119 protein-coding genes and 4 pseudogenes are annotated in these 85,284 nt (G+C 69.9%); 31 read left to right on the top strand and 92 right to left on the bottom strand.

Features of this window, described 5'->3' with window-relative positions:
* The first annotated feature begins 50 nt into the window (after nt 1-50).
* Genes TU30_RS27050 through TU30_RS27030 form a run of 6 tightly spaced genes read left to right on the top strand, consistent with a single transcriptional unit; the run spans nt 51 to nt 2,112 of the window.
* Nucleotides 51-788: a hypothetical protein gene (locus tag TU30_RS27050; RefSeq protein ID WP_042174679.1), complete on the top strand. Its 738-nt coding sequence runs from the start codon at nt 51-53 to the stop codon at nt 786-788.
* Nucleotides 785-952, top strand: a complete 168-nt coding sequence (locus TU30_RS36215; RefSeq protein WP_158719378.1) for a hypothetical protein — start codon at nt 785-787, stop codon at nt 950-952. Before TU30_RS27050 ends, TU30_RS36215 begins: the two co-directional genes overlap by 4 nt.
* Nucleotides 949-1,152, top strand: a complete 204-nt coding sequence (locus TU30_RS27045; RefSeq protein ID WP_042174677.1) for a hypothetical protein — start codon at nt 949-951, stop codon at nt 1,150-1,152. The genes TU30_RS36215 and TU30_RS27045 overlap by 4 nt, the downstream gene beginning before the upstream one ends.
* Nucleotides 1,149-1,481, top strand: coding sequence for a hypothetical protein (locus TU30_RS27040; RefSeq protein ID WP_052479936.1), 333 nt, complete (start codon nt 1,149-1,151; stop codon nt 1,479-1,481). Before TU30_RS27045 ends, TU30_RS27040 begins: the two co-directional genes overlap by 4 nt.
* Complete coding sequence (locus tag TU30_RS27035) at nt 1,478-1,843, top strand: DUF4326 domain-containing protein (protein ID WP_042174676.1); 366 nt, start codon at nt 1,478-1,480, stop codon at nt 1,841-1,843. Before TU30_RS27040 ends, TU30_RS27035 begins: the two co-directional genes overlap by 4 nt.
* A gap of 35 nt (nt 1,844-1,878) precedes the next feature.
* Nucleotides 1,879-2,112 carry a hypothetical protein gene (locus tag TU30_RS27030; RefSeq protein WP_042174674.1) on the top strand — a complete coding sequence of 78 codons (234 nt, stop codon included), beginning with the start codon at nt 1,879-1,881 and terminating at the stop codon, nt 2,110-2,112.
* Here TU30_RS27030 and TU30_RS33085 read toward each other — a convergent pair.
* Complete coding sequence (locus TU30_RS33085; protein WP_052479935.1) at nt 2,109-3,146, bottom strand: hypothetical protein; 1,038 nt, start codon at nt 3,144-3,146, stop codon at nt 2,109-2,111. The genes TU30_RS27030 and TU30_RS33085 overlap by 4 nt on opposite strands.
* 282 nt (nt 3,147-3,428) lie before the next feature.
* Between TU30_RS33085 and TU30_RS27020 the strand changes: the two genes are divergently transcribed.
* From TU30_RS27020 to TU30_RS27000, 5 genes are all read left to right on the top strand, one after another.
* A complete protein-coding gene (locus tag TU30_RS27020) occupies nt 3,429-3,662 on the top strand; it encodes a hypothetical protein (RefSeq protein WP_042174672.1) in 234 nt (77 codons plus the stop codon).
* A gap of 112 nt (nt 3,663-3,774) precedes the next feature.
* Nucleotides 3,775-4,083 (top strand): hypothetical protein, encoded by a 309-nt coding sequence (locus TU30_RS27015; protein WP_042174671.1) that lies wholly within the window; start codon nt 3,775-3,777, stop codon nt 4,081-4,083.
* Nucleotides 4,083-4,343 carry a hypothetical protein gene (locus TU30_RS27010; protein ID WP_042174669.1) on the top strand — a complete coding sequence of 87 codons (261 nt, stop codon included), beginning with the start codon at nt 4,083-4,085 and terminating at the stop codon, nt 4,341-4,343. The genes TU30_RS27015 and TU30_RS27010 overlap by 1 nt, the downstream gene beginning before the upstream one ends.
* Nucleotides 4,343-4,636: a hypothetical protein gene (locus tag TU30_RS27005; RefSeq protein WP_042174667.1), complete on the top strand. Its 294-nt coding sequence runs from the start codon at nt 4,343-4,345 to the stop codon at nt 4,634-4,636. Before TU30_RS27010 ends, TU30_RS27005 begins: the two co-directional genes overlap by 1 nt.
* Nucleotides 4,636-4,908, top strand: coding sequence for a hypothetical protein (locus TU30_RS27000; RefSeq protein ID WP_042174665.1), 273 nt, complete (start codon nt 4,636-4,638; stop codon nt 4,906-4,908). Before TU30_RS27005 ends, TU30_RS27000 begins: the two co-directional genes overlap by 1 nt.
* A gap of 109 nt (nt 4,909-5,017) precedes the next feature.
* On the opposite strand, the gene TU30_RS26995 is transcribed toward TU30_RS27000, so the two are convergent.
* The 44 genes and pseudogenes from TU30_RS26995 to TU30_RS26790 all read right to left on the bottom strand — a co-directional run bounded on the left by TU30_RS26995 (nt 5,018) and on the right by TU30_RS26790 (nt 33,032).
* Nucleotides 5,018-5,815: a helix-turn-helix domain-containing protein gene (locus TU30_RS26995; RefSeq protein WP_158719377.1), complete on the bottom strand. Its 798-nt coding sequence runs from the start codon at nt 5,813-5,815 to the stop codon at nt 5,018-5,020.
* Nucleotides 5,812-6,270 carry a DUF1870 family protein gene (locus tag TU30_RS26990; protein ID WP_042174660.1) on the bottom strand — a complete coding sequence of 153 codons (459 nt, stop codon included), beginning with the start codon at nt 6,268-6,270 and terminating at the stop codon, nt 5,812-5,814. Before TU30_RS26990 ends, TU30_RS26995 begins: the two co-directional genes overlap by 4 nt.
* A gap of 68 nt (nt 6,271-6,338) precedes the next feature.
* Nucleotides 6,339-6,800 carry a hypothetical protein gene (locus TU30_RS26985; RefSeq protein ID WP_042174658.1) on the bottom strand — a complete coding sequence of 154 codons (462 nt, stop codon included), beginning with the start codon at nt 6,798-6,800 and terminating at the stop codon, nt 6,339-6,341.
* A 187-nt stretch (nt 6,801-6,987) separates the two neighbouring features.
* Nucleotides 6,988-7,632, bottom strand: coding sequence for a nuclease-related domain-containing protein (locus TU30_RS26980; RefSeq protein WP_042174657.1), 645 nt, complete (start codon nt 7,630-7,632; stop codon nt 6,988-6,990).
* The gene (locus tag TU30_RS35715; RefSeq protein ID WP_042174655.1) at nt 7,629-8,162 is read right to left on the bottom strand and encodes a hypothetical protein; all 534 of its coding nucleotides are present in this window, start codon (nt 8,160-8,162) and stop codon (nt 7,629-7,631) included. Before TU30_RS35715 ends, TU30_RS26980 begins: the two co-directional genes overlap by 4 nt.
* A 321-nt stretch (nt 8,163-8,483) precedes the next feature.
* Nucleotides 8,484-8,834 (bottom strand): LuxR C-terminal-related transcriptional regulator, encoded by a 351-nt coding sequence (locus tag TU30_RS36210; protein ID WP_158719376.1) that lies wholly within the window; start codon nt 8,832-8,834, stop codon nt 8,484-8,486.
* Nucleotides 8,831-9,388 (bottom strand): hypothetical protein, encoded by a 558-nt coding sequence (locus TU30_RS36205; RefSeq protein ID WP_042174650.1) that lies wholly within the window; start codon nt 9,386-9,388, stop codon nt 8,831-8,833. Before TU30_RS36205 ends, TU30_RS36210 begins: the two co-directional genes overlap by 4 nt.
* Nucleotides 9,389-9,608: 220 nt before the next feature.
* The gene (locus TU30_RS33080) at nt 9,609-10,481 is read right to left on the bottom strand and encodes a hypothetical protein (protein WP_052479933.1); all 873 of its coding nucleotides are present in this window, start codon (nt 10,479-10,481) and stop codon (nt 9,609-9,611) included.
* A gap of 84 nt (nt 10,482-10,565) precedes the next feature.
* A complete protein-coding gene (locus tag TU30_RS26950) occupies nt 10,566-11,009 on the bottom strand; it encodes a hypothetical protein (RefSeq protein ID WP_042174648.1) in 444 nt (147 codons plus the stop codon).
* An 18-nt stretch (nt 11,010-11,027) separates the two neighbouring features.
* Nucleotides 11,028-11,411, bottom strand: coding sequence for a hypothetical protein (locus TU30_RS26945; protein WP_042174646.1), 384 nt, complete (start codon nt 11,409-11,411; stop codon nt 11,028-11,030).
* 114 nt (nt 11,412-11,525) lie between these two features.
* Nucleotides 11,526-11,882, bottom strand: a complete 357-nt coding sequence (locus TU30_RS26940) for a hypothetical protein (RefSeq protein ID WP_042174644.1) — start codon at nt 11,880-11,882, stop codon at nt 11,526-11,528.
* A 187-nt stretch (nt 11,883-12,069) separates the two neighbouring features.
* Nucleotides 12,070-12,576, bottom strand: a complete 507-nt coding sequence (locus tag TU30_RS26935; protein WP_042174642.1) for a hypothetical protein — start codon at nt 12,574-12,576, stop codon at nt 12,070-12,072.
* Between the two features lie 147 nt (nt 12,577-12,723).
* Nucleotides 12,724-13,257, bottom strand: a complete 534-nt coding sequence (gene ssb / locus TU30_RS26930) for a single-stranded DNA-binding protein (protein WP_042174640.1) — start codon at nt 13,255-13,257, stop codon at nt 12,724-12,726.
* The gene (locus tag TU30_RS26925) at nt 13,254-14,072 is read right to left on the bottom strand and encodes a hypothetical protein (RefSeq protein ID WP_158719375.1); all 819 of its coding nucleotides are present in this window, start codon (nt 14,070-14,072) and stop codon (nt 13,254-13,256) included. The genes ssb and TU30_RS26925 overlap by 4 nt, the downstream gene beginning before the upstream one ends.
* Nucleotides 14,069-14,716, bottom strand: a complete 648-nt coding sequence (locus TU30_RS33075) for a WhiB family transcriptional regulator (RefSeq protein WP_052479932.1) — start codon at nt 14,714-14,716, stop codon at nt 14,069-14,071. Before TU30_RS33075 ends, TU30_RS26925 begins: the two co-directional genes overlap by 4 nt.
* Nucleotides 14,713-15,252 carry an HNH endonuclease gene (locus TU30_RS33070; protein WP_052479931.1) on the bottom strand — a complete coding sequence of 180 codons (540 nt, stop codon included), beginning with the start codon at nt 15,250-15,252 and terminating at the stop codon, nt 14,713-14,715. The genes TU30_RS33075 and TU30_RS33070 overlap by 4 nt, the downstream gene beginning before the upstream one ends.
* Before the next feature lie 248 nt (nt 15,253-15,500).
* The gene (locus TU30_RS35710) at nt 15,501-15,965 is read right to left on the bottom strand and encodes a hypothetical protein (protein ID WP_052479930.1); all 465 of its coding nucleotides are present in this window, start codon (nt 15,963-15,965) and stop codon (nt 15,501-15,503) included.
* A 2-nt stretch (nt 15,966-15,967) separates the two neighbouring features.
* Nucleotides 15,968-16,384 carry a hypothetical protein gene (locus tag TU30_RS35705; RefSeq protein ID WP_042174635.1) on the bottom strand — a complete coding sequence of 139 codons (417 nt, stop codon included), beginning with the start codon at nt 16,382-16,384 and terminating at the stop codon, nt 15,968-15,970.
* Entirely contained in the window at nt 16,377-16,709 is a 333-nt protein-coding gene (locus TU30_RS26900) for a hypothetical protein (protein ID WP_042174633.1), read from the bottom strand. Before TU30_RS26900 ends, TU30_RS35705 begins: the two co-directional genes overlap by 8 nt.
* A complete protein-coding gene (locus TU30_RS26895) occupies nt 16,702-17,460 on the bottom strand; it encodes a hypothetical protein (RefSeq protein WP_042174631.1) in 759 nt (252 codons plus the stop codon). Before TU30_RS26895 ends, TU30_RS26900 begins: the two co-directional genes overlap by 8 nt.
* Nucleotides 17,369-17,575, bottom strand: coding sequence for a hypothetical protein (locus tag TU30_RS36200; RefSeq protein ID WP_158719374.1), 207 nt, complete (start codon nt 17,573-17,575; stop codon nt 17,369-17,371). Before TU30_RS36200 ends, TU30_RS26895 begins: the two co-directional genes overlap by 92 nt.
* On the bottom strand, nt 17,572-18,087 hold the full coding sequence (locus TU30_RS26890; protein WP_042174629.1) for a hypothetical protein: 516 nt from the start codon (nt 18,085-18,087) through the stop codon (nt 17,572-17,574). The genes TU30_RS36200 and TU30_RS26890 overlap by 4 nt, the downstream gene beginning before the upstream one ends.
* Nucleotides 18,084-18,314, bottom strand: a complete 231-nt coding sequence (locus TU30_RS26885; RefSeq protein WP_042174628.1) for a hypothetical protein — start codon at nt 18,312-18,314, stop codon at nt 18,084-18,086. Before TU30_RS26885 ends, TU30_RS26890 begins: the two co-directional genes overlap by 4 nt.
* 22 nt (nt 18,315-18,336) lie before the next feature.
* Entirely contained in the window at nt 18,337-18,747 is a 411-nt protein-coding gene (locus tag TU30_RS26880; RefSeq protein WP_042174626.1) for a hypothetical protein, read from the bottom strand.
* 94 nt (nt 18,748-18,841) lie between these two features.
* On the bottom strand, nt 18,842-19,174 hold the full coding sequence (locus tag TU30_RS26875; protein ID WP_042174625.1) for a hypothetical protein: 333 nt from the start codon (nt 19,172-19,174) through the stop codon (nt 18,842-18,844).
* A 173-nt stretch (nt 19,175-19,347) separates the two neighbouring features.
* Entirely contained in the window at nt 19,348-19,596 is a 249-nt protein-coding gene (locus tag TU30_RS26870; protein ID WP_042174623.1) for a DNA-binding protein, read from the bottom strand.
* Nucleotides 19,597-19,727: 131 nt separating this feature from the next.
* A complete protein-coding gene (locus TU30_RS26865; RefSeq protein ID WP_042174621.1) occupies nt 19,728-20,267 on the bottom strand; it encodes a hypothetical protein in 540 nt (179 codons plus the stop codon).
* Nucleotides 20,268-20,511: 244 nt separating this feature from the next.
* A complete protein-coding gene (locus TU30_RS26860) occupies nt 20,512-20,754 on the bottom strand; it encodes a hypothetical protein (RefSeq protein ID WP_042174619.1) in 243 nt (80 codons plus the stop codon).
* Nucleotides 20,755-21,558: 804 nt separating this feature from the next.
* Nucleotides 21,559-22,707: a ParB/RepB/Spo0J family partition protein gene (locus TU30_RS33060; protein ID WP_052479929.1), complete on the bottom strand. Its 1,149-nt coding sequence runs from the start codon at nt 22,705-22,707 to the stop codon at nt 21,559-21,561.
* A 446-nt stretch (nt 22,708-23,153) separates the two neighbouring features.
* Nucleotides 23,154-23,231: pseudogene (locus TU30_RS38405) on the bottom strand (ParA family protein); the annotation flags it as partial.
* A gap of 339 nt (nt 23,232-23,570) precedes the next feature.
* On the bottom strand, nt 23,571-23,825 hold the full coding sequence (locus TU30_RS36195; protein WP_042174615.1) for a hypothetical protein: 255 nt from the start codon (nt 23,823-23,825) through the stop codon (nt 23,571-23,573).
* Nucleotides 23,822-23,980: a hypothetical protein gene (locus TU30_RS36190; protein ID WP_158719373.1), complete on the bottom strand. Its 159-nt coding sequence runs from the start codon at nt 23,978-23,980 to the stop codon at nt 23,822-23,824. The genes TU30_RS36195 and TU30_RS36190 overlap by 4 nt, the downstream gene beginning before the upstream one ends.
* A gap of 73 nt (nt 23,981-24,053) precedes the next feature.
* Nucleotides 24,054-24,839: a DciA family protein gene (locus TU30_RS26840; RefSeq protein ID WP_052479928.1), complete on the bottom strand. Its 786-nt coding sequence runs from the start codon at nt 24,837-24,839 to the stop codon at nt 24,054-24,056.
* A complete protein-coding gene (locus tag TU30_RS26835) occupies nt 24,836-25,168 on the bottom strand; it encodes a hypothetical protein (protein WP_042174613.1) in 333 nt (110 codons plus the stop codon). The genes TU30_RS26840 and TU30_RS26835 overlap by 4 nt, the downstream gene beginning before the upstream one ends.
* A 12-nt stretch (nt 25,169-25,180) precedes the next feature.
* Nucleotides 25,181-26,347, bottom strand: a complete 1,167-nt coding sequence (locus tag TU30_RS26830) for a hypothetical protein (RefSeq protein ID WP_052479927.1) — start codon at nt 26,345-26,347, stop codon at nt 25,181-25,183.
* Nucleotides 26,348-26,672: 325 nt separating this feature from the next.
* The gene (locus TU30_RS26825) at nt 26,673-26,903 is read right to left on the bottom strand and encodes a hypothetical protein (RefSeq protein WP_042174611.1); all 231 of its coding nucleotides are present in this window, start codon (nt 26,901-26,903) and stop codon (nt 26,673-26,675) included.
* Complete coding sequence (locus TU30_RS26820) at nt 26,900-27,457, bottom strand: hypothetical protein (protein ID WP_042174609.1); 558 nt, start codon at nt 27,455-27,457, stop codon at nt 26,900-26,902. Before TU30_RS26820 ends, TU30_RS26825 begins: the two co-directional genes overlap by 4 nt.
* A 352-nt stretch (nt 27,458-27,809) precedes the next feature.
* Nucleotides 27,810-28,250: a hypothetical protein gene (locus tag TU30_RS26815; protein WP_042174606.1), complete on the bottom strand. Its 441-nt coding sequence runs from the start codon at nt 28,248-28,250 to the stop codon at nt 27,810-27,812.
* A complete protein-coding gene (locus TU30_RS36610; protein ID WP_199816899.1) occupies nt 28,247-29,074 on the bottom strand; it encodes a WhiB family transcriptional regulator in 828 nt (275 codons plus the stop codon). The genes TU30_RS26815 and TU30_RS36610 overlap by 4 nt, the downstream gene beginning before the upstream one ends.
* Nucleotides 29,071-29,316, bottom strand: coding sequence for a hypothetical protein (locus TU30_RS26805; RefSeq protein WP_042174602.1), 246 nt, complete (start codon nt 29,314-29,316; stop codon nt 29,071-29,073). The genes TU30_RS36610 and TU30_RS26805 overlap by 4 nt, the downstream gene beginning before the upstream one ends.
* 77 nt (nt 29,317-29,393) lie before the next feature.
* A complete protein-coding gene (locus TU30_RS36185) occupies nt 29,394-29,630 on the bottom strand; it encodes a hypothetical protein (protein ID WP_158719372.1) in 237 nt (78 codons plus the stop codon).
* Nucleotides 29,631-29,738: 108 nt separating this feature from the next.
* Nucleotides 29,739-31,445, bottom strand: coding sequence for a DNA cytosine methyltransferase (locus tag TU30_RS26800; protein ID WP_042174599.1), 1,707 nt, complete (start codon nt 31,443-31,445; stop codon nt 29,739-29,741).
* On the bottom strand, nt 31,445-32,410 hold the full coding sequence (locus TU30_RS26795) for an ATP-binding protein (protein ID WP_078878540.1): 966 nt from the start codon (nt 32,408-32,410) through the stop codon (nt 31,445-31,447). Before TU30_RS26795 ends, TU30_RS26800 begins: the two co-directional genes overlap by 1 nt.
* Nucleotides 32,411-32,495: 85 nt before the next feature.
* Entirely contained in the window at nt 32,496-33,032 is a 537-nt protein-coding gene (locus TU30_RS26790; protein ID WP_042174597.1) for a hypothetical protein, read from the bottom strand.
* Between the two features lie 213 nt (nt 33,033-33,245).
* On the opposite strand from TU30_RS26790, the gene TU30_RS26785 reads away from it, so the two are divergent.
* From TU30_RS26785 to TU30_RS26765, 5 genes are all read left to right on the top strand, one after another.
* On the top strand, nt 33,246-33,695 hold the full coding sequence (locus tag TU30_RS26785) for a hypothetical protein (protein WP_042174595.1): 450 nt from the start codon (nt 33,246-33,248) through the stop codon (nt 33,693-33,695).
* 17 nt (nt 33,696-33,712) lie between these two features.
* Nucleotides 33,713-33,985 (top strand): hypothetical protein, encoded by a 273-nt coding sequence (locus tag TU30_RS26780; RefSeq protein ID WP_042174593.1) that lies wholly within the window; start codon nt 33,713-33,715, stop codon nt 33,983-33,985.
* A gap of 666 nt (nt 33,986-34,651) precedes the next feature.
* Entirely contained in the window at nt 34,652-35,506 is an 855-nt protein-coding gene (locus tag TU30_RS26775; RefSeq protein WP_042174591.1) for a hypothetical protein, read from the top strand.
* Between the two features lie 24 nt (nt 35,507-35,530).
* Nucleotides 35,531-35,755 carry a helix-turn-helix domain-containing protein gene (locus TU30_RS26770; protein ID WP_042174713.1) on the top strand — a complete coding sequence of 75 codons (225 nt, stop codon included), beginning with the start codon at nt 35,531-35,533 and terminating at the stop codon, nt 35,753-35,755.
* A 51-nt stretch (nt 35,756-35,806) separates the two neighbouring features.
* Complete coding sequence (locus TU30_RS26765; RefSeq protein ID WP_052479926.1) at nt 35,807-36,124, top strand: hypothetical protein; 318 nt, start codon at nt 35,807-35,809, stop codon at nt 36,122-36,124.
* Here TU30_RS26765 and TU30_RS33055 read toward each other — a convergent pair.
* From TU30_RS33055 to TU30_RS26750, 3 genes are all read right to left on the bottom strand, one after another.
* On the bottom strand, nt 36,121-36,474 hold the full coding sequence (locus tag TU30_RS33055; RefSeq protein WP_078878545.1) for an endonuclease domain-containing protein: 354 nt from the start codon (nt 36,472-36,474) through the stop codon (nt 36,121-36,123). The genes TU30_RS26765 and TU30_RS33055 overlap by 4 nt on opposite strands.
* 128 nt (nt 36,475-36,602) lie before the next feature.
* On the bottom strand, nt 36,603-37,634 hold the full coding sequence (locus tag TU30_RS26755; protein ID WP_042174589.1) for a tyrosine-type recombinase/integrase: 1,032 nt from the start codon (nt 37,632-37,634) through the stop codon (nt 36,603-36,605).
* Entirely contained in the window at nt 37,631-37,876 is a 246-nt protein-coding gene (locus TU30_RS26750) for a hypothetical protein (protein ID WP_158719371.1), read from the bottom strand. The genes TU30_RS26755 and TU30_RS26750 overlap by 4 nt, the downstream gene beginning before the upstream one ends.
* A 602-nt stretch (nt 37,877-38,478) precedes the next feature.
* On the opposite strand from TU30_RS26750, the gene TU30_RS26745 reads away from it, so the two are divergent.
* The 3 genes from TU30_RS26745 to TU30_RS26735 are packed head-to-tail and all read left to right on the top strand — an operon-like array spanning nt 38,479 to nt 39,589.
* Nucleotides 38,479-38,874 carry a hypothetical protein gene (locus TU30_RS26745; RefSeq protein WP_042174584.1) on the top strand — a complete coding sequence of 132 codons (396 nt, stop codon included), beginning with the start codon at nt 38,479-38,481 and terminating at the stop codon, nt 38,872-38,874.
* A 2-nt stretch (nt 38,875-38,876) separates the two neighbouring features.
* Nucleotides 38,877-39,182, top strand: coding sequence for a hypothetical protein (locus tag TU30_RS26740; RefSeq protein WP_042174582.1), 306 nt, complete (start codon nt 38,877-38,879; stop codon nt 39,180-39,182).
* A gap of 11 nt (nt 39,183-39,193) precedes the next feature.
* On the top strand, nt 39,194-39,589 hold the full coding sequence (locus TU30_RS26735) for a hypothetical protein (RefSeq protein WP_042174580.1): 396 nt from the start codon (nt 39,194-39,196) through the stop codon (nt 39,587-39,589).
* 173 nt (nt 39,590-39,762) lie between these two features.
* On the opposite strand, the gene dcd is transcribed toward TU30_RS26735, so the two are convergent.
* Entirely contained in the window at nt 39,763-40,344 is a 582-nt protein-coding gene (dcd, locus tag TU30_RS26730) for a dCTP deaminase (protein WP_042174578.1), read from the bottom strand.
* 141 nt (nt 40,345-40,485) lie between these two features.
* Here dcd and thyX point away from each other — a divergent pair, with 141 nt between their 5' ends.
* Nucleotides 40,486-41,238 carry an FAD-dependent thymidylate synthase gene (gene thyX, locus TU30_RS26725; protein WP_042174576.1) on the top strand — a complete coding sequence of 251 codons (753 nt, stop codon included), beginning with the start codon at nt 40,486-40,488 and terminating at the stop codon, nt 41,236-41,238.
* Nucleotides 41,239-41,485: 247 nt separating this feature from the next.
* Here thyX and TU30_RS38085 read toward each other — a convergent pair whose 3' ends face one another.
* The 42 genes and pseudogenes from TU30_RS38085 to TU30_RS26520 form a co-directional block, all read right to left on the bottom strand.
* Nucleotides 41,486-43,930, bottom strand: coding sequence for a hypothetical protein (locus tag TU30_RS38085; RefSeq protein ID WP_052479925.1), 2,445 nt, complete (start codon nt 43,928-43,930; stop codon nt 41,486-41,488).
* A 16-nt stretch (nt 43,931-43,946) separates the two neighbouring features.
* The gene (locus TU30_RS26715; RefSeq protein WP_042174574.1) at nt 43,947-44,300 is read right to left on the bottom strand and encodes a hypothetical protein; all 354 of its coding nucleotides are present in this window, start codon (nt 44,298-44,300) and stop codon (nt 43,947-43,949) included.
* A gap of 207 nt (nt 44,301-44,507) precedes the next feature.
* Nucleotides 44,508-44,843: a hypothetical protein gene (locus TU30_RS26710; protein WP_042174572.1), complete on the bottom strand. Its 336-nt coding sequence runs from the start codon at nt 44,841-44,843 to the stop codon at nt 44,508-44,510.
* A 76-nt stretch (nt 44,844-44,919) separates the two neighbouring features.
* On the bottom strand, nt 44,920-45,300 hold the full coding sequence (locus tag TU30_RS26705) for a hypothetical protein (RefSeq protein WP_042174571.1): 381 nt from the start codon (nt 45,298-45,300) through the stop codon (nt 44,920-44,922).
* Between the two features lie 27 nt (nt 45,301-45,327).
* A complete protein-coding gene (locus TU30_RS38400; protein ID WP_370626714.1) occupies nt 45,328-45,627 on the bottom strand; it encodes a hypothetical protein in 300 nt (99 codons plus the stop codon).
* Nucleotides 45,627-46,305 (bottom strand): annotated as a pseudogene (locus tag TU30_RS34705) (N-acetylmuramoyl-L-alanine amidase); the annotation flags it as partial. The pseudogene TU30_RS34705 and the gene TU30_RS38400, both read right to left, overlap by 1 nt.
* A 1-nt stretch (nt 46,306) precedes the next feature.
* On the bottom strand, nt 46,307-46,690 hold the full coding sequence (locus tag TU30_RS26695) for a peptidoglycan-binding protein (RefSeq protein WP_052479924.1): 384 nt from the start codon (nt 46,688-46,690) through the stop codon (nt 46,307-46,309).
* A 172-nt stretch (nt 46,691-46,862) separates the two neighbouring features.
* Nucleotides 46,863-47,231 carry a hypothetical protein gene (locus TU30_RS35690; RefSeq protein ID WP_107068587.1) on the bottom strand — a complete coding sequence of 123 codons (369 nt, stop codon included), beginning with the start codon at nt 47,229-47,231 and terminating at the stop codon, nt 46,863-46,865.
* Nucleotides 47,228-48,712, bottom strand: a complete 1,485-nt coding sequence (locus tag TU30_RS36180) for a hypothetical protein (RefSeq protein ID WP_042174566.1) — start codon at nt 48,710-48,712, stop codon at nt 47,228-47,230. The genes TU30_RS35690 and TU30_RS36180 overlap by 4 nt, the downstream gene beginning before the upstream one ends.
* Nucleotides 48,712-49,815 (bottom strand): hypothetical protein, encoded by a 1,104-nt coding sequence (locus TU30_RS26680; protein WP_042174563.1) that lies wholly within the window; start codon nt 49,813-49,815, stop codon nt 48,712-48,714. The genes TU30_RS36180 and TU30_RS26680 overlap by 1 nt, the downstream gene beginning before the upstream one ends.
* Complete coding sequence (locus TU30_RS26675) at nt 49,812-50,747, bottom strand: hypothetical protein (protein WP_042174562.1); 936 nt, start codon at nt 50,745-50,747, stop codon at nt 49,812-49,814. The genes TU30_RS26680 and TU30_RS26675 overlap by 4 nt, the downstream gene beginning before the upstream one ends.
* A gap of 10 nt (nt 50,748-50,757) precedes the next feature.
* Nucleotides 50,758-51,657, bottom strand: coding sequence for a phage tail domain-containing protein (locus TU30_RS26670; RefSeq protein ID WP_158719370.1), 900 nt, complete (start codon nt 51,655-51,657; stop codon nt 50,758-50,760).
* On the bottom strand, nt 51,647-56,002 hold the full coding sequence (locus tag TU30_RS33045) for a hypothetical protein (RefSeq protein WP_052479923.1): 4,356 nt from the start codon (nt 56,000-56,002) through the stop codon (nt 51,647-51,649). Before TU30_RS33045 ends, TU30_RS26670 begins: the two co-directional genes overlap by 11 nt.
* Nucleotides 56,003-56,020: 18 nt before the next feature.
* Nucleotides 56,021-56,356: a hypothetical protein gene (locus tag TU30_RS26660; RefSeq protein WP_052479922.1), complete on the bottom strand. Its 336-nt coding sequence runs from the start codon at nt 56,354-56,356 to the stop codon at nt 56,021-56,023.
* 26 nt (nt 56,357-56,382) lie between these two features.
* Nucleotides 56,383-56,913 (bottom strand): hypothetical protein, encoded by a 531-nt coding sequence (locus tag TU30_RS26655; protein ID WP_042174558.1) that lies wholly within the window; start codon nt 56,911-56,913, stop codon nt 56,383-56,385.
* A 101-nt stretch (nt 56,914-57,014) separates the two neighbouring features.
* Nucleotides 57,015-57,485 (bottom strand): hypothetical protein, encoded by a 471-nt coding sequence (locus tag TU30_RS26650; protein ID WP_042174556.1) that lies wholly within the window; start codon nt 57,483-57,485, stop codon nt 57,015-57,017.
* A gap of 129 nt (nt 57,486-57,614) precedes the next feature.
* The gene (locus TU30_RS26645; protein ID WP_042174554.1) at nt 57,615-58,088 is read right to left on the bottom strand and encodes a hypothetical protein; all 474 of its coding nucleotides are present in this window, start codon (nt 58,086-58,088) and stop codon (nt 57,615-57,617) included.
* On the bottom strand, nt 58,088-58,483 hold the full coding sequence (locus TU30_RS26640; RefSeq protein WP_158719369.1) for a hypothetical protein: 396 nt from the start codon (nt 58,481-58,483) through the stop codon (nt 58,088-58,090). The genes TU30_RS26645 and TU30_RS26640 overlap by 1 nt, the downstream gene beginning before the upstream one ends.
* A gap of 5 nt (nt 58,484-58,488) precedes the next feature.
* Entirely contained in the window at nt 58,489-58,956 is a 468-nt protein-coding gene (locus tag TU30_RS26635; RefSeq protein ID WP_158719368.1) for a DUF6093 family protein, read from the bottom strand.
* Nucleotides 58,932-59,318 (bottom strand): hypothetical protein, encoded by a 387-nt coding sequence (locus TU30_RS26630; RefSeq protein WP_042174548.1) that lies wholly within the window; start codon nt 59,316-59,318, stop codon nt 58,932-58,934. The genes TU30_RS26635 and TU30_RS26630 overlap by 25 nt, the downstream gene beginning before the upstream one ends.
* Nucleotides 59,311-59,580: a hypothetical protein gene (locus TU30_RS26625; RefSeq protein ID WP_042174545.1), complete on the bottom strand. Its 270-nt coding sequence runs from the start codon at nt 59,578-59,580 to the stop codon at nt 59,311-59,313. Before TU30_RS26625 ends, TU30_RS26630 begins: the two co-directional genes overlap by 8 nt.
* On the bottom strand, nt 59,577-60,422 hold the full coding sequence (locus TU30_RS33040; protein ID WP_052479921.1) for a hypothetical protein: 846 nt from the start codon (nt 60,420-60,422) through the stop codon (nt 59,577-59,579). Before TU30_RS33040 ends, TU30_RS26625 begins: the two co-directional genes overlap by 4 nt.
* The gene (locus TU30_RS26615; RefSeq protein WP_042174543.1) at nt 60,419-60,748 is read right to left on the bottom strand and encodes a hypothetical protein; all 330 of its coding nucleotides are present in this window, start codon (nt 60,746-60,748) and stop codon (nt 60,419-60,421) included. The genes TU30_RS33040 and TU30_RS26615 overlap by 4 nt, the downstream gene beginning before the upstream one ends.
* Nucleotides 60,749-60,841: 93 nt before the next feature.
* Nucleotides 60,842-61,120 carry a hypothetical protein gene (locus tag TU30_RS36175; protein WP_042174541.1) on the bottom strand — a complete coding sequence of 93 codons (279 nt, stop codon included), beginning with the start codon at nt 61,118-61,120 and terminating at the stop codon, nt 60,842-60,844.
* The gene (locus TU30_RS26605; RefSeq protein ID WP_042174539.1) at nt 61,120-62,169 is read right to left on the bottom strand and encodes a major capsid protein; all 1,050 of its coding nucleotides are present in this window, start codon (nt 62,167-62,169) and stop codon (nt 61,120-61,122) included. The genes TU30_RS36175 and TU30_RS26605 overlap by 1 nt, the downstream gene beginning before the upstream one ends.
* Before the next feature lie 18 nt (nt 62,170-62,187).
* On the bottom strand, nt 62,188-62,661 hold the full coding sequence (locus TU30_RS26600) for a head decoration protein (RefSeq protein ID WP_052479920.1): 474 nt from the start codon (nt 62,659-62,661) through the stop codon (nt 62,188-62,190).
* 42 nt (nt 62,662-62,703) lie between these two features.
* Nucleotides 62,704-63,429: a DUF4355 domain-containing protein gene (locus TU30_RS26595; RefSeq protein ID WP_042174538.1), complete on the bottom strand. Its 726-nt coding sequence runs from the start codon at nt 63,427-63,429 to the stop codon at nt 62,704-62,706.
* Between the two features lie 62 nt (nt 63,430-63,491).
* Nucleotides 63,492-65,375 (bottom strand): hypothetical protein, encoded by a 1,884-nt coding sequence (locus tag TU30_RS26590; RefSeq protein WP_042174535.1) that lies wholly within the window; start codon nt 65,373-65,375, stop codon nt 63,492-63,494.
* A 72-nt stretch (nt 65,376-65,447) separates the two neighbouring features.
* A complete protein-coding gene (locus tag TU30_RS26585) occupies nt 65,448-67,058 on the bottom strand; it encodes a terminase large subunit domain-containing protein (protein WP_078878537.1) in 1,611 nt (536 codons plus the stop codon).
* The gene (locus tag TU30_RS26580; RefSeq protein ID WP_042174533.1) at nt 67,036-67,557 is read right to left on the bottom strand and encodes a hypothetical protein; all 522 of its coding nucleotides are present in this window, start codon (nt 67,555-67,557) and stop codon (nt 67,036-67,038) included. Before TU30_RS26580 ends, TU30_RS26585 begins: the two co-directional genes overlap by 23 nt.
* A 344-nt stretch (nt 67,558-67,901) precedes the next feature.
* Nucleotides 67,902-70,193: a type IV secretory system conjugative DNA transfer family protein gene (locus TU30_RS26575; protein WP_042174530.1), complete on the bottom strand. Its 2,292-nt coding sequence runs from the start codon at nt 70,191-70,193 to the stop codon at nt 67,902-67,904.
* Nucleotides 70,194-70,262: 69 nt separating this feature from the next.
* Nucleotides 70,263-70,646, bottom strand: coding sequence for a hypothetical protein (locus tag TU30_RS26570; protein WP_042174529.1), 384 nt, complete (start codon nt 70,644-70,646; stop codon nt 70,263-70,265).
* Nucleotides 70,639-72,603 carry a hypothetical protein gene (locus tag TU30_RS34700; RefSeq protein ID WP_052479919.1) on the bottom strand — a complete coding sequence of 655 codons (1,965 nt, stop codon included), beginning with the start codon at nt 72,601-72,603 and terminating at the stop codon, nt 70,639-70,641. The genes TU30_RS26570 and TU30_RS34700 overlap by 8 nt, the downstream gene beginning before the upstream one ends.
* A 117-nt stretch (nt 72,604-72,720) precedes the next feature.
* On the bottom strand, nt 72,721-73,308 hold the full coding sequence (locus TU30_RS26560) for a hypothetical protein (RefSeq protein ID WP_042174527.1): 588 nt from the start codon (nt 73,306-73,308) through the stop codon (nt 72,721-72,723).
* Between the two features lie 3 nt (nt 73,309-73,311).
* On the bottom strand, nt 73,312-73,809 hold the full coding sequence (locus TU30_RS26555) for a hypothetical protein (protein ID WP_042174525.1): 498 nt from the start codon (nt 73,807-73,809) through the stop codon (nt 73,312-73,314).
* Nucleotides 73,806-74,984, bottom strand: a complete 1,179-nt coding sequence (locus tag TU30_RS36170) for a hypothetical protein (protein ID WP_052479918.1) — start codon at nt 74,982-74,984, stop codon at nt 73,806-73,808. The genes TU30_RS26555 and TU30_RS36170 overlap by 4 nt, the downstream gene beginning before the upstream one ends.
* Nucleotides 74,985-75,009: 25 nt before the next feature.
* Entirely contained in the window at nt 75,010-75,213 is a 204-nt protein-coding gene (locus tag TU30_RS26545) for a hypothetical protein (RefSeq protein ID WP_042174521.1), read from the bottom strand.
* On the bottom strand, nt 75,210-75,515 hold the full coding sequence (locus tag TU30_RS26540; protein WP_042174518.1) for a hypothetical protein: 306 nt from the start codon (nt 75,513-75,515) through the stop codon (nt 75,210-75,212). The genes TU30_RS26545 and TU30_RS26540 overlap by 4 nt, the downstream gene beginning before the upstream one ends.
* 149 nt (nt 75,516-75,664) lie before the next feature.
* Nucleotides 75,665-75,871: a hypothetical protein gene (locus TU30_RS26535; RefSeq protein WP_042174516.1), complete on the bottom strand. Its 207-nt coding sequence runs from the start codon at nt 75,869-75,871 to the stop codon at nt 75,665-75,667.
* A 72-nt stretch (nt 75,872-75,943) separates the two neighbouring features.
* Nucleotides 75,944-76,417: a hypothetical protein gene (locus TU30_RS26530; RefSeq protein ID WP_042174514.1), complete on the bottom strand. Its 474-nt coding sequence runs from the start codon at nt 76,415-76,417 to the stop codon at nt 75,944-75,946.
* On the bottom strand, nt 76,417-76,632 hold the full coding sequence (locus tag TU30_RS26525; RefSeq protein ID WP_042174512.1) for a hypothetical protein: 216 nt from the start codon (nt 76,630-76,632) through the stop codon (nt 76,417-76,419). Before TU30_RS26525 ends, TU30_RS26530 begins: the two co-directional genes overlap by 1 nt.
* Nucleotides 76,629-76,931, bottom strand: a complete 303-nt coding sequence (locus tag TU30_RS26520; protein ID WP_042174510.1) for a hypothetical protein — start codon at nt 76,929-76,931, stop codon at nt 76,629-76,631. Before TU30_RS26520 ends, TU30_RS26525 begins: the two co-directional genes overlap by 4 nt.
* A gap of 186 nt (nt 76,932-77,117) precedes the next feature.
* Here TU30_RS26520 and TU30_RS26515 point away from each other — a divergent pair, with 186 nt between their 5' ends.
* From TU30_RS26515 to TU30_RS35665, 7 genes and pseudogenes are all read left to right on the top strand, one after another.
* The gene (locus TU30_RS26515; protein WP_052479917.1) at nt 77,118-77,921 is read left to right on the top strand and encodes a GntR family transcriptional regulator; all 804 of its coding nucleotides are present in this window, start codon (nt 77,118-77,120) and stop codon (nt 77,919-77,921) included.
* Nucleotides 77,922-78,085: 164 nt separating this feature from the next.
* Complete coding sequence (locus TU30_RS26510) at nt 78,086-78,391, top strand: hypothetical protein (RefSeq protein WP_042174508.1); 306 nt, start codon at nt 78,086-78,088, stop codon at nt 78,389-78,391.
* Between the two features lie 354 nt (nt 78,392-78,745).
* Nucleotides 78,746-79,924: a hypothetical protein gene (locus tag TU30_RS26505; protein ID WP_158719367.1), complete on the top strand. Its 1,179-nt coding sequence runs from the start codon at nt 78,746-78,748 to the stop codon at nt 79,922-79,924.
* Nucleotides 79,921-80,094, top strand: a pseudogene (locus tag TU30_RS37680) (DnaB-like helicase C-terminal domain-containing protein); the annotation flags it as partial. The gene TU30_RS26505 and the pseudogene TU30_RS37680, both read left to right, overlap by 4 nt.
* A 200-nt stretch (nt 80,095-80,294) precedes the next feature.
* Entirely contained in the window at nt 80,295-81,569 is a 1,275-nt protein-coding gene (locus TU30_RS37675) for a DNA methyltransferase (RefSeq protein ID WP_052479916.1), read from the top strand.
* Between the two features lie 224 nt (nt 81,570-81,793).
* Nucleotides 81,794-82,045 (top strand): hypothetical protein, encoded by a 252-nt coding sequence (locus TU30_RS35670; RefSeq protein WP_042174503.1) that lies wholly within the window; start codon nt 81,794-81,796, stop codon nt 82,043-82,045.
* Between the two features lie 80 nt (nt 82,046-82,125).
* Complete coding sequence (locus tag TU30_RS35665) at nt 82,126-82,491, top strand: hypothetical protein (protein WP_042174501.1); 366 nt, start codon at nt 82,126-82,128, stop codon at nt 82,489-82,491.
* A 151-nt stretch (nt 82,492-82,642) separates the two neighbouring features.
* Here TU30_RS35665 and TU30_RS26480 read toward each other — a convergent pair whose 3' ends face one another.
* Nucleotides 82,643-82,861: a hypothetical protein gene (locus TU30_RS26480; RefSeq protein ID WP_042174498.1), complete on the bottom strand. Its 219-nt coding sequence runs from the start codon at nt 82,859-82,861 to the stop codon at nt 82,643-82,645.
* A gap of 373 nt (nt 82,862-83,234) precedes the next feature.
* On the opposite strand from TU30_RS26480, the gene TU30_RS26475 reads away from it, so the two are divergent.
* The 4 genes and pseudogenes from TU30_RS26475 to TU30_RS26460 form a co-directional block, all read left to right on the top strand.
* The gene (locus TU30_RS26475; protein WP_052479915.1) at nt 83,235-83,762 is read left to right on the top strand and encodes a hypothetical protein; all 528 of its coding nucleotides are present in this window, start codon (nt 83,235-83,237) and stop codon (nt 83,760-83,762) included.
* A 70-nt stretch (nt 83,763-83,832) separates the two neighbouring features.
* Nucleotides 83,833-84,207 carry a hypothetical protein gene (locus tag TU30_RS26470; protein ID WP_042174496.1) on the top strand — a complete coding sequence of 125 codons (375 nt, stop codon included), beginning with the start codon at nt 83,833-83,835 and terminating at the stop codon, nt 84,205-84,207.
* On the top strand, nt 84,204-84,482 hold the full coding sequence (locus TU30_RS26465; protein ID WP_042174494.1) for a helix-turn-helix domain-containing protein: 279 nt from the start codon (nt 84,204-84,206) through the stop codon (nt 84,480-84,482). The genes TU30_RS26470 and TU30_RS26465 overlap by 4 nt, the downstream gene beginning before the upstream one ends.
* 33 nt (nt 84,483-84,515) lie before the next feature.
* Nucleotides 84,516-85,284, top strand: a pseudogene (locus tag TU30_RS26460) (hypothetical protein); the annotation flags it as partial.

Raw genomic sequence — 85,284 nt, 5'->3', positions numbered from 1 at the left:
GCAGCAACCGGGGGCGGCCAGCCCACCAACCCTTTCACCGAAGGAGCACCATGACCACCGACCCGACCGCCGCCCTCGCCCGTATTCGGCAGATGGCGGACTACTGGGAGCAGCACCTCCCCGAGGTGATCCGGACCCCGGCCGTTGTGTCCGCGCTTCGCGCCGCGCTGGAGCCCGTCGTCCCGGTGTCGTCCCCGCCCGCCGACCGGGCCGCGCCCGCCCCGTGCACCGCCTACATCGAAAACGCACACACCTACGGCCGCCAGCACTGCGTCCGCCCAGCAGAGCACACCGACAGTGACGCGTGGCCCCGCCCGGACCACGCCAGCCCTCTGATCGCCGACGCGGGCATCGCCGGGAACGCCGGGCGTATCTACTGGGACAACACCCACGTCGGTGCCGTACCCCACCAGCCCGACGCCCCGCCCGCCGGCCAGGCCGCCGCCGTCATGGGATACGTCCAGGGCCTCATGCGCGACCGGTCGGAGGGCGTCCCCAAGGACTCGCAGACGATGGCCCTGGTGATCGACGCCTGCTTCGCCTTCCCGGACCTGTACCCGACCGTCAACGCCGAGTTCGCGGAGCGCCGCACGACCGTCGAGTACTACGCCCAGACCCAGCAGCCCGACGGCACCTGGGTGGACAGCACCAGCCGCACGACCATCCTGGAAGCCGCCCAGAGCCTGCTGGCCGGAGTCCGTAAGCGCGTGCCGGACACGGAGCACCGGCTTGCCCGGCGCACCACCACAGTCACCATCGAGACGCGACAGGACGGGGCGCAGCGATGAGCAGCCACGGATTCACTGGAATCAGCCTGTCAGGTACCTGGGAGTGCGGCAGCTGTGGTGCCACCGGAGACGGCTGGTACGACGAGGACGACGGCCTCACCCTGCACGACGAGAACGGGCAGCCCTTCGAGCCCGACGACCACGTCTGCGAGGAGCCGTCGTGACCCCCGAGGCCGCAACCACGTTCGTCACCGTCATCGACACCGCCGTCCTGTGGGTTCAGGCCCTCACCGCCACCGTGTCCCTCGCCCTCGTGGGGGTCGTGGCGGGCATACGGGCCGCCATACGGCACCAGGCCGCCCGACGCTCCTCCCAGGCCGCCCAGGAGCCCGCCGGGGGCCGCGAATACGGGCGGTGCGCATGACCATCACCCTGGCCTTCCTCGCCGCCCTCGCCGTCGGCTACCTCATCGGCCGCTACCGGCCCGCCCACCGCGCCTCCGACTGGGCGCACTGGCAGAAATACGACCGCGCCATGCGCCGCCACAGTGCCCGCTGGTGGACCAGGTTCGTCATCCTGTCCGCCGAGAACCTGGGCTGGCTGGTCGCCCACCCTCGGCAGGGCTGGGACGCGTGGAAGCACCGCAACGACCCGCGTACGACGCGCAGCCCCGCCGTGCAGATCCGCAGTGTCGGCCCCGGCCCCACCCTGCCGGTCCACCGCGTCAGCAAAGCTCAGGAGGCCAACGAGTGAAGCCCACCCGAATCCAGCGCAAGCGCACCAAGGGCTGGCGCAAGCCCGAAGGAACCGTGTACGTCGGCCGCGGAACCCGCTGGGGTAACCCGTGGGTCGTTGCTCAGCCCCGCACCGGCTGGGCCGTCAACTGGGCCGGTGAGGGTGTGTCCCGGCCCGACTGGACAGTGAGCACCAGCAGCCAGCACGCCGCCCACGTAATGGCCGTCGGTCTCTACCGCGAGTTCGCCGAACGGACCGTCGGCTTCACTCCCCGGGCCCGTGTCGAACTGCGCGGCCGGGACCTCATGTGCTGGTGCCCGCTGGAACTTCCCTGTCACGTCGACGTGCTGCTCGAGCTGGCGGCCAAGACGGCCTCATGACCGGCCGTCTTGAGTGCCAGGGCTGCAAACGGGCCATGAAACACCCCACCCCCACCGGATACGGGCCCATCTGCGCACAACGCCTCGGCCTCACACCACCCAAGCAGCGCCGCCCGCGCACCAAGCCCGTCCGCCAACTCAGCCTCGCCAGCGTCCTGGACCAACCGCCACCCGAAGTCATCCCCGGGCAGACAGAGATCCCGCTTAACTTCCACCAGCCCGCCCTCGACGAGTGGAACGACGTCATCGCCATCGCCCCGCGCCTCTAGGCGACCGCCTGAACCTCCGACACCTGTGCGCTGTCGTCCACCCCACGGTCGGGCGACAGCGCCCACTTGTACGTGAGTTCCGGCACCGACACCGCGTCGAACAGACTCTTCAACTCCGCGATCTCCCCCGTCAGGGTCCGCAGGCTGATCCCCAACCGGTCCGCAGTCGACTGCTGAGCCTTCCCCGAAGCCAGGTCGCGCAGGATCTCCCGCTGGCGTCTGGTGGTGCGCGGGGCACCCGGGGCGCTGATCGTGTCCACTTCCACCTGCCGGCCCCGCATTTCACCGTGCCACGGGTCCGCGAGCCGCCACTTCCCCTCGAACTCGGCACAGATGTAGGCGACCATCGCCCGGTCCGTAACCTGCCACGCCGAATGCTCGGGCGCGCCCTCCACTAAATGGTTGGAGATGAACGCCACCCTGCGGTCCACGACGATGCAACGCTCGAACGGGGCAGCCAAAGTGCGGTACTCCGCCCTCGAGGACATGGCCCGCACGTATTCGGCGGTCGCCGCATTGTCCCGAGCCGTCACCATGTACAGGGTCCGTTTCAACACCCCCCGCTCCAACGCGGCCGTATCCCGAGCCAGGGAACGTTCCAGCTGCGCCCGATCCCGTGGCCCCCCGGGCTGCGCGGCCAAGATCTCCCACCCCGCGCCCGCCACCACATCATCCAGACGGGCATTCACCTCCACCGCGTCGTCGATGTACTGCGCTCCCGCGCCGGCTGTCCACTGTGCCCGCGCGTACTGGCCGGCGAGCTGCTCCGTCACCTTCGGCAGGGCGCTGAGCTGGGCGACACGGGCGGCCGCTTCCGTGAGCATGGCGTCCATGCGGCGCTGGGCGACGTCGGCGGGATTCAGCGCGACCGGTCGGTTTCTGTGATCACCGCCAGTGACGATGAAACCCCAGGCGGCGAGCTCCTCCACGGCGTCCGCGCATTCGGCGGGTACCGGTTCACCCTGCACTATCAGGCCATACGCGCGCACAGCGTCCGCAGACAAAACCGGCCGATCACACACCGCGTCACCCATGGCCAAAACTTGATCCCCCGTCAAAACAAACCCCCCGCCTGCGTAAACACGCACTGCATCAATACGCAAAGTCGAACCGTTGAGAGTGCAGCCACACTAGGGCAGATTGTTCGTGGGGCGTCCCCCGGCGCTCGTACAACGCATCCTCCCCACACCGTGCACGCGTCTACTGCCAGAACACGCGCGCACACCAGGGGACTCGCAGCAGGATCGCCAAGTACGAGAAAACCGGGACGGCGCCCCGTTATCGTGCACCCCATAATTACAGAAAGGGACCCCGCCGTGACCAAACGCATCCGCCGCCTCCTCGTCGGCCTGAGCATCGCCGCCGCCGTCACCGGTACCGCCCTCACCATTCAAACCTCCACGCCACCGGACACCACGTGGGGATCCCCCACCACCACCGGCGACACCACCTGGGGCACCACACCCGCCGACAACGACGACGAGAACGCCGCCGACGACGGCGACGGCGAGACGGCCCCGGTCGCCCCCAACGACACCACCTGGGGCTAACCCACCCCCCTTCAGACCGGCCCGGCAGCAAACCCCCAGTGCGCTGCCGGGCCACCTCCATGCCCGCACCGGAGGGGGCAACGTCGGACCGGAAAACCGGCACCGTGGAGACATGCCCACCACCGACACGCCCCCGCCCCAGGCCGTCGACTACAGCGGACGCCCCCTCACCGAAGGCGACACCGTCGCATTCATCGGCACCGACCCCGTCTGCCTCCGCCAAGGCCGCATCCGCGTCATCGGCCCCAACGACCTATGCATCGAATCCGGCGCCCAGCTCGTCCTCTTCCCCAGCGTCCACGCCGGCTGGGCTGAGACATCAGCCAGACCCCTCGGCGGCAAGACCGTCCCCAACGAGGACCTCACGCATGTGCGCGCCTACCCGCACGTAGCCCTCCAGCCCACCCAGGACGGTGCCTGATGCCCATGGACCCCCGCGAACAGCGCGAGATCAAGGCCCTCCTCGAAGTCGGCAAGGAGTTCACCCAGCAGACCGACGGCACGCCTGCCGGCATCTTCCTGTCCGGCATGCTTTCCGGCCTCGCCATGGCCGTCCGGATCATCAGCGAGGGCTCCACCGCCGAGAAGGAGATGGAGAACCTCGACACCCAGCTCGCAGCCGCGATGGGGCGCGCCTTCATGGCAGGCAAGCTCGCCCCGCCCACTCAGGACGGTGCCTGATGGCCCAGACCTCCCCCGCCCCGCCCACCGGCTACTGCCCGTCCTGCGGCCGCGGCGACGTCGCACCCACACCCGAGGCGTACGAGGAGCAGCGGCAACGCACCGAGACCGCAGAGAGCCGCCTCCGCCTCGCCCACCAGGCCCGCCGCGCCAAGGAACACCAACTGGACGACATCCGCCGCGCCCTCTGCGACATCGGCTTCATGGACGACGACGACCCTTACTCCCACGCAGACCTCGCCGACGTGATCCGACAGGTGGGACACACCCTTCATGGCGAGGACGGTGCCTGATGGGCGTTACGCACCCCACCGAGGAAGAACGGCTCGCCCTCTGCGAGGGGCTCACCGCGAACGGCATCAACCCGCGCACAGTTCCGCTACGCGACTCCGACCTCCGCATCGCCGTACAGGACGGGCAGCGCGTGATCCTCTACACAGAGTTCGTCCTCGACGAACTCACCGGCAACATCCTCGCCGCCCCGGACGGGCAGGTCCCCGTGACCAGTGCGGCCAGCGCGCCGTGCCTGGCCGAGCCCCCGGAGTGGCTGAACATCCCATCCTGAACCGCCCCGTCCTGTCGGTGGCGCGTGCCAGACTGCCAGGGCGGGCGCCGCATCCCCCGTTGCGGCGCCCGCCCTCATCCCCCGCGGAGCGGGGTCAGTCGCACGTCCGTCAGGCGTTCAAAACGTCGACCTCGGTCTTCACCCGGTGCCGGGACGGCAGACCCAGCCGGGACCGCCACAGGTAGACGGTGGCCTCACTGATCCCCAACTCCGAGGCAATCGCCTCGTAAGTAGCTCCGGCCTCCCACAACTCCCGGAAGCGGTCGGCATGCTCGTCCAGCACCGGCGTGCTGCGGGCCGGCAGGTCCATCTTCCTGCGCCAGGAACTGATGGTGGCAGGGGTGATGCTCAGCTCGTCCCCGATCTCCCGGTAGGACGCCCCGGACATCCACAGTTCACGGAACCGGGCGGCATGCTGATGCATCCGGTTCCCGACCCGCTTGCGGTTCCGCCCTTCCGAGGCGTCCAGCCACACCAGAATCGACTGCACCACCGCATCGAACTCCGGATCAGCCTGCCGCCAGTTGTTGACGGTGCCGTGCGGGAGACCGGCCTGGTCCTGGGCGAGGGCCTGGTTCCCGCCGCAGCGGACCAGGGCGGCCAGCAGCTCGGCGCGCTGCGCCGCGGCCTGTACGCCGACCGGCATGCCGTCCAGGGCGGCCCGCAGTTCCCCGTCACGGCGCGCGGCCTGCGCCAGCGCATTCGTGGTGACGCCGGCGCCCTCTGCCGCTTCCTCCACGGTCTTCCCGGCGCGCAGCATGGTCAGGAAGGTGTCACGCTCCTGGTCGGTCAGGCCGCGGCGGCTGCTCGTGTCGTGGTTGTGGGCGAGACGGCAGCGCACGCAGCGCCCACCGGCCCGCCACCCGGAGGGGGTGCCGCACGACGACGTCGGCGCCTTGCAGGTCACCTCCGCGCCCCCTGCCGCGCGGTCTGGGCCGGCGCACCGGTGGCGGCCTCGTCCGGGTAGGCGATGGACAGGGCCGGCACCTCCTGCGCGACACGGGCGACGACCGCACGGTGCCAGGACGCGGGGAACTCGGCATCCGGGCGTGCAGCCCGGTATTCGGCGTCGTCCCGGTAGGTGACCACCGCCGGGTCGGGCAGGTCCATCAGCTTGTCGATGACCCCGGACACGAACTCACCGGTGCGCCGCTCCAGGTCTTCGATCTCCAGGCGGACACCATCAGGGATGGCGTACTTGCCCTGCTCCCAGTGGCGGACGGTCCGCCCGGACACGTTCAGGTGAGCGGCAAGCCACTCGGGGGTCAGGCCTAGGAACTCGCGTACGACGCGGAGTTCTGCGGGCGTCATGCGTTCGTCGTCAGGCATGCCGGCCGGGTCGGTGTAGGTCTTCTCGGGCATCGGTTCTCCAAAGGGCGGGCCCGTCCCCGGCAGTACGAGGACGGGCCCAGGCGGAAGGGGGCGACGGGTCAGGCGCGGCGGACCTTGACGGTGTAGCCGGTGTCGACGGCGTTCCACTCCCCGACGGTCTCCCAGCCGGCCGCCTTGAGGGTGGTCTCAGCGGCGTCCTGCGCAATGTCGTGGTCGTCGCTGAGGGGGACGGGCAGGGCCGTGGAGGGCATCACCTCGAGGGCGTTGCCGTCAGCCTGGTGGGCGAGGACCATCACCTGGGGGCCCTCGCCGTAGACGAGGACGTTGGACTGGACGGCGAGCCATGCGGTGGTGCCGAGGTCGTTGTCCTCGTCAGCCTGGGTGGAAACGTCGTGGGTCTCGACGATGGCCCAGTAGGACTGAGAGTCGAAGTCGTCAATGCTGGCCAGGTTGCCGTCGTGGGCGGCGATCAGGTCGTCGACGATGCCGTCGATGTTGAAGTCGTCGGCATGGTCGCCGAGGGTGGTGGAGACCTGGTGGGCGATGTCGATGCGGTTCATGGTCGGGTCCTTCCGACTGGGGTCTGGGGCTGTTCCCCTGACCTCACGACACCAAGGTAGCTTCCAAATCTGGAAGGCGCAACCGGTTCTGTGCAGAAACACGAAAAGAGGCCCGCCACCTGCACGAAGCAGATGACGGGCCTCCTCATGCCCCCAGGCGTCCACCCACCCTACGGTCCCCTGCCGATCACTGGTAGGGGCGCAGTACCTCGTCCACCCGGGCCGCCACCCGCCGGGCACGGCTCCACGACCAGCCCGACGACGCACCCCGCAACAGTCCCCGCACCCGGTCCGCGGCCACCACCTGCACCACCCCCGCCCCCGCCACCACCTGCACATGCCCGCCCGCCGCCACCGGGGACCCGTGCACGATCAGTACCGGCCACACCACCACCCCGGGCAGGCCCAGCGCGTCCTGGAGGAGCCGCGCGTACCCGGCAGCCTTCTCCGCCTCACCGTGTCGGTCCTCCGCCTCGCAGAACAGCCGCCCGCCCACCGCGTGCGTCGCCCGCCCGGCATGCCAGCGTTTGGTGTCCCCGACGACGACCGCCGTCCCGCACGGCGCCACGAGCACGTGGTCGATGTTGAAGCGGCGGCCGGCCATCCGCAGGTCGTGCCGTATCCGCCAGCCACGCCACCAAAGCGGCCGCACCAGCCGTGCGGTGGCCCGTTCCGCGCGGGCCCCTAACTCCCACCGGGCCGCTGTGGCGTCCGCGCGGGCGGCTTCCGGGTTCATGCCCGCCCACGCCGTGATGTGGCCCCACGCGCCCTTCCGGCCGCTCCTGCGGATGCGGGCAGCCTCACGGGTCGCGGACCCACCCGCGGCGCTCACGGCTGCTCCTTGGGCTGGCGTGTCGGGCAGAAGATGTGGTGCCCGATGTCCTTGCCGCAGCACGCTTTCCGCGGGCGGTCGATCTGGATGTTCAGCCGCATCTCCTGCCCGTGCTCGGCAGATACGAGATCGCTAATCGTCTGCGCCCACGCTGCGGCGTTCTCCTCGGTCGGGGCGTGCACGGTCACGGTCACCGTGCAGACGGCTCCGGTCGCTTCGGTCGCCGTCCGTCGGCGAACCTTCCGGCGAGCGACCGTTCCCGACGTCAACCGCTCCCGGAGAGCAGCGCACGCCTCCGCGCTGGGCGGGGTACGGAGGGCCCGATCGTAGGCTTCCGCCGCGGCCCGCTCCTCCGCCTTGTCTTCCACAATCCGCTCGTTGTCCGGCGTCCGCGGATGCTCGGGGCAGACGAACGGGTAGGGCGGGTTCGGATCGGTGCACAGGGCGCAGTCTTCTGCGTTGCCGTTGCAGCACCAGCGTGCGGGCTCCGGTTCGGCGTCCAGGTCCTCGAGGGGCGGGCGGTCGGTCATGCGATCTTCCTTCCGGTCTTGGCGGGGTGGGGTCGGGCGTGGGCGCGGCGGGGCCGCCGCCTTCCGTGGCGGTGCTGCGCTTCGGCCGCAGCCCTCAACACGATCAGGGCCGTCACAGCGGTTATCAGGAACAGGACCCACTGGGGGCGGTCCGGTCCGAGGACGCGAAGCCAGAACAGGACGCTGCCGGTTCCGGTGGCGGCTCCGACGAGGATGTACGCGGTGAGCCCGAGGTGTGGGCGGATGCGGTGCATGGGGCCCTCCCGGGCTTGATCGGTCTTACCCGCCGGTGGCGGTGTCTAAGATGTCCGTTTCGCTGGGTCATTCGGAGTGCCGGTAGCCGGAGTTCGCGCCCGCCGGCACGTCGATGTCGTCCAGCGACAGCAGCCCCAGACGCAGCGCCACCGTGACCGCCTGCGTGCGATCCCTCGTCCGCAACTTCCGGTACGCCACCTGCAACTGGGTCTTGATGGTTTCCTCGCTCACGCCCAGCTGGTGGGCGATGGCCCGGTTGGTGCTGCCGTTCGCGGCGAGGCGGAGGATGTCGATTTGGCGGCGGGTGATGTGCGCGCGGGGTTCGAGGGGGCGTTGGACGAGGTGCCGGGCCCTGTGCGGAGCCGGGGCGGGCCCGCCACCATCGGGTGACGGGCCCACCAGAACTGGGGCGTTCACGCGGTGCGCTCCGGATTCACCAGGCAGGACGCCGGGGCCACGCCCTCGCAGTTGTCGCAGCGGTGCTTGTCGGTGAGGGCAGCGAGTTCGGTGGCGCGGTCCTGGATGGCGTTCCACGGGGCGCCGGTGCCGAGACCGAGGGCCTGGGACAGGGCCAGGCGCAGCGGCTCCCACTTCTCCGCCTCGTGGGCTTCCACGGCGGCTTTGGACGACTCCGCCAGACGCTGGCCGTCCTGCACCCACCGCTCCAGCAGATCCAGGTCGACCTTCGCGACGGTCCGCTCCAGCCAGTCCGTGTGCTCCTCCGGGTCCGGGCCGTCCTCGAACGGGCCCTGGTACCACGCGGTGATCTCGGTTGCCTTGACGGGGTCGACCTCGTTGAGGGCGTACAGGGCGCGGGTGAACCCGGCGGCCATGGTCCCGGCGACGGCCTGCCAGCCCATCGCCGCGGGCTGCTTCGGGAGGGGGGACACCATGGTGCGCGTGTGGAGTTCGCCGAGGTCGGCGATGAGTTCCTCGGGGGTCTGCGGGGTGAGGTCGTCGGTGTCGGTCATCGGGTGGTCTCCTTCGTGGTGGTGGGGCGTCGGGTGTACGGGAGTCGCGCCGAAGCGCGGGCGATGGTCATGCGGTCTCACTGCCGTTCGCGGCGAGGCGGAGGATGTCGATTTGGCGGCGGGTGATGTGCGCGCGGGGTTCGAGGGGGCGTTGGACGAGGTGCCGGGCCCTGTGCGGAGCCGGGGCGGGCCCGCCACCGGTGGGGGCGGTCGGGGTGGGTCAGTCCTGGACGGGGAACACCGTCTGCCAGGGGGCGGAGAGCAACTGGTACTGCTCGGGGGTGGTGTGGTGCCTGGTGGCCTCAGCGAGCGCGGCATCCCGGGCGGCAGGCCGGGCGGGAGACTGGGCGGCATCCCAGGCGGCAGACTGGGCGGCATCCCAGGCGGCATCCCAGGCGGCATACCAGGCGGCAGACTGGGCGGCATACCAGGCGGCAGACTGGGCGGCATCCCAGGCGGCAGAGATCCGGTCCGCCTGCTCTTCCGTCAGGGTGGCGGCCTCACGCACGACCCGGACCACGCCGGCCCATCCGGGACCGAACGTGTGCTCCAGGTCGGTGTCCGTGATCTCCAGTGTGGAGAGCACATCCAGCACATCGGCCACGGTGCGGTCCGCGGCGTCGTTCCAGGACTCCGCCAGGCCCCGATGCTGGAGTACAGCCCTGACGAGGTACTCGTCACCGGTCTTGGGTGAGCACAGTCGGACCGCTCCGGTCAGACACACCTGACCCTGCTCGTCCTTTTCGGTGTGCTGTGTCCAGCCGTGGGTCTGCATGTAGTCGTGCGCGAGACGCAGGCGGTGGGTGAGGGCGGTGGTGATCTGCTGGTCGGTCATGATCGGGTCTCCTGATGGTGGTGTGAGATCGGGAAGGCTGCCCGCGGGGGCGGCCGGGGTGGGTCGGGCTTCGGCGGGGCACTCGTCCGCCGGGTGCGACTGACGCATCGTCTTCGCCGCCGACCAGTGATGCTGGCCGCACTCCGGGCTGGCCTCGTCGGCGATGACGAGCCCGCATGGCGCCTTCGGGCAGGGGCAGGAGTCTTCGATGTCGGGACGCATCCCGAGGAACGAGCGGCCGATGTGGGTGGTGGTCACGGCGGGGCTCCTGGTGGTGTGGTGGGATCGGGGGCAGTCGTCGATGCGCTCCGGGTCGTCGCTGTTGTTCGGGGCCGCCGGCCCTCAAGCGGATCCGGCGGGCAGTTGCGGGTCGTTGTGCCGCACGTAAGGTTGCGGAACCGGTCCCGGTGCCTGGAACCAGGTGACGGGGATGGCGCTGGGCGTGGTCTCGGCGGCGGCCGTAGCCGTCCATCCGCCGTCCGCGCGGCGCGTGAACAGGGCGTGCCCGCAGTCCAGGAAGTAGTAGGCGTCCACCAGCCCGGCGGCAGCGTCGTCCAGGAGGTTCGGATGCCCGCACACCTCCCGGTAGTAGGTGTCGAGCGCTTCCAACGCCTGACGCTTGTCACCGGTGACGGCGATGGCCTCCTCACCCTCGCCGAGCGACGCCACGAGGACACCGCTGTAGCAGCCCTCCATGTCCTCAAGCGTGGGAGTGAAAACGGTCCCCACGGGTTCGGCCGGCTGGGACTCGGGGGCGGGGCTGGGGTGCTGGTCGATGAGAGGCATGCCGGTCTCCTCGGAGGGTCAGTGGCGGGCGGTCAGGTGGGCGAGGACGGCGGCCGCGGCCTCGAGGTGGAGGGCGGCGTGCTCGTCGCGGAGTTCGGCGAGCGACTGCCCGTCGTAGGCGCGGGCGAGAACGTCGGCGATCTCGTCGAGGACGGCCGCCGGATTCGGCGGGAACACCTCGTCAAGAACAGCGCGGATCTCGTCCGCGTCCCGCTGCGTGAGCTCCACCGTGCGCAAGTTGCGGCTGCGGCCCATGTACTTCGAGCCCATCAGCCGGTAGCCGTGACCGTTAGTCTCGCTCTCCATCGCGTTGATGCTGATCTGGTAGGACGGGTACTGGCGGTCGCTGTTTGCGGCGTCGAGGGTGATAGTGACGGTCTTGGTGGGCTGGCTGTCGGTCATGTGCAGGGCTCCTACTGGGTGTAGTGGTCGGCCGGGTCGTCGTCGGGCTGAGGTAGGGGTGCCGAGCCGAGATGCACGGCCGGACGGTCCCCCGAGGGGCCAGGGACCGCGGGTTCAGGCGTCGCGGGTCAAGGCGCCAGCGGCTGCCGCGGCCTGCCACATCTGCGCCCTCTGCGTGGTCCGCTCGCGCCTGATGCGGTCCTGCTCGTCAGCACTGATCTGTGTCCAGGTCGTCGTGTGGTGCCCGTGCTTGACGGCCGTGGAGATGCCGGTGATGGCTCCGGTCTCCGGGTTCTGCACGATCACCTGATACTCCGGAGCCTCACCGCCCGCCGTGTACACCGTGGCGGTCATGCGGTTCCGGACCTGACGGCCCGTGACGATCACGGGCCCGCTGGTGCGGCCGTCCTCGTGCTCGGTGGTCTCGGAGTAGGAGGCGTAGTCGTCGATGTCGATGTCATGGGCGGGCATGGCGGGCTCCTACTGGGTGTAGTGGTCGGCCGGGTCGTCGTCGGGTGCGTTGTCGTGGCTGGTGCACGGCTGGTTGTGGATGTTGGCGGCCACCTCTTCGGGGGTGGCGTCGCAGTCGCAGGGCAACGGATGTCCCCTTCCAGGGGGGGAGAAGGGTCCGGCCAGGGCAGGCCGGGCCCTTCGGCGGTCAGGCGGGGATGAGCGTGGCGTCCGGGGTGGCCTGCATGACGGGCAGGTCGTATCCGCCGGTCTCCTCGTCCCAGTCGGTGAAGATCTCGACGGTGCCGATGCCGGGGAGGTCGACGGTGAGCGTGATTTCGAGGGCCTCCCACGTCGATTCGCCGCCGTGGGTGGAGCGCTGGACGGTGCGGGTGGTCACGGTGCCGCCGACCCGCTCGTACAGGGCATTCAGTTCGTGCTGGGACCACAGGCTGACGCGGCGGGCGGTCTCGCCCTCGTCCTCGCGCATGTGGCGGCCGGGCATTCCGAGGGCGGTGCGGACCTGGGCGGCGAGGGTGAGCTGGGCGTGGGCGAGGAGGATCGCGGTGGGCGTGGGGGGCTGCGGGGTGAGGGCCGGCGTGGGCTCGGGGATGGAGGCGGTGAGGTGGTGGGCGGCGGCGGGGGTGATGGGGGCGAGGACGAGGGCGGTGCTGGCGGTGATGATCGCGGCGAGGTGGCTGGTGGACGTGACCATGGGGTCCCCCTGCGTTCGGGTGGTGCGGTGTCGGTATCGCCACTCTAATCCATACTCCATTGCGACGGCAATAGGTTTAACGGGCGCCTCGGCGCACGAAAAGGGGCCCAGCCACCGGCCAGACCCCTCCACGCTCCGCGCGTCAGATCAGAAAGGCGGATCGTCCGCATCCCCTCCCCGACCACCCCACGCCCCGGCCTGCGCCGCCTCCGCAGCCGCAGCCGCAGCCGCACCCGACGACGCCCACGGATCCTCCCGACCCTCCTGCGACGACCGCGCACGCGCCTGCTGATACTGCTCCCGGCCCTGCCCCTGCCCACCGGCTTTCGACACCACCGCGGTCGCCGACCGGAGCGAAACGGCAACCTCGTCACCCTCCAGCTCATAAACGGTCCGTTTGACGCCCTGCTTGTCCTCATAGGACCGCTGGGACAGCCGGCCCTGCACCACCACACGGCAGCCCCGGGCCACACTCTCCGCAACATGCTCGGCCTGCTGCCGCCACACCGTCACCGGAAGGAACAGCGTCGGCCCGTCCTCCCACGCCTGCTTGTCCCGGTTGTACGTCCGCGGCGTGGACGCCACGGTGAACTTCGCGACCGCCACACCGTTGTTCGTCCAGCGCAGTTCGGGGTCCTTGGTGACGTTGCCACACACCGTGATCACCGTGTCGCCACTCATGCCGCTTCTCCCATCTCATGCTTCACGTTCCTCGCGGCCAGGGAGTTGTCCCCGTGCCCACACGTGTGCTTCCGCGTCCCCGCCAGGTGCTGCACCTTCTTCGGCTCCCGAATCGGCCCCCCGTACTGGGCGTACGACCGGCCCCGGCAGATCGCCCCGACAGTGGATGAGTTCAAACCGAACGCCATCCCCAGATCGAGATCCAAAGCGCCGGCCGCGGACCGCTCCCGAATCTCGATCACCTCCTGCTCCGACAGCACCCGGGCCCCCGGCTGGGCCAGCGACGGAAACGTACGACCAGAGCGCTGGTACTGCTTCCGTAGCCGGTTCACCCAGTTCTCCGTCGTCTTCCGCGGCCACCGGCGCAGCTGATCCACGTCCCCCAGGCTCATCCCCTTCGCGACGCACTGCTTCACGGCCTCGAGGAACTCTGTGTCGGTGAAGCTGTCGACGCGGAACCCGCGCACGAACCGGGTGACGGCCTCCTGGTCCACGAAGTCGTCATCCAGGTCCACGGCCGGATCCGGGGCCAGGTCGCGTACCGAACGCTCCTCGGACCACGACGCCGGCACCGTCAGACTGCCGTGCTCGTTGAAGTCGAGCCAGCCCAACGCTTTCCCCACCGGCTGCTCCGGATCCACCAACCCGGCCAGGACCACGATCAGCGCGTTCTTCTGGACGTCGTCCAAACTCTCAAGAACCTGCGCAACGTCTTCGGGGCCGCCATCACCGTGCACCAGGACAGCCAGGTTCGCGGCCACCGGCAGCATCCCCTCAGCGAGGTCACCACGCCGCTCAGCAGACAGACCACTCATGCCGCCTTCACCCCCTCCGAGGCCTCGGCACGCCAGGCATGAATCGCACGAGCCAACGCGTCCTCCGACACCTGCAAATAGGCGGCCACATCCCGATTCCCCGCCCCCAACTCCCGCAGCCCGTACACCACCTCCCGGCACTCATCCCGCACCAACTCCCACACCTGCCGGCCATCCCCCGGACCACGGCGAGGCATCACACTGCCCTTACCACCCGCCCACCACACCGCGACCCGCACCGTCACCGCCGACACCAGCACATCGTGCGCACGAAGCTCCACCGCGATCTGCGCCGGCGACAACCCGCGATGCCGCAACGGCACCATCACGGCCGCCCACACCGGCGACGACAACACCCGCGCCTGCTTCAGGTTCGGCCGGTTCCCCAGCAGGGCCTCGCAGCGCAGGGCCCGCCGCTGGCAGGTGGTGAGCCCGCCGACGACACCCCACCGCATGTGGGACTGCCCCTCGTAGTCGAGGGTGTCGGCGAGGCAGCTGGTGCGGACCGGGCAGCCTCGACAAATCCCCTGGATGCGGGCCTGGGTGCCAGGGTTGTCGACGAAGAACATCTCGAGGTCGACGCCCTGGCAGGCGGCGGAGGTGCGCCAGTTGTGGGCGCGGGTCAGGTGCAGCGTGGTGGTCACTTCTGGGCTCCCGGGAAGGTAGGAACGATGCGCTGAAAGCGCTGGAACTGTTCAGGGGTGAGCGGCTTCGCTCCGCGGCTGAGGTTGCACAGCTCATGCGTCCAGCGGACGTTGTCCGCCGTATCAGGTCCGCTCTGGGACTGCGGTATGACGTGGTCAACCCACGCGTCAGGCAGGGCTTCTATCTCGTGTCCGCACAGGTAGCAGGCCTGGCCGACAGGGTCACCGAACGCCTCGAAGCAGGTTCGTCGGGCCCTCTTGCAGGCATCCGAGCAGTGGTTGCAGCGAGCGCGCAGCCCACCCGCCACTCCGCGGTTCAGCCGAAATTCCGTCTCGGGTAGCATCTGGCCGCACTGGCCGGCGCACCGCTTGAGAACCTTCGGGTCCTGCACCCTGTTCGCGTTCTCGGCAAGGTACTGAAGGCGCCGCCGCTTCACTCGCTGCTGGATCACTGCCCGACGCTCGGGGTAGAACTTCCGGTGAGACTCCCGCGAAGATTTGCGCATCATCTCCCGGTAGCCCGGGTCTTCAGCCATCCGCCTTGTGTACGTGGCCGCTGCGCAGGCTCGGCAGTAGGACTCAAGCCCATCAGAGGCGCTCTTCTTCTTGCAGAAGTTTCCCGTCGACTAGATGACCCAGCACTTGGAGCAGGCCTTCGCGGGTATCCCCTTCGCACTCAGGGCGTAGTTGACGGCGGTGCGCTTCTCCCGGGTCCCGAGAGGGTGCTCCGGAGCGCTCAGCGAGGCATTTCTTATGCCGTGGCCGGTACGGGCGGTTGTGAGGCTCATCGGGGGTCTCCGGGGAGGGCCGGCGGGTTGAGGAGGGCGAGGTGGTCGGGGTGGATCTGGTTGAGGTCGGTGATCCACAGGACGAGTTGGGAGCCCTTGACGGGGTGGCCGATGCGGGGGTCGGGTCCGATGAGGCGGGTGGCGTCGTCGTCGGGGAGGACGCCGGCGTCCACGAGGCCGTCGACGGCGGCTTTGGCGGAGGGGGCCCAGTTGCCGGGGTCGCGGCGTTTGATGCTGGTGTCGGGGTGGATGACGAAGTAGATGTGGGCGCGCTGGAGGGCCGGGATGTTGCTGTGGCGGGCCATGGTCCATGCGGCGTTGCGGATGACCTTCACCAGTTCGGCTTTGCGCCGGTAGTGGATGGTCTGGTTAGCGTTGATGAGCTTGGTTTGGGCGGGGAGGGCGAGGCGCCAGGACGGGGGGCGGAGGATGCCGCCGTGTGCGGTTTCGGGGGCGGTCATGGTCACTGGGTGACTCCTTCCTGGTGCTGCGCGCGGAGGCGTTCGATGTGGGCGAGGAACGCGGCGGTTTCGAGGGGGGCGATGCGGGTGGCTTCCTCGATGGCGTCGTCGCGGGTGTAGCGGTAGATCTGTTCGCGGGTCAGGTTGCCGCGGTAGATCCACCGGGTGCCGGTCCAGGCGTGTTCGTTGCCGGGGTTGTCGTTGAGGACGGCCCATCCGTCTGCCTGGCCGTCGAGGCGGCGTTTGATGCGGAGGTCGGCGTGGTGGGGGTGTCCGGGGCAGGGGATGCGGAATTCGACGGCTTGCTCGAGCTGGTTGGCGAGTTGGGTGATGTAGAAGGGGTCGTGGCGTTTGAGCATGGCGGCGTGGTGTTCGGCGGCGGCGAGGGCGGCGTCGTAGCCGGGGGTGGTCTCAGGCACGGGTGGCTCCCTGTGCCGGGTCCAGCGTCTGCTGCGTGGTGTCGCCCTTGAGGTGCGGGCAGCGGACGGCCAGTTCGACCTCCGCGTGGTAGCGGTCCATGGTCATCAGTTCCAGGCGGTCGCCCTGACGGATCTGCTTGTCCCGGGCTCTCTTGCTGGGTTCGAGGTGGCGGCGGGCGTCGTCCTCGGTGGGCAGGGCGCGGGATCCGTCGTCCATGGCGGCCATGGCGACGCTGACAGCGCAGCCGCAGGAGGCGTATTCCACCCAGGCGCAGTCGTGGAGAGGGGTGGGCTTGTTGTCGATGAGGACAAGGAGTTCAGGCATGGTCCGGGTGCTCCTTCGCGGTGTCGAGGTCGTTGTCGGTGCGGGCTTCGAGGGCGGCGGCTATCTCGCGGGTATTCATGGGCTGGGTGGCGGTGGTGTCGGTACCGGAGTGGGTGAGCTGGTCGCCGAGGGCGCGCGGCTCGGGGTAGGGGCCGGAGATGTGGTCGAGGTCGGGGATGGATTGGGTGGGGGTTTCGCCGAGGACGTCGGGGCGGGCCCAGGTGGGGCCGGTGTGGATGCCGTAGCCGGCGAGTTCGTCGGGGGTGAGGGCGGGGATGTGGTTGAGGTCGGTGTGGGGGGTGGTGCAGCGGTCGGCGTGGATGCGGGCCGTGGTGGCGGTGGACGGGGAGTCGAGCCGGTAGGCGTGGATGGCGCCCTGGGGGCAGGGGGCGTGCCAGGTGAGGGTTCGGGTGGTGTGGTCGTAGTGGAGGTGGCTGCCGTCGGCCAGGGGGCGGGTGGCGGTTCCGTCGCGGTGGTCACGCCAGTCGTGGATGCGGTGGGTGGGGATGCCAGCGATGCGGGCGGCGAGGGTGGCGTGGCCTTGGGTGTCGGTCATCCAGTGGCGGGCGCGGGTGGGGAGGTGGGGGCGAGCGGGTTCGGGTTTGACGAGGGACAGGCGGGGCGTGGCTGGCGTGGCGGGGGCGGTCTTGGCGGCGCTCTTACGCGGGGTCCGTGCGGGGGCGGTCTTCTTCGCGGTCGTCTTCTTCGCCGGGCTGGTGGTCTTCTTCGCCGTGTTGCTGGTGCGGGCCATTGCGGTGCTCCGTCCTGCTGGGGTGCTGGGTGGTGGTGCTCCGGTGCTGGTGGGTGAGGATGAGGGTGAGGGCGGTGAGCCCGACGGCGAGGGCGATGCCGTCGGGCCAGGTCACCTGGCGTCCGTCTCAGCGCGGTAGGCCGCGAGGGCGTTGGCAGGGCTGAGCAGTTCGTGGCCAGCCACGTACTTTCGGCAGGCCTTCCCGTGGAGGCCCCAGCTGCGGGCGCAGGTGCAGGGCGGCATGGCGCGCAGCTTCAGCAGGGCTTCGTACAGGGCGGAGGCGCGCATGGTGTCGGGTTCTTCCGTCAGCGTCGCGTCGACCACTGCTGCCGCTTCGGCGAGCACCTCAGCGCGGTGCTCGTCCATGGCGCCCCGGTAGTAGTCCGTCCCGATGAAGATGCGGACGGCGCCTCGGTCGAGCTTGGATGCCAGGACGGCGGCGTCCTGCATGTTCCGCTCGCTGGCCTTCTTCACCAGCCAGGCGACGGTTTCAGCCTTGGCCTCGGCGAGTACCTCAGCGCGGACGAGCCCGTACAGCTTCTCAACGCGGGCGTCGGTTGTCTCGCAGGGCGTCCATGCGTCGGCCAGTAGGTGGACGTAGCGGCGGAGTTCGTCGCGGGCGCTCATGCGGTCTGCTCCTTCTCGATGAGGGCGGCGTTGACGGCGATGGCGTGGAGGTAGCCGTCGATGAGGCCCTGCGCGTACAGCGGGTCGTACTCGTCGGCCATGGCGGCGCGGGCGTGGATGCGGGCGGAGGGCAGGTGGGTGATGGCGGCGAGTTCACCGTCGATGAGGCCGTCGTTGTAGGAGTCGGCGGGGGAGGTGTTCGTGGTCTCGGGGGTCATGGCGCTCATGGCAGGGGCTCCGTTCGGGGTGTCAGGCGACGGCGGAGGGGCGGTCGGTGTCGAGGGCGAGGGCGGCCCGCAGGATGCGGCCGATGACCTCGCTGGGGGTGGGCGGCGCGCTGGAGAACGGGGCGCGGGTGGCGGCCCAGTTGGAGACGTGCTCGATGTAGTCGGGCTGCCCGTTGGTCTCGCACGGCTCGGAGTGGAGGGAGGCGGAGATGGCGCGGATGGCGTCCATGGCCGGCTCGCTGGCTTCGATGAGGTCGAGGGAGGCGCACTCGTCGGTGTAGAAGACGGGCGGGGCCGGGCAGTCTTTGGCGACCACGTAGGCGATGGCGCAGATGTCCAGCCGGTCGCCGGTGGCGAACTGGTCGCCGGTGTGGATGCCGTGGAGGTTCGCGTAGGCGGCCATCACGTGCAGGTTCATGGCGGTGGTGGCCATGCGGCGTCTCCTTGGGGGTTGGTCGCCCGGCCGCGCAGTGCGGTGGTCATGCGCGGCCGGGCGGGCTTGCGGGTGCATCGGGGTGTCTGCGTTCTCAGGCGGTTTCGGAGTGCCGGTCGTGGCAGGTGGGGCACTGGAGGCGGCCCAGGTTGTAGCCGTCGGTCCACTCGATGACGTGGGCGTCGGGGTCTTCGGCGTCGAAGATGCAGCCGCAGATGCAGGAGCAGGCGCAGCGCCGTATGTCGCCGCTGGCCGGGAGTCGAATGCCGGTCAGGCTGGCGGCGCGGGCCATGAGGGTGAGGAAGTGGTCGGTGGTGCCGGCCTGGTCGGCCTGCTCCATCAGCTCGTCGAAGGCGTCCTGGAGCGTGGCCGGGAGGGCGTAGTAGTCGGTTTCGGGTCGGGTGTGGGCGTGCGTGATCACGGCCATGGGTGCTCCGGGGTGGGGATGGGTGTGCGTCGCCTGCCCGTTCAGGGTGTGGCGGTGACTGCAAACCCAAGTTAACCCATATTCCATTACGAATGCAATAGGTTCAGAGTGTGGGCATGAAAAAGGCCCCGACCCCCAGCAACTGGAGATCAGGGCCTAGCTCATGCGGACAGTCAAGGCCAGTTCGACGACGCCCTCAGCTTCACCGCCATCCGCTTCGCGTGCGCCTCCAGGAGGTCGCTCCACGACACGTAGACCGTCCGCCCCGACTTCACCGTCTCCAGACGGTCCTCCTTGGCCCACCGGCGGAGCGTGGACACGGGCGCATCATGCCCGGTGCGGGCGAACAGGGCTGCGGCCTCCTGGTAGGTGACCGGGTCCTCTATCTGCTCGGGCAGGGGACTGTAGTGCGTTGCGGCCATGTGGCCTCCCAGGTCGGCGGCCACAGTTCGCAGCTGACGGCGACCGATACGGGCGCGAACCCAGCAGGGGTCCGCTTGGGTGGGGATGTGTCCAGTTGTGGATGTTGCTGGGTAGACCCGTTGGGGGCGGATCAGGTTGCGTTCAGTCGCCAGATTTCTGTCCGCTGGACCTTTTGCGCGGCGAGCCGGCCGAGGGTCCAGGAGGAGCTCATGCCGTCCGGGGTACGGCACCGGCGGTTCGTACACCTGGCCCGGTTACCCGCGGCCTGCCACATCAGGCCCCAGCATCGGCAGCGGGGGCAGGGATGCTTGCACACTTCGTCGAACTCGCCGAGCCGTACGGCGTGCTCGAGGCGGTGACGCTCGATCACGGTGTCGCGGCGGCGCTGCTGGTCCTCGTCAGCGTCGCCGGTGTGGGCGGTGTACCAGTCGTAGATGTCCTCCACCCGGTCCGGGGGCGGGCCGGCCTGCGGGTCCACTTCCCGGGTGTGGTCGGCGACTTCGGCGACGGTGCGGGCGAGGTAGTCGACGATGCCGAGGTTGAGCGGTGCGGCCGGGGTGGTGGATGCCGTGCGGCGTTCTTGGGGGCCGCGGGTGGGAGGGTGTCGCAGGGCTGGTGTGTTGAGCAGTCGGAGGGCTCTGGCTGCGGCAATGCTGGTGTCTTGGCCCATGCTGTCCCCGTCCCCTGTTCATCCAGCTGCCTGTCCCGGGGCGCACTTGGGTCCGTGGGCACGGTGGGGCGCACGCCGGGGCGGCTGGAGGTTGGTACTCCGGGTCTACCCGGTCGGCCCATCGTGGCACATCTGGGGCGCCTGTTGAACAGACTGTGTCAAATGATCAACGGGGCGTATTTGCTGTTGAGTGTCCGGGGTGGCCGTGATGAAGCAGCCCGGGTCACCCCGGCCTCACCCGGCGTCAGGTGAGGAAGTCGGGGACCGCCGCCATGCCTTCGATCATCGCGTCCAGTTCGCGGTGCGCTTCGCTGCCGAGGACTCCTTGGGCGTGGGCGCCCTGGAACATCCGCCGCACCTCGGTCAGGGTGATGCGGTAGTCCTGTGCGGTGTCGTCGTCGGTGAGGCTGCGGCCGTGGCGGGCGAACACGGCCTCGATGGTGGCGGCGAGCCGCTGGTGGGCGTCCGTGTGGGGGTCGGGTGGCACGACAGGGGTCCTTTCCCTGCGCGTGGGGCGCGGGGGCCGGCTCGCCGTCGGAAAAGTGAGGACTGTGGCCGGGCGGGATGGTCGGTCGGGCCCGGGACGGGTCGGCTCTGCGGACATGGGGCGTCTCCGCTCCTCCGGCAGATGGGAAGGTTTGGTGCACCGACACTGATCGGGTGCCGGGGTGGTGGGTGCGCATCCGGCTGCCAGTCCGGAGTGCGGGTTGCCACTGTGACACTGCCGATGGTGTGTGAGTAAGACATGGAGGCGGGTTCTCGGCTATTGACTCGCATTCGAAACGAATTTTGGCCAGTGCGTTACCCGGGGTTGAAGGAGCGTGGACGGGGCGTGAAGGGGTGGTGTGGGCATGGGGAAGGCCCCTCCTGCGCGGTCCGGGGTGCGGTGTTGCCGACAACACACCATCGGGGCGACTGGGAGGGGCCTTGAGACCTCACGGGCGTACGCCCGCCAGATGACGGGAGTCTAATCCCGGATGACGCCACACCGCAGGACCCTGTTCCCCCTGTTTTCGTGCGGCCAGGAGAGGTGCCAGGTGTGGGGGCCGGGATCCGGCGGGTGGGCTGCGATCCACCTCCGCCGTTCCCGGCCTGCCGCCGGCAGCCCCAGACTTGGCAGCAGTCTCCACCCAATCCACGAACTGGTGCGCGAGGAAAGAGTCGCGGGCTGGTGTCACTCGAGCGGGTGATGCAGAAACCCCGGCAACTGGGCTGTATGGGATGGAAGTTGACCGGAAGACGACGTCGGCCCCCACCATCATGGTGAGGGCCGAATACCGGAGCAGGTGCTCTACAAAGAGCGTTCCTTCACCGTGTCACGCAGGATGCCGTGCAGACGGCCCCCATTACGGTCGGCGGCCTTCATGACAAGGAGCCGCACCGTTTCGAAGAACGCGTCGTCGCCCATCCGATGCGCCAGCAGCATGACTGCCTCCCCTGGACTGTCGTAGGGGAACCGCCTGCCCTCCGCCGATGGCTCGGGCCGCGGGTCGGGGATCAGCTCAGGCTCGGGCCGCAGCGCCTCAGGAGCACCAGGCGCCGGTTCGGCGCGCTCAAGTCCGCCTGCCGGCGGTTCCACCGGTGCGGTGGCCGGCTCCGGCGACAGCTCCTTCCGGAGGCCCGAGGACGAACCGGACACCGCCGGGACGTCCGGGGCAGGCGCGGGTTCTGCGGGCCCGGCGTATACCGCGGTATACGCCTCCGGCTGCCCGGCATCACGGGCAGGAGCAGCCGCGGGCGGTTCGGGCTGGGGCGGCTTCGGCGGGCGGGGCTGCTCCTGGTCCGACTTCCACGCGGTGTACTGCTCGCCGGGGGGTAGGGCCGCGTACCGGCGCATGTCCCTGAACGCGGTGAGCTTCCCCGCGAAGACGAGCTCCACCATCTGATCGGACAGGCGCAGCAGGCCGATCCGCTGGTTGAACCACGCCTTCGACTTGCCCATCGCCCTGGCGGCGGCCGCCTGGTTCCCGTCGTGGAGGTCGAGCATGGCGCGCAGCCCGTCGGCTTCCTCGATGGGGTTGAAGTTGGCTCGCTGCACGTTCTCCGAGAGCACCGCGGCGAGGAACCGGACCCGGGATTCGGTGAGGTCGTGCCGCAGCATCACATCGAGGCTGTCCAGGCCGACCTTGGCGGCGGCCCGCCACCTGCGTTCCCCGGCGGCCATGATGTACCGGCAGCCGTCGGGCAGTCGGTCGGCGTGCTCCGGGTACAGCTTCAGGTAGGCGGCCTTGTTGACGGCGACGCACGGCTGGAGCTGCCCGGCCCGCATGTCTTCCCCGAGCTCTATCAGTTCGGTTTCGTCGAAGGCGCGCCGCGGGTTGAGGGGGGTGGGGGCGACCGTGTTCGGGGGGACGTGGATGAGGTCGGGCCGGCTGGCCCCGGGAACGGCTTCGACTTTGGCTTCGGCGAGGGAGGCGAGGGAGACGCGCTTGCCGGCCATCAGCGGCGTCCTCCGTAGCCGCGCTCCAGGGCCAGGCGGAAGTAGTCCTCGCGGGCCCGCAGGGTGGTGCCGTTGTCGGCGTACTGGGTGACGACCTTGCCTTCGGACGCGGCACGGGTGTGGATTTTGTAGCGGCGGATGACGGTCTTCGCGCGGGGCCAGCCCATGGCGTCGATGTAGGCGACGGTGTCCTCGAGGTCCGCCTTGCCGTCGCGCGGGTCCCAGGCATTGATGACGACCGTGTACGGGAGACCGCGGGGGACGATGACGCGTTCGATGGTGCGGGCGGTCGGGTCGAAGGCGAGCGGCTCGGGCGGCATGGGCACGAGGACGTCGTCGGCGACGTCGAGGGCGGCGGCGAGGATGTGTTCGTTCTCGAGGCTGCCGGGGGTGTCGATGAAGATGTGCTGCCGGTCGTCGCTGTTGCCGAGGACGTCGTGGGTGACGGCGGCGAGGTTGACGGCGGTGGTGGTTTTACCGACGCCGCCCTTCTGGTTGGCGATGACGTGGATCTGCGCGCCCAAGCCCTTCAGGGCGGCGAGGCTGTCGGGGTCTTCGTGGGCGGCGGCGAAGTCGAAGGGGAGGTTGTCGCCGACGCGGTCGGCCCACCAGATGGTTGACCCTTGGGGGTCGGTGGACACGACGAGGACTGAGGAGGGCATGGTGCTCCGTTTCCGTGTGCTTCCCGAGAAGGGCTCTCGGTACTCGGACGGGGCATAGCTTCTCAGATGGGCGGGGTGGGGTCTGGGATTGGGCGGTGGGTTCACCGTGGCGGGCGTATACCGCGGTATACGCCTCGGGGACCGCAGAGGAGGTTTGCCAACCAGGTGGGCGCGTATACCGCGGTATACGTCGGTGGGCGGTCAGGGCGCCGCCGGTTGGTCGTCCTCGTCGTCGTCGGTCGCGTAGGGCTGGCCGTCGGCGTACGTCGGCTCACGGAACAGTGCGGCGTGGTCGTGGACGAGCCGGGGCCGCGGCCAGGCGGGGAGCCCCAAGTCGGCGATGGGTCGGCGGAGCGTGCGGGCGACTTCCCGGGCGGCCTCCGGTGCGTCCAGGGCTGTGCTGGAGATGGCGGCTCGGGGGCGGGGGTTTTGGCGTGGGTAGACGATGGTGGTCATCGAGGGCTCCCGGCGAGGGTGAGGGCCGGCGCGGCGGCCGGGACGGGCTGGGGCTCGAGGAGGGGGGCGAGGTGGAGTTGGGCCCAGTGGTCGAGCCATGCCCGTTCGTCCGCAGCTTCGCGGGTGTGCCAGGCGGGGGTGCGGGTGAGGACCATGGGCGGCTCCGTTCGTGCAGTGCTGATCGCGTACACGGTGCCGCAGGAACCGCCGCCGCGTTGCCCCTGCCGGTCAGGCTGCGCCGAACAGTCGGCGGGGCGTGCCGCCGTCGGCGGGGGCCTGCCGTTTGTAGGCGAGGGCGGCGCGGCGGGCGGCTTCGCTGCGGTCGACCTCCGGGACGGTGAGCCGGTCCAGTTCCCACACGGCGTCGCGGTGTTCGTCTTCGGCTTGCCGGTGGGCGCGCATGGCGGCTTCCTGGCGGGCGGCTGCTTCGCCGACGTAGGGGTTGGTGTGCTGGCGTTCGGGCCGGTGGGTGAGGGCGGCTTCGAGGGCAGCCCGGTACCCGGGGTGCGCGGTCTCCCTCGTCTTCACCGGGGTGTCCGTGGGCTTGGCCGGCTCGGGCTCCGGGCCGGTGTCGGCGGCCGCCGTGGCGTGGCCGGGAGCGAGGACGCGGATGGTGCGGACGGCGGGCCGGCCCAGCGCGGTGTTGAGGTGTTTGGCGAGCTGGTGCTGGAACAGGCGGACCTGGGTGGCGTAGGCGGGGGACGACGGTCGGAGTTCGAGGATGCCGCGGTCGGGGTCGTAGGCGACGGGCTGCACGGTGGTGGCGAGTTCGGTGGGGGCGATGGTGGGCCACTGGTCGATGAGGTTGCCGCCGTCGAGTCCGGTGTCCCAGCCTTGTTCGGCGGTGAGGCGTCCGAGGATGGCGCCGAGGCCTTGGGGGTCACGTCCTTCTCCGCGGGCCGGCCGGGTGCGGCGGGTCTTCCTGGGGCCCGGGGCGGGGGCGGTCTTGGCGGTGGCGCGGGCGGCGGCGAGGGCCTGCCGGGCGAGGTCGGCGCCGGATGCCTGCTCAGTCACTGGGCACCTCCGGCCGTCCGGTCGTCGCGGTGGTAGCCGTCGTGGCCCTTGACGCGGGTGCAAACCTGGATGGCACCACCCCATCCGGGGTCGAGGGTTATGCGGCAGGCGCTGCTGGGGAGTTCAGCGACGGCTGCCTCCTTGCGGACGCAGGGCTTGCAGACGTCTTCCACGCCGCCGTCGACCTGGTTCAGCTGGTCGCGAGTGCAGAACTCGAAGCAGATGCAGCACATGATGCGGCCGTCGGTGAGCCGGTCCAGGCGGGTCCAGGTGCCGCCGTCGGCGAGGGGCACCGTCAGGAAGTCCACGGTCTCAGGAGTGTTGGGCATGGCGGTCTCCGATCAGAGGTAGGCGCGGGTGCGGGCGCCCTGCTCGATGGCGAAGTCGACGAGGCGCTTGCCGTACAGGTCGATGGCGTCGAGGTCGTCTTCCTCGTAGTGGTCGAGGACCTCGGGCCAGTTGTTCCAGTCCATGCGGGCGCGGAGGCGGTCTTCGTCGGTGCGCTCCGGCTCCGGCTCGGGTTCCGTGGCGGCGGGGGCGAGGAGGGCACGCAGGGCGGTCATCTGCCGGTAGGCGGTGGAGTCCTCCCACGCGACGGCCTGCGCCAACATCTCCTCGTGCGCGGTGTCCTTAGCGATCTGGGCGCGGATGAACGCGTCCGGGCGCTTGGGCTTCCAACGCATGCCGGAGCACAGGCCGTGGAGTTCGTCGGCGATACGGAGGGCGTCCCAGCCGCGGTCGGTCCACGGGCGGAGGACGTACTCCAGGCGCCGCAGGGGCACGGTCTGGGTCCAGTTGACGAGGGCGCGCACCAGGCGAACGGTCTGGTTTGCCTTCTGAACGTCGGCGGCGGTGCGGCGGCGACCGTTGATGCTGCTGTTCTGGTGGGGGATCCGGCTCTTGGGCGGCCGAGCCTGCGAGGTGTAGTTACTACCACCCACTACCTGAACTTGACTCTCTTCCTTAACCAAGGTGAGGGAAGGGGGCTCAAGGCCCCCGAGAGCGGAGTTATCCACAGGCGAGTTACCAGCAGTATCCACAGGCTTCTGAGCCTGGCCGCGCTGGTCAATGATGACGCGCGCCGTGTAGCCGGTGCCGATGATGCGGTGGCCCATGGCGTGGTCGAACACTGAGGGGATGACCGCGGCGTACACGGTGGCGGTGGCGGCGTAGCCCTTGAGCCCCATCAGTCGGCGGACGTTGGTGCGGGTGCCGTGCTGAACCCAGGCGAGGGCGCCGAGCTCTCGGAGGTAGCCGACGTGCCGCTTGACGGTGGCCCGGGAGACGCCGAGTCGTGCGGCGGTCTCGTCGAGGCAGTAGCGGGCGTGCCCGGTGTCGTAGTCCATGCGGGCGGCGAGGTCCTCGGCGACGCGGAGGGTGGTGGCGTTCGCCTTGGGGTGGAGGCCGGCGCCGATGAGCCACTGGACAGCGCGGAGCCACTTTCGGGGTCCGCTGCGGCGGGATGCGGTGTGGGCGATCTCCTGGGCGGTGCCGCGTGCGAGGGGCACGGCGAGACGCCGTTCGGGGCACTGGGTGCCGCCTGAAGGGGGGCAGATAAGCCGTGAATCGCCCGTCGCGGGGTGGTCGAGCTGACAAGAGGGGGTGCGCTGAGGCACTATGTACCTGCCGTCCTGCGGGACGTAAAAGCCCGCCTGGTGGTGAAAGTGGTTCGGCTAGAACCTGGAAGTTGCTCGCTCGGGTTGGCGCCCGGCGGGCCTTAGATCGGATTGGCGTCCGATCAGTGGCACGAGGGCCGCAGGGCCCGGATGGTGTTGGCGCACCAGACCGGGGGAAGCGGCCGGGGCGGTCGAGGAATCTCCCGCCCCATAGCGGCTACGTCATCTGATCCCCCTCAGTGGGTGGGGTCTGCTCCTGCGCCTTGGTGGCGAGGTATTCGGCGGTCCGCTTGCCCAGGGCGGTCATGCCCTGGCGGACCTCTTCAGGGGTGAGGCCGGAGGCCGTGCAGTTGTAGTACGCGCCCTTGCGGTGAACGCCATAGGCGCCGTCACGGACACGCACCCGGACGACCTTGTTGCAGCGCGGGCACAGACGATGAACGCTCATCGCTCGCCCTCCGTCCAGCCGTAGCCCTCCGCCACCACACGGACCGTGGGGCAGGGGAACGCCACGGGATCACCTGCGTAGGTTCGGCAGGAAGCGCACACCGGGGGTGCACTGTGCTCGCCGTCGCAGTCGGCCGGGCACTGGGCTTCGCTGTACCGGCCATGGTCGGGAACGGCCTTGTGGAGTTCCAGCAGCTTCCGGTCGGCGGCGCAGCGGCGCCGTACAGCGGCCGGGCCAGCACAGTCGCAGAGCGTTGCGTCTCGCAGGACGATTGCGTCAATCAAGCCGGTCCCGTGCGACTCGCACTCAACGTCGTGCCAACGGTCGGCGTCTGCTTCCGCCTTGCTGATGGCGCGGTCCAGCCAGGCGAGGAGGTCCCTCGGGCCGGGCGCCGCCATGTCGACCATGAACTCGCCGATCGGGTTATCCAGTGCCTGATGGAGTTCGGCGACGCAGACAGTGGCGTCGTCGGCGCGTCCGGCGATGAGTTCGCGGACGGCGCGGATCTGAGCCAGACGGATGTCCTCGTCGGACATCTCGCCCCGGGCGGTCATGCGACTGAGGGGGTAGTGGTGACAGGACCCGCATGCATCGCCGGTGTGATCTTCACGGCGGTGGCTGAGGTTGCACTGTCTGATCGTCCGGATGTCCGGGTACTCTTTGCCACGTCGGCACCTTCATTCGTTAGCGCGGTGAGTGTCGACAGCCCTCGCGTTCCGGCTTCGCAAACCGGGACCGCCACCAACGTGGCAGCGGGGGCTTCTGACATTCCTGCACGCTTTCCGTCCGGCCTCGCAACTGACTGGACGTCTGGCGCAGGCACCAGCCTACCGTTTGACCCCACCACCTGTCCCACCTTCCTTCCCCTCGTGTCGTTGGTACTACTGGTCACACCCCGACAGGCAGTCAGTGCCCGCCCGCACCCTCCCCGTCCGCCGGATGCGGCACCTCCGGCGCCACCAGACGCCGCGACCGCGCGGTCGTCCCCGCCATCGCGTGAAACCCGGCCTCCGACAACTGGCCCGCCACCCGATCCATCTCATCCCGGTACAACCGCGGCCTCACCGACCGGCGACCCGCATGCAGACCCACCGCCAACGCCCGATCCCAGATCTGCTGCACCACCACCGGATCCACATCCGGCCACAGGTCGACGGCCAGCTTCTCCGGCCGGCCCACCGTCGCCAGCTCACCGTTCGCGATCAGCCCCGCCAGGAACTCGCCCGACGACATCGCCCGACCCGTCAGCACAGCGTCCGTCCGCATCGTCTCGAACGCCGCGTCCTCGAGAACGCCGCCCTGCGCGTCGTCGGAGGAGGCGGGAGTGGTGGTGGGGTGAGTGGTCATGCTGCGGCCTCCAAAGGCGCGTTCGGGAACAGGGTGGTGACAGACGCCGCCCGGGAAGACCGAGCGGCAGGGACAGGAGCGTCCGGGAAGTCGAAGAAGGCGAGCTGGCCGGGCGCCACCGTCACCCGGCGACCGCGGCGACGGGACTGGACCGCACGGGCACAACCCGCAGCAGGGACAGCAGCCGGGACCGGGGCGGGCTGGACGTCGGGCAGGTCCGCCGGCTCGAGGAGACCCCGCTCCACCGCGGCCGCCAGCAGCTCGGCACGGCCCGCGGACTTGTCCAGACCCAACTGGGTGGTCAGGCGGGCGATCTGCCACTTCGCCGTCCGCAGGTCCATCCCGGCCGCCGTGGCAACGTCCTCGGGCTCCTCGAACCGGGCCAGCGCCTTGAGGACGGCAAGCTTCTGCCGGGTGCGGAGCTGGGACACCGGAGCCGGCTCCGGCCGGGCCACCGTCTCCCGTACCCGCTTGTACTCCACGAACGCCCGGTGCCGCTCCAACGAGGTCAGACCACCCAGGATCGCGTGCTCCTCCGCCAACTCCCCCTTCGGCGTCAGCGACGACCCGTAAGCCAGGCACTGCACCATCACCGGACAGCCCACGCACACTTCCACCGCGGCCGCCTCCCGCGCCTGCCGCGCCTCGAGGCCTTCCCCACCATCCAGGTCCGGGGCCTGCCACGAATCCACCGGCACCGAGATGTCACCTGCCGCCATCCGCGGGTTGTCGACGTCGGGGGCGCAGCCCCGATACCGGTAGCGCGGATGGTCCGCAAGCGCTCGGAGAGCAGTAGCTGAATCCAGACGAACAGGCTGGGTCACGAGGAACCCCCTTCCGGGTCGTGATGAGTAGCAAGAGCCGAATCCAGAACCAGGTCGGCCTGACGCAAGGCGTGCTGCGCCTGCACGCTGCGATGCAGCCGCATCGTGAACGCCTCGAGGTCCTGCTGGTGCAGACCGTCCGTGAGACGACGCGCGGCGCGCTCCGCATCCAGAGCACGCCGCAGTTGGTAGAAGTGCCGGGCCCCGCACGCCGCCCCGGCCAGGGCGGCGAACGCGGCCACAACAGGTATGCGAGATGCTGGCACTGCGCTCACCTCCCTTGATGGTGTGCCAGACGGGTTGGACAGGCCGGCCCGGGTCAGGGCCGGTACAGCGAATGCACCCGCGCGACCACGTTCTCCGCAGCCTCCGCCGCGTCCAGGACCGCGTTGTCGTGCGCGGCCTGCGCCTCGGTCGACTGGGCCCGCCACCGGGCCAGCACATCCGGCCGGCGCGAATACGACGACGGACGCCGCCGCTCTCCCCGGAGAGCCAGACGCGTACCGAGCACAGAGACGACCAGGAGCGCGAGCAACCAGAAGGCGGATGAAGACATGACGGAACTCCGATCGGCGTAGGCCGGTATGGGTGTGGTGGGTAGCCCCGCGGGGTGGGCTGAAAGGAGCGGCCCGCACGAAGGCGGGCCGCAGATGGCGCAGATGAATCAGGCGGCGGCCGCGAACTCCGGCTCTGCGTACCGGTCGATGTCCTCGCCGGTGACGGCCTCCACCAGCGCGCACACCAGAACCTCGGCAGCGTTCGGGGTAACGGCATTGCCGTACTGGCGGACCTTCTCCCGCTTGTTCCCGAGGACCACGTACTCGTCGGCGAAGCTCATCGCGCGGCCGATCTCGTGCGGCTCGAGCATCCGGAACATCACGTCGTCGATGTCGACCTCACCGCGCACCAGGGCGTACCGGTCCCGGGTTGTCAGCGCACCGATCGGCTCATTCACCGACCGCGGGGCACCATTGCCGTAGTACGGGACGAGCATGTGCTCCCACGTGAGCAGCGACTGGTGTCCGGCCGTCGTCATCGTCCGGAACGGCTCGACCGGCGAGGTGCAGTGCTCGCCGCCGTCGCCCTTGGAGCCGTTGTTCCGCATCACCATGGCGGGCATCGGCGGCGTGACCAGCCCGTGGTGGTTCCCGGACGCGGTCACAGTGGCGAGGGACTCCGCCACGGTCCGGGCAACGGAGCCGCCGCCCCGCAACTCGGCAATGAACGGCAGCCAAGCCAGCCCGGTTTCGTTGCGGGTCGTCATCGCCCGCAGTGGGCCGTGCGCGGACGCCGCACTCTTACCCACGCGGCCCTCGACGGGGACCATCAGCGGCGGCACCATCAGCGCGTCGTTCTCGCGGGTGGTACGCGCGGGCATCGGCTCGCCGACGGAGACCGCGGCGTCCCGCCAGGTGCCGCCGGCCGGGACCATCATCGGCACGGGGCGAGCGAACTTCTTCAGTCCGGCCTCGATGCGCGCGAGGGTCTTGTCGGCGAGCGGCTTGGCCCGGTCACCGATCCGCTGCCCGGGAATCGACCAGTCGATCGCCGCGGCGGCGGGCAGGGCCTCCGGCTCAACGACCTGGTTGCGGCAGCGGGTGTTCGGACACCGGTACACGTACTGGCTGCGGTAGCGGCCCATGTCCCGCTTCGGGTCCTTGAACACCTGCATCGCCTGCACGAACGCGTCGCAGCCGGAGCACCAGGCGCGCGGCCTCAGCCACTTGTCCCAGTCCGGCGTGCGGCCCAGGCTCTCGTGCCAGTAGCCGACGTACAGCCGGTCCCGGGACTGCGGCGCCGCGTGCACCGACCGAGGGTTCGCATGCATCGAGTTCAGGGCGATGATCCGCGTGCGGTAGCCCAGCTTGTGGATCTCCCCGATCCACCGGTCCCACTGGTCCCAGGCGCGGACGTCGGTGACGTTCTCGACGATGCCGGCCTTCACCAAGCCGCCCCGCTCCTGCACACCGCGTAGGTACAGCGGCACCTCCTCCATCAGCGCCCGGGACTCCTCCTCGGCAGACGGCTCGTCGTCCTCGTCGGTCGAGGCGAGGAGATCGAGGAGGCTGCCCTGCATGGCGTCGGCGAAGTCCCGCTTCTTACCCTTGGCGACGCTCCAGTTAGTACATTCTGGGCTGGCCCAGAAGATATCGGTCACCGGCCAGTCCCACACCGGGGCCTTACGGATGTCGCCCTGGTAGTGGCTGGTGGTGGGGAAGTTCGCGGCGTGCGACTCAATGGCGAGCTTCCAATGGTTCGCGGCCCGCTCCACGCGGACGCCGGGCACGGAGTGAACGCCCTGGGAGGACCCTCCTGCCCCGCAGAACCAATCCATAACAGACAACGCGTCGTTGTCGTTGCGGTACCCCATCAGGCGGCTCCCCTCTCCGTGTCGCCGCCCTGCGCGGCCTTCCGCATCTGCTTGCCGCGCTCCTGGATATGGGCACCCAGCGTCGTCGCAGAACCCTCCGGCGTCAGCATCGGCGCACCCTCCAGCCGGCGCGCCCGAACCTTCCGCATCAGTGCACCCAGGTCCTCGAACGTGGCGTTCTCCCGGTTCGCCTCCGTGATCAGGTCCTGCACCGGCTGCACCGCCGTACCGTCCTCCAGCCACGCCTTGATCTGCTGACCGAACTCGATACCCGGCTGCCGCACCACCGCACCCGTCAACGTCCGTGCCCGGGACTTGGTGACCACGAGAGTGTTCTCCCAGTCCATCGAGCCGACGATGTCGAACTCGTACTCCAGCCCTTCACGCTGCTCCGGCTTCATGCCAACCTTCCGCGGCACCTGCCGGCCACGGTCATTGGTCTCCAGTACGTAGTCCGTCTTCGCACGCATCGTCACGATGACGTGCCCCGGGTACGAGACCAGCGCATCGACCATGCGACGCTCCATCGGCCGGGCTTCCTTCCACCCGCCGAAGCTGTTCCCGCCGAAGCCCTTCTTCGCGGCGTGGTCGACCTGCTCCAGCATGCCGCCGGAACCGGACCAGAAGTGCGACAGGGAATCGACGATGACGACGTCGTACCCGGCCGACCCGGCAGCCGCCAGGGCCTCCACCAGGTCGTCCGGGGAGAAGTACGCAAGCTCCAGGACGTCGAAGGCGAACTCGTTGGCGTACTTGCGGGCCGAACCGCGCTCCGTGTCGATGACAGCGATGCGAGAGCCGAGCGCCGTGGCGATCGTCAGCGCCGAGTAGGTCTTGCCCGAACCGCTGGGCCCGTCCAGGGCGACGCGGGCCTTGGACTGCTCCTTGGTGGCCGGAGCGAACTGAAAACGGGTGTGAGAAGTCGGACCGCCCGCGTTCGCGGCGGCCTGGATGGCCTGAGCCATTGAGGTCTCCTATAGAGGTTGTACGAGATAGGGGCGAGGCCGGCCGGTTGTCGGCGTCCAGACCCGGCCTCACCCCCAGATAGGGCTACTCCTGGTCGGGCATGGCCGGAGCCGTCACACCACGCTGGTCGTCATCCGTGATGCCGTACTCCTCATACAGCCACGCCGCAGCCACCAGCCCCGGCGTCACCTGCCAGCCCAACTCGGTCGACTTCGCCGGGCACAGGGCTTCCACCTGGTCCCGCAGAGTCTTCGACGGACGCACGTTCAAGTTGTCCTTCGGCGTCGCCGACCCGCGGGCCGACCGCAACGGCTTCGCCGGCACGAAATCCCCGGCAATAAACGCCCGGAACCCCTGGTCAACCACATCCGGAAGGCTGTCGCCGGCCACCCGGGAGGCGGCCAGGATGGCGTCCTTGATGGTCTTGTTCATCCACAACGCCATGTTCGGGTCGGCGGCGGTCTCCTTGACCGGCTTCTTCAGCAGCTCCCACCCGCGAGGGGCAGTCACCGCATCGATCGCCTCAGCCAAATCCTCGTCCCCGGACTGGCGGAGACGATCCGAGGCGACGGTCAGACGGGCACGGACAACCTCGGGGGCGAGGCGTCGGCTGCGCGGCATGCGCGGTCCTTTCGGCGGGCTCCCGCCGTTCCTGGACCGGTTCGGCGGGTGCGTGGGGGCGTTAGCCACCTAGTGTCCTCCATATCTCATTGCGCCCGCCATGGCTGTGGCGTGCGGGGGGGGGGTGGGGACCACAGTACGCGCAAACCCCTTGCTTGCGCAATGGAGTATGGGTAATGTGGTGTCATCACCACACAGCGAGGGGACACCGCAATGCGCATCACCGCCCGCCAGACCCAGACCAAGACCCTCGCCGACCTCTACCGCAGCCTCGACCGCCGCCAAGCCGTCACGATCACCTACCTCAAGCCCGGCGAGACCGAGCCCACCGTGCGCACCATCGAGATCATGGAGCTGCGCACCACCAGCGTCCGCATCACCAAGACCGGTCAGGTTCGCGGCGGCGGCATCGTCATCATCGCCATGTGCCGCCTCCGCCGGGAGCGCCGCGAATTCCACCTCGCGGGCGTCCTCTCCTACACGGTCCACCGGATGGGCTACACCCTCACCCCGCCCGCCAACACCACCTACGAGCGCCCCGAGCCCCAGCCGGCCGACGACGCCCAGGCCCTCTTCTACTACGAGCTGGCCCGCGACCCCGACGACGCCGACTACCGTCCCCGCGTGAAGCTGACTCAGTCCCAGACCGGCCTTGCCGCCTGACCGAAGGAAAGAAGACTGTGCCGACCACCAGCATGATCAGCCAGAAGACCACCCGAGTCATCGAACTCGCCGTCACCGACGCTCCTCCCCTGAAGGCGGACTACGAATACCACGACGTCACCGGCCTCCGGCTGACCTACGAAGACGAGCAGCTCACCAAGCTCACCGTGATCGGCATCAGCGAGGAAACCGGTGAGACCGAAGAGATCGGCACCCGCCTGGACCGGTACGACATGGTGCAGCCCTGGATCCGCGACGCCGTGGAGAAGCACCGGCCGACCACCGCCTGACCCCGGACATGCCGAAGGCCACTTCCCCGCATCGGGGTTGTGGCCTTTGCGTATGATGATCGCGCACGCGCAGCGTAGCTCAGGAAGTCGCCACGGGTCCAGATCTTGCGCGAAGACCTACTCCCCGCCGTCTTCTCCCTCGCCATCCTGTTCCGGGTCCCGCACGTACTTGTCCCACCGCTTCGCCACCGTTCCGCCCCTTCTGCCAGGTCTTCCGGCTGCAAGCTATTGGGGGGGAACCCCACCAGAGGGAGCAGCCCCCAAAGCGTCACTCTCAGTTACTTGTCACTTCACCGCAGCTTCGGGAGTGCCGGGCCGTCAAAGCGTGCGCTGGACGGCATCCCACGCGTGCTCAGGGAACGGATCGGGAAGCTCGGGAAGGTCTGCGGAGGGCATGGCGATCACCCTGCCACAGGGCACTGACCCGCCGCGGGCAGGGGGAACACCTTCCCCGGTTCCGGCATACGGTGCCCGTGTGGCCTCCGGCATGGGGCCCGCGCCCGCTCCCCATGATCGGCAAGGTTACAAAACTTCCACCCCACCACCCTCCAGCCTGCACGCGCGACCCCACCCCGCACCCTCACGCACACCGCCACCACCCCGCCACTGGGGATGAGGTAGCCCGGAAGTTTTGTAACCCGATCATCGGGCGGGCAGGATAAGGCCATGGACGCCGACGACTTCCTGCACGACTGGCTCGCGGGATCCGCCCTGCGCCCCTCCACCCGCGCCGAATACGCGCGCGAGATCGGCTCCTTCCTCACCTGGTGCCGCACCCGGCAAGTTGACGCCTACACCGCCCGCCCTCAAGACATCGCCGCCTGGGCCCACGACTGCTTCCTCGCGCCCTACCTCGACGGCCGGCCCTTCAACGGACCCGACGCCCTCGCCCAGCTCGCCGACCACCACCCCGAAGCAGCCCGCTCCCACGACCGCCGCATCAGCGCCCTCACCCAGTTCTACGAGGCCGCCCACGGCCGCCGCATCATCACCATCCCCCCCGACCTGGTCGCCCTACGCTCCGGCGTCACCCGGCCCGCCGGCGCCAAAAACCGCCTGGCCCGCATGGAACGTGCCACTCTGTTCGCCGTCATCGGCGGCTGGGGCCCTCACTACTCCCGGCACTACCAACGCGACCGGCTCGCCGTCTGGCTCCTCCTCGAGGGCCTGCGCCCCGCCCACGTCGTCCGCGTCGACAAACGCCACCTCTACCCCCAGCCCGACGGCACCTGGGAGATCCGCGCCCCCGACGACCACGAAGCGGTCGGCAAACAGTTCGTCCTCGAGCCGCTCACCGGCGCCGCCGTCAAGGAGTACCTGAAGGTCCGCCCCGAACCCGCCGACCCGGGCGAACACGCGCTGCTGCTGAACGACAACCGGCAAGCGTTGCAGTCCCGCTGGGTCAACAAACTCGTCGGACAGATGGCCGCCACCCACCCCCTCCTCGCCGACCGGCAGCCCCCCGTCACCGCGGACACCATCGCCCACACCGGATACTGGGACACCCCCAACGGCGGCTGATGCGCGATGATCACCCTTCGGGACATGGCAGAGGAGACGGTCATGGTAGGCAAGGGCAGGAAGGTCACCGGCACAGAGCGCGACAAGCTCGCCTCCGACCTGAAAAAGGCATACGCGAGCGGCGTCTCCATCAGGACGCTGGCCGAGAGCACCGGACGCTCATACGGCTTCACCCGCGGCATCCTCCTCGAGGCCGGCGCGGTCCTCCGCAGCCCAGGCGGAGACGCGCGCAGCCAGCCCGGGACGTGAAATTGCACGTATGCGGCGCGCCGCTCCCATCGGCCGGGCAGGCTGTACGGCATGACCTGCGAAGACACCCAGCCCACGCGGATCACGTGGGAAGTCCAGCTGTACGAGATCGTCACCGGTATGTGGATCAGCCGAGGATACGGGCGCGCCACCACCACCGCCGACCCCGCCGACATCGCACGAGCCGCCCTGACTGCCTACCTCGCCGGCACATCCGCTCACGGCGGGGAAACCTTCCGGGCCCTGGCCCGCCCCGACGGCGGGCAGCCGGTCATCGTCACCCCCGACGAACTTCCCGCGGGGGAGGTGGGGGCGGCCGCCCGGCAGGCCCTGCCCCACTACCTCCGGGAGGCACTGGCGGCGGGCTAGGTGAGGTCGGCAGAGGGGCTGTTCTCCCAGCCGTCCTCGATGACTGGTTCGGGAACGGCCCACTGCCGGGTGAACGGATCCCGGTAGCGGATCGTCAATCCGAGGATGGCAGTGGGCGGCCGCTCTCGATATGCAGCCATGACAGTTCCGGGAAGGCCGATAGCGACACCCTCACGCGTGTTGCACGAAACGCACAGCCACCCTCGCACCAGCCCGGTTTCGTGGTCGTGGTCGCAGACCATACAGCGGCCCGTCGCTCCACAGATGGCACAGCGGCCGGACTGCCAAGTCCTCAACGTCTCTTCGTCCGTGTGCCGGGCGGCTGCGGTCTCCTCCAACAGGTTGATCATGCTCGCGCTATAACCCGTGGTGTCGATGCCCTCCCAGAATCGACGGCTAATGTCGTCGCTGGTCGGACGCTCGGGCGGCCATGACCAGCAGGCGGGCGCGAGCATGGGGTAAGCAGTCCGTTCGTTGGTCACAGTCCGAGTCCAATCAGGGCGTTGTCCTGCTCGCTCCACTGGTCGACGATCTGCATGTAGCCGTCCAGCACCTTGGAGCCGTCGGCGTGTCCGGTGATGGCGGCGATGGCCTTACGGTCCTTGCCGGCGCGGCGGGCTTCGGTGGCGAGGCCGGAGCGCACGGAGTGGCCGGTGAAAAGGTCCTCGTATCCGGCGCGGAGTCCGGCGGCGGTGATGAGGTCGCCGGCGCGTTGCGGGGACAGGCCGTGCGGTTGGACTTTGCCGGTGTGGTGGATGCGGCGGAAGGCGTGCCGGTCGGGGTCGACGATGCTGGCGGCGGCTGCCCAGGTCTTCCAGGCGCGGACGGGGCAGGTGTCGGGGCTGGTGCCGTGGGGGACGGGGACGGTGCGGGGGTCGGTTTTGGAGACGGCGACGTGGACGAGGAGCCCGTTGTCGTCGTCGCGGATGTTCCGCAGGCGGAGTCCGGCGAGTTCGGCGCGGCGGGCGGCGATGGAGAAGCCGAGGAGGAGCATGGCGCGGTCGCGGAGGCCGAAGATGTCGGTGCCGCAGAGGGAGGCGATGCGGCGGAGGTCGTGCAGGCGCATGGCGGGGGCCTTGCCGCGGCCGCGCTCGGGCTCTTCGGCTTCGGCGGCTTTCTTCCGGTAGTCCTTCAGCAGCTCGCGTGCAGCCTTGGTGGCTTCGGGGTCGACGACGACGGAGTATTGCTGGCGCAGGGTGACGGTGACGCCGGCGAGGCGGCGGTCGATGGTGGAGTAGGCGGCTTGCTTGCGGGTCCAGAGGTAGTCGACGAAGGCGCGCAGGGTGCCGCGGGTGGCGGCGGCGGTGGGGATCTGGAGTTGGGCGCAGAACTCCTCCCAGACACGCCAGTCGGCGGCGTAGGCGCGGGTGGTGTTGTCGGGGCGCTGCTCGCGGGCGTGGGTGTCGCTGGCGGTGTCGAGGGCGGCGAGGCGGGCGCGGAGCTCGGGGTCGAACTCGGTGGGGAGCGGCGGGCGGTCAGCTGGTCTGGCGGGAAGGTTCTCGGTGCTCACAGCACCTGCTCCTCGTACCGGTACACCCACAGGGTCCTACCGAGAGTGTCGAAGTCCTTCCGGTAGACGAGACGGCGGGGCTCTGCGTCCTTCCGGTAGACGAGACGGCGGGGCTCTGCCTCCTGGTGGGCCGGAGCCTGCTGCAACTCGTAGGTGTCGGGCGGATTCATGGGTTCGCCGGGGATGACCACATGCATACCGTGCGCTGGCCCTCCGAACAGTTCGATCTCTACGGACTCCACGCTGCTCCCCTACCTCTCGTGATCGCTGGCTATATGTGAGCTTATCGGGAACCAAACGGTGCGATCCCCCGGGAACGCCGAGAAGCGCGGTGCCGCACCCTCGCCAAAGGGACTGCCTGCGGAACCGCGCTCTCGAACCAGTTGGAACCAGCCCCAGGAGGAGCCAACACCTCTACGGTAGGACGCCATGTGCCCTGCATGCCAGGTGTGGCAGGTAGTTGGGATGTCGATGCACCAATCCCCAGATCAGACGGCGATGTTCCCGGACGACTTCCCGTGCACAAACGACGAAGGGCCGTCGCCCGTCGGCTCCGGCCCCTCTGTCCACTGACCGCCCAAGCGCGGCAGACGGTGGATGCGTCCGGCGCGCCGCTTATCAGGCTGACGGCTGGCACTCAGCGTAGACCAGTTGGTCGGGCGCCCCGCCTTCTGCCCGGATCGGCCACGCGGGCGCCTGACGGCCCGTGAGGAGCTGGAAGGTCTCCGCGTACCGGCGATCCCGAGTTCGGGCGCGCCAGGCCCCTTTCTGCGGGTCAACTTCCCGGCGTAACCCTTGGAATCCTTGGGTTGTCTTGGATAGTCAAGCCCTGTAGTTTGACGGCATGACAGACGACACGGCTCAGCCCCACCTATGGGAGATCGACCATCCCTACTACTGCAAGGAGGGCAACTACTACAAGAACGGCCTGCACGACACCTATGCCTCGTGGACCGAGTTCCAAGAGGAGTGGGGCGATGCCGACAAGGACATGAACCTCGTCTTCCGCTGGGACTGGCAGCGTGACGACGGCGAGTACCTGGAGGAGGGTGAGGACCCCGAGCCGGACACGCTGCTCGTCTTCTGGGTCATCCAGCGCAAGGCGATCCTCCGCTCCACCGAGTGCATCGTGACCGAGGAGGACGAGCCCGCCGTCCGCGCATGGCTCGCCGAGCGCGGTCAGTACCTCGCCGCCATCTGGGAGCCGTTCACCCTGGCCCCCGCCGCCGAGGAGAACTGACCATGACAGGCACCACCGTCCAGCCCACCGGCCGCTGCTACTGCGGCTGCGGCAAGGAGATCGGCTACGGCCGGTACTTCGCCGCCGGGCACGACAAGACCGCCGAAGCCGCCTTCCTCGCCCTCCACCACGGCGGCACCGTCGCCCAGATGCTCCACGCCCACGGCTACGGCCCCGACGACACCAAGTCCGTCACCAAGGCCGCCGTGGACGCGGGACTCTGGCAGGACTGCCCGCGCGGCTGCGGCTACCGGGGCAACCAGGAGAGCATCAACAACCACGTGAACCGGCACCACCGAGAGCAGTGAGGACACCGACCATGGCCGACGTTGGCGCCGACCTCTGGAACGTGCAGAAGTTCAAACAGACACTGGGCGTCTACACCAACCTCGAAGCCGCCAAAGCCCACGGCGACCACGTCATCCACCACCACTACCAGGACGCCATGGACCGCCGCCGGGTCCCCGAGTCCCACCGCGCCATCGACTGGCGCGTGAACTGCTGCGGCCACCTGTACGGGCCCGGCCAGTTCAACCACACCGCCTACCCGGACGTGCACGCGGACGGATGCTGGCGGCAGAAGTCCGGACCGCTGACCCTGCGCCCCTTCTGGGCCGCCACCGGAACGGCGGCTGGCACCGGGCACGTCAGCACCGACTGGGAGATCTGGCAGGGGGCGGCCCACGACCGGTTCGACCCCAGCATGGCCGCATAGGCCCACGGAACAAAAATGCGGTGCCCCCGGCTGAGGAAAGCAGCCGGGGGCACCGCTATTCATGCTACCGATGTGCAGTTCTCAGAGGTCAAAGCGTGGTCCGACTCGCTCCGCTATGCGTGGGTCAGCACCCGCCACGCAGATCATAACCGCTACGCAGAGCCCTCAACGCATCACCGAGGCAGCACCGTCCGGTGGAAGCCCTGCCACGACCGGGACGCCGTCGGCCCCCGCTGCCCCTGATACCGCGACCCCCGCACCGCACTCCCATACGGATGCTCCGCCGGCCCACTCATCGCGAACACGGCGATCTGCCCGATCTTCATACCCGGCCACAACTTGATCGGAAGCGTCGCGAGATTACTCAGCTCCAACGTCACGTGCCCCTCAAAACCCGGGTCGATAAACCCGGCCGTGGAATGCGTAACCAGCCCCAGACGCCCGAGCGAACTCTTACCCTCCAACCTCGCGGCGAGCGTGTCCGGAAGGGACACCCGCTCGTACGTCGACGCCAACACGAACTCCCCCGGGTGCAGCACGAACGGCTCGCCGTCGTCGACCCGGACCAGGCGTGTCAGATCGTCCTGATCGAGCGCAGGGTCGATGTGCGTGTGCGCGTGGCTGTTGAACGCCCGGAAGCGGTCATCGAGACGGACGTCGATGCTGGCGGGCTGAAGCATCGCCTCATCGAACGGATCGATACCGAGCCGGCCGTCGCGTATCGCCGCGTGGAGGTCTCTGTCGGAGAGGAGCACGCCGCGAGCCTATGACCGAACTGCTTGCCGCCTTCCCCTGCGCCGACGGCGACCGCGGGCGCCCGAATTCGAGGGGCAACACGGGCCGCCGAGCCGGGCCAGACTGAGGGCACCTCACCACCCGCAGGACGGAACCCCACCATGCCCACACCCACCCCGACCTTCCGCAGCGACGTCACCGTCCAACTCGTCAAGCACACCGCATTCGACGCCGACGTCCTCTTCGCCGCCCGCGTCTCCACCCAAGGCGAACGCTCCCTCGACTCCCTCATCACCTGGGACCAGACCGACACCGAGCACCCGCAAGCACGCCGAAACCGGGGCCTCATCAACTACCTGATGCGGGACCGGCACGGAAGCCCCTTCGAGCACACGTCGATGACGTTCCTGATCAGCGCCCCCATCTTCGTGTTCCGCGAGTTCATGCGCCACAGGGCCGGCTGGTCCTACAACGAGGAGTCCGGGCGCTACCGGGAACTCGAGCCCGTCTTCTACGTGCCCGGCCCCGACCGGCGCCTGGTCCAGGAAGGGAAGGCCGGCCAGTACCAGTTCACCGCGGGCACCCAGGCGCAGCATGAGCTGACCGAGCGGGTCACCGTGAACTCCTACCGGCAGGCGTACGACGCCTACCAGGCGATGCTCGCCGCCGGTGTGGCGCGGGAGGTTGCCCGCACGGTGCTGCCGGTGGGCCTGTACTCGTCGATCTACGCCACCTGCAACGCCCGCTCCCTGATGCACTTCCTCGGACTGCGCACCACCCACCCCGACGCCACAACGCCGTCGTTTCCCCAGCGCGAGATCGAGATGGTCGGCGAGGCCATGGAAAACGAGTGGGCGAAGCTGATGCCCCTCACCTACGCCGCGTTCAACGCCAACGGACGCATCGCCCCCTGACTACTGGCGGGCCCGCCACGCTTCCAGTTCCCGGCGGCAGACCACGCACAGCGGGTTCCCGCCGTGCCCGTACCGGTGACAAGGGTGCTGGCACTTCGTGCACGGGCCGATCTGGGAGGGCGCGCAGTCGGGCGTAGGCGGCTTCGAACGTGCAGGGGCAGGGGTGCTCACCCGGTCATCGTACGTGCGAGCGATCCGGCGCCCGGAGCAGGGCGCGGCCGTCCCGCCGGTGGTCGCACCCTCGAGGTCAGGCCTTCAGCAGGTCGATGACCGGGGAGGCCATCGCGGCGAACCCTGCATTCGACAGATGCACGCTGTCCGTCCCGGCCCCGCCGGTGCCCGCGTTCGTGCCCCAATACCCGAGCGTGGACCAGTACGGCCAGCTGTTGCGGCCCATCTCCCACCAGTCGACCACCGCAGCGTTGTACGACGCCGCCAGCGAGCGCAGCCGCGCCGCGTACTCCGCGTATCGGTAGTTCGCGGTGGTGTGCCGACCGAGGTGGGGCATGCCGAGGATGATGTCCGTGGCGCCCTGTGAGGTGCCCAGGTCTCGTACGCCGCGCAGCCAGGCGGCCACGTTGTCCACCCACACGTCGGGGGCGACATCGCTGGATGCGTCGTTGGGTCCGGCCGTGTAGATGGCCAGGCTGGCCGGGTAGTTGATGCCGCCGTTCCATGTGGCGTTCAGCGCCGACTCCGGCAGCGTCGCGTAGGAACCGGAGCCGGCGCCCGCGCGGGCCAGGTTGTCGACGATGACTCCGCTGGCGTTCTCCCCGGCGGCTCCGGCGACGGTCAGGTATTGGCCGGTGGTGGTCGTGCCGCAGGTGAGGACCACTGTATGGGTGCCTGGGGTGAGGTCGGTGATGGTGGTGACCTGCACGGCGGCGGTTCCGCCGGGCACGGTCACAGTCTCTGCCGTGCCGCCGTCGATGGCGTAGGTGAAAGGCGGGCGGGTGCCGCCGCTGATGGTGTAGATCTTCACGGTGGTGCCGCGGACCGTGAACGTCATGGTGGAGCCGGTCACGTCGGTGTACACGCCGGTGATACCCGGCCCGTACCGGTTCGCGGACAGGGACCAGGTGCCACTCTGCCCGACGATCGCACCGGCAGTCGTCCATGCGGCGAGCGCCGCGGCATCTCCCGAGGCGAGGACGGTCGAGGACAGACTCGTCGTGTGATATCCGGAGCCGCCGTCCCCGTACTGGGCCTGGAGGGCGGTACGGACCAGGCCCGGCCACGAGTGGGTGATCGGGTTGGAGGCATACATGCCCTGCGTCGCACTGCCTCCGAGGGTGACGATTCGTGCGGGGGTGGCGCTGGCGGTGTCGCGGGCGGCCCGCCAGTGCTCCCCCCACCCGTTCGGCACGTACACGCCCTTCGCCGCGGGGGCGGCCACGTTCACGACGAGCCCGTAGGCGGCGAGCGCCTCCGTCAGAGACGCCACCGTCTCCCCTTGTGAGGCTCCGGTGACCTGTTGCTGGCCGGCCGGGTCGGCGCCGAAGAAGCCGATGCGGTCACTGTCGGGGTCCAGGACGTGCCGGGCGGCGCCGTACAGGCCGTCCACGAACTCGCGTTTCCCGGCATGCTGCACATTCAGGGAGCTTGCGGAGTACCGGTCGTAGGAGTGCTGGGTGCCGTTGAACGCGGTCCCGGACCACACGCTGGTGACGAGGTCGGCGCCGGTGCCTTCAAGGTCCAGGTCGGCGCCCCCGCGGCGGAGCCGGTAGCCCTTGGACGTGTCGTACACGGTCAGGTCCCCACCGGATATCTGAGCGTTCCCGGCGACGTTGAGGGCGGACAGCCAGGCGGTTCCCTGCTCGATTCCGGCGACCCGGGTGAGGCAGTCCTGCACGAATCCGTCGAGGTTGGTGACGGCGCCGCCGAGGTCGGTGACGGTGGCGTTGAGGGTGCCGAGGGCGGTGAGGGTGGCGAACTTGTTGTCGGCCCATGCGCGGTCCCCGTGCGGGTCGGTCGCGCTGGTGTGGGCAAAAACGGCGGCCGTCGCGGTCCCAGCCGGCTCGTAGGCGGCATCCGCGCGCGCCACTTCGGCGGTCATGGCGGTGTCGGTGTAGGCCTCCGCGTCCGCGTTGGAACCGTCAGCGCCGGGCGGACCCTGCTCGCCCTGCTCGCCCGGCTCGCCCTGGGGGCCGACGAGGGAGGCCAGCCATTGCGTCTGTGTGCCGGTGAACCCGCTCGTGACGGCCACCTCGTAGGCGGATGCCCCGTCCTCACCGTCTGCGCCCGGGGCTCCGGGGGTGCCGTCCTGGCCGTCGGTACCGGCCGGCCCGGCCGGGCCCTGTGCCCCCTGTGGTCCGGCTTCGCCAGGCACGTAGACGATGCTGCCCTGACCGGTCTGTGTGTCTGCCAGGTCGACCCGCAGCTGCCCCACCCACCACTGGCCGGCCTCGGGCACCAGAATGTGGGTGATGATCGGAACACCGGACAGGGTGCGGCCCTCCTGCACCGCCCACAGGGTGTCCCCGGACGTCGACTCGATCAGGCTGTTCGGGGTGAGGTCCGCCGACCAGTCCCCACCCTGGTCGGGGGTGATCGGCACCGGGCGCACCAGCTCTCCCTCCAGGGAGGGCACATAGCCGACCGCAGGGGCGCCGGTCACATCGACTAGCGCGGCCCGCATCTCCACCCGCCGCGAATCGCCGCCCCCCAGGAGCGTGCCGTTCACCATGGTCATGTGCGTGTACTCCAGTTCAGGCAGAAGGCGGCGGACCGGGCTGATCGTGAGGGGGGTGGGCGTCGAGGAGCGCCCCACGGTGCTGGGCGGTGATCACCATGTGGATTCGCTGCACCACCAGAGCGGCGATGACCACCATCAGCGCGGTGCGGATCGTTCGCAGCACCGAGGCAGGAGCCCCCTCCGGCCACATCGTGATCGCCACGGTGTAGGCGCCCAGCGCTCCTATTGCGAGGGTGAAGCCCATCAGGTGCCGGCCCACCGCGGTGGACCGCCACGGTGCGTGCAGGTGGTAGACGACAGCAAAGAGCATGCTGGCCAGGGCGACCAGACCCGATGCTGCCGTGTTTGCGAGCTGCGCCCAGTTCATCAGCGCTGACCTCCCTCCAAGGCGGACCGAAACAGCTCCGCGAAATGGTTCTGTTGACGCTCACGCGCGAGACGCGCGGCGACCCGCGCGACGGCCGGACGGTATGCCTCGACCTGCCGGCGGGCCTCCCGGGCGCGGGAGAGAGCCAGCTCCGCTTCCCGCTGCCCGGACGGCTTGCCTGTGGACTTCGGGCGCTGCGGGGCGGGCTCAGGACGGCGGCGCAGCAACCGGCTGATCCATCGCATCCCCAGGCACCTCCCCTCTCATAGCGCGAAGAACGTGATCGGCGATCCGCGACAGTTCGAGGAGTTCACCGACCTGGTTCTGTGCATCGATTCGTGCGGCTTCGCTCTGCCGATGCGCCTCCCGCCACGCATCCCGCTCCTTGGCCAGCTCGGCGACGCGGTCGTCACGGTCCTTGCGGACGTCCTCGAGGACGGCCCGCGCGACAAGACTGCCTCGGAGGATGAGCAGCACGATGAGAGTCACGATGGCCCCGGCCCCGCCCGGCAGAAGGACGCTCACGGCCGACAGCTCATTCACCGGTGCCACTCCTTGGCCTCTGGTGGCGCGCCGACGCCGCTGCCAGTCGACGGGCGGCGCGCCAGAGGGTCACAGTTCAGACCGCGGTCGGGCCGCGCTTGGCGAGCGGGCTGGACTGCTCGAGGCCGGTGGTCGCCAGCGGCGGGGTGACCATGAACCGCTCCACGACAGCCAGCACTGCGGCGATGGACGCCATCCACAGGGCCTGCCGGCCGGCGGACCAGTCGAGCCCCAGGCCGACGAACAAAGCCATGACGGCCTGCGCGGTCTGGAGAACCGCGGCAGCCCAGGCGCCGTTCTTCGCGACGAACGCGATGATGACGGCGACGACACCGGCGGCGATGGCGTTGATGGCGGTCTGGACTCCGGCGGACACGTCGAGTTCGTAGCCGAGGAGCTTGACGCCGGCGGCGATGAGGCCCAGGAGCAGGGCGGGTTCGCGGGCAATGAGTCTCATGAGAAGGTCTCGTTTCTTCTGGGATGGTCAGCTGGTGACTTCGAGGCGGATGTCGATGGCTTCGATGGCCTGCTCGATGCGGTGGACGAGCGCGTCGGCGTCGAGGGACTCGCTGTTGGTGGCGAGTTGGGTGACGGTCCTCGTCAGCTCGGTGATCGCGGCGGACTGGGCGGCGAGACGGCTGTCCATCGACCTGACCCGGTTGCCGATGTCCTTGAGGTAAGACTGCGGCTCCCATGTCTTGTTCGTGGCGCGGTCTGTGGCCGTGGCGGGCGCGGTGATGGCGTCCGTCCTCCACACCGCTTCGTAGATGTCCTGCTTGGTCATCCCTGCCATGGGGTCCTCCGCGGTGTCGGGCGTGCTCGGGGTGGAGCCGGAGCTCCAGGAGGCCGCGTTCTTCAGCCGTTCGGCGACGTCGCGGCGGAAGGCGGTCATGTTGAAGGGGCCGCGGCCCTCGACAGGCCCGTGGGGGTCGATCTTTCCGGGCTGCCACTCCTTATGGCCGATGACCGATGCGGCGCCCCAGCCGTGGGCGCGGCAGATCGCGGCGGCCCACCGGACTGCGGCGTCGTACTGGGTGGCGGGGTAGGTGTCCTTGCCGTTGCCGAGGTTGACGATCTCCAGGCCGTAGAAGCGGGAGTTCCCGTCGGTGTTGGCCTGGTTGTCTGCGGGCAGTGCGGTTTCGTTGATGACGGCGCGCAGTACGTCGCCGTCGCCGGAGCCGGCGTGGTTGGCGCGGCCTGCGGAGACCATGTACAGCTTTCCGGACTTGCCCCCGACGGTGTGGCAGAGCGGTCCGGGCAGGAGGGTGTGCCCGTTGTAGCAGAGCGCGACGGATGAGTCTTCGCCTGATGAAACGGTGTGGTGGATCATGACACCGTTGACGGGACCCCAGGCGCCCTTGGAGTTGCGGTTGTGGGTACGCCAAGACCGGTACTCGACAACCTTGCAGCCCTCGGCCTTGAGTACGGCGAGAAGCTTTGTGGCGGACAGCGGGGTGGCCATCTCAGGTCTCCTTGGGAAGGGGTGTGATGCGCGGGACGTGGAGTCGGTCCCAGGCGACCTGGTCGGGGATGCCGGACACGTCGCCGCCCTCCTTGGGGCGCAGGGTGCGCTGCCAGGTGGCGAACGCGTCGCGGTGGGCGGTCGTCCAGTCCGGTCCGAGGTGGCGGCCGTCGGTGCAGCCTTCGGCATCGAGGCGTCGGGCCATCGCCGCGAAGAGGGGTGAGTGTCGGCCGCCGTGGAAGAACGCGGCGCCGGGGTACGGCTCGTACCGTGCCGTGTCGACGACGGTGGTGTCGGGGCTGGGGGCCGGGGAGGGCTCCGGGGCGGGAGCGGTCTTCTTCCGGGCAGCCGTCTGCTCGTCCTGTTGTGTGATCGGATCGGGCATTGCCCGTGCTCCTGGATCTCCCCGCGCCCAGAGCTGATGATGCTGTGGCGGGCCACTGCGTGCGGCCGTCCCTCGGGGGCTGGAGCAGAGGGGGCGGAGGGTCGCCCTGTGGTCAGGCTACGGGCCGGGCGGGGCAGACGTTGCCCCCGCCCGGCTCCGGGCCGACAGCGGGTTACGACACCTCGGGCTGCGGGTCCAGCTTGGTCGCGGACAGGATGGTCCGGTACTTGGAGCACACGCCGCAGAAAATGATCGGCTTCCCAGCGTTGGAGTACACCATCGGATCCGTCGCGGTCACGTTTAGATTGCGGCACGGCTCGCCATCACCCCTGTCCGCAGTCAGGCAGACGGAGTCGACCTCGTAGTAGGTGGCCGGCTCAAAGGTGATCGGCGTGGTGGGCATGTCGGGAGCGGGCGGCGGCTCCGGGGCAGGCGGCGGCGGCACCTCGTCCGGCGGTGGAGGGGGCGGCTCCTCAGGCAGCGGGGTGGGCTCGATGGGGTTGGGCTCGGACTCGGGCGTGGGTTCGGCCTCTGTGGTCATGATCCGATCGCTATCCAGTCGATTCCGGTGGAGGCAGTGTTGGTGCGGGTCAGCCATACGGTGAAACCTGTGGTGGTGACGTTGGTGACGCCGACCCCGAGAACCGAGGTGCCGGGGACGGAGGTGGAGGGGGTGGCCACGACCCGGATCGTGCTGCCCTTGATGTTCAGGCCGCTGACGCTGGCGGAGGTGGGCGCGTTTGCGGCACTAGGGGTGATCGAGATGCGGCCTGTGGTGATGTTCCCGGCGGTCAGGCTGCCGGGGGTGGTCGTGTTGCCGTCCTTGTCGACGGTGAACTTGTCGCCGTCACGGACCAGGCGGAACAGGTGCCCGGTGTGGCCGGTCTCGGCCTCCAGGTAGAAGCCGCTGGAGGCGCTGGCGGCGGGCAGCACTTGCAGGGTGGTGCCACCGACGTAGATACGGTTCTCCAGCAGGTACAGGGAGTGGCCGATGCTGTTCTGGAGTTGCAGGTTGAGGTCCCCGGCCGCCGAGGTGAGGACCTGGATACGCGCAGTTTTGTCCTGGGCGGCGTTCAGCCATCGGATGGACGGATAGGTGGTCGCAGGGCTGATGGACATGGCGTTCCCAGTGGGACCTGCCAGGCCGATACCGCCGGGGGTGAGTGACGCGACCGCCTTGTTGGCGCTGTCGTAAACCAGGATTCGGTTGTTCCCGGACTCGTTGATGGCGATCCGTTCACCGCTGGTGGCGGTCTGGATGAGTCCGCCGGTGACGGTGCTACCAGTGATGGCGCCGGTGAAGGCGGCGGAACCGTCGGCGGAGTTGAACTGGATCACCAGCCCACCCAGGCTGTTGTAGACGCGTAGCCCGTCCTCGTTGAGTTCCACGCGGGCGCCGGCCGGGTCGCCGGCTACCAGGCGGGTGACGAGTTGGAGGACCGCCTCCAGTTTCTCCGCGGTGACGGCGCCAGCTTCGATGGTGGTGGCGGTGACCGATCCGGCCTGGAGGTCCGGGCCGTCGACCTTGATGGGGGTCGCGGTGGTCTCCTGCGATGGGTCCCCCGCTACGCCGGAGGTGTTGACTGCGGTGAGGCGGACGTAGTGCGGCACGTACGGCAGGGGTAGGACGGGCAGCATGCCGCCGTCTCCGGCCTTGGTGATGGTGCCGACGTAGGTGCCCGCTGATGGGGTGAAGTCGGCGGTGGTGGAGACGTGGACGGCGACGTGAGCGAAGTCGGCGGGCAGGGCCAGGCCGGAGGCGAGGGTGCCGTCCCACACGATCCGTAGGCCGCCGATGGTGGAGGTGACCACGGGCGTGTTCGGGGCGCCGGGTGCGGGCCCGTCCACGGCGATCAGGCCGATGGTGCCGTCGTCCTGCATCCCGATCCGGCCCCGCACCTGCCCGGCATCGTCCTTGATGACGATGTTGGCGTTGTCGAGTGCGGCATGGGAGAGGCGTGGGGAGCCCTCCACCCGGTTCAGGCGCGCCTCGAGTTCGGCGAGTTTCCGCCCGATGTCCATTACTGACCTCCGTAGGTGTACATTGCGGACGGTTTCAGGGAGACCTGTGCTTGCGGGCCGCCGGGCGCGGTGGGCTTGATGGTCCAGCCGGTGACCCGGCACCAGCCGGTGTAGCTGGTCCAGGCGTTGTGGATGCGGACGTACACGTCGTCACCCACCTGCCACGACCCGAACGGTGCGGCGGGGGTGTCGCGGATCGTGACCGTCTCGACCGCGCCCAGGGTCTGCCGCCACGCGCGTTCCCACTCCACCCGCTGTTTGAGGACGTCGGTGCCGTTGACTTCAGGGAAGGCGACGGCCGCCTCGAGGCGGAGCCGGCCGTTGCGGACGGCGGAGATCTGCCTGAGTTTCGCGCTGCCGTCGCCCGCGCCGGTGCCGATGACGACCTGCGCGTAGTCGTCCCCGGCTAGGGCTTCCTCGGGCTCCTCGATGATGTTCACGCCGGACGAGAATTCGATGTCTCTGCGTCGGGCACCGAGACGCGGCCAGCCCAGCCGGATCCGCTTCACGACGTCGCTCTTGTCGGGGTTCCAGGACGTGGTGCACGTGTATTCGGGGGTCCCCTGGTCGGAGACAAGCTCGTCGACCTGGTCCCCGAGGCTCTTGGTGTCGTACCAGTAGGAGTGGTGGACGTCGGCCGGTGTGCCGACCGTAGAGGTGCTGGTGGTGGAGTCGACGACCACGCCTATGTCGCCGTCGGGGACGGACTGCGCGTACGCCCAAATGTTGCGGATGACCTGGCAGCGGTCTGTATACACGTAGGGGCCGCGGGCTCCGTGCTCCCCGTCCAGGTCGAAACGCTTCTGCAGGTACGACGACCAGGACGCGGCCTCGATCGTGTAGTTGTTGCCCTGTGCGCGGACGTCCCAGATCAGGCCGCCCCACTCCAGCTGGTCCTCGGCCTCCACATAGATTTCCGTGGTGCCCGGGTCGGCCAGTGTCGGATGGGAGGCGACCAGCCGCGGGGAGAGGGTGCCGCGCAGTTCGCCGGGCCCGGACACTTCCGGCCCGTACTCCAGATCCGTGACCGGTAGCGCGGTCGACAGCCAGGCACCGGTGAGAGCGTGCCGGGTGAGGACCCTGGCCGGTGGCGCGACGCTCACCTGGGAGCCTCCTCGAACTCCACGTCGTACACGAACGTCGTGCTGGTGGTGACGTTGATCCGTCCGCCGTTGCCGGAGGCGCCGTTGGCCTGTGCGCGCAGCAGCTGGGTGGTGCCGCGGTAGGAGGAGGGGATGGTGAGGGTGTCGGCGACGATCGCGGGAATTTTGCGGATGCCGGTCCCCTGGTTGTCGTCGAGGGACGTGAACTGGAGGGTCAGGGAGGAGCCGAAGGTGGCGCGCAGGGCGCCGAAGTAGTTGTCGACGCTGTAGCGCAGCGGGCAGACGTCGACGCGGATCCGGGCGGTGGTGGCCCAGTCGGGGATGGCGATGTTCTGCCCGGCTTCGGTGGAGAAGTAGGAGTAGGTGGTGGAGGAGCCGATCAGGCTGGAGTCGCTGGCCGGTGAGTGGGTGTACATGCGGCGCTGGCGGCGCGGGTTTGCGATCTTCCGCAGGTCGGTGATCATCGCGTTGGTGATGGTGCTGGTGGAGGCGGGGATGTCGATCCGGGCCAGGGGGATGCCGGTGCGCCCGTCGGGGATGACCGTGGCGGAGGCGGACACGTTGGAGATGACGTCGAAGTAGGTGACCTGATCGACCTGCGGGTCCAGGCTGCCCTCGTATTCGGGGTCCTCCACCCGAACAATGATCATGTCGGATCGTCCGGTTCCCCCTGTTGCCGCTACCGGCACGTCAGCGGCTCCGATGTTGCACACCGCGTAGTGGCCCTGGAACGTGTTGGCGCGGCCGCGGACGATCCCGGAGCCGTCGCCGATCGTCACACCACTACCGGGGGTGGAACGTTGGGCCACTTTCAGGTCGTCGCCCTGGGTGACGCCCTCCGCGCCGTTGGCGAGGTCCCGCACCAGCATGCGGAATTGCTGCGCCGGGTGGGTGGCCCCGTTGGTGAGGATGGGCCGTGCAAACAGTGCCATGTCGGCTCTCCTAGAGGGCTATGTAGGCGTCGCGCCAGGTGACGCGGAGGCGGCCGGAGTTCGTGTTGTCGAAGGCGGTCCACCGCATCTCCGACGTCCCCGGGGGGATGGAGAACAGGTCGATGCGGCTGCTCGGGGACAGGTAGGTGGAGGCGTTGCCGCCGTTGTCCCAGGTGACGGTGCGATAACCCGGGCGGGTGTCGATCTCCACCCAGCGGCCAGCCGCCAGGTTCAGCGTGGGCAGGGCCAGGGCGCGTCCGGAGGCGACGTGGGTGATGGTCACATTCGCGCACGGCCCCATCACGCGCAGGATGGGCCAGGCGTCCGCGCTGCCGGCGTTGGTGACCCAGCCGGGCCGGTCCGCGGCCACCGTCCCGTCCTGCACATAGACCGGCGCGACCACCGGCGCAGCGAATCCGCCACCTGCCAGCCAGCCCAACGGGAGTTCGGTGGTGGATTCCTCGTCGGCGTAGAAGGTCGGGTCGTGGGCCAAAAACTCGAGGTCCAGGGGCACGTAGCCGTGAATGACCTGCCCGTACTCGGGATCCACCCTCCGGGCGCGCACGGTGAGTCTTTTCACCGGCCGTCCGGGCCGCTTGATGCGCAGCACCATGCCCTGCCCGCCCACCAGCCGGACGTCGGCCGGGTCGGTGACGGCCTGAAGCGCGGCGACCATGTCGTGGCAGGCGGCCGGGCTGCCGGGGGTGCGGATGGCGGCATCGATCTGGACCTGCCGACCTGCCCAGTGGTCGGGGCCGGCGAACTGGCCGTCCATGGACGGCTGGTCGACATCGGACTCCCGTACCGGGGGGCGGCCCAGGCCGGTCGTCTCGATGACGTCCACCGTGGTGCCGGTGCCGATGAGGACACCACCCAGGTCGTACTGCCAGTCGATCAGATCAAGCGGCACGGGCGGCCACCCCTCCCCTACGCGCGCGGCGGACACTGCGGCCGACCTGGGCTCCGATGTCGGATGCGGACGCCCCGGTACGCACGGCGGTGACCTGGACGGTGGTGGGGCTGGACTCGTGGACGATGACGACCGGCTGGGTGGCACGCGCGTCGGTCAGGCCCAGCCCGAAGCGGGTGGCGACGTCGTGGAGGACGGGCAGCGCGGTGCGGCGCTTGGACGGGGACAGCGGCAGGTACGCCTCCCCGCCGGTCTCCGGTTCCGCGAAGCGGATGATCCCGTCGCGGGTGGCGTACATGCCGGCGCGGATACCGCCGTCCGCATACGCCTGGTGCGCGTTCGCCTTCCGCAGGTCGGCAATGAAACGGCCCGACCGGGAGCCGAGGGCGGTCTGGATCTGCCCCTGAGCCTTGGTCGCGATCTCGATGATGACGTCCTCACCCAGACCGGTAGCGGCTGCCACGTCGTGGATGCCGGTGGTTGGCTTCCTGATCGCGGCGATGATCTGCACCAGGTCCCGCACCTGCTCGCCGGTCAGGGCGTTGTTTGCGCGCTTCGCCGCAGTGTTGGCCTTGCCTGCCTTCTTCTTGTCGCTCACCGCCGCCGCGGCCAATTCACGGGCCGCCTGGTCGTTCTGCGCGGCGAGCTGCCCGGCAAGGTCGCCGTACCCCTGCGCGGACAGCTTGGACAGGTTCTTCACGAACAGGTCCTGGTTCCCCATGGCGTGGTTCAACTGGACGCTGTAGTCGCCGAGGGTGGCCCGCGCCGTCTTCTGAAGGTCGCGCAGCGCGATGCTCATCTGCGCGATGTACTTCTTCGACCCGGTGGCCATCTTCCTGGCCAGGCCCTCGCCTTCCTTACCCATCGACGCGAGGGCCTGGGCGACGTCCCCGCCGGCGAGTTCGGCGACTTTCTCCAGGTTGCGGTTCCATGCGGCCGTGGCGCGCCCCGCGGACACCAGCTTCCGCTCCACCGCCCCAAGGTCGAAGTAGGAGACTTCCTTGCCCTTCACGTTCTTCGTCTTCCGGCCCGCCGACCCGGCGTCGGACGGCGAGTACAGGGACCCGGAGGCGGGGTCGTAGCGCCAGTCGGTGATGGATCCGTTGGCGTTCCACTGGACCGTGTCCGGGTCGCCGCCGAGGCGGCGGATGGTCTCCTCGGCGATGGCGCGGGAGCGTTCCCGCTTGGACAGGGCGAGCGGGATGTACGCCTCGCCGCCGGTCTCCGGTTCGGCCCACATCCGCCACGCTCCGGGGCGGGCGATCTGCGCGATGTGGTTCTCCGCGCCGTTCGCGAACGCTCGGACTCGGGGGCTGAAGCCACCATCGGCGTAGTAGTCGACCACCGCACCGTCGGCGTACGACCCGGGTCGCAGTTTGGTGCGGGAGCGGGCCTCACCGGTGCTGGAGACGATGTGCCGCTCGTAGAAGGTGGTGGTGACCGTGACGCTCTTGTTCCGCAGCCCAGCGATGGCGGAGGCGAGGGCGCTGACGTTGGCGCGCTGCGAGCCGGTCGGCACGGTGATGGTGACGTTCTTCCCCTTGGTGTCCCGGATCTTGAAGCCGAGAAGCTCGAGCTGGCGGCGCGCTTCAGCGGTCGGCGCCTTCATCGTGATGGTCTTGCCGTTGGTGGAGGCGACCTTCGCCTTGATCTTCTCCAGGTCCGTGATCGCGCCCACGGTCGCCGCGTCGATCGTGATCGTCTTGTCCTGAAGTCCGTCGCGTCGACCCTTCAGCTCATCCAGGGCGCTGCCGGCGGTCCCGGTCTCGGCGATGACCTTGAAACGGCCGTCCTTCAGCTCGGTCACCTTGAAGCCGAGGCTTTCCAGCATGGTGACGGCTTGGGTGGTGAGGGCGTCCACCGTGACGGACTTCTTGTCCGGGGTTTCCTCGATCGCGGCGATGACCGCGTCCAGGCCGGCGATGGCGTCCTCGGTGCGCATGTCGATCCGCGTGGACTTCTCGTCAGGGATCGCCAGGTAGGAGTCGGCGAGCGCCTCCGCCTGCGCCTTGGACAGGCCCATGGCGTCGGCGGCGTCGATGAACGCAGCCCGGCCGCGCTCCTGGATGCCGCTGACGTACTCCCAACTCTTGCCCTGCTCCCGGGCAGCGGCCGCGGCGGCATCCGTGTTCGCGGCGAGGTCGGAGAGGACGGCTTCGGCATCGCGGGCCTTCTGGGAGCCGAGGTCGAGTTCCCCGTCGCGCATCTTCAGCGCCCCGGCATGCTCCTTGATCGCTTTAGTGGTGTCGTCGATGGACTGCTCGAACGCGGACATCGCGGAGCCGGCGGCCCGGTTGACGTCGTTCAGGGCAATGATCGACTGGCGGAGACCGTCCGCGCTGGCCTTCTGGTCTGCGAGCTTCGCCGACGTCTCCTGCGCCGCCTGTCCGAACATGCCCATCGACTGGGCGGCCAGCTCGGCTTCGAAGGCCTGGTCGGCGAGGGCGGACTTGTAGTCGTCCAGCTGCTCCCGGAGCTCCTTGCCGGACATGCCCTGCTTGCGCATCGCGGCCGCGATCCGCTCGAACGCTGCCGCGGCGATGTCGCCCTTGCCGGCCTTCACCAGGTTGGAGAGGGACTTGTCGACGGCGTCCAGGTCCTCCTTGGCTTCCTTGACCGGGGTGGAGTCCATGCCGACCAGGCTGGTCAGGAACTGTTGCGTCTTGTCCAGATTGGAGGGCCTGGAGAGGGTGCGCAGGCTGTCGGCGAGGCCGCCCAGGTCCTTGCCGAACGCCCTCGATGCCTCGCCGGCGACCTTGCCGGTCTGCCCGAGCTTTCCGAGGGAGGTGGTGAGTTTGTCGACGTCTGGCGGGGCCTGCTTCCCGATCTCCGAGAGTTCCTTGAAGATGACGACGACGGCGGCGATCCCGGCAATGACGATGGATGCCCGCGCAGCGAGCCCGAGGGACAGGAACGCGGCCCTCAGTCCGGCGATGCCGCCGCCTGCGGTGGCGGCCGTGGTGCCGAGGGCGGCCACCGCGGTACGGACCCGGCCCAGCCCGGCGGCGAGCACGGCCATGCCCGCCCCCGTGAGCTGGAGGAGTTTCAGGGCGGTGGCGACCTGGAGGATGATGCCGACCAGTTCGGGGGGTAGCGCCGCCACCAGGTTCGCGAACGCGGTGACCAGGGTGAGCATGGTCGGCCCGGCCTCCGCCGCGGCCCGCAGCAGCGTCACTACAGCCGCAGAGATAGCGGACAGCGCTTCGCGGGCGGCAGGCCCGTTCGCGCGGGCGTAGGCCATGAACTCGGCGATCGGCCCGTCCTGGAAGGCACCGCCCTCGGACAGGACACGCAGGAAGTGGATGACGCCGTCGGTCATCTCGTCCAGCTGCCGGTCTGTGAAGTCGGCGAACTTCGCGGTCATCGCGTCGAAGCCGGGCGTGTTGATGGCGCCGCCGGCGACGGTGACCAGCCGGTCCAGCTGGGTGGACGCCGACTTCACATGCGGAGTCAGGCGCGGGATGAGTTGGTCGAGGACGGTGATGCCCTTGGTGAGCGGGGCCATGGTGAAGCCGGACATCTCATCCGACCAGTCGCCGAAGTTCGTCTTCAGCCGCGATATCGCCATGGCGGCCTGCTGCGCTTCCGGCGGCAGTTCGGCGAGGATCTGCTGGTATTTGATCTGTGCTTCCGTCGCCTCCCCGGATGACCGGCCGTGTTCCCGGACTGCTTCCTCGTACTTCGTCTGCGCGTCCGCGACCTCGGTGAGCGGACCGATCTGTCCGGCAAGGGCGATCCCGAACGCAGTCGCTGCTGTACCGCTGGCCGTGAACCCGGCGGCGAGCGGCCCAAGGCTGGTGGACAGCCCGGCAATCAGAGGGATCGCGGCGGTGGCGATGGGTAGCAGTCCGGCGAGACCGATGTCGAGGCCGCCGCTGCTGGAGCCCGAGCCGCCGCCGAGGGTGCCGCCCAGGCCGCGCAGAGCGCTGGTGTCCGCGTCGACCCGCAGGCGGATCCGCTGGTTGTCCTGCGCCCACCGCACGGCGGCCGTGACGTCCCGGCGCAGCTGCATCGGGTCGGCGAGGCCGATGGGGATTTCGATGCGGTGCCCCCACGTCGCCCAACGCACCGCATCTTCCACCTCGCGCCGTAGCTGCATGGCGTTGCCGAGGCGCAGGTTCACGGCCAGGCCCTGCCCTGCGCCGGCACTGCGGAGGTGTGCGGCGTCCACGTCGAGGCGGACACGGATGGGGTTTCGCGTCTCGCGGCGGAGCTGTTGGAGGTTCCGGCGGAGGGCTTGGACGTTGCGGGAGGCGTTGTTGGCGTCGTGGGAAAGGCTGCGGAGGGTGCGTGCGAGGTCGGAGCCCTGCCCGGTGAGGCGTACCGACAGATTCCACTCGGACACGGTGGGCTCCTTCCTGGGCTAGTGGTGCTGGCTGTGGAGTTCGAGGGCTGCGGCGACGCTGGTGGGGATCAATGCGACTTTCACGCCGTGCCCCTCGTCGCCGTCGGGCACGGTTTTCTGTCGGTCCTGGATGAGTTGGCAGCCGGTGCAGCGGTGGGTGGTGGCCCGGTAGGCGTCCTCGTCACCGCCCAGGTGCTCGTCCCACTCCTCGGGCCGGGTCCCGCAGGTCGGGCATACGGAGCGCAGGTAGTGGGCGTAGGCGAGGGCCTTGCGGCGGTCGAGGTCCGACCAGGTGCCGTCTCCGTGCCCGCGGAACTGCGAATGGGGGATGCCCCACTTGTGGCAGAGCTCCATCTGTGCGCGGAAGTCGGCATCATCGATCAGCCTTTTCCCAGGTCGGTCCGCTGCTGGTGCTGGATTCCCCAGGCGGCCCGCCACAGGGACGTCGCGTCCGCCGTCGACCACGTGTTGAGGAAGTGCTGGGCGTCCTCGAGGGGCATGCCGTCCAGGGATGCGGCGGAGATGAGGGCGGGCGCGAAGGTCTCCATCGCGAAGTCTTCGCCGTTGGCTTCGTCTGCCTCGGCCGGCGGGTGTTCTTTCTGGAGCGCCTCGAGGGCCTTCCGTTCCAGGGCGGTGAAGCGCAGGGTGACGGACGCCTTGTCGAACGCCTTCTGTGCGGCTGCCAGGTCCGCCTTGGCGGTGTCGACCGTCTTCTGAAGGAAGGCCTTCACATCGGATTCGGTGTCGTCGCCGGCGGCGAGCCGGTCGGTGGCCTTCTGGTGGTTGGCCTTGGCGCGGGCGAGGTCCTGTCGAAGGTCGGGGTCTTCGCAGATGGTGAAGGCCGCCACCGGCAACTTGATGTTGTCGAGGCGCTTCCGCAGGGTTCCCCAGTCGGGGGTGCTGCTGCTCATGTCGGGTCCTTTGGGAAGGCCCGGCCGGGCGCACGCGGCGCCCTTCCCAGATACACCGGGGCCCGGCCGGGGGCTTGGAGGGGTGTGTCAGCCGGCCAGGGTTACGGGGCGGTGGGGACGGTCCCGTTGAAGAGGGGCCGTGCGGTGATCGTGAACTGGACGGTGATTTTCGCGGCTTCGTTGTCCGCCGTGTACGCCTTGCTGTTGGAGACGACGGTGACGGGGTAGACGTCCATGCCCTTGGCGTCGGGTGCGTTGCCCTTGGAGAAGATGACGACGTAGCCGGACGTGCCCTTGGCGAGGTCGGTCTCGATGTCGTCGAGCGTCGAGTCCTCGTAGAAGGTCAGGGAGGAGTCGGCCGCGGAGTCGTCGCCGCCGATCTTCGACACGAACGTGGACGCCATGTCCGGTGTCTCGATGGGCTGGTTCTCGAGGGACCAGCCTTCGATGGCGTTGATCTGCTCGGTGTAGTCCGTACCGGCGGTGATCTCGGCGGTGGTCGGGATCAGCGACTCGTCGGCGATCGTCGGAAGGAATTGGATTTTGCTGGTGCCCTTGCGGTTGAACCTCATGATGGCCCCTCGCGGATAGGGGCCGAGATTTGGGGCCCCTGCTACACGTGTCTGGTGTGGCGGCCACCAGCAGGTGGTGGCGTCCGCGTGGGGTCCCGCCGCGGTGCGGTGATGCCCGGCCCCGGAAGGTCAGGCGGCCGGCTGCTCCTCGAGGAAGAGCCGGAATCGGATCACACTGGTGATGATTCCATCTCCTGCGTCGGACGTTCCCCCCGCCTCGGTTGCCTCCCGTTTCCAGCAGTTGACGCCGGGCCCGACGTTCATGGGGTGCGCGTAGCCAGGGGATCCGTTGGCGGGCCGTTCGACGACCTTCCAGGCGCGGTCCGTGAGCCACTGCGCCTGTTCGTCCCCGCCACGCGAGTTGGGGTCCCCGGGAGTGGGGCCGGAGACGAACGTGGCCTGGTAGGTCAGGACAGCGGCCCGTTGGTTGTCGGCGAGGGTGCGGGTGTCGTCGCTGCGGTCGAGGGGGTACAGGAGCGTGTACGGCGGCGCGACCGGACGGCCTGCATTGTCCAGGGGGACGCTGCGCAGGCCGACGGGGCGCCCGGTAAGGGTGGCGAGGAGGGTTTGCAGGCCCAGGGTGACGGGCCGTCTCTCAATCATCACGCGCCCCCGAAGATTCGGTCCAGGGCGTCCTTGAACGCGTCCGCGTACTCCGCCGACAGCTCGCTCACGGCGGGTTCCACGTGCGGGTACGGCGGCTGGAAGAAGTGCCGTCCGATGCTGTCCGTCATGTCCCAGAACCCGAACTCCAGGCGACGGCCCTGCGGGCGGTCGGTGCCGACCGTCGCTCCTCCGCCGTCAGGCACGGGGAACGGCTCGGTGCGCCACGAGTCGAAGTACTGCCCCGTGATGATGTTCGGGCCCGGCCTGCCGGACGCGTTGAACCGGATCATTGCTTTGGCGAGGCGGGCCTGCTGCTGCACCGTCCGGTTCACCTCCGGGCCCACCCGGTCCGCTGCCCGCTCCAGGCGGGGCCCCAGGTCCTCGAGGTCCATGCCGCTCACCCGGTCTCTCGGGTCTGCTGGATCTGGTCCAGCGTCGTCACCCGGACCACACCGAGCGTGCCGCCGGTGGATGGGTCCTGGGCGCGCCACTGCCGGCCGATCAGCGACACGTCACCCCCCTCGTGCACGGTCACGACGGTGACGATGGTGTCCCGTTCGGCGATCGGCGCCGCGAGCGGTGTCAGCGCCTTGTACTTGGACCGTGTCTCGTCGGACCAGGGCAGGTTCGGTACGGGCAACGACGTGACGCCGCCTACCGTGCCGGCGACCTGCACGGCGCCGGGTCCCTCGTAGATGATGACCCCCTCGGGCGCGGTGTACTGGCCGGTGCCCGGGTCGAAGACGGGCGGCCCCCCGGCAGGGGTGGCGAACCGCACGGTGTCGAGGAGGACCAAGCCCTCCACGAGGGTGGCGACGGAGGAGAGGTCGAGGCCGGCCATCAGCGTCCACCGCCCTTGGCCCACTCGGTGAGGGTTTGGAGCATGGCGCGTGCGGTGGCGCCGGGTCCGCCGCCGTAGTCGGCCCGGTTCAGCGCCTGCTGGTCCAGGATCTCCGGGTCGACCTCGGCGAGGAAAGCGGCCACCAGCTCGCCGGGCGTCTGGCTGACGCCAACCGCGACGCGGGCGAGGCCCTCGAAGGCGACGCCGTCCGGTTGCCGGGTGTGGAGGACGACGAGGGGGAGCCCGCCCGCGATGTCGTGCTGGACGGCGTACCCGGTGACGATGTTCAACGGGAGGGGGGTGCCGCCGATGGTGATGGTGGCGTGGCCGGGCTGGGCGGTGATGCGGACGCCGTGGGCCTGCGGCTCGGCGGGCTGCTCATTCATCGACGGGCTCATAAGTTGCCTCGAAGATGTCCGGCTTGCATGGGTAAAACTCTCCGACCACACCCCTGATCACCCAGTCGCCGAAATCGGCTCGCATGGTCCCTTCGAGAGTGTCGATCTCGATGGAGTACCGATGACCGGTGACGCCGTCGCCGACCACTCGACCGCCGCACCAGGAGGCCACGGAGTCCGGCGTGTTCGGCTCGGACAGGTGCATGGCCTGGATCTCTACGGGCTTCTTACGGAATCGGGACGCGGTCATAGGAGGGCTCCTGTGCGGATGTCGGTTCGGCCGATGAGGTCGAGGCGGGGCAGCAACTCGCGGACGCAGTGGGCGTGACTGGTCGGGTGAGCAAGGGCGTCCTGAACGGTGCGCAGCGTGCGGTCGGCCTTGTCCGGGTCCTGATGGTCACGCCACCCGCAGCCTTTTCCGTCACGGACCTCCACCCACTCGGTGCCGAGCTCGTCCAGCGCGGTGCGGGCGGCCGCCGTGTTGGCGGTGGTGACGGCCTGCCAGGTGACCGCAGCACTCGCCCACGCCTCCACCGAATGCTTCGAGTTGTTGGCGTAGACGACGGTGTCGAGGGAGTGGTCGGCGCGCAGCCGAGCCGTGTCGATGCGAGCGGAGACCGGGTCGCGGGCTTCGTCCTGTGCGGCACGGAGGAACGCGCGGGCGCGGCGGAGGGTCTCCTGGATGCGGCTGGTGAGGTCGGCGTAGTACTGGGCGGACAGGCCGGTGACGGCGGCCTGGTGCCGGGCGGTCCAGGAGAAACGGGTGGTGGGGCGCAGCGCGTTGTCGAGGAGTGTCCAGGCGCCCTCGCGGTAGATGACCGGCAGGTCCGTGGCGGCCCAGCGTTCCGCCATCGCCATCGCCGCCCGATTGAACGCCGCGAGGGACGTGTTGAAGTCGGCGACCGCGGCGCGCAGGCGTTGGCCGCTGCCAGCACTGCGGCCGGGCCGGATGCGGGCGAGGGCGGCCAGGAGCCGGTTCTGGGCGCCGGTGAGGATCGCCCACGCCTGCCGGAGCCGGTTGACGGCGCTGGTGATGTAGCCGAGGAGACGCTGGCGCAGGGTGCGGCCGCGGCGCCGGACCGGGGTGGTCATCGGCGTGGCCGTTCGACCAGGCGCAGCATGCCGAGACCGCTGCCGGTGCTGCCGTCGGTCGGGTCGTCGGGGGCGGGCGGCTCCCCGTTCTCGAGAGCGGCGATCTGCCGCTCGTACGCCTTGATGTTCTCCGCGAAGCCGACCGCCACGACACCGGACACGTTGACGGTGGACGGCTGGGCACGCAGCGCGGCGAGGCGTTCACGGAGGATCTCGAGAGCGACGGCGCGTGCCGAGCCGAGGCGGGTGTAGCGGGCCTCAAGGTCTACCAGGTCGGTTGCGGTGCCGAGTTCGGCGAGGAGCCAGGACCGTACGGCGGTGTCCACTGCTGGCCTCCTGGGGCGTGGTGTGGGGTGGGAAGGGTGTGCGGGTGCGGGCCCGCCGGTTGGCGCCCCCACCTGGGGCGGGCCCGCACGCCGCTAGTCGCCGCTGTCGCCCTCGTCAGCGGCGCTCCGGCCCCGAGCCGGCTTGCGGGCCGCGGTCTTACGCGCGGCCGGCTTGGCGTCCTCGGCGTCGTCGTCCTTGTCGGACGAGTCGGCCTTGGACTTGGCGGAGGTGGGGAGCTTGCCGTCTTCCCACGCGGCGGGGTTCGTCACGAGCTCCGCGTACTCGGGTGCGGGTTCTTCACCGGCCCGCAGATGCACCATGAGGCGCGTCTGCGGGTCCTTCACGAAGGTGTCCGTCACGAGCCGCGCCATCAGAACACCTTGGCGGTGATGTGGATGTCCGGCACGTACAGCACCGGCATGGCCACGGCGGATCCCTTGGTCCACACCTGGACGGGGTCGTCCTGCCAGCCGTGGGTGACGATGATGCCGGGCGCCTCTTCCAGCTCGATGGCGGGGTTGTCGCCGGTGGTGAGCGCGATGGATTCGGCGGTGATGCCGTACTGGGTCTCGCCCCACTGCTGCCGGTTCGGCGGCACCATGATCCACCGGTCCTCGGGGATCGGGCGGGCCATGCTGCCGTCGTCCTTCGGGATCTGCACGTCGTAGATCTCGATCGGGGGCAGGTTGTACCGGGCGCGGACCGTGTCGACCTCGTTGGGTGCGAGGGTCGCGGTCGGCGTGTTCGACGGGTTCACCGAGCCGTAGTAGGCGGACCGGTAGGCGTCGTTCCCGGCGAGGAGGGCGCGTGCCTTGTAGGAGGTGACGACCTTCTCCGGCATCGGCGCTCCGGAGGCGCGCAGCACCTCGAGCCAGGCCATCTCGTCCGCGATGGCGTCCGCGGCCGGGTTGGTCCACGCCGTTGCCGCGGTGGGCATGTTCGCGGTGGGGACCTGCGCGTTGTACTCGATGGTCAGCCCGTTCTCCCCGGACAGGGTGAACTTGCCGTCGGTGAGCAGGTCGCCGACGGCAAGTTCGAGGCGGGAGCGGATGGACAGGCTGTGCGCGGCGGTGTCCTCGTAGAGGGACTCCACCAGCTCGCTCGCGTCCGCGCCGCGCCGGGCGGCCAGCAGGATCGTCTCCAGCTCACCGACGAGGTACTTCTGGCCGAGCGGGGGCAGCATGCCCTCGGTCTCGATCCGCTTGACCTCGCGGGACGCGACGGGGGTCTGCGCGTCGTAGGCGCGGTACTTCGCGGCGTTGACGCGGCGGCTGGTGCGGCGGGTCTTGAACTTGACGCCGTTGATCTGCCGTTCCGGCATGACGTTCGCGGTGAGCGCGTAGTCCGCCGGGGTCTGCACCTCGCGGGCGAAGGCGATGATGTCGGTCGGGGTGATGTCCCTGAGCAGGGCCTCAAGCATCTGGGTTCACGCCCTTTCTCAGGAGAAGTGGATGGAGTCGGAGCGGTTCGCGGCCGCGGGGACGGTGAGCGCGACGGGCAGCTTGGCGCGGGCGACGTCGCCGACGATGCGCAGGGCGGCGCCGACCTTGGTGGAGCCGGTGTTGAACGCGGTCTCGGTCTCCAGGAGCCCGGCGAGGACCTCGGTGCCGTCGGACGCGCCGGACGCGTAGGGGGCGTACAGGCCGGACGCGGTGACCTTGGCGAGCGGGAGACCGGACTTGAGCCGGTTCGGGACGCCGTTCGCGGCGGCCGTGTAGTGGGTGCCGGACGTGAACTTGCTGACGTCCAGGGTGACGGTCTTGTTGGTCTCGGTGCCGTAGGTCGACAGCAGCCACGGCCGGTCGGCCGTGCTGGTCGCCTGTGTGGTGGTCGGCTGGATGTCCACGCCGATCTCCTCCCATGGGGACTGCTTGCACTGCGGGGGTGCGGACACCTGGCGGGTGTCGTCCACGGGAGGAGAGAGGGCGTGGTCCCTCGGTCTGCGGGCCGCTGGTCAGGCGGCGTCGGGCCGCTTGGCGTAGCCCATCTTGATGGCCAGTTCGCGGGCCCGGGTCTTGGCGTCGTCCTTGCCGGGGGTGGTGCGGGCCGGGGGCGCGCCGGCGGGGGCCCCGCCGGGCGCGGGCGGCAGCGCGCTGGGCGCCGGGGCGGGCTTCGTGCCGAACAGTTCGGGGCGGCGCTCCTTCAGCGCGGCGGCGGCGTCCTGGACGGTCTGGTCGTCGGCGTCGTCCGCGACGCGCAGCAGGGCGGCGGCGTCCTCGAGGTCGTCGCCGGTGGCGCCGAGCCCGACCAGGACGGCCCGCCGGTTCGCGGCCCGCTCCCGCGCGGTGGCGGCAGCCTCGCGGGTGGCCAGCTCCTGCTCGCGCTGCTCGAGTTCCTGGCGGCGGCGCTCCTCCTCCGTGAGGGCGTCCTGCTGCGCCTTGCGGGCGGCGGCCACGAACGTCTTCACGTCGTCCGGGTTGGTGAAGCCGAGTTCGGTGGCAAGGTCCTCGAGGGCCTGACGGGCGCCGGCCCGCTGCCCTTGGGCCTTCTCCTTGGCGGCGATCCGGTCCAGGTCGTCCTGGGTGAACTGCGGGGACGGGGCGGGGGTGGGAGGCGGTCCGGGCTTCGGCGGGTCCGCGGGCGGGTCGCCGCCGTCGTTGTAGAACACGGCGAGACCGGCGAGGCCGGTGTAGGGGTGGACCCAGCCGGGGGCGGCGGGACGCTGCGTGGGGCGACGCATGAGGGACAGTCCTCCCGTGGACAAGTCAGGCCCCGCGCCTAGATCAAGGACACCACAGTTCGTCATGGGGTGTTCCCCCCGCCTTCCCCGGCGGTCCCGTCCGGGGCGTCGTCCTCGTCCTCGTCGCCTCCGGCCGGGGGCAGGATCACCGGCGGCGTCTCGGGCTCGTCCGGGGCCTGCCGGTTGAGGAAGCGGGCGACCTCGTCCGGGTTGCCGAGGGCATCGGCGAGGGCGCGGGCGTCGATGAACGCGCGGGAGTCGATCCGCTTGAGTTCCTCGGCGGCGTCCTCGATGGGGAAGCCGGCCTCGATGAGCATGACGATGCCGGTTTCCTTGGACAGGACGCCCTTCTCCACGCCGAGGGCGACCTGTTCGAGGATGGCGGCCCGGTCGGTGGGCGTGTACGGGCCGAAGGTGAGCTTCGCCGGGAGGACCTGGACGCCGGCCCAGTCGGGGTGCTGCCCGGCCAGGTGCAGCCGTTGCACGAACTTCAGCAGCAGCGCGTACTTGTGGTCCCGGGCGAGCCGCATCGACGCGATGAGGGAGTCGAGCGGGCCCAGGGACAGTTGGAGGGCGTACCCGGACGGCATCTGGGAGGGGTTCATGGTGCCCAGGGCGACGGCGGGTAGCCGGGCGACCTTCGCGGCCCGGTCGGCGAGGTCGTGGGTGTGCTCGCGCAGTTCCCGCAGGGCGGGGGAGGTGTCGACGGCGGTGAGTTTGCCGTTCTCCCCGAGTTTGAACATGGCGCCGGGGCCGACGTCCATCTGGGCGCGCGGGTCGTTGACGCCGGATATGGCGATCATGGGCAGGCCGGTGGTGGCGGAGGCGCGGGCGGAGTCGGTGTCGGAGCCGGCCAGTTCGTCGAAGACTTGCAGCACCTTGGCCAGGCTGGACTGCCCCCAGTGTTCCTCCGCCGGGGGCACGGTGTTGGGGACGTGCACCACCGGGATGAAGTCGATGAGCAGGTCGAGGTGGTCCAGGACTTCGCCGTCGGAGCGGGTCGCGAAGACGGCCTTGTCCAGGGGCAGGGAGTCGACGTCCACCTGCCCCTTGAGGTCCTCGAGGTTCCAGGTGGCGTCGGTGAGGTAGCAGGTGACGTACGACGGCTGGTCGTTCCACGCGTACAGGCGGGTGACGGTCCCGGTGTCCGGGTCCACGGTGTCGCCCTGCCCGACCACGGGCACCAGGTTGCCGTCGGGGCCTTCCATGGTGCGCACGGCCCGCACCGCCCGCCCGTCCTGGTCGACGCCGGCGGCGGTGGCCGGGCCGATCGAACCGAGCTCGTAGGTGATGCGCCGGATCCGCGGCTTGAGGTCGCGGCGTGGGTCCTCCGGGAGCTCCCACGCGAAGTGCGCCCGCTCGGGGAACTCCCCGTCGCCATCCTCGGGCAGCACCGGGAAGTAGAACCCCGGGTCGACGGCCCTCACGGTGGCGCGCTGCTTGGCCGGGTCCCAGGCGAGCCGGTACACGCCGTCCCCCAGCGCGACCGCCTTGCGCTCGGTCTGCTGCACCCGCATGGCGAGGAGTTCGGCTTCGGCCCAGTCCCGCAGCAGGGTCTGCACCCGCTCCGCGGCCTCCACCCCGGCGGTGGGCTTCCCGGTGGCGTCGGTGGCGTCCGCGCCGGGAACGGTGATGTGCTGCTCCCGGCCCAGGACGTGCGCGAGGATCGCGTCGACGAACATGGACGGGTCGCCGAACTCGCGTTTCTCGCGGGCCTCGGGGCCGTCCATGACCTCGGAGAGTTCGGCGGCCTGGTTGTTGTCGTAGGCGGCCAGCAGCTTGTAAGCGGCGAGACGGCGTTCGTCCTCCGGGGGGACCCAGGTGGCTTTGGCTTCGGGGAAGGCGCGCCGGTGCGGCATGCCGCGAGGGTCGGCAAAGATCGGTTTGTAGTTCAGCCAGGACCACGCGTCGATCGTGACGCGCTTCAGGCCGGACACGATGCCCACTGCCGCCCTCCGCACAACTCAGGCCCCGCGCCTGTGATCAGGGTACGGGGACCGGGCGTGACGGGTTCCCCCTCACCGTCGTCCACGCAACCGCTGATCGCTGTAGTGCTGGGCGCCCAGGCCTTCCCGCATGGGGTCGGCGAGCTCGGTGCAGGCGTGGACGTAGGCGTCCATCCGGTCCGGGGAGTTCATGCCCGGAATCCAGGTGACCAGTTGCCCCTCTAGGCGAGGGAACTCCCCGACGTGGTGCACGATCCCTTGGGATGCGAGCTGGGCGATCGGTTCGGCGCGGAGCTTCTTACCCTGCTTGGCGTGCACCGGGATGATCCGCGGCGTCAGCAGGCCCTTGGCCTCCCCGGCGCGTTCCAGGTCGGCCCAGGCCTGGCGGAGGATCTGCGCGGACTGGTCGCCGCCGAAGTTGTCCTCCACCACGAACGCGTCCGCCTTGAGTTCGATGGCGAGGCGGCACGCTTCGTGGCCCCAGGTGTCGGCACCCATGTTCGCGGAGCGGTCGGCGAGGACGTACAGGTGGCCGTCGTGGGTGCGGCCGGCGCCGATGACGCCGACTTCGTCGTGGTTGTCTCCTTCGCCTCCGGCCTGGTCGACGGCCACGACGATGCGGGTGAGGTCGACGCCGCGGAACGCCATGGGGGTGATGCGGTTGTCGGTGATCCACGGCCACTTCCACACGCCGCCCTCGAGCGGGCGCGGCTTTTGCATGTAGAGGGACCACCAGACGCGCTCCCCGACGGCGCGGCGGATCTTCTCGAGGGCTTTGACGCCGTAGCGGACGGGCCACAGGGGGCGGCCGATCTCCCGGCCCAGGGCGTCGTCTTTGCTGTCGCAGATGGCGGGCAGGTCCAGGCGGATCCAGTCGTCGGCGTCCTCGCCTTCGAGGATCTTCCCGGCAAGGTCTTGCTCATGCCAGCGGGTCTGGATCACCAGGATGCTGCCGCCGGGTTCGACACGGGTGTTGAGGACCGAGGTCCACCAGTCCCACAGGCGTTTGCGCATGGTGGGGGATTCGGCGTCGGCGGCGTCCTTGATCGGGTCGTCGACTATGGCCAGGTGCGCGCCCTTGCCGGTCAGACCGCCTCCGACGCCGGCGGTGACCAGGCCGCCCTCGAGGCGGTTGCCGTCCTGGTCGGCGAGGTCGAAGCGGTTGGCGGCCTTGGATCCGGCGTGCAGGGCGAGCCCGATCTGGTCCCCGTAGGTGTTGATGGCGTCGCGGATCCACCGGCCGTGGTCGTCGGCGAGGTCGGCGCTGTAGGAGGCGATCATCACCCGGTGGTCGGGGTGCCGCGATAGGTACCAGAGGGGCGCCCAGCGCGCGGCCCGCCGGCTCTTGCCGTGCCGTGGGGGCATGGTGATGAGGACCTTGCGGGGGCGGCCGCGGGCGATGTCCCTAAACACCCGGTCGATCAGGTCGAGGTGCGGGGCCTGTTTCTCCCGGCCGTCGGTGAGGACGGCGGACATGGCGCCGGGGGACCGCTCGAGGGCCATCTCCCGTTCGATCTGGGCGAGGACGGGCCGGACGTCGTCGCTGGCGTTGATGGCGATGCGGCGGCGCTGCGCCCGGTTCAGGCGCCGGTATTCCGCCCGGAGCGCCAGGTATTCCTCCGCCTGCCGGGCGACGCTGCCGTCGGCTCCGTCCAGGACGTCAGGTGTGGTCGCCGTCGTCATCGGCTTCGTCGTCGGGGTCGGTGCCCTCGAGGTCCTCGAGGGTGTCGTCATCGTCGTCGGGGTCTCCGGCGGCGCGGATGAGGTTGCGGAGTTCGGCGAGGGTGGCGCCGCTGACGCGCATCGGTCCGCCGTTGGGGCCGGACAGTTCGGCCTTGAGGGCTTCTTCCCAGCCGTTCAGCTTGGCCTGCCGCTCGAGGAGTTTCAGGCACAGTTCGCTGGACTTGATGTCGCCTGCGACGGCGGGCGGCAGGTGGGTTTCGAGGAGCTGGTCGAGGATCTCGTTCTGTTCCTCGCGGTAGGCGCTGACCTCGATGTCGAGGGCTTTCCTGCGGGTTTCGAGCATCCGGTAGAAGTCTTTGCGGGCGGAGTCTTCGGAGGTGTAGCCGAGGGCGAGGATCTCCGGGTCGCCGAAGGGCACCTTGGGGCGCCTGCGGCGGATGCGGAGCAGCTCGGTGCGGCGGGTTTCGACTTCTATTTGCTTGTCTTTGGAGGGTGGCATGGCGGTGGGGCTCCCGCTCGTTGTGTGGTTGTCGGGCCCCGCGCCTTGTACGGATGATCGCTGATTTTGGGCGGGGTGTTCCCCCTGCCGGCCCCGGGGATGGGTGCGGCCCTCGCACGTCCGCCGGGGGATTGGGGGAGGTGCGAGGGCCGCGGTGCCCGGACGCCCCAGGGGGTGGGTGGCCGGGCGGGTCTGGCGTGTCGGCCCGGGGGCGCGGGGACACCGGGCCGGGCCGACACCTGTGATGCTGCCGCAGATTCCGGGGTTTGTCTGAGGGCCCTTCCCCCGGGCATGCGCCGGCCCCCGGAGTGGGTTCCGGGGGCCGGTCGCCTGGGGTCGCTGCGCTACGCGTCGTCGGGGAGGCGACCGAGGGCGTACGTGCCGCGCTCCCGCCCGCAGTCGGCGCCCCGGTGAATCAAGTCCTTACGGCGGAGGTTGCCGAGGGTGTTGTCGAGGGTGGAGCCGGTGACGCCGGAGACGCGGCTGATGGTCTCGCGGCTGGTGTAGATGGTCTCGAGGCCGGCCGGGTCGGCGAAGCTCTGGAGCGCATCGAGGATCTTCTCTTCGGCGGTGGGACCCTTCTTCGGTCCGAGGTCGATGCCGGAGAGCAGGGACGCGGTGCCGCCGCTGCCGTCGTCGTCCAGGCCGGTGTCGTCGCTGTCTGCGCCCTCCAGGGTGGAGGTGGCGGCGATGGCGTCGCGGTCGTCCCAGTCGGGCCAGTCGTCCGGGACTTCCACCTTGTCCGGGTCGACGTGTTCGGTGGCGTCCTCGAGGGTGAGGGAACGGCCCATGGAGCAGACGCCGTCGGTGGTCATGAAGTAGCCGAGGCCGAAGGTGGATTCGGGGTCGGCGAGTTTCACGTCGTCGGTATAGACGAGAGTGTCGTCCTCGCCGCTCCAGGTGGCGGGGATGTCGGCGGGGTTCACGGATTCCATGCCGGGCGGCAGGTCGATGAGGTTGCGCTGGGAGGAGTCGGAGCGGAGCATGACCACGCCGCCGGAGCCGACGACGTTGTCCCGGATGGACGACTTCCCGCCCAGCTGGTCGAGCTGGAGGATCTGGTTGGCAAGGACGAGGGACACACCCAGGGAGCGGCCCTTGCGGGCGACCAGGTCGATGATGCTGCTGGCTTCCGCGCGGTGCTGGGCCTTGTCTCCGAGGAGGGAGGACGCTTCATCGAGGATGACGACGACGTGCCGCATGACGGACGGGTCGAAGTTCTTCAGCTTCAGGCGGGCGGTCTCGTTGATGCGGTGTTCTACGAGGGCGCGGACGATGCGCAGGGTGCATAGGGCGCCGTCTTCCCCGAGGCCGGAGTGGGCGGCCATCTGCTCGATGGCGGGGTTGGAGGAGCCCTTGGGGTCGCCGTAGAGGATGACGGCTCCGGCGAGGTGGGAGGCGAGGGCGATGAGCTGGAGGACGCCGCCCTTTCCGGAGCCGGTGACGCCGGTGACGATGACGTGGCGGGCCCCGAGTTTGGGGTCGAGGAGCTGGAGGCGGACGGGGCGGCCGGAGACGGCGACGCCGATGCGGATGTAGCCGCCTTCGGACGGCAGCAGGGCGTGGGGGCCGGGGAAGGGCACGCCGGCGCGGAGCGGGTTTTCCTTCATCAGGCGGACGACGGCCTTGCGGGGGTTGGTGCCGGGTTCGTAGGAGAGCAGCAGGGGGCTGGTGCGGAGGGCTCCGACGAGGGATCGCATGTCGGGGGTGGGCAGGGCGTCGGTGTTGTCGTCGGCGACGACTCGGGCGACTTCTCCTCCGGTGACGGGGTCGGGGCGTACTTCTTCAAGGTGGGTGCCGGCCATGACGCCACCGGCGCGGGCGGCCCACTTGGTCCAGGCTCCGGTGAGGGTGGACGGGTCGAGTTCGGCGGGGGGCTGGAGGTTGACGGTGATGTGGGCTTCGCCGGTGTGGGTGCCGGGCCGGATGGTGATCCAGTCGGCGGGGAGCTGGTAGGCGGAGGAGATGGTGTCGGCGGTGACGGTGACGGAGGCGCCGGTGGGGGCGGTGATGGTGCCCTGCCAGCGCATGGCGGAGATGGTGCGGACGGTGAGGTGCTGGCCCTTGTGGGTGCCGGTGTCCCGGTTGGAAATGACCTGGTGCCAGCGGTAGGCGATCTTCTCTGCCGGGGTGCGGGGCGCCGCCGCGCCCGTCGGGGTGTCGGGGGGCGCGGCGGTGAGGGGCTTGGGTTTGCGCTGCCGGGCGAGGACGAGGCGCAGTTTGTAGGGGACGAGGGCGACGGCGGCCCACCAGCCGAGGGAGACGATGCCGGGGATGGGGTTGGCGGGGACGTTGAGGATGCCCGCCATGAGGGCGTCGGCGCCGTCGGGGCCCATGAGGGTTCCGATGCCCAGGGCCATGCCGGTGGTGAGGGTGGAGGTGAACAGGGGGGAGCGGTGGGCGCGGATGATGTCGCCGGCCGGGAGCTGGTCGACCAGGTGGTCGGGGAGCCGGTTCATGTAGTTCGCGGCGAGGAACCCGGCTCCGGTGCCGTAGGCGATGGCCGCGGTGAAGGCGGCGGAACCCTCGAGGAAGGGGGCGAGGGTGCCGACGGCGATGGGGGCGAGGCTGGTGGTGTAGGCGATGGCGCGTTCGGTGGCTGCGGGGCGGGCGGGGGCGGTGGTGGGCTGGCTCATCGGGGGCTCCTTGGGCGGGGGTTCGCGGGGCGGCCGGGACCGGGGTGGTCCCGGCCGCGGGGGCGGGGGCTATTCCTGGGTGAGCCAGCCGCGGTCGATGTCGTAGACCTCCCGGCCGGCGGTGGAGCGGGCGGCGGCCTCGCCGATCCGGGCGTGGCTGGCCTGGTTCTGGTCGTGGGCGGCCTGTGCGGCGCGGGCGGTGGTGTCCCCGGCGGCCGCGTAGTCGATGACGCCGGCGGCCAGGCCGTCCATGAGGCGGGCGAGTTCGCGGGTTTCGGCGACGGTGGCGGAGTCGACTTTCAGGGCGCCGATGGATTCGGCGAGGCGGGCGGTGTCCTTGGCCTCGTCGGCGAGGCTTTTGGCGTGGCCGCGGATGGCTTCGCTGGAGCGGGTGACATCCCGGGCCAGGGCGGCGGTCTGCTTGGCGAGCTGGGCGTACGTCAGGTCAGGCACCGGCGGTCTCCATGTTCCGGTAGTAGGCCATTTCGGCGGGGCTGGTCTCGGGCGAGTCGACGACGGCCTGGTAGATGCCGCCGTAGCGGGTGTCGGTGTTGGCGGTCAGGGCCTTGCAGGCTTCTGCGGCGCGGGCGGCGCGGGTGCGGATCTCGCCGGCCTTGCCGACCTGGACCTGGGCGTGGTCGGCGAGCTTGGTGAGCGCGGTGACGAGTTTGTCGCCGCCTGCGATGCCGCGGGCCTGCTCGAGGAGCTGGGTGATCTGCTTGGCCTGCTCTTGGGCGTGCTGCTCGAGGACGCGGGTGGCGTCGCCGACGCGGGTCATGGTGTCGGCCTTGGTCTCGAGGCGCTGCTGGAACTGGCGGAGGGTGCGGACCTCGCCGCGGCTGATGCGGTCGCGGGCGGCGCCGGCACCGAGGTGGACGTGGGTGGCGTCGGTGCTGGTGACGGGGACGGGCTGGGGTCCGGGGGCGTGGTCGGGCTTGGGCGGCACCGTCTGGTAGTCGGCGCTGGAGGCGGGTGCGGTCACGGGCTGGTCCTCGGGGTGGGTGCGGGCTTGCTTGCGCTGGGCGTGGGCCTCATCGAGGCGGGTCTTCTCGCGGGCGGCGACCTGGGTGGTGTCGGCGTAGCCGTCGCGGGCGCCGTCGCGCCAGGCGTGCATGTGGGCGACGGTTTTGGCGGCGCGGGTGCCGTCGCGGTAGCCGGCCTCCCGAGAGTTCTGGAGGTTGATGCGCTGGGCGGGCACGCGCGGGCCGGGCTGCTTGCGGGGCTCGGTGTCCTTGTCGCCGTGCGGTGTCTTCTGCGTGCCGGTGCCGCCGTCCTGCGGCGTCTTGGGGTCTTTGTCGGGCGTACCCGTGCCGTCGGTCGTCTTGTCGTTCTTGCGGCCGGTCTTGTCGAGGCTGACCTTGCCCGTGCCGCCCGTGGACCCGGCGTCCTTCGCCTCGGGGCCCGTGGGCCGGTTCTCCTTGCCGGTCGGGGTGTTCTTGCCGGTGTCGGGGGCCGGGCCGGTCTTGGCCTGCTTGCTGGTGTCCTTGGCCGTGCTGGAGGTCTTGGGGCTGGGGGCGTCCTTGCCCGGCTTCCCGGCCGGGTCCTGCGTGCCGGCCGTCCCGGACTTGCCGGTGCCTCCCCCGCTGCTCCCGCTGGTCTTCGGCCCCGGCCCGGTCGGCTTCGTGTCGTTCTTCGGCCCGGTGCTGCTGCCGCCGCCGGGCTGCTTCACGGAGCCGCTGTCCTTGCCTGCGCCGCGTCCACCGGTGGAGTCCTTGCCGGGGCCCGTGCTGGTGCGCCGGGAGTCGCCGCTGGTCTTCGTCCCGGTGTTGCTGCCGCGGCTGCCGCCGCCGGTCTGGCCGCCCGCCCCGCTACGGCCGGTGCTGCCGGACTGGCCGCCACCGGAATTGTTGGTGCCGCCCGCCCCTCGGTTCTTCGGCCCCGTGCCGCCGCTGTTTCCGGCCCCGTTGGACTTACTGTTCAGGGATTTCCCGGCGGCGTTGTTCTTGCTGCCGGTACTGGAATTCGTGGACCCGCCGGCCATTTTCTCGGAGCGGTTCACGGTCACGGTTTCCTTGACCTGCCGCGCCTGGGCCTTTGCCTTCTGGATGTCGAGGCGCTTGAGGCGGGCGTCGCCGCCTTTCCGCCAGCGTTCGGCGCCGGCCCGCAGCCACGCCTTGACGACGCCTTCCTTCGGCGTGCCGCCGCCGTTGCGGGTGGTCCCGGAGTTCTTTTCGGGGGCGGCTTCCTCGAGTTGGTAGGTGTCGCTGGTGACTCCGGTGGCGGCCTGCTCCGGGGTGTCGGCCGGGCCGGTGGCGGGGTCGAGGTTGAAGTCGGCGCGGGCGGGTCCGACGGGGGCGAGCAGCCCGGCGATCCCGCCCTGCTGCTGCCCGTTGCTGGGGGTGGTGGGCGCGGTGCTGGGGGGCGGGGCGTGGGGGCCGGGGACGGCCGCGGGGGCCGTGTCGCTCGCCATCTTGCTCCTCACTTTCGGTAGTTACTACTACTGATCTCGTTGGGGGTGAGCCCCTGGTCGGGGGCTCTATTGCGGGGTGTGGGCGGGTCTTTCCGGGGTGCCGACCGGTAGTAAGAACTACGCAGGGTGACTCTTGGTGCTCTTTCGGACGGCGACGGCGAGACCGAGACCGAGGACGCCGGCCCCGAGGAGGGCGCCGGGGTTCACCCCGCCGTCGTCGCCCGTGCCGGTGGTGGTGGCGGCGGCCTGCATGTCGCTGCCGAGGGTGGCCGGGTACTGGGTCTGGCAGTCCTCCACCACCGACCGGTAGGAGGCGCCGAGCTGCTTGCCGATCAGGCCCTTGTTGTCGTTGACGCAGGCGTCGATCTGCTTCTGCCGGGCAGTGTCGACGGCGGCCTGGGTCTCCATCTGGGCGGCGGTCGCCTTGTTCAGTTCGCGGATTTCCTCGAGGCGCAGTTCCTGCTGCTTGAGGGCGATTTCCTGCGCCTTCTGCTCGGCTTCCGCCTGCTGTGCGGCGTAGTGCTGCCAGCCGAACAGGCTGCCGCAGGCGAGGAATGCGCCGCCGATGCCGAGGGCGGCCTTTCCGCGGGGGGTCAGGCCGGTCTTCACCGGCTGCGCGGGAATGCCGTAGGGGTGCGGGTCGGCGTATCCGCCGGTGATGACGTCGTTGAATTCCGGGTCGTGGAATTCGGGGCTGTTGTGCATTGCTTATTCTCCGTTCGCTCGGGCCTTGTAGGCGGCCTTGACCAGCAGGGTTTCGACGGTGGCCGGGGTTTGGCCGGGGAGGTCGTTCCAGGTGAAGAAGCTCATCTGGATGCCGGCCTCGTTCAGGGTTTGCTGCATGTAGGCGACGGCCCGCTCGCGTGCGGCGGGGGTGACGTGGCCGGTCTTCTCGAGGAGGTTCTGGGCGCCGCGGATGCACATCCGGCCGGTGGGGGACACGTCCAGGGACTGGCACCAGCCGTACCGGTGGAGCGTGTCGAGGACCTGCTTCAGGTGGGCGGAGGGCTTCTGCGGGGTGGGGTTCTGCCACCAGCCGAGGTCGGTCATCGCGTTGCGGAGCGCGGCCGGGAGGAGGCGGTGGGTCCAGGGCGGGGCGGCCGGGGTCGCGGGGGCGGTCGCCGACCGGGCGGGTGCGGGGCGGGCCGGTACCGCGGACGGGGGGACCGTCCGCGGCTCACGGCCGGGGGTGCGGGTGGCGGTCACAGGTACATCCCCGTTCCGTCGCTGATCCGGTCCCGGGCGTCCTTGAGCCGACGGCCCGCGGTCGCCGGGCTCACACCGAGGAGCTGAGCCGCCGTGTTCTTGGTGAGCCGCTCACCGGACTTGAGCCGGTGAGCCAGCTCAGCAATCTGCTGCTCCTTCTCGTCGGTGCTCTGATCCGTCTCGCCCGGCTCACCGGCGGCCGTCTCAGCGGCGGCCTGGACGGTCTTGGCGAGAGCGGGCTCACCCTGGCTCAAGACCGGCTCACGACGGATCACCTGGTCAGAGGGCTGAATGATCGTGCGGGCGTCGGGCAGTGCCGGAGTGTGAGCCGAGCCGACGGGCTCAGGCCGCTGGCTGAGGATCACGGTGCTGCCGGTCGGCTCACCGGTCGACTCACCCGACTCGATGGCCGGGAGGGCGGGGTGAGCCGGGGCGGGCTCAGGGGTGCCGGTGAGCATGGACAGCAGAGCCGAGTTGGCGCCGTCGGTGAACCGCTCACGCTGGACGGCGATGAGCCCTGAGCCGAGCTGTGCGTCGCCGTCTCCGACGCGGCGCATGAGCTTCCACGCGGTGAGAGCCGACGCCTGGCGGACCTTCTCCTCGGGGTGCCGTTCGGCCTGAGCCGCGTGGAAGGCGATCTGCCGCATGATCTCTGCGTTGCGGCGTTGGGCCTCGGTGTCGGTGCCGGTGCGGTGTACGACGATCCGGCGGGCGAGGAAGCTGATGCCTTCGGCGGAGGCGGTCATGGCGAGCGGGGTGAGGGCGTAGATGACGGCTTCGCGGGGGGTGGGGGCGATGGCGAGGCCCATGACGGCGGCGGCCGCGGGGAGGACCCACAGGGCGGCGCGGGCGATGAGGGGGGCGGCCTGGCCGAGCATGGTGACGCCGACCATGACGAGGGCGGCGACGAGGGTGGCGCCTTCGCCGGCGGCGACGATGCCGAGGGCGGTTTCGGAGCGCTTCAGTTCGGCGTTGGCGTTGGCGTAGGTGCCGATGGCGCCGCCGATGCCGACGGCGGCCATGATGAGGGTGGCGACGGTGAGGACGGCGATCTGTCCGCCGGACAGCTTGCGCTTGGCCTCCTGTTCGGCGAGGGGCTGCCCCGGCGCGGTGGGCGCGAGGGGGCCGTCCTCGGTGGGGCGGTGCGGCTCGTTGCCGGCCGGGGTGGTGTTCACGGGGATCGGTGTCCTTTCCGGTGGTTCAGGCGGCGGGCTGGTGGTTGGGGTTGTCGTCGGTGTGGTGGTTGCAGAAGCCGCAGCGGGTGGCGGTGGCCGGGTTGGGGGCGGTACAGAACCAGCAGTCGCGGGTGGCCGGCTGTGCGGTGAGGGCGAAGTAGGCCTCGTACTCGCGGTTGTCCCACTGGGCGGGGTCGCCGTGGGTCTGGCGGAACTCGCTGCCGGTCATCGCGTGGTCCCGTGCTTGGCGTGGTCGGTGGCGAGGGTCCGGAGCCGGTCGAGTTCGGTGGGGCTGGTGTTGCGGGCGCGGATGGAGACGGTGCAGCCCTTGGTGGGGCAGTTGTAGAGGGTGGTGCGCATGGCCTGGCCGACCTGGGCGGCGAAGTACAGGCCGGTGGTGAGGGTGAAGGCGACGACGGAGATGACTGCCGTGGTGCTGGCGCCGTGGTCGGCGATCTGCTTGCCGAGGCCGGCGGCGAGGACGGCGAAGGGGGCGAGGATGCCTGCCTGGGTGATGGTGGCCTTGTGCACGGTGGTCCTTCCGGGTGGTGTGTCGGGTGGGGGTGTCGCTGGACTTGCTGGGTGCCGTACCGGCGTGGGGGTTTTCGCCGGTACGGCCTCCGGCGAGGCCAGAGGGTGGGGCCCGGTGGGGGGGGGAGCCTGGCCCCGGTCGGGGGGGGTCAGAGCTGGTTGGGCCGGAGGTCGAAGGCGAGGACGGTGGGGGTCGGCATGGCCTGCGGGAAGTACTGGTTGGCGAGCGCGGTGAAGGCCTGGTGCCGGGTGGTCCCCGGGGCCAAGGAGGTGAAGCCGTGGACCGTGGCGGTACCGGCCCTGGTGGCGATGGTGAGGAGGAAGAAGTACTCGCGGGGCTGGGGCTGCTCGGGCACGGCGGTTGGTGTCCTTCCTGGTCGGTGGCGGGGTGGGGCCCGGCCGGGATCGGTCCGGGCCCCGGACGGGGGTTAGCGGGGGCGGTTGATGGACTGCTTGTTCTTCTCGGCGTTCTTGCGGCTGAGCTCCTTCCTCTGCTCCTCGGTCATGGCCGGCACCTCCCCCCGGGTGTGCAGGCGGTTCTCGGTAATGAGGGCGGCGGCTTCGTTGGTGTGGTCGCGGGGGATGTATTCGGCGGTCTCGAAGGCGTGGAGTTCGCCGAGGTGCTGGAGGTTCTTGCGGATGTCGTCGGGCAGGTGGTGGAGGGTGGGGTTGTCGGGTCCGGTGAGGGTCTGGACGGTGACGGCCAGGAGGTGGGGCAGGTCGGGGACGCTGGGGTTGCCGAGGATCGTCAGGAGGGTCTGGGTGGCGTCGGTGCTCATGTGGCCGGCGCGGATCGCGGTGTCCATGTCGGCGAGACCGTCGAGGATTTTGGCCAGGCCGGGGATCCAGGCGAAGCCGTGGAAGTCCTCGAGGGCGTCGGCGAGTTCGGAGGGTGCGTCCATCACAGGTTTCCGTCCCATTCGCCGGTGACCAGCTGCTCGTAGGCGGCGGCTGCGGCGTCCGGCTCCAGGGAGGTGAGGACGTCGTCGAGGTAGGAGAGCGGGTCGACGAGGAGGAACAGGTCGGTGACGTCGGCGTAGAGGTGGGGGTCGTTCTGGGCGACGGCGGCCGGGGAGTATTCGCCGGACGGGATGGCCTCGAGGGCGGGCTGCTTCACGCGGCCACCGCCTTGATGACGCGGTCGGTGCCGGTCCAGATGGCGCCGGTGTAGTGCTCGGTGCCGGCGTGGACGTCGCGGACGAGGACGGCGAACCGGGCGGCGTTGCGGCGTAGGATCCGGCGGGCCTCGGAGAGGTCGATGACGACGGCGCGGACCTCGACGAGGCGGGGGCCGTCGTAGTAGACGGTGCCCGGCCGGCGCGGGCCGATCTGCGCGGCGGTGACGCGACGCAGGGCCTCATCGGCCTGGGAGGTGTTCGGGGTACTGGCGGGTGCGGGCTGTGCGATCCTGTTCATGGATCGTGCCTCCTGGGGACAGGCGGGCTGGTCTACACACGCGGCTCCCGGTGGTGAAGCACCGGGGGCCGTTCTGCGTGCTAAGACCTGTCGTGATTGACTAGACACACCATATCTCTGGGCTAGCCCTACTTGTCAATAGGCTAGCCCAGAGTGTGTAATGCAGTCACACGACAGGAGGCATCAATGCCGATCGAAGATGGTCCAAAGACCTACCGGGAGCTCGCGGAGCTCCTGCGGGGTCGGATCGAGGGGGGTGAATACCCGCCCGGAAGTACGTTGCCGCCCATCACCGAGCTGATGGACACCTACAAGCTCGCGCGCCAGACCGTGCGGGCGGCGTTGAACCAGCTGGCTTCGGAAGGGATCGTCCGGAGCGCACCGCGCAAGGGGACGGTCGTGCAGGCCCGCACCGAGCGGCGCCGCATCACCAGAAGCCAAGTCGTCACCCGTAGCACCGCCGGCATGTACGTCTTCCCTGCCGCCAGCTACCCGGACGAGGCATGGCAGACGCACGGCACACCCAGGCGGTCATACGAGCCGGCGCCCGACCGGGTTGCAGAGATGTTCTCGGTCGAACCGAGCAGTGAAGTTCTGCGGCGACGACGGATCATGTCGCCCGAAGAGGAGCCGCCGTTCCAGATCGTCGACACATGGTTGAGCCCGCAGGCGGTTGAAGACGCCCCGCGGATCGGCGAGAAGTCGACAGGGCCAGGCGGATATCTCGACCGCTTGGAGGAGGCCGGCCACGGCCCGCTCTCCTGGATCGAGACCGTGAGGACGCGCATGCCTTCCGAGGAGGAAGCGCAGCTTCTGGAGATCGCCGCATCCATGCCTGTCATGGAGATGACGCTGGTAGGAAGATCAGGGCGTACAGGTGACGCACTCGAGGTGACGATCCGCGTTATCCCGGGTGACCGCGTGGAGCTCGTGTCTGAGCTAGTGCGCGATGCGTCTGCGGCTTGGCCTCGGAAGGAGGGGGTGCGGTAGCCAGTAGGTGACGGCCGACCGGTGATCAGACCGGCCGACCGTCGAAGGCCGTTGACCTGCGAAGACGAACGGCCCAGCACAGACCACCCGTGAAGGAAGGACCTGTACGTGGCAAGCCTATCGCCCCTTCCCTTGAAGGGAAGTAGTCGGCTTGAGGTGCGCGCATGACCAAGCCCGACTACCCCGCATACATCTCGTTCACCGACGCCGCCACGCTCATCGTCCGCCGCGGCCTCGCCGGCAGCATGACGCCCCGCGGCCTGCGCTACATGGCCATCTCGAGGAACCGCGAGAAAACGCCCGCAGCGCAGCGGTGGCCGTTCGGTGACGAGCCAGGCCAGGAGTCGTACCTGGTCGCCGGGAAGACGCGAATGATGCGCACCGCCCGGCTCCTTGAGTACCTCGAGAAACACCCACCCAAGGGGCGCGGTCCAGCTCGTGCTCCTGGCAGTTCCGCCAGCACGTCGTGATGGTCGCGTCTCCGACCGCCGTGATCGCAGCCACGGCCCGGAAGACGCAGAACGGCCCGGCAGGAGCTCGCAACTCCTCCGCCAGGCCGCCCAAGCAAGGCCAGCGGATTTCGCAGCCCGCTGGCAGTCGAAGCACCACAACGTCATGAGCGAGGCTTCATGCCCATCGTAGAGCTTGTTTGCGGTACGCCAAGTAGGACCCCCTTCCCGATCGGCCGGAAGAGGGGGGGCTGACCAGTGAGCTTGGACCCCGAAGTTCGCCGCGGAGGGAACCTGCCGTTCGGCATGGTCGCGGCCGTGTGGATGTGTGACCCGCGATACTCCACGAATGCCCGGACACTGTACGCAATCCTGGTGACCTACGCAGACACACAGGTCAGGAACACCAGACGCGGCAAGCCGTACCGGAAAGAGCTGGCCGCGCAGATGGGTGTGTCCGTCTCCACGGTCGACCGGACCCTGGTGGAGATGGCGGTCGCCGGCATGGTGACCATCGAGGAGCGCCCGGACCCGGAGAACCCGGCGAACAACGAGGCGAACGTCTACCACCTGCACGATGCGCCCCTGATGTGGCAGGGGAACGGCGACTGGAAGGACCCGCTGCCGTCCGGCGTGAAGGCCGCGGACGTGGCCAAGCAGGCCATCGAGGCCCGGCGTGCGGAGAAGCGTGCGCAGGGCAAGGAGCGTCGTGGTGGGGTGCCGAAGGGCGTGAACCCGAAGGCGGTGAAGGCTGCCCGCGAGGAGTCCTCCGAGGCCACCGGGGGAGGGGGTGAAGGCGAGGGGGGCAGCACGGATGCTGCCAGGGGGAGCAGCACGGATGCTGCGCGTCTGGCAGCACGGATGCTGCGCAATATCCAGAGCCCGCACCAGACCCCTTCTCCAGAGCCCTCTTCTTCTCCGGACGGCCGTAGGCCTACTACAGGTAGTAGCCGCTCGAGCTCGAGCGGCTCCGCCGCGTCCGGCAAAAGCAAGCCCCCCTCCCTCACCCAGGCCCAGCGGCAGCACGTCGAAGCGTTCTTCCAGGCGCTCCCCAAGGAGCTCGCCGACCTGGTGCCGGCGAACCCGCCCGGCAACCTGAAGGCGGCGGTCCTCGAGGCCCTGGCCGACGGCCAGCCGCAAGGGCGCACCGCGGGGCAGCTGGTCGACTTCCGGCTGCTGCCGAAGTGGAACAAGCACTACGCCTCGAGGGACACCGTCGGCCCGCTCGAGAAGCCGGTGGGTGTCCTGGTGGCGATACTGCGCCGGGATGCGGAGTGCCAGGACCCGCGGTGTGACGAGCGGACGAACGTCGACAGCGGGCAGCCGTGCGTCTCCTGTGAGCAGCGGGGCGTGGACAGGCGGGCGGACCGGGCCGCAGAGCAAACCGCCAAGCCCCCGGAGCCCTCCGCAGCCCCGCCCGCACGGAAGGCGCCGGCGAAGCGCCCTGAGAGGCCCGTTCCGCCGCCTCGAGCGGTCTCCATGACGGAGGTGTCCGACCAGCAGCGCGCCCTTGCCCGGCAGGCCGTGATGAACCGGCCGCGGGGGTCCCGATGAGCATCCGGACCCGACAAGACGAAGCCGATACCGTGCCTCTTCAGCACGCCTTCCCTACTGGCTTCACCGAGCTGGACATCCTGACCGGGGGCCACCTCCCCGGCCGGCTCACGGTCATCGCCTCACGGCCCGGCCTGGGCCGCTCTACCCTCATGACCGACATGTGCCGGCACGCAGCGATCAAGCTGGACGTGCCGATCGTGGCGACCAGCCACCTGAACCGGGCTCCCGAACAGCGGTCCGATGCTGGACGACCTGCGGGAGTCGGGGAACCCCCTACGGCGACCGGGGCCTCACCGCAAGCAGGGGAACACCACGACGAAACCGGCCGATCCTTGAACCACGCCCCAGCCGACTCCCGGGAGAGTGCATGCCCACCCCGTACTACGAGGCCGACGGTGTCATCCTCCACCTCGGCGACAGCCTCACTGTTCTGCCCACCCTCGGCGAAGCATCCGTGGACGCGATCGTCGTGGACCCGCCGTACGAGATCGGCATAGCCGGCCGGGACTGGGACCGCACCGGCATCGCCTACAACGTCGCCCTGTGGGCCGAGTGCCTGCGCGTCCTCAAGCCCGGCGGGCACCTCGTCAGCTTCGGCGCCCCCCGCACCTACCACCGCATGGCCTGCGCCGTGGAGGACGCCGGGTTCCGCGTCATCGACCAACTCGACTGGATCTACACGCACGGCAAGCCGAAGGGCACCGACTTGGCCCGCGCCATCGACCGGCGCCGTGACGACCGCGAGCAGGTGCTGCAGGTGACTTCCTGGCTGGCCGCCGCCCGGGACACGGCTGGTTGGACGAACAAGCGGATCGACGCCCTGTTCGGTTTCTCCGGCATGGGCGGGCTGTGGACCACGCAGGGCAAGGCCGCCATCGTCCCCACCGATCAGCAGTGGGCGCGGCTCCGGGAAGAGATCGGTTTTGACGACACGGAGATCCTGCCGCTCGTCACCGAACTCAACGCCCGCAAGCACACCGTCGGCGAGGCATGGGAAAAGCGGGAGATCGTCAGCCGCAAGGCTGGCCGTGCGCGCGCCGCGGGCCTGTACGGCGCGTTCTCCGAGGACCGCATCGAGTCCCTGCCCGCGTCCGACGAGGCTCGCCGCTGGGCAGGCTGGAACACCACCCTCAAGCCCGCACACGACCCGATCCTGCTGGCCCGCAAGTCCACCGGCTACGACTCCCTCGTGGGCGGCCTGCTGCGGCACGGCGTCGGCGGCCTCAACGTGGCTGGTTGCCCCGCGGGCGGCGGCTACCCGACGAACATCCTCCTCGGGCACGATTGCCCGCCCGGCGGCTGTCTGCCTGGCTGTCCCGTCCGCGAAGTCGGCGACTCAGTCCGCTCGTTCCCCGTGTTCCGCCTGGAGTCGAAGACGCCAGCGTCCGAGCGGGTGGAGGTCGACGGCGTCCGCCACGACACCCCCAAGCCCCTCGCCCTCATGCGCTGGCTCGTCCGCCTCGTCTGCCCGCCCGGCGGGACCGTCCTCGACTGGGCGGCCGGCTCCGGCACCACCCTCCTCGCTGCCCGCGACGAAGGCATGAACGCCATCGGCATCGAGATGGACCAGGCACACGCCCGGATCTGCGAACACCGGCTTGCCGAGCCGTACAGCGAGACGCTGTTCAGCGACACCGCCTAACCCGGCCCCAGCCGCGCCAACGCTCCCGGGTCTTCCGGCTCGGGTGCATCGGCGTTTCCGGTCGGGCCCACCCGGGACTCCCGGTCCCGCCAGCGCCCCGTGTGACATCCCCCTCCCCCACCAACCCACGAGCCCCGCCCGCCGCGGCTGGTTCGCGTCCTTGCCGCCCCACCAGCGGCTCCGCCACCGTCGACACATCCACTTGCCGACGGAAGGAACCCCACTTGGCCGCGCCCACCGCCCCCACCCCACACAACCGGATCCGCCAGCAACAGGGCCGGTTCCTCCTCGGCTTCGCCCGGCTCGTACAACGCGTCCTCGCCCACCGACGGACCCGCATGGACGTCGCCCTCCGCAACCGGGCCATGCGCGCCGCCCACGCCCACGGGATCGTCCCTCGCACCATCGCCCGGGAGGTCGGGCTGAGCGGGGAGACGACCCGGCAGGTTCTGCGTGGGGAGCCAGTCGGCGAGTAGCCGGTCCTGCGCATGCCCGCTCCTCCGCCGGCCAGTCCTGGCATGATGCCCCCTCAGACACACACGTTCTGGGGGGACTCATGCGTACCCGCACCACCACCACCGGCGTCCTGGCCGTCCTCACCCTAACGCTCACCGCATGCAGCAGCAGCGACAGCAAGCCCGAGACGGTCCCGAGCACCGTCACCGCGTCCGCGACGCCGTCCACGGCACCCACGCTCTCCGAAGACGAGCTCAAGCAGCAGTGCAGCGACGCCATCGCCGAAGCCGCACCCGGCTGGGACGACTGGAACTACAACCCCGGCGCCTGGCAGGCCGACCCCCGCACCCCGGAGGTGTGCCAGGGCCTGGCAGACGAGGCCAACCCGGCCCGCGGGAACCGGGCGTTCATGGACGCACTGACCACCGGTCTGGAGATGGCGGACGATCCGCGCGCCAGCCAGTAGGCCGTGGCCCGGTCGTACGCAGGTGGTGACAGGAGTAACTGGTGGGGCGTAGCGTCACGCATTCGGTAGTCGTGCGGACCTGATCTTTACCATCCTGGGCGAGAGCTTTTCAGCGCTGCCTCCCCCGCACGACTACCGCACCCCCTACGCCCTACGCGGCGGTCCCTTGTCCGGCCTCGTCCGGGTCCCCGACCGGTCGTGTCAGCCCGTCGTCCACCGCCGGGCGGCGGCCGCGCTCCGTCTCGTCCAGCTCCCAGTGATGCCGGCATTCCTCGCACCGCACCCCGTCCACCAGTACCTCGTCCTCCCCGTTCGGGCAGTCCGTGCCGTCCCCGCGGCCCGCGCACGCCTGTTCCCTGGTGTCCCCCATGGTTTGACCGTGAGGCCGGCCGGTGGCGTGCGGGAGGGTGTGGGTGGGGGCGCATGGGTGTCCGTCCCCCGTGCAACGCCTCAGCACCTGTCTGGAGTCCCACACGGCGCTGCCGGGCGAGGGGCAGGCCGGCGGGCGGTAGGGGGCAACACCCCCCGGAATTCCCGGTCATTCTGGAGGTGTCCCGGCATGGGACCTCCGATCAAGCGCCCCCACGATCCGACTCCTTTGCGGTAGGGGAAGCGCTGGTGCAGCCCCCGCTTGTCACGCCGGGGGTTGCTTCGCGTGCGGGCGAGTGCGCGGAACCCATTGCATGCGTAATGGAATATGGGTTACAGTGGTGGGGTATCCACACCACACCCCGGGGGACCCCATGACCCAGCACCACACGGCCGTCGTGAACCTCGAACTGCTGCCCGCCGTCGCCTACTCCCGCCCCACCGACGACACCCTGCGCCCCCTGCCCGACGGCTACCCGGCAGACCGCATGACCATCGTTCGCGCCGACCAGGTCCGCGCCGGCGACCTCGTAGTGGCCAGCGCCGACCAGCCCCTGAGGCGCGGCAGCCGGATGTGCTGGGCCACCTACCTGTACGCCCCGTACATCGCCCAGCCCGCCCCGTTCGAGGCCGACTGCCCCTCCTGCAAGGCGTGGACGTCCGGCGCCCAGGGTCCGTGGGTCACCCTGTACCCGCACTGCCCGGAACGCATGGACGCCCTGATCGCCGTCATCCCGGCAGACCGCCCGGTGGAGACGCTCCCGGCGTGCGTGCACTCCTGCGCCTGCGACAACGGCCGCCTGCGCCAGACGGTGCGGAGTTTCTACCCGCCCGCGGTCTGTGGCACCTGCCACGGGCGACCCTGCCCCGACTGCCGGACCACCGGCCGCACCACCCACTGACTCAGGGGCAACACCCCCCAACGTTCCGCGAGAGCCTGAACCCACCCCGGCCACACCCACGGGAGAACCCATGCCTACCAACCACCTCCACGCCGCCATCCACCGCGTCGCCGACATCCTCGAAACCCGCATGAACCAACTCTCCATCTACGACACCGGGGCCCCCATCACCGACCAAGTCCTCCTCTACGCGGTGCTCCCCATCGACCCGAAGACCGCGTTCGACTGGGACCAGTGGACGACCGCATACCGCCAGACCCGCCGCGACGGCACCCGGCCCGCAGTCAAGACCCTCCACAACGAACTCCGCGACCTGCTGACCCAGCAGCTCGGGGGCGAGATCGGACTGGCCGGTGGCGGCACCTACTACACGCCCGACCAAGTCCGCCAGACCCTGGCCTCTACGGGCCCGGCCGTCGGTGAGACCGAGGAGAGCGCGGCATGAAAATCCGCGCCGACATCGCCACCCTCATCCGCGAAGGCCACACCAACACCTCCATCGCCCGCCGACTCCACTGCGACCCCTCCACCGTCGCCCGAGCCCGCCGCGCACTCCGCTACCCGCCCGCCGACCACCTCGGCCGGCTCTACGCCGAAGCCGTACCCACGGGCCGCGTGAAGGGCTACCGGCCCGCGGACGGACGGATGCCGATCAGCCCCGCCCAGCAGCAAGCCAACCGCGAACGGCTTCTCGCCGCCCTCCGAAAGGACGCCGCCTGACCCTGACCCGACCCCCAACCGGGAGGCCCCGCCGTGACCACCACCCACATCGGCCGCTCGTTCCTCGGGATGCGTCCCGACATCGAAGACTCCTGCCCCTGCCCGAAGGCGCCATGCGGGCTCGTCATCGCCGACGAGGCCAGCCCGGAGTGCGGCCAGCATCACTGGTCGGCGGCGAAGACGATGCGTCAGTCGCACCCGGCGGACGAGTGCCCCGCCGAAGCCCGACCCACCCCGGCCGCCCCCGCGGGCAGCCTTCCCGATCTCACACCACCATCAGGAGACCCGATCATGACCGACCAGCAGATCACCACCGCCCTCACCCACCGCCTGCGTCTCGCGCACGACTACATGCAGACCCACGGCTGGACACAGCACACCGAAAAGGACGGCCTGGGGCGGGTGTGTCTGACCGGAGCGGTCCGACTGTGCTCACCCAAGACCGGTGACGAGTACCTCGTCAGGGCTGTCCTCCAGCATCGGGGCCTGGCGGAGTCCTGGAATGACAGGCCGGACCGCACCGTGGCCGATGTGCTGGATGTGCTCTCCACACTGGAGATCACGGATGCCGACCTGGAGCACACGTTCGGTCCCGGATGGGCCGGCGTGGTCCGGGTCGTGCGTGAGGCCGCCACCCTGACGGAAGGGCAGGCGAACCAGATCTCCGCCGCCTGGGATGCCGCCCAGTCTGCCGCCTGGTATGCCGCCCAGTGTGCCGCCCAGTGTGCCGCCTGGGATGCCGCCCAGTCTGCCGGCTGGGATGCCGCCCAGTGTGCCGCCCGGCCTGCCGCCTGGGATGCCG

The organism is Streptomyces sp. NBRC 110035 (assembly GCF_000829695.1).
Taxonomy (GTDB): Bacteria; Actinomycetota; Actinomycetes; order Streptomycetales; family Streptomycetaceae; genus Streptomyces.
Note: the sequence above shows the minus strand (reverse complement) of the source record. Positions and strands in the feature narration are given on the sequence as shown.

Excerpts from the sequence above, each read along its gene's own strand:
- TU30_RS26465 (WP_042174494.1), top strand. The coding sequence starts at position 84,204 with ATGAAAATCCGCGCCGACATCGCCACCCTCATCCGCGAAGGCCACACC.
- TU30_RS26885 (WP_042174628.1), bottom strand. The coding sequence starts at position 18,314 with ATGAGCGCCATGACCCCCGAGACCACGAACACCTCCCCCGCCGACTCC.
- TU30_RS36190 (WP_158719373.1), bottom strand. The coding sequence starts at position 23,980 with ATGGTCCTCACCCGCACCCCCGCCTGGCACACCCGCGAAGCTGCGGAC.
- TU30_RS26585 (WP_078878537.1), bottom strand. The coding sequence starts at position 67,058 with ATGACGACGGCGACCACACCTGACGTCCTGGACGGAGCCGACGGCAGC.
- TU30_RS27050 (WP_042174679.1), top strand. The coding sequence starts at position 51 with ATGACCACCGACCCGACCGCCGCCCTCGCCCGTATTCGGCAGATGGCG.
- TU30_RS26890 (WP_042174629.1), bottom strand. The coding sequence starts at position 18,087 with ATGAGCGCCCGCGACGAACTCCGCCGCTACGTCCACCTACTGGCCGAC.
- TU30_RS36215 (WP_158719378.1), top strand. The coding sequence starts at position 785 with ATGAGCAGCCACGGATTCACTGGAATCAGCCTGTCAGGTACCTGGGAG.
- ssb (WP_042174640.1), bottom strand. The coding sequence starts at position 13,257 with ATGAGTGGCGACACGGTGATCACGGTGTGTGGCAACGTCACCAAGGAC.
- TU30_RS26870 (WP_042174623.1), bottom strand. The coding sequence starts at position 19,596 with ATGGCCGCAACGCACTACAGTCCCCTGCCCGAGCAGATAGAGGACCCG.
- TU30_RS26925 (WP_158719375.1), bottom strand. The coding sequence starts at position 14,072 with ATGAGTGGTCTGTCTGCTGAGCGGCGTGGTGACCTCGCTGAGGGGATG.
- TU30_RS26605 (WP_042174539.1), bottom strand. The coding sequence starts at position 62,169 with ATGCTTGAGGCCCTGCTCAGGGACATCACCCCGACCGACATCATCGCC.
- TU30_RS26560 (WP_042174527.1), bottom strand. The coding sequence starts at position 73,308 with ATGCACAACAGCCCCGAATTCCACGACCCGGAATTCAACGACGTCATC.
- TU30_RS36175 (WP_042174541.1), bottom strand. The coding sequence starts at position 61,120 with ATGGCGCGGCTCGTGACGGACACCTTCGTGAAGGACCCGCAGACGCGC.
- TU30_RS33085 (WP_052479935.1), bottom strand. The coding sequence starts at position 3,146 with ATGGGTGACGCGGTGTGTGATCGGCCGGTTTTGTCTGCGGACGCTGTG.
- TU30_RS26795 (WP_078878540.1), bottom strand. The coding sequence starts at position 32,410 with ATGGCTCAGGCCATCCAGGCCGCCGCGAACGCGGGCGGTCCGACTTCT.
- TU30_RS27030 (WP_042174674.1), top strand. The coding sequence starts at position 1,879 with ATGAAACACCCCACCCCCACCGGATACGGGCCCATCTGCGCACAACGC.
- TU30_RS26580 (WP_042174533.1), bottom strand. The coding sequence starts at position 67,557 with ATGCCACCCTCCAAAGACAAGCAAATAGAAGTCGAAACCCGCCGCACC.
- TU30_RS26900 (WP_042174633.1), bottom strand. The coding sequence starts at position 16,709 with ATGCCTGAACTCCTTGTCCTCATCGACAACAAGCCCACCCCTCTCCAC.
- TU30_RS35715 (WP_042174655.1), bottom strand. The coding sequence starts at position 8,162 with ATGACCGACCGCCCGCCCCTCGAGGACCTGGACGCCGAACCGGAGCCC.
- TU30_RS27005 (WP_042174667.1), top strand. The coding sequence starts at position 4,343 with ATGGCCCAGACCTCCCCCGCCCCGCCCACCGGCTACTGCCCGTCCTGC.
- TU30_RS26990 (WP_042174660.1), bottom strand. The coding sequence starts at position 6,270 with ATGCCCGAGAAGACCTACACCGACCCGGCCGGCATGCCTGACGACGAA.
- TU30_RS26545 (WP_042174521.1), bottom strand. The coding sequence starts at position 75,213 with ATGACCGGCAGCGAGTTCCGCCAGACCCACGGCGACCCCGCCCAGTGG.
- TU30_RS27000 (WP_042174665.1), top strand. The coding sequence starts at position 4,636 with ATGGGCGTTACGCACCCCACCGAGGAAGAACGGCTCGCCCTCTGCGAG.
- TU30_RS26800 (WP_042174599.1), bottom strand. The coding sequence starts at position 31,445 with ATGGGGTACCGCAACGACAACGACGCGTTGTCTGTTATGGATTGGTTC.
- TU30_RS26740 (WP_042174582.1), top strand. The coding sequence starts at position 38,877 with ATGACAGGCACCACCGTCCAGCCCACCGGCCGCTGCTACTGCGGCTGC.
- TU30_RS26825 (WP_042174611.1), bottom strand. The coding sequence starts at position 26,903 with ATGAGCGTTCATCGTCTGTGCCCGCGCTGCAACAAGGTCGTCCGGGTG.
- TU30_RS26775 (WP_042174591.1), top strand. The coding sequence starts at position 34,652 with ATGGACGCCGACGACTTCCTGCACGACTGGCTCGCGGGATCCGCCCTG.
- TU30_RS26715 (WP_042174574.1), bottom strand. The coding sequence starts at position 44,300 with ATGAACTGGGCGCAGCTCGCAAACACGGCAGCATCGGGTCTGGTCGCC.
- TU30_RS26950 (WP_042174648.1), bottom strand. The coding sequence starts at position 11,009 with ATGCCTCTCATCGACCAGCACCCCAGCCCCGCCCCCGAGTCCCAGCCG.
- TU30_RS36185 (WP_158719372.1), bottom strand. The coding sequence starts at position 29,630 with ATGTCTTCATCCGCCTTCTGGTTGCTCGCGCTCCTGGTCGTCTCTGTG.
- TU30_RS26790 (WP_042174597.1), bottom strand. The coding sequence starts at position 33,032 with ATGCCGCGCAGCCGACGCCTCGCCCCCGAGGTTGTCCGTGCCCGTCTG.
- TU30_RS26735 (WP_042174580.1), top strand. The coding sequence starts at position 39,194 with ATGGCCGACGTTGGCGCCGACCTCTGGAACGTGCAGAAGTTCAAACAG.
- TU30_RS26470 (WP_042174496.1), top strand. The coding sequence starts at position 83,833 with ATGCCTACCAACCACCTCCACGCCGCCATCCACCGCGTCGCCGACATC.
- TU30_RS26765 (WP_052479926.1), top strand. The coding sequence starts at position 35,807 with ATGACCTGCGAAGACACCCAGCCCACGCGGATCACGTGGGAAGTCCAG.
- TU30_RS26745 (WP_042174584.1), top strand. The coding sequence starts at position 38,479 with ATGACAGACGACACGGCTCAGCCCCACCTATGGGAGATCGACCATCCC.
- TU30_RS27015 (WP_042174671.1), top strand. The coding sequence starts at position 3,775 with ATGCCCACCACCGACACGCCCCCGCCCCAGGCCGTCGACTACAGCGGA.
- thyX (WP_042174576.1), top strand. The coding sequence starts at position 40,486 with ATGCCCACACCCACCCCGACCTTCCGCAGCGACGTCACCGTCCAACTC.
- TU30_RS34700 (WP_052479919.1), bottom strand. The coding sequence starts at position 72,603 with ATGGCGAGCGACACGGCCCCCGCGGCCGTCCCCGGCCCCCACGCCCCG.
- TU30_RS26575 (WP_042174530.1), bottom strand. The coding sequence starts at position 70,193 with ATGAGCCAGCCCACCACCGCCCCCGCCCGCCCCGCAGCCACCGAACGC.
- TU30_RS26865 (WP_042174621.1), bottom strand. The coding sequence starts at position 20,267 with ATGGGCCAAGACACCAGCATTGCCGCAGCCAGAGCCCTCCGACTGCTC.
- TU30_RS26640 (WP_158719369.1), bottom strand. The coding sequence starts at position 58,483 with ATGGACCTCGAGGACCTGGGGCCCCGCCTGGAGCGGGCAGCGGACCGG.
- TU30_RS33055 (WP_078878545.1), bottom strand. The coding sequence starts at position 36,474 with ATGATCAACCTGTTGGAGGAGACCGCAGCCGCCCGGCACACGGACGAA.
- TU30_RS37675 (WP_052479916.1), top strand. The coding sequence starts at position 80,295 with ATGCCCACCCCGTACTACGAGGCCGACGGTGTCATCCTCCACCTCGGC.
- TU30_RS26650 (WP_042174556.1), bottom strand. The coding sequence starts at position 57,485 with ATGAGGTTCAACCGCAAGGGCACCAGCAAAATCCAATTCCTTCCGACG.
- TU30_RS26515 (WP_052479917.1), top strand. The coding sequence starts at position 77,118 with ATGCCGATCGAAGATGGTCCAAAGACCTACCGGGAGCTCGCGGAGCTC.
- TU30_RS26935 (WP_042174642.1), bottom strand. The coding sequence starts at position 12,576 with ATGGTCACGTCCACCAGCCACCTCGCCGCGATCATCACCGCCAGCACC.
- TU30_RS26695 (WP_052479924.1), bottom strand. The coding sequence starts at position 46,690 with ATGCCCGATCCGATCACACAACAGGACGAGCAGACGGCTGCCCGGAAG.
- TU30_RS26785 (WP_042174595.1), top strand. The coding sequence starts at position 33,246 with ATGCGCATCACCGCCCGCCAGACCCAGACCAAGACCCTCGCCGACCTC.
- TU30_RS26945 (WP_042174646.1), bottom strand. The coding sequence starts at position 11,411 with ATGACCGACAGCCAGCCCACCAAGACCGTCACTATCACCCTCGACGCC.
- TU30_RS26630 (WP_042174548.1), bottom strand. The coding sequence starts at position 59,318 with ATGAATGAGCAGCCCGCCGAGCCGCAGGCCCACGGCGTCCGCATCACC.
- TU30_RS26660 (WP_052479922.1), bottom strand. The coding sequence starts at position 56,356 with ATGGAGCTCTGCCACAAGTGGGGCATCCCCCATTCGCAGTTCCGCGGG.
- TU30_RS35690 (WP_107068587.1), bottom strand. The coding sequence starts at position 47,231 with ATGACCACAGAGGCCGAACCCACGCCCGAGTCCGAGCCCAACCCCATC.
- TU30_RS26475 (WP_052479915.1), top strand. The coding sequence starts at position 83,235 with ATGACCCAGCACCACACGGCCGTCGTGAACCTCGAACTGCTGCCCGCC.
- TU30_RS26820 (WP_042174609.1), bottom strand. The coding sequence starts at position 27,457 with ATGACCGCCCGGGGCGAGATGTCCGACGAGGACATCCGTCTGGCTCAG.
- TU30_RS33060 (WP_052479929.1), bottom strand. The coding sequence starts at position 22,707 with ATGGCCGGCAAGCGCGTCTCCCTCGCCTCCCTCGCCGAAGCCAAAGTC.
- TU30_RS26625 (WP_042174545.1), bottom strand. The coding sequence starts at position 59,580 with ATGACCGCGTCCCGATTCCGTAAGAAGCCCGTAGAGATCCAGGCCATG.
- TU30_RS26530 (WP_042174514.1), bottom strand. The coding sequence starts at position 76,417 with ATGGACGCACCCTCCGAACTCGCCGACGCCCTCGAGGACTTCCACGGC.
- TU30_RS36195 (WP_042174615.1), bottom strand. The coding sequence starts at position 23,825 with ATGACCACCATCGTCTACCCACGCCAAAACCCCCGCCCCCGAGCCGCC.
- TU30_RS36205 (WP_042174650.1), bottom strand. The coding sequence starts at position 9,388 with ATGACCGACACCGACGACCTCACCCCGCAGACCCCCGAGGAACTCATC.
- TU30_RS26770 (WP_042174713.1), top strand. The coding sequence starts at position 35,531 with ATGGCAGAGGAGACGGTCATGGTAGGCAAGGGCAGGAAGGTCACCGGC.
- TU30_RS33070 (WP_052479931.1), bottom strand. The coding sequence starts at position 15,252 with ATGGCTGAAGACCCGGGCTACCGGGAGATGATGCGCAAATCTTCGCGG.
- TU30_RS33040 (WP_052479921.1), bottom strand. The coding sequence starts at position 60,422 with ATGACCACCCCGGTCCGGCGCCGCGGCCGCACCCTGCGCCAGCGTCTC.
- TU30_RS26480 (WP_042174498.1), bottom strand. The coding sequence starts at position 82,861 with ATGGGGGACACCAGGGAACAGGCGTGCGCGGGCCGCGGGGACGGCACG.
- TU30_RS26815 (WP_042174606.1), bottom strand. The coding sequence starts at position 28,250 with ATGACCACTCACCCCACCACCACTCCCGCCTCCTCCGACGACGCGCAG.
- TU30_RS26645 (WP_042174554.1), bottom strand. The coding sequence starts at position 58,088 with ATGATTGAGAGACGGCCCGTCACCCTGGGCCTGCAAACCCTCCTCGCC.
- TU30_RS26510 (WP_042174508.1), top strand. The coding sequence starts at position 78,086 with ATGACCAAGCCCGACTACCCCGCATACATCTCGTTCACCGACGCCGCC.
- TU30_RS26880 (WP_042174626.1), bottom strand. The coding sequence starts at position 18,747 with ATGGCCACCACCGCCATGAACCTGCACGTGATGGCCGCCTACGCGAAC.
- TU30_RS36180 (WP_042174566.1), bottom strand. The coding sequence starts at position 48,712 with ATGGACATCGGGCGGAAACTCGCCGAACTCGAGGCGCGCCTGAACCGG.
- TU30_RS35710 (WP_052479930.1), bottom strand. The coding sequence starts at position 15,965 with ATGACCGCCCCCGAAACCGCACACGGCGGCATCCTCCGCCCCCCGTCC.
- TU30_RS26875 (WP_042174625.1), bottom strand. The coding sequence starts at position 19,174 with ATGGCCGTGATCACGCACGCCCACACCCGACCCGAAACCGACTACTAC.
- TU30_RS26520 (WP_042174510.1), bottom strand. The coding sequence starts at position 76,931 with ATGAACAGGATCGCACAGCCCGCACCCGCCAGTACCCCGAACACCTCC.
- TU30_RS26835 (WP_042174613.1), bottom strand. The coding sequence starts at position 25,168 with ATGCCCAACACTCCTGAGACCGTGGACTTCCTGACGGTGCCCCTCGCC.
- TU30_RS26675 (WP_042174562.1), bottom strand. The coding sequence starts at position 50,747 with ATGGCACTGTTTGCACGGCCCATCCTCACCAACGGGGCCACCCACCCG.
- TU30_RS38085 (WP_052479925.1), bottom strand. The coding sequence starts at position 43,930 with ATGACCATGGTGAACGGCACGCTCCTGGGGGGCGGCGATTCGCGGCGG.
- TU30_RS26655 (WP_042174558.1), bottom strand. The coding sequence starts at position 56,913 with ATGAGCAGCAGCACCCCCGACTGGGGAACCCTGCGGAAGCGCCTCGAC.
- TU30_RS27040 (WP_052479936.1), top strand. The coding sequence starts at position 1,149 with ATGACCATCACCCTGGCCTTCCTCGCCGCCCTCGCCGTCGGCTACCTC.
- TU30_RS26940 (WP_042174644.1), bottom strand. The coding sequence starts at position 11,882 with ATGCCCGCCCATGACATCGACATCGACGACTACGCCTCCTACTCCGAG.
- TU30_RS26985 (WP_042174658.1), bottom strand. The coding sequence starts at position 6,800 with ATGAACCGCATCGACATCGCCCACCAGGTCTCCACCACCCTCGGCGAC.
- TU30_RS27010 (WP_042174669.1), top strand. The coding sequence starts at position 4,083 with ATGCCCATGGACCCCCGCGAACAGCGCGAGATCAAGGCCCTCCTCGAA.
- TU30_RS26895 (WP_042174631.1), bottom strand. The coding sequence starts at position 17,460 with ATGGCCCGCACCAGCAACACGGCGAAGAAGACCACCAGCCCGGCGAAG.
- TU30_RS38400 (WP_370626714.1), bottom strand. The coding sequence starts at position 45,627 with ATGACCAAGCAGGACATCTACGAAGCGGTGTGGAGGACGGACGCCATC.
- TU30_RS26595 (WP_042174538.1), bottom strand. The coding sequence starts at position 63,429 with ATGCGTCGCCCCACGCAGCGTCCCGCCGCCCCCGGCTGGGTCCACCCC.
- TU30_RS26705 (WP_042174571.1), bottom strand. The coding sequence starts at position 45,300 with ATGAGACTCATTGCCCGCGAACCCGCCCTGCTCCTGGGCCTCATCGCC.
- TU30_RS35665 (WP_042174501.1), top strand. The coding sequence starts at position 82,126 with ATGCGTACCCGCACCACCACCACCGGCGTCCTGGCCGTCCTCACCCTA.